The organism is Bradyrhizobium sp. HKCCYLS1011, from assembly GCF_051167795.1.
In the GTDB taxonomy this organism is placed as follows: Bacteria; Pseudomonadota; Alphaproteobacteria; order Rhizobiales; family Xanthobacteraceae; genus Bradyrhizobium.
This window is the reverse complement of sequence record NZ_JBNPTT010000003.1, coordinates 286,360-397,944: the sequence shown is the minus strand read 5'-3', so window position 1 is coordinate 397,944 and position 111,585 is coordinate 286,360. Positions and strand designations below refer to the sequence as shown.

Below are 111,585 nucleotides of genomic sequence, written 5' to 3'. Positions count from 1 at the left end.
CATCAGGTTCGCCGACATTCCGACCGCGCGCATGACGATCAGGGCGATCACGATCGCAAGCGGCAGGCTGAAGGCGATCACCAGCGATGCGCGCCAATTGCCGAGAAACAGAAGCAGGAGAACGATCACCAGGGCTGTGGCTTCGCCGAGCGCGCGAATGACGGTGCCAACCGCGCGGTCGACCAACCGGCTCCGATCGTAGAACACATTGATGCTGACGCCCTGCGGCAGCGAAGGCTTCAGCTCGTCGAGGCGCGCCCGTACATCGCTGACCAGCTGGCGGGCATTGGCCCCGCGCAGGCCGACAACAAGTCCTTCGACCGTTTCACCACGACCATCACTCGTGACGGCGCCATAGCGGGTCAAGGATCCGACCTGGACCCGCGCAACATCCCTGACCCGGATCGGAATGCCATCCTTGGTATCGACCACGATCTGCCGGATATCCTCGATTCCGCGGATGCTACCCTCGATCCGGACCAGGGCACTGTCTTCGCCCTGGTTGACCCGGCCGGCACCATCGTTGCGGCTGTTGGCGTCGATGGCACGCCGAAACAGATCATAGGAGATACCGCGGGCGGCAAGCGCGTCGGTGAGCGGCACGATCTCGAAGGCGCGCACATGGCCGCCGAGCGCGTTGACGTCAGCAACACCGGGCACCGTCCGCAGCGCCGGACGGATCACCCAATCGAGCAGGCTTCGTCGCTCGGCCAGCGACAGGTCCGCGCTGTCGATGGTGAACATGAACATTTCGCCAAGCGGACTGGTGATCGGGGCGAGCCCGCCGGTCACGCCCTCCGGCAGGTCACGGCTGACATTGGCCAGTCGCTCGGACACCTGGTTCCGAGCCCAGTAGATGTCAGTGCCGTCCTCGAAGTCGACGGTGACGTCGGCAAGCGCGTATTTCGTCGTCGAGCGGAGGATCTTCTTGTTCGGCAGTCCCAACAATTCAAGCTCGATCGGGACCGTGACGCGCTGCTCGACTTCCTCCGGCGTCAGCCCCGGTGCCTTCATGATCACCTTGACCTGGACCGGCGAGACATCCGGGAAGGCGTCGATCGGCAGGCTGGGCAACATGACCATGCCGGCACCGATCACGACAAGGACGCCGAGCGCGACGAACAGCCGTTGTGATAGCGCAAACGCGACAAGGCGCTCGAGCATGACTAGCTGGCCCCGAGCTTGAGGAGGACGCCGCGAAGCGCGGAGATGCCGCTCACCGCGATGTCGTCCTTGTCACTGATCGCTCCGGAGACCACGACATGCTCCTGGTCCTCTTCGAGCAGCGTCACCGGAACGAGCCGAAAGCCGGCCTCCGTCGAAACGAACACCGAGGCCTGTTCGCCGCGGCGAAACACCGCGCCATAGGGCAGCTGCCAGGCCCTTTCAGTGGACGACGTAAATCCAATCCGCGCCTGGGCCATCTGCCCGGGCCGCAGCTCGCCGTTGTTCGACACCTCCGCCCGAACCAGCACGGTTTGAGTCGCCGGATCGGCGGTTTCTGAAACCAGCACGACTTGCCCCGGCGTCGGATAACCCTCGACGTCAACCCTCGCACCCACGCGAATGGCACGGATATTCGCTGCCGGAATCGCGATCTCCACCCAGAGCGGGGATAGTTGCGCGAGCTTGATGAGGGACGCAGTTTGCTCGACCCGCTGGCCGGGAGAGACTGCGATATCGACCACGGTCGCGGCGCGCGGCGCGACGACGGACAGCGTCGCACTGATGCCGCTCTCGCTGGTGAGCTTCGAGATCGCCTCATCCGAAAGCCCGCTGAGCCGCAGCATCTGCCGTCGCTCCGCAACGACGATGCTGGCCTGACGGGCTTCGCTCTGGCTTGCCTCGAGAACGCGCTGCGGCGTCGCGTTGCCCTGAAACAGCTGGGTGTTCCGCGCGAGCTGCTGAGCGGCGAGAGACTCCTGCGCAACGGCCTGCAGGTAGTCGCGTTGCTGAGAGACGAAGCTCGGACTCTCCACCATCACCAGCGGTTGGCCGGGCTTGACCCGCTCACCCCGCGCCACCGAAAGGCCGGTGACCATGCCGGCGACGGGGCTGCTCACGACCCAGGATTGCGGCGTCGGGATCACGATCTGGGCGGGGTAGGGCAGCGTCTTGTCGGTCGGGCTCGCGATGGGATGAACGACGCGAACCCCGAGGCTCGTGGCCTGCTCGGGGCTGAGCTTCACCGCATCTTCCGCCGCGGCTCCAAATGGCAGAGCCAGAAGCGCCAACGCGAGCAGGACGCAAGCGCTGTTATGCCGAACGGGAGCTGTCGATCTCAGGTGCATGGAAAGATCCCAGGGCGATGGTCGCAACGAGACATCGGGCTCTTTGCGACAAATTATTCTCGATCTGCAGGTCGGGATTTGACATTCATCAATGTCGGTATCGCTCGGTTGACCTAAGGGACAACAGCAACGGGCTTGCATCATTGCGAGCCCATGAGCATCCGAACAATGATCGATTGATGCTGACCGGATGCTGTCGATCCCTGTCAGCCGATTGTAAGCTCGGAGCTGCTAAGTTGAATGACGATTGCCGGCGCGCGATCGCGGCGAGACGGCCGTGCCGCGCATCTGCAGGTTCGTTGTGACAAGCTTGCCGTGAAACGAAGCGAGCTTCGGACCTGTAAACTAGCAACGATAAGATCAACGCGTGGTCTTGTGGCTGCCAACACTCTGCAAACGTGCCACCCGGATCGGATGCAAGTGTCGGCGCAGGACCGCGAGGGAGGCCCGCCATGCTATCGAGGACGTGGGTTTTTCCAGCAATTGCATTTGCGCTCTCTTTGGCGGGCTTACCGCAGGCTGTACGCGCCCACGGAGGCGTCGGTCAGGATCCGTGGAATCCTGCGCACCTCAGCAATCTGCCTTCGGACATCCGCGGGCACGTGAAGAAGTGGGAGGCTGCGTGCGGCGCGCCGATCGCGGCTGCGCAGCAATTTGCGCTCTATCTCACCATTCCCGGCACTCAGTTCGTCGCGCTTCACTTTGACGATTTTCAGTGCCGCAACAAAATAGCCGTATGCAACGCCTCGGGGTGTTTGCACGAGGTGTATGTGGCAAATCACGGCCGGTATCGAAAGGTCCTGACGGTGCGCGCTCGGGACGTCCGATTGATCAGCGAGCGGAACGCCGCGTTCGTCGAAATCCAAGACGGCTCGCGGGAGGGGCGAACACTGCTGCGCTGGAGCGGCTCACGATTCCTGAACTGGGCCGGTACCAGGAACTGACAGCCGGCCGGCTAACGCCGCGGCTCCGACATTCGGATCAGTTCGCCGCAACCTCACTGATGAGCGTCAGATCCGCAGCACTAGCGACTATGAGCTCAGCTTGGCGCCGACCGTCAGGACGTCGTTGGCGATCTGGCTCGCCCGGTTGACGAGCGCATCGCGCAGCCGGAGCGCCGCGGCCGGATCGCTCTCCAGCACGCGTTGGAACAGGCTGCGCGACAGCCGCACCACGGTCGAATATTCCAGCGCCTCGGCGGTCGACGGCCGCGGCATCTCGACCAGAAGCGCGAGCTCGCCGATCAGCGTGCCGGCGCTGGCGACGATCTCCGCTCCGCTGGTGTCATGGATGCGCAGCGAGCCGCGCTCGACCACATAGCCGCAATCGGCGGTATCGCCGGCGCGGAACAACGTTTCCCCGCCCTGAACGTTGCGGTGCTCGGCGCCGATCGCGAGCATGCGCAATGACTCGGCACCAAGCAAACGCAAGGTCGGGATGCGCTGCAGCAGCGCAATATCATCTTCGATCGACATTCAGGGCCCGGGGAGGACGACGCTCGTTTGCTGTATAGAGCGAATCGTCCCGTCCGGCACGTATTACGGCACCAGCTTGTAGCCGCCGGCCTCCGTCACCAGGATTTCCGGATTGGCCGCGTCCTTTTCGATCTTCTGCCGCAGCCGGTAGATATGGGTTTCGAGGGTGTGCGTGGTGACCCCCGAATTGTAGCCCCAAACTTCCTGGAGCAGGGTCTCGCGCGATACCGGCATCTGTCCGGCCCGATAGAGGAAGCGCAGGATCGCGGTCTCCTTCTCGGTCAACCGAACCTTCCGCGCGTTGGCGCCCGTCAGCATCTTGGAGCCCGGCCGGAAGCTGTAAGGCCCGACCGAAAACACTGCGTCTTCGCTTGCCTCATGCTGGCGGAGCTGGGCGCGAATCCGGGCCAGCAGCACCGCGAAACGGAAGGGCTTTGCGACGTAATCATTGGCGCCGGATTCCAGGCCAAGGATCGTATCGGAGTCAGTGTCATGCCCGGTCAGCATGATGATCGGTGCCTTGAAGCCACCCTTGCGCAAGGAGCGCACCACTTCACGCCCGTCGGTGTCTGGCAGGCCGACATCCATCAACACCAGATCGGGCGAATTGGCCTTGGCAGCGCTGGCACCCTTGGCGCCCGTATCGACCGCGGAAGCTTCGAACTCATCATGCAGCGACAGCTGCTCCATCAAGGTGTCGCGCAGATCGGTATCGTCATCCACGATCAGGATCTTGCGGGCATTGGCCATTGGTACAATCCTCATATGGGCGCCGGAAGACCACGCGGCGGGCGCCTGGAGCGGTGGGCAAATACAGCCTCATCAGCCGTATTTCGTCTTGAAGTAGGCGTCCGTTACCGATTCACAAGCTGTTGACAGTCTACTCCAGATTTCCCCGGCGGCGAGACCAATGTCCCACTGCGCGAGGTGCTGGACCATTTTCCCAGATTAAGGCAAATGACGGGCAGAGCTAGTCGGTGAAAAGGCAAGATTTATCAATTTGTTACAACCGCAACCAAATCATGCGGCAGGTTGCGGCCGTAACAATCCACACCGCTGCCGGGACCCCGAATCGCGGCTGGATGCGATTCCTGGGCAATGTCGTGCCGGTGGCGCTCGGCCGGGGCGGCATCCTGGCCAACAAGCGGGAGGGCGACGGAGGCACCCCACGGGGCACCTTTCGGCCGCGCCGCCTATGGTGGCGGGCGGACCGCCATGTCCGGCCGCGCACCCTGCTGCCAGTTCGGCCCATCAGCCCGGAAGACGCATGGTGCGAGGAGCCGGCCGACCGGCATTACAACCAGGCGATCCGGCTAAGCGGATCGCAAGGCGGCGACCGGCTGCGGCGTGACGATCACCTTTATGACTTCATCATCGAGATCGACCACAACACACGGCCCCGCATTGCCGGTCGGGGCAGCGCCGTTTTCCTTCACCTTGCGCGGGAGAATTTTGGCCCCACCGCGGGCTGTGTGGCGATGACGCGCCCGGCAATGCTGCGGCTGTTGCAGCGGATCGGCCCGCGCACGCGGATCATCATCGAGTAGTCAGCGATGGCCGAAGATGGCTGATCCCACGCGAACATGGGTGGCGCCGAACTGGATCGCGATCGCAAAATCCGCGCTCATCCCCATCGACAGGTTCGCAATCCCGTTGCGGGCGGCGATCTTGGCCGTCAGCGCGAAATGCGGCGCGGGTGCCTCGTTCACCGGCGGGATGCACATCAGGCCTGAAATCGACAGCCCATAAGTGTCGCGACAGCTCGCGATGAAGGCGTCGGCCTCGGCCGGAGCAATGCCGGCCTTTTGCGGCTCCTCGCCGGTGTTGAGCTGGACGAACAGCTGCGGCCGTCGGTTCTGCGTTTCGATCTCCTTGGCCAACGCCTGGCACAGGCTCGGCCGATCCACCGAATGGATCGCATCGAACAACGCCACCGCCTCCTTGGCCTTGTTGGACTGCAGCGGCCCGATCAGATGCAGCGCGAGACCCGGATGAGCCGACATCAAAGGCGGCCACTTGGCCTTGGCTTCCTGGACCCGGTTTTCACCGAAGACGCGCTGGCCGGCCGCGATCACTGGCTCGATGGCATCAGCGGCAAATGTCTTCGACACCGCGATGAGGGTGACCTGCTCGCGCGGGCGGCGTGCGTCGTTGCACGCACGCAAAATGTCCTGCTCCACCGCAGCCAGCGCGGATGGTGAAGACGAGGTTAAGGTTGCGGGGGTTTCTGCTGCCATCCGTTCGGCACTCGTAGATTTGCGGGTGTTAGGTCCAATTTTACCGAGTTCAGGAAAGGCTTTTTGAACCCTTACCCCTATCCTGCGCAGTGGGGTAGGGGACCGAAGATGCCAAGCATCCGCTTCAACCGCAATAGAGTGAGGCTCAAACGGATACTGGGAATCCGCGCGCGCCTGGCTCTGCTGGCGGTGATCCTGGTTGCACCGCTGATGTTCGAACGCGCTCGCTCGCTGGAAAGCGCGCGATCGCGGCAGATCGCGCTCGCGTCCGAGGAATTCTCCACCCTCGTCAAGCACAGCGCCGATACGCAGCGCGAAGTCATCATGTCGGTGGAGACGCTTCTCAAATCCTCCGCCTATATCCGCGCCTCCGCCGCCGGCATCGGGCGAAGCTGCGACATGCTGCGGGCCAGCCTGCCGCTGAATTTGCCCTGGATTCGCAACATCATGATCGCGGGCCAGGACGGCCGTGTCCAATGCTCGACCGACAATAATGATGTCGGTCTCGATGTGAGCAGCCGGTCGTATTTCCGCAAGGCACAGGAGACGCGCAATTTCGTCTTCAGCGATTTCATGCTGGCAAGACCGGAGCAGAAGCCGATCATCATGGCGGCCTATCCGGTATCTGCCATCACCGGCGAACCCAGCGCCGTCATGCTGGCCGCGGTCAATCTGGCGTGGATGTCCAAGATCATGAGCAATCTGGACGGCCGCCCCGGCATCTCTGCCGTGCTGGTCGACCGTGCCGGAACCGTGCTGGCCGCTCCCAGCGATCAGGCAAACCTGGTCGGCCGGTCGCTCGACAGCGTCCCGCTGTTGTCCGCCATCGCGGAGACCGCGATGAGCTCGGACCACAACGAGGGATCGATGTCCTTTGCAGCCGCAGACGGCTCGCGCCGTGGCATCACCTTCACGCGCATCGCCGACACCGGATCGCGGCTGATCGTCAGCATCGATGAGACGCGGGTCACGGCGGCCATCGACCAGGACATTCGCACCGCTTACCTGCAGGCCGGCTTCGTCTGCCTGTTCGTGCTGCTGGGCGCGCTGATCGCCGCGGAGCAGCTGATCGTCAAGCCGATCAACCTGCTGGCGGCGACCGCCAAGCGGTTCGGCCTTGGCGACTGGTCGGCACGTGCAACGACGGCGCGCCTGCCGGCCGAATTCATGCCGCTCGCCAAGGCATTCAACGCCATGGCGGCCAAACTGGCGCAGCGCGAGCGCGAGCTGGTCGAAGCCAATGACCAGCTGACGGTGATCGCCTCGATCGACATGCTGTCCGGGCTGGCCAATCGCCGTGGCTTCCAGAGCCGCCTGGATTTCGAGTGGATCAGGGCACAGCAACATGGCGGTGAACTGTCACTGCTGATGATCGACGTCGATCATTTCAAGCTGTTCAACGACACGTATGGGCACCCCGAAGGCGACGTGTGCCTGAGGCAGATTGGTGAGACACTCTCCGAGATCGCAGCGTCGAGCATGGGCTTTGCCGGACGTTACGGCGGCGAAGAGTTCTGTCTGCTAGTCCCCAATGCCGGTGGCGAGCGGGCACTGGAGATCGGAGAGATCGTCCGCATGGCCGTGCTGGACCTAGCGCTTCCTCACATGACGTCGGGCCATCAATGCGTGACCGTCAGCGTTGGCGTGGCCTGCGCGCGGCCGAATCCGTCACTGGCTCCGGTCGACCTGATCGAAGCGGCGGATGCCGCGCTCTATGCCGCGAAACATCGCGGCCGCAATGCGGTGGTCGCACACGGCTTCATCCAGATCGTCGAGGACGGGACCGACGCGCTCCGGGCTCTCTAACAGTCCGTCCGGCGGATCAGCCCACTGCCAGCTTGCGATCGAGCTCGAGCTCGGTGACGACCCGATTGCGGCCGAGCTTCTTGGCAAGATAGAGCGCGCGGTCGCAGCGGTCGATCAGGTCCGTCATCGACTCGCCGAACTGGAATTGGCCGACGCCGATCGAGACCGTGATGCGCGGCAGGATCTCGCCTGTCGACCGGCGAGTGAACTGGCACTCCGAAATCGAGCGACGGATACGTTCCGCAATCCCGGTGCAGGTCTCCAGGTCGGCCCGAGGAAGCACCGCGATCAGCTCTTCGCCACCATAGCGCGCCGGCAGGTCGTTCTCCCGCACGCGCTCGCGGACCGCTTTCGCCACCAGGCGCAGCACCTGGTCGCCGACGCCGTGGCCGTAATTGTCGTTGAACTTCTTGAAGTGGTCGACGTCGATCAGGAGCACGCTGAGCGGCTCGTCCCGCTCCATCGCCGCGATCTGCACTTGACGGAAGAATTCCTCGAGCGCGCGGCGATTGGGCAGACCGGTGAGCGTGTCGGTCCGCGCCCGCTGCTCGGACTTGTTGAGGGAGTCGCGGATCGTATCGAGCTCGCGCGACTTCTCCGCGAAGCTTGCCTCGAGCTTCGCCGCCCGCTCGGTGGCCCTCGCCAACTCGCTCACCAGGTTTTCAATCAGAACCTTGGGATCAAAGCCGTTGACGCTGCGATCGGCCACCTCGTCGATCGCCTCGATCTGGGTCCGGTTCTCGGCGATGGCAGCGGTCAGATACTGCTTCGCGGAATCCATCACGCCGTGAAGCTGCTGCGAGACCTTGTGAACGACCGCCGCATCGGCGCCTTGCGATCCGATATAGGTATCGTACAGCGCCTGGTTGGTGGTCTTGTCGAACTTGCGCTTGTTGCTGATCAGGATGTCGATGGCGCGCTTGAGGTCCGACGACGTGCCGAGCGAGTATTGGAACCAGAGATGAAAGTTGTTGGGTGTGGGTGGCACATTCTGCTGCGCCATCGCACGCATGGCCTTGTCGGCGACAGACGTCGCGTATTCGAAGTCGAGCTCGTGGAACGTGGCGCTGGACACGATTTGGATGGATCCCAATGCGGGCAGCATGGCGCGCGCTGCGGTAATGACTGTCCCACCCAAGTCTTAACCGCGCCTCAATCCGATCTCCGACACTCGACCGCAATGTCGTAAAAATCCTACGAATTACCGTCGCTTAGCGCCCACTCAGGATGGTACCATTATGTGGCCGAGGCATTGACCGAACTGCAGATTTTGTGGCCTAGTCCGCCACTTCAATCGACGCGAATCCCAAGAAATCATAAGCGATTCCATGACACCCGAACGCTACAACGCCCGTGAAGCCGAGCCGCGCTGGCAGCGCGAATGGGACGAAAAGGCGATTTTCGCCGCCAAGAACGACGATCCGCGTCCAAAGTACTACGTCCTGGAGATGTTTCCCTATCCATCGGGACGCATCCATATCGGCCATGTCAGGAATTACACGCTCGGCGACGTGCTGGCGCGCTTCATGCGCGCCAAAGGCTTCAACGTGCTGCACCCAATGGGCTGGGACGCGTTCGGCCTGCCGGCCGAGAACGCCGCGATCGAGCGCAAGGTGGCGCCGAAGGCCTGGACCTACGACAATATCGCGGCGATGAAAAAGCAGCTGCGTTCGATCGGCCTGTCGCTGGACTGGTCACGGGAATTCGCCACCTGCGATCCATCCTACTACAAACACCAGCAGAAATTGTTTCTCGACTTCATGACGGCGGGGCTGGTCGAGCGCGAGAAGCGCAAGGTGAACTGGGACCCGGTCGACATGACCGTGCTCGCCAATGAGCAGGTGATCGACGGGCGCGGCTGGCGTTCCGGCGCTGTGGTCGAGCAGCGCGAAATGAACCAGTGGGTGTTCAAGATCACCAGATACTCGCAGGAGCTGCTGGACGCGCTGGATGGGCTGGACCGCTGGCCGGACAAGGTGCGGCTGATGCAGCGCAACTGGATCGGTCGCTCGGAAGGCCTCCTGATCCGCTTCGCGCTGGATCCCGCCACGACTCCGGCGGGCGAGACCGAGCTAAAGATTTTCACGACGCGTCCAGACACCCTGTTCGGCGCCAAGTTCATGGCGATCTCGGCCGACCATCCGCTGGCGCAGGCCGCCGCCGCGAAGAACCCCGAGCTCGCCGCGTTCATCGCCGAGATCAAGCGCATCGGTACCGCGCAGGAGATCATCGACACCGCCGAGAAGCAGGGCTTCGATACCGGCATCAGGGCCGTGCATCCGTTCGATCCCAGCTGGAAGCTGCCGGTCTATGTCGCGAACTTCGTGCTGATGGAGTACGGCACGGGCGCCATCTTCGGCTGCCCGGCGCACGACCAGCGCGACCTCGACTTCGTCAACAAATACGGCCTCGGCAACACGCCGGTGGTTTGTCCCGAAAATCAGGACCCAAAGTCTTTCGTCATCACCGACACCGCCTATGACGGTGACGGCCGGATGATCAATTCGCGCTTCCTCGACGGCATGACCATTGCCGCGGCAAAGGAGGAGGTCGCCAAGCGCCTGGAAAGCGAGCTGCGCGGCAACGCACCGGTCGGCGAGCGGCAGGTGAATTTCCGCCTGCGCGACTGGGGCATTTCGCGACAGCGCTATTGGGGCTGCCCGATCCCGGTGATCCACTGCCCGACATGCGACGTGGTGCCCGTGCCGGCGACCGATCTGCCGGTGACCTTACCGGACGACGCGACGTTCGACAGACCGGGCAATGCGCTGGACCACCATCCAACCTGGAAGCATGTCACCTGCCCCAAATGCGGTGGCAAGGCTCAACGCGAAACCGACACGATGGACACCTTCGTGGACTCGTCCTGGTACTTCGCGCGCTTCACCGATCCCTGGAATGCAGAGGCGCCGACAACGCCCGCGGTCGCCAACCGGATGATGCCGGTCGACCAGTATATCGGCGGTGTCGAGCATGCGATCCTGCATCTGCTCTACAGCCGCTTCTTCACCCGCGCTATGAAAGCGACGGGCCACGTCGCGATGGATGAGCCGTTCGCCGGCATGTTCACGCAAGGCATGGTCGTGCACGAGACCTACCAGAAGGCCGACGGTACCTTTGTCAGCCCGGCTGAGGTCAAGATCGAGACCGGCGACAATGGCCGCCGCGTCGTGCTGGCTGCTACCGGCGAGGACATCACGGTCGGCCCGATCGAGAAGATGTCGAAGTCGAAGAAGAACACGGTCGATCCGGACGACATCATCGAGAGCTACGGCGCCGACGTCGCCCGCTGGTTCATGCTGTCGGACTCGCCGCCCGACCGCGACGTGATCTGGAGCGATGAGCGGGTGCAGGGTGCTGCCCGCTTCGTGCAACGGCTGTGGCGGCTGATCAACGAATCAGTCGAATTCAGTAAGGCTGCGCCCTCCTCCCGCCCCGCCCAATTCGGCGCCGACGCGTTGGCTCTGCGCAAGGCTGCCCATGGCGCGCTGGACAAGGTGTCGGGCGGCATCGAGCGGCTGCACTTCAACGTCTGCCTGGCTCACATCCGCGAGTTCGCCAATGCGCTGGCCGACGTGCTGGCCAAAGGCAGCCAACCTGCCCCGGACCTCGCCTGGGCGGCGCGCGAGGCGTCCACCATCATGGTGCATCTGTTCTCGCCGATGATGCCGCATCTGGCCGAAGAGTGCTGGCAGGTGCTGGGGCGGCCCGGCTTGGTGTCCGAAGCCGGCTGGCCACAAATCGAACCCGATTTGCTGGTTGAGGACAGCGTGACTCTGGTGGTCCAGGTCAATGGCAAGAAGCGCGGCGAAGTCACAGTCGCCAGCAATGCACCGGATCCGGAAATTGAGGCTGCCGTTTTGGCCCTCGATGCGGTAAAGCTGGCGTTGGACGGGCGGCCCGTCCGCAAGGTGATCATTGTTCCCAAGAGGATCGTGAATGTCGTCGGCTAGGATTCGCATTGCTGCTCGGCTCGTTGCCGTGGCCGCCTTGGGCGCGCTGACCGCCGGCTGCTTCCAGCCCATGTATGCCGAACATGCCGACGGCACGCCGGCGCTGCGCGACAAGCTGATGGGCATCGAGCTGCCGCCGGTCGACAAGCCGAACGCCTCGCCGGAGGCGCGGATCGGCGTCGACATCCGCAACGCGCTCGCCTTCAAGCTCTATGGCAACGCCACCGGTACGGCGCCGACGCACAAGCTGGTGCTGAAATTCCAGACCACCCGTTCGTCCTTGATCGTCGACCCCAACACCGGCCTGCCCACCACCGAGAATGTCGGCATCGACGCGCAGTTCAACCTCGTTGAGCTGGCGACCAACAAATCGGTCCTGACCGGGACGACCTTCTCCCGAACGTCCTACGACATCCCAGGCTCGTATCAGCGGTTCGCGCGTCTGCGCGCATTCCGCGATGCCGAGGATCGCGCCGCCGACCAGATCGCCGAGAACATCAAGACCCGGCTCGCGTCGTATTTCAGCGCCGGCATCTAGCCGGGCTCGCGGCTAGCCGTGGTCGCGCTGCGCGGACGAGACATCGACGCATTCCTGGCAAAGCCGGACGCTGCGCGGCCGATCATCCTGCTCTACGGTCCGGACGCTGGCTTGGTGCGCGAACGCGCCGATGCGCTGATCACCTCCGCGGTCGACAATCCCGACGATCCCTTCTCCGTGGTGAAGCTCGACGGTGACGAGCTCGCCGCGGAGCCGTCGCGCCTGATCGACGAAGCCATGACGGTGCCATTGTTCGGCGGCCGGCGCGCCATTCGGGTCCGGGCAGGTGGGCGCAATTTTGCTAGCGGGGTCGACACACTGGCCGAGATGCCGGTGAAGGACTGCCGGATCGTGATCGAGGCCGGCGACCTCCGGCCGGAATCACCGCTGCGCAAGGCCTGCGAGCGGGCCAAGAGCGCGGTCGCGATCGGCTGCTATCCCGACACCGAGCGCGACCTCGCCAAGCTGATCGACGACGAAATGCGCGCCGCGAATTTGCGGATCGCTCCCGACGCACGTGCGTCGCTGATGGCGCTGCTCGGCGGCGACCGTCAGGCCTCGCGCAACGAGCTGCGCAAGCTGACCTTGTTCGCGCACGGCCAAGGCGAGGTGACGCTCGATCATGTGATGGCCGTGGTCGCCGACGCCTCCGAGATGAAGCTCGACCCGATCGTCGACGGCGCCTTCGGCGGCAAGCCCGATCTGGTCGAGACGGAGTTCGCCAAGGCGATGGTCGCCGGCACCTATCCGGGCGTCATCATCTCGGCGGCGCAACGCCATGCGGCATGGCTGCACAAGTCGGCGCTGGCGGTGGCCTCAGGCACACCGGTTTCCGCGATTCTCGAAGGTGGATTTCCGCGGCTGCATTTCTCGCGCAAGCCGGCTGCGGAAGTCGCGTTGCGCAATTTCTCGCCGGCGCGGCTCATGCCGATCATCGACCAGCTCGCGACAGCCGCGCTGGAGGCACGCAGGCAACCGGCGCTGGCCGCGGCCATCGCCCAGCGCACGCTACTGTCGATCGCGGTCGCTGCGCGGCGGCGAGGATAGAACCACCCTCGCCTTGTGAGCGGCCGGGATAACTAAACATATGGCTGGGACAAGCGGGCCTCATGGTTCTCCCGGCGATGCATAGCATCGTCCGGAGACGCGCGGCCTCGCCGCGCCCTCACCATGAGGATCTGTCATTTTACAGCGAAACAGCTCCTCGTCCTGAGGAGCTCGCCGGGGGCGAGCATCTCGAAGGACGGCGGCACGACCGACTAGGCTCCGAAGACCTACGAACTAATAACTAGCCGTGCTCGAGCCGACGCATCACCTCGTCGAGCTGCTCGAGGTTGCGATAGCTGATCTGGACGGTGCCGCCGGGATCGCGATGGGCGATGGACACGTTGAGGCCGAGCGCGTCACCGACCCGCTTTTCCAGCGCGAGCGTATCGGCGTCCTTCTTTTCCTTGGCCGATGCTGTGCCCGCGCGCGGCTTCTGCGGCTTGCGCTCCGGAACGCCCTCGTCATGCGCCAGCGCTTCGGTCTGCCGGACGTTCAATCCTTCCGCGACGATCCGCTTCGCGGCGGACAGCGGGTCGGGCAGATTGATCAGCGCGCGGGCATGACCAGCCGAGATCTGGCCGGTGGCGATGAAGCCCTGCACCTCCGCTGGCAGCTTGGTGAGGCGCATCATGTTGGCAACATGACTGCGGCTCTTGCCGACGATCTTGGCGATATCCTCCTGGCTGCGCTTAAACTCGTTGGCGAGCGCGTGGTAGCCCTGCGCTTCTTCCATCGCGTTGAGGTCCTCGCGCTGGACGTTCTCGATGATCGCAAGCTCCAGCGCGTCGCTGTCGCTGACATCGACCGGCACGATCGGCACCTCGTGCAGACCCGCCGCTTGCGATGCCCGCCAGCGCCGCTCGCCCGCGATGATTTCGTAGCGGTCCTGCGCGCCCTTCACAGGACGCACGACGATCGGCTGGATCACGCCGTGCTGCTTGATCGAATCGGTCAGCTCGCCGAGCTCGGCCTCGGAGAAGGTGCGGCGCGGATTGCGCGGATTGGGTTTCAGGAATTCGATCGGCACCTTGCGCTGCGCACGCGGACGCTCCGGCGGGGCGCCGGCTTCACGACCGACGTCGCCAATCAGACTTGCAAGACCGCGGCCCAAACGCGAACGCGCTTCATCGGCCATCGCCAGCTCCCTTGGATTCACTTCACTCTACTCCTGATCCCGCCGTGCTTCCGGGACGCAAGGTGCAGGAGCGAACCCGAGATGTATTGATGCGAGAGACAATGCCACGTCGTTGTTCGGATAACCCGAAGCGTCCAAACCCGACGGAGATCAATGTGTCTTGAGTTCGCGCTCGCGCTGAATCACTTCGGTTGCCAGCTTGAGATAGGCTTCGCTGCCGACGCACTTCAGGTCATAGACCAGCACGGGCTTGCCGTAGGACGGCGCCTCCGAGATGCGCACGTTGCGCGGGATCATCGTGTTGTAGACCTTCGATCCCATGAACTGGCGCACGTCGGCGACAACCTGGTTCGACAGGTTGTTGCGGGAGTCGAACATGGTGAGCACGATGCCGTGGATCGACAAGTTCGGGTTCAGATTGGCGCGCACCTGCTCGACGGTCTGCAAGAGTTGCGACAGACCTTCGAGCGCGAAGAACTCACACTGCAGCGGCACCAGGATCGCATCCGAGGCGGCCATCGCGTTCACGGTAAGCAGGTTCAGCGACGGCGGACAATCGACCAGCACATAAGTGTAGTCGGCATCCGGCGAGACATTGTTGTTGAGACCGGCGATGGCGTCGCGCAGCCGGAACGCGCGATTGGCGCTGGAGCCGAGCTCAAGCTCGAGGCCCGAAAGGTCCATCGTCGACGAGGCGATGTGAAGCCGCGGCACCGCGGTCGGGACGATCGCGTCACGCAGCGGAGCTTCCCCGATCAGGACGTCATAGGTCGAGCAGTTGCGGTTGCGGCGATCGATGCCGAGCCCAGTCGAGGCGTTGCCCTGCGGATCGAGGTCGACGATCAGCACGCGTTCGCCGATCGCGGCCAGCGCCGTGCCCAGGTTGATTGCCGTCGTGGTCTTCCCCACCCCGCCCTTCTGATTGGCGAGCGCCAGGATACGCGGCTGGCCCTCCGGATGGGGAGCCCTATCCTCTTGATAGATCTGATCAATTACGGTCATGCGCGGTCGCCATCATCTATCGCGGAGTTCAGTTGCGTCGTTCGATCCGATCGATCTCGACGATCCAGCCCTGTCCGCCCGTCCGGCTGGGATGAAGTTTTGCCGCAATCTTCCAATATTTGGTAGATTCCGTCAATTCAGCTTCTACATCTTGGCCCTTGAGAAACAGCGCCGTTGAGCCTTTGTTAACCAAGGGTTCCGCAAAGCCGATCAGCTGATGTAGCGGAGCCAGCGCGCGCGCGGTGACGCAATCGATTCGCCCGCTCCACTTCTCCACAATATCCCCGATCTCCGACAAATGCACGACACCAGGTGTGCCGGTGACGCGAATCGCTTCGCGCAGAAACGCCGCCTTCTTGGCGATTCGCTCGACCAAATGGACTTGCGCTCCCGGCCTCTCTGCCAAAGCGCAGGCCAATACGACGCCAGGAAAGCCGCCGCCGCTGCCGAGATCCATCCAGATTTTTGCATCCGGCGCGAGCTCGAGGAGCTGGAGCGAATCGGCGATGTGCCGGGTCCAAAGGTGCGGCAAGGTCGACGGCGCGACCAGGTTGGTCTTGGCCTGCCATTCCCTCAGCAGAGCGACGTATCGATCAAGTCGCGCTTCCGTTTCACGTGAAACGGCGATGAGCCGGAGCGCGGCGCCCTTGTCCGAAGCGGCGTCCGCGACTTCGGTTGGCGATGTCATTCGTTTCACGTGAAACGCCCTTACGCCGAGGTCTTCGCACGCCGCGCCTCTCGGCGCAGGTAGGCCGCCAGGATCCCGAGCGCAGCCGGCGTCATGCCATCGATCCTGCTCGCCTGCCCGACCGTCCAAGGCCGCGCCGAGATGAGCTTGGCACGCGCCTCGTTGGAGAGGCCCGGCACCTCATTGTAGTCGACGTCACCAAGCACCATGCCTTCGTCCCGGCGGAAGGCGTCCACATCCGTGCTCTGGCGCTTCAGATAGACATCATATTTGGCATCGATCTCCAGGTGCACGGCAATGGTAGGATCGACCGACCCCAGCTCCGGCCAGATCGCCCGCACTTCGCTCCAGCCCACCGCGGGATAGGCCAGGAGTTCGAAGGCTGATCGGCGCTGGCCGTCTCTGTTCAAGTTCAGCCCATGCTTGGATGCTTCGTTCGGCGTCAGGGCAAGCGATTTCGCCAGCCGCTTCGCCGCCTCAAGCGCCGTCATCTTGGTCCGATGGCGCTCAGCGCGGAAAGCGCCGACGCAGCCTAGCGCGATGCCCTTTTCGGTCAGGCGCTGATCGGCATTGTCAGCACGCAGGGTCAGGCGATACTCGGCGCGCGAGGTGAACATCCGATAGGGCTCGGTGATGCCGCGCGTGACGAGGTCATCGATCATCACTCCGAGATAGCCATCGGCGCGATCAAACACGATCGGATCAGAGCCGCCCGCTGCCAGTGCCGCATTGAGACCCGCGACCAGCCCCTGCGCCGCGGCCTCCTCATAACCCGTGGTGCCATTGATCTGTCCGGCCAGGAACAGCCGCTTCATACGCTTGGTCTGAAGAGTCGGATCGAGCTCGCGCGGGTCGACATGATCATATTCGATGGCGTAGCCCGGCCGGATCATTCGGACCCGCTCAAGTCCCGGGATGGTCGGCAGCAACGCGAGCTGAACCTCCTCCGGCAGCGAGGTCGAGATCCCGTTCGGATAGACCGTGGTGTCATCCAGACCTTCGGGCTCGAGGAAGATCTGATGCCCATCGCGATCTCCGAAGCGGACGATCTTGTCCTCCACCGACGGACAATAACGCGGACCGGTGCTCTTGATCTGTCCGGAGTACATCGGCGAGCGATGGACATTGGCCCGGATGACATCGTGGGTCGCGGCCGTCGTACGGGTGATCCCGCACTGGATCTGGGGCGTCGTGATCCGGTCGGTCAGGACTGAGAAGGGCTCCGGCGGATCATCCCCCGGCTGCATCTCGATCGCATTCCAGTCGATCGTGGTCCCGTCGAGCCGTGGCGGTGTCCCGGTTTTCAGCCGACCGAGCCTGAAGCCGGCGGCTTCCAACGATTTCGACAAGCCTAGCGCCGGCGCCTCACCGACCCGACCGGCCGGCCAGCTCTTCTCGCCGAGATGGATCAGGCCGCGGAGAAAGGTCCCGGTGGTGATGACCACGGCGCCGGCCGAAAGAGACCTTCCATCGGCGAGCTTGAGACCAGTCACCTGGCCGTCCACGACGATCAACTCGTCGGCCTCGCCTTCGATGACCTCAAGATTGGCCGTCTGATGGATGGCGACCTGCATCGCCGCCGCATAGAGCTTGCGGTCGGCCTGGGCACGAGGCCCGCGCACCGCCGGTCCCTTACGGCGATTAAGAACCCGGAATTGAATGCCGCCGGCATCCGCGACATGCCCCATCAAGCCATCGAGGGCATCGACTTCGCGGACCAGATGGCCCTTGCCGAGTCCACCGATCGCGGGATTGCAGGACATCGCGCCAATGGTCGCGAACTGGTGCGTAACCAGCGCGGTCTGCGCGCCCATTCGAGCGGCGGCCGCCGCCGCTTCACAGCCGGCATGGCCGCCACCGATAACGATGACGTCGAACGACTTCAGATCTGTGCTCATGGACCGTTATCTAGCGCTGAAAGGCGACTGTCGGAAGACGTTTCACGTGAAACATGGGATGTCACCCTCGTTGGGCCGTTTCACGTGAAACAGCCGGAACCGCTTTAAGCTCTGGTTAAGTATACGCGCAGATTTCTCAGCACTCATTTCCCGATGCAGAACTCACGGAAGATCACGTCGAGCACATCTTCCACATCCACCCGGCCGAGCAGCTTTCCGAGCGCAAAGGCGGCGACTCGAAGTTCCTCAGCCGCGAGCTCCTCACCCTGCCCGACCGCGTCCAGGCTCCGACGAAGCGCCTCAGCGGTCTCCTCAAGAAGCTTTCTTTGCCGTTCGCGACTGATCAGCCCACTCTCAGAGCTGCCGAAATAGTCTCGGGCGAATATGACCAGCGCATCGAGCAGCTCCGGAAGTCCTTGCCCATACTTAGCCGCGAGCGCAAAGGACGGCACACCGAGTGAACGATCGAACGTGCGGCTGCCTGCTTCGTCGATCTTGTTTCTGATCAGCCAGATCGGTGCCTCGCCCGCATAATCGATCTTAGGCTCGTCGGTTTCGGCGAGCCATAGCACCAGATCAGCTTCCGCGGCGCGCATCCGCGCTCGGCGGACGCCCTCCTGCTCGACCGGATCCTCGGTGTCGCGGATCCCGGCCGTATCAATGACCGTCACCGGATAGCCGTCGAGATCAAGCTGAACTTCGATGACGTCACGCGTCGTTCCGGCATAAGGCGAGACAATCGCGACCTCGCGGCGGGCGAGCTGATTCATCAGAGTCGATTTGCCGGCGTTGGGTGGACCGGCGATAACCACGGTCAGGCCGTCACGCAATCGCTCAGCCCGGCCGCGCTGGGCGAGCACGTTTTCGATCTCGCCGAGCAACGCCTTGATCCGGATGATCGCGGGTCCGATCAGTTCGTCCGGCACATCACTCTCGTCGGCGAAATCGATTCCCGCTTCGATCAAGGCCGCGGCTTCGATGATCTGGCTGCGCCAGTCGCGCGCCCGATCACCGAGCAGACCCCTGAGTTGACGCAGCGCCTGCCGCCGCTGCCGATCAGTGTCGGCATGGATCAGATCGTCCAGGCCCTCGGCCTCCGTGAGATCGATCTTGCCATTTTCGAACGCGCGTCGGGTGAACTCGCCGGGCTCTGCGGCGCGGAAATCCGGAAGCGCCGACAACGCCGCGAAGAGCGTCGACAAAACGGCTCGGCTACCATGGACATGGAGCTCGGCGACATTCTCGCCGGTGGCGCTGGCCGGCCCCGGAAACCACAGCACTACGGCATCATCGATCGGCTCGCCGGCGGCATCCCGCAACAAGACGCGCACCGCAGTCCTGGCTGCCGGCAGTTTCCCCGCCAGAGTCTGCAGCGCCAGCCCGGCCTGCGAACCCGATAATCTGACGATCGCAATCGCGCTCGGCAGCCGTCCGGAGGACAAGGCATAGATGGTTTGGTCGTGGGGATACATGCGTCCTCAGGTGGACCCACACAGCACCAAACACAATCGATTTGCCGCAAGATGCTTTACGTCCGGTGCCACGCCCCGCCGGCGAACACTCGCAAACAAAAAGGGCGCCTGTGACGGCGCCCTTCGCAAAAGCCAGATCGAAGCCAGCTATCAGGTATTCATCGACTCGAAGAACTCGGCATTGCTCTTGGTATTCCGGAGCTTGTCGAGCAGGAAGTCGATCGCATCCATCGTGCCCATCGGATTGAGGATGCGGCGGAGCACGTACATCTTCTTGAGGTTCTGCGAGTCGGTGATGAGCTCTTCCTTGCGGGTGCCAGAGCGGGCGATGTCGATCGCCGGGAAGGTCCGCTTGTCCGCGACCTTGCGATCGAGGATCAGCTCGGAATTGCCGGTGCCCTTGAACTCTTCGAAGATGACTTCGTCCATGCGGCTGCCGGTATCAACCAGCGCGGTCGCGATGATGGTCAGCGAGCCGCCTTCCTCGATGTTACGCGCCGCACCGAAGAAGCGCTTCGGCCGTTGCAGGGCATTGGCGTCGACGCCGCCGGTCAGCACCTTGCCGGATGACGGCACGACCGTGTTGTAGGCGCGGCCAAGCCGGGTGATCGAGTCCAGCAGAATGACCACGTCGCGGCCATGTTCGACCAGGCGCTTGGCCTTCTCAATCACCATCTCCGCGACCTGGACGTGACGCACCGCTGGCTCGTCGAAGGTCGACGACACGACCTCGCCCTTCACCGAGCGCTGCATGTCCGTGACTTCCTCCGGACGTTCGTCGATCAGGAGCACGATCAAATAGCATTCCGGATGATTGGCCGTGATGGAGTGCGCGATGTTCTGCATCAGCACGGTCTTGCCGGTACGCGGCGGGGCCACGATCAGCGCGCGCTGGCCTTTGCCGATGGGAGCGACGATGTCGATCACGCGGGCGGACAGGTCCTTGCGGGTCGGATCCTCGAGCTCGAGCCGGAAGCGCTGATCCGGAAACAGCGGCGTGAGGTTGTCGAAATTGACCTTGTGCTTGGACTTCTCGGGATCCTCGAAGTTCAGCGTGTTGACCTTGAGAAGCGCGAAATAACGCTCGCCCTCTTTGGGGCTGCGAATGTGGCCTTCGATCGTGTCGCCGGTGCGCAAGCCGAAACGGCGAATCTGCGAGGGCGAGACATAGATATCGTCGGGCCCCGGCAGGTAGTTGGCATCCGGTGAGCGCAGGAAGCCGAAGCCGTCGGAGAGAACCTCGACGACGCCTTCGCCGATGATGTCGGTCTCGGCGATCGCGAGCTGTTTGAGAATGGCGAACATCAGCTCCTGCTTGCGCATCGTGCTGGCGTTCTCGACCCCATTTTCCTCGGCGAAGGAGACAAGCTCGGCCGGAGTTTTTGATTTGAGGTCCTGAAGTTTGATTTCCCGCATTTGGGGGAGTCCTGTGGAGCGGCGAGGGAAGGATGCGAGGTGGTTGTGGGAAGCGCGGACGGAAATGAAGGTCCGCAGGTCTAAGCAAGGTTGGCGCCATCAAGGCACCAAACCTGATGCGGCGGCCGGTTAAACCGGGACGCAACCACATCCGCCTGCGTGGGGTGGGATAAACTCAATATAGAAAATTGCGCCCCATTTCGCAAGGCGCCCCGCAGCAAAGCGTCATGCAGACTTTACCTGCCTAAAACGGCTTTACAATCACGAGGATAACGATTCCGATCATCAGAACGGTCGGGACCTCGTTGATGATGCGGTAAGACCGCTGGGGCCGCTTGTTGCGGTCGGCCGCAAAATCCTTGACGCAGCGCGACAGGAAGCCGTGCACGCCGGACATGATCAGGACCAGCAGAAACTTGGCGTGAAACCAACCGGCTGTATACCAGTGGCCGGCCCACACCAGATAAAGCCCCGCCAGCCAGGTCACGATCATCGCCGGATTGATGATCGCCTTGAGCAGCCGACGCTCCATGACCTTGAAGGTCTCGGACTGCTTCGATCCAATTTCGGCTTCGCAATGATAAACGAACAGCCGCGGCAGATAGAGCATGCCGGCCATCCAGGAGATGACGGCAATGACGTGCAGAGCCTTGATCCACTCGTACATGGAGACGCGCAACCCCGTTGAGCGGACTCAAGCCGCCTTGCAAGCGAGACATATCCGCTCGCTCGGTCTCCTCCAAACCAAATAAATTTTGAATCTAAGGTTTGAGTCTGGTTGGACGTGGATTTGACTCACACAATTCGGCTCGCAGCTTACCCTTGGCTTGTCCACATCCCCCAGCGTGTCGGGACTGAATCTCCGTCAGCGGAACAAGTCGATGCCCATCAGATGTTTGCGCCGATCGATCGACAGCTTATCCAGAGACAAATGGACCCGCTCCCGATATCATCGGACAATCGGGCTGACTTATCCTGACCTGCAGGCGTGTGTAGAAAAAAAGCGGTTATCCCAAGCGCGGCGGCCGACCTCGGATTTTCGCCCGATCCATCACCAGGATTCACAGATTGTTAAGGACTTGATGCCCACCACCGGCAACTACTTTCACCTGCATTTGGTTTCCGACTCGACCGGCGAAACCCTGATCACGGTCGCCCGCGCGGTCGCTGCGCAATACACCAATGTCACACCCGTTGAGCATGTGTATCCGCTGGTCCGCAGCCAGAAGCAGCTGGATCGCGTCCTCGACGAGATCGAGGAATCCCCGGGCATCGTGCTGTTCACGCTGCTCGAAAAGGATCTCGTCAGCCGGCTGGAAGCCAAGTGCCAGGAGCTCAACATCCCCAGCCTGTCGATCATCGGGCCGGTGATGCAGCTGTTCGAAGCCTATCTCGGCGCCGCGACGGCCGGCCGTGTCGGCGCGCAGCACGTGCTCAATGCGGAATATTTCGCGCGCATCGACGCGCTGAATTACACCATGCTTCATGATGACGGGCAGCTGGTCGAGGATCTCGAACAGGCCGAGGTGGTGCTGGTGGGGGTGTCCCGCACCTCGAAGACTCCGACGTCGATCTATCTTGCCAATCGCGGTGTTCGCACCGCCAACGTGCCGCTGGTGCCCGGCATTCCGATTCCGCATCAGCTCGAGACGCTGTCGAAGCCGCTGGTGGTCAGCCTGCATGCGACGCCCGAGCGGCTGATCCAGGTTCGGCAGAACCGGCTGCTCAGCATGGGCGCCGACGCCACCAATGAGACCTATATCGACAAGCAGTCGGTGGCCGAAGAAGTTGCCTATGCGCGCAAGCTCAGCGCCAAGTTCAACTGGGTGATGCTCGACGTCACGCGCCGCTCGATCGAGGAAACGGCGGCTGCCATCCTGAAGCTCTATACCGACCGGCAGCGGCAGCGACAGCCGGAGTCATGAGGGCAGCATGACACTCTGGCGCGGTGACTTGCCGCTCGTGCTTGCCTCGCAAAGCTCGGCACGACGGGCGTTGCTCGACAATGCCGGGCTGGCCTGCCTGGCAGAGCCGGCCGATATCGACGAGCGCGCAATCCAGAACGAGTCCGGCCTGTTCGCGCCGTATGAGATCGCGCTTCATCTCGCGCAGGCCAAGGCGCTTGCAGTCTCGGCCAAACGGCGAGGTCATCACGTGGTCGGTGCCGACCAGACGCTGGCGCTCGGCGACCGCATGTTCAACAAGCCGGCCGGCCGCGACCAGGCTGCACAGCAGCTGCTTGCGCTCGCTGGCCGCACCCATGCGCTGCATTCGGCCGTCGTGGTCGCTCGTGATGGTGAGGTGGTATTCTCGCATGTCGCGGTCGCCTGGATGTCGATGCGGCCGCTAAGTGAAGCAGACGTCTCGGCCTATCTCGAGGAGGCCGGCGCCGCGGTCATCACCAGCGTCGGCGCCTATCAGCTCGAAGGCCTGGGCGTACATCTGTTCGACCGCATCGATGGCGATCACTTCACCATCCTCGGTCTGCCGCTGCTGCCGTTGCTCGCCTTCTTCAGGGACGCACGACTGCTCGCACTATGAAGCCTACGTTTCAGACTGAGCGCGGAGAGGCGTGAATGAGAGTGCTGGGTCTGACCGGCTCGATCGGGATGGGCAAATCGACCACGGCAAAGCTGTTCGCCGAGGCCGGGGTCCCCGTCTACGATGCCGACGCCACCGTCCATAAAGTATATGAAGGTGAGGCGGTGCCGGCGATCGAGGCGGCCTTCCCGGGGACGACGTTCGACGGCAAGGTCGATCGTGCCAAACTGTCGGCGAAGGTCGTCGGCGATGCCGAGGCGATCCGGCGCCTCGAGGCCATCGTTCATCCGATGCTACGGTCATATCACCAGAAGTTTTTGGATGACGCTGAACGCTCCGGCGCGCCGGTTGCGGTGATCGACGTGCCCCTGCTGTTCGAGACCGGCGGCGACAAACGCGTCGATGCCGTGGTCGTCGTCACAACCTCACCCGACATTCAGCGTGAGCGCATCCTGGCGCGCGGCACGATGTCGAGTGAGGCACTCGATGCCATTCTGGCCCGCCAGATGCCGGATGAGGAAAAGCGCAAGCGGGCGGATTTCGTCGTGGATACGTCACACGGACTTGACCCGGTGAGGGCGCGCATTCACGACATCCTGGATCAGGTTGTTAAGATGCCGCCGCGGCGGATCTGATTCGCAGCGCGTCAAGCGACCTGAACGGACCTGACAAGACCATGCGTGAGATCGTTCTCGATACCGAAACCACCGGCCTTGATCCCTTGCGCGGCGACCGGCTGGTCGAGATCGGCTGCATCGAGATCTTCAATCGCATGCCGACGGGCCAGACCTTCCATCGCTATATCAATCCCGAGCGCGACATGCCGGCCGAGGCTTTCGCGGTTCACGGGCTGTCGAGCGAGTTTCTCGCGACCAAGCCGCTGTTCCACGAGGTGGTCGAGGAGTTTCTCACCTTCATCGGCGATGCGCCGCTGGTGATCCATAACGCATCGTTCGACATTGGCTTTATCAACGCCGAGCTCGATCGGGTGAGCCGGGTGCCGATCCCGCGGGAGCGGCTGGTTGACACGCTGCTGCTCGCGCGCCGCAAACATCCCGGCGTCTCGAACCGGCTGGACGATCTGTGCTCGCGATATGCAATCGACAATTCCCGCCGTACCAAGCACGGCGCATTGCTCGACGCCGAGCTGCTGGCGGAGGTCTATGTCGATCTGGTGGGAGCGCGGCAGTCGCAGCTCATCCTGACCCAGGAGAGCGTGGAGATCCGCGTGGGAGCGTCGACTGACATGCCGCGCCGGCAGCGCGAGGTGCCGCTGGTCCCGCGGGTCACGGACGCCGAACGTGAGGCGCATCGCGCCTTCGTCGCGACCCTGGGCGAGAAACCGATCTGGAACGATTTCCTGGCGGCCACGTGATCCCTCGGGCCATCGGCCAAAGGGATCACGCGCCTTTCAATTCATTTAATTAAGAAGAACGTCGGCAGCGCTCAGCTCGGCTGGCCAGCGCCCTGCCGTTCCATATTCTGCCGGTACAGGCCGACGAAATCCACCGGATCCAGCATCAACGGCGGGAACCCGCCGTCGCGCACGGCCGTGGCGACGATCTCGCGGGCGAACGGGAACAACAGCCGCGGGCACTCGATCAGCAACATCGGCGACAGGTTCTCGCGAGGGATGTTGACCAAGCGGAAGACGCCGCCATAGATCAGCTCGAAGCTGAACATCAGCTTGCTCGCGCTTTCGGCCTTGCCCTCGATCGAAAGCGTCACTTCGTACTCGCTCTCGGCGATGTTATTGGCGCCGACATTGATCTGAATGTTGATCTGCGGCGGCTGGGCCTGCGGCGTCAGCGACTGCGGGGCATTCGGATTCTCGAATGAGAGGTCCTTGGTGTATTGCGCCAGGACGTTCAACTGAGGGGGAGGGCCCGCCTCGGGGGTGGCACCGTTACCGTTGGTCATGAGGGTGTTCTCCTGGCAGAAAGGGCGGATCGTCGCGGCGCGTGGCTAACATAGGGCTGGTCTGTTCCACAAGGATGCGGGCGGATCTTGCGGTGCCGACCCTTGGCGGGCCGGTAGCCGGGGCCGGGCCGGGGGCGCGCCGAAATGGCCGTTAAGCGATTGAACATGCATTAACTCCCCCGCGCGGGATTTCCCCTTTCTAGAGAAAGAGGTTACAATCCCCGCGCCAGAATGCGCCATTGGCCGGGCCCAATTTCATGACTACATCCAGGCGACAACCGACCCTGTAGTCCGTGCCGGCTTTTGAGGACGGAGAGCCCGACAGTCGGTTCCGTGGCCGGCGCGACAAGTCAGAAAGCGAAAACGACGTGGATATTTATACCATCATCTTCCTGGCGTTGGCGGTTTTCATCTTCGTGCGCCTGCGCGCCGTGCTCGGTCAACGCACCGGCAACGAGCGCCCGCCGTTTGACCGCACCGCCCGCAATGCTGTCCAGGGCGTGCCGGACAGCAATGTCATCCCGGTTCCGGGCAAGCTGATCGATCCGGGGGTTCCCTCGCAGACGGTGGACGTGGCTCCCTCAGCCGACCGGTGGAAGGGTCTGACCGAACCAGGTACGGCGCTCGCCCGCGGGTTGGATGCGATCGTCGCCCAGGACTCGTCGTTCGATCCGCGCCATTTCATCTCCGGTGCCCGCAGCGCCTATGAGATGATCGTACTGGCCTTCGCCAACGGCGATCGCCGCGCGCTGCGCGATCTGTTGTCGTCGGACGTCTATGACAGTTTTGAAACGGTCATCAAGGATCGGGAAAGGCACGAGCAGAAGACCGAGACGCGGTTTGTCTCGATCGACAAGGCCGAGCTGGTCGGAGCCGATCTGCGCGACCGTACTGCGCAGCTGACCGTCCGCTTTGTCTCCCAGATGGTCTCGGTCACACGCGACAAGGCCGGTGCGATCGTCGACGGCAATCCGGACAAGGTCGCCGACATCACCGACATCTGGACATTTGCCCGTGACATCACCTCACGCGATCCGAACTGGAAGCTGGTCGGAACCGGCAGCCATTGACGTAAGACGGTGATGAGTGTCGCGATGACGATGGCTCATGGGAATATTGCAAGAGCCTGAGACTGGCGCGAGGGGGAGGACATCGCGCGCAACACGGATTTGCTTAATCCTTATTTTCCAAACTTCGCGTTGAGTGGTGCTTGGACGGTGCAGCGATGGTGCGCGAATTTTGGAAGCCGCCTTTTCCCGGCAATCGCCTCAGCTATGTTGTCGCCGGCCTCGGCCTGATCGCGGTTGCGGGCGTGCTCACGCCCTATGCCGCCGAAGCTGTTCGAAGCTCGCGTCGGCACGAAGCTGCAGCGCCAGTCCGCCAGCTCCCCTACCCGCCTCTCGACTTGCCGTTACAGATCGCCGGCAGCCAGTATGTTCCATTGGCCTGGGCCGATGTTCCCGGCTGGGCCGAGGACGACCATCTGGCGGCGTATCGGACCTTCCGGGCGAGCTGCAAGCCGATCGCGGCGCAGCAGAATGCACCTGATGACACGAAAGCGCTGGGTGGTTCGCTGCGCGATCCCTGTCGTGCGGCGGAGACGCTCGACCCCAGCGACGCGGCCAAAGCAAGAGCCTTCTTCGAACGTCATTTCCAGCCGTTGAAGATCTCCCGGCTGGGCGATAGTGACGGCTTCGTCACCGGCTATTACGAGCCGATCCTGGACGGATCGCGCACTCAGAACGAAGTCTACAACGTTCCGGTCTATCGCCGGCCTTCGAACGTGTTTGTCCGCGGCTTCAAGCAGGATGCGCCGAACCTGCCTAACAAGGGACCGGTCTACCGCAAGATCGGGCGCCGCAAGCTCGTGCCTTATTATGATCGCGCGGCGATCGAGGACGGCGCGATCGAAGGACGCGGCCTGGAAATCTGCTGGCTCAGAAGCCAAGTTGATCTGCTCTTCGCCCAGATCCAGGGCTCTGCGCGGATCGCGCTCGATGACGGCACGACCCTGCGCATCAACTACGATGCCTATAACGGCCAGCCCTATACCCCGGTCGGCCGCATCCTGATCGAGCGCGGCATCATCCCGCGCGAAGAGATGTCGATGCAGCGGATCAGGGATTGGATGGAGCAGAACCCGAACGCCGCCGACGAGGTGCGCCGGCAGAACCGCTCCTACATCTTTTTCCGCGAGGTCAATCTATCGGACAAGGACGAGGCGGTGGGCGCGCAGGGCATTCCGCTGACGCCGGGGCGGTCGATCGCCGTCGACAAGTCGCTGCATGTCTACGGCACGCCGTTCTTCATCACGGGCGACCTGCCGATCGAGTCCGAGCGGTCGAAGACGCCGTTTCATCGGCTGATGATCGCGCAGGATACCGGCTCGGCGATTGTCGGCCCGGCACGCGCCGATCTGTATTTCGGCGCCGGCGCAGAAGCCGGCAGGATTTCCGGCCGGCTCAAGCAGAATATCCAGTTCGTGATGCTGGTGCCGAAGGCGCTCGATCCGGTCGGACGCAGCCACAAGATGCCCCTGCCCGATCCGCGGCCCTCGGAAAAGATTGCCAAGCTGTTTCCGCAGCTGCCGCCGAAGGAGCCGGCCAAAGATCAGGCGAAGGGACAGACAAAGGACCAAGCCAAGGACCAGAAATCGGCAGCGATCGCTCCCGACGTTTCGACCGGATCGGCTCCCGCCGCGGCAACGACTTCGTCGGCTCAATCCGATACGAGCTTGGCCCAAAGAGTGCCGCTGCCGGAGGCCAGGCCGAAGGTCGCGAGCGACGACAAGACCGACCACTTTCGTTATGGCAGGCGCCGCCATCATCGCCGATGAAACCGCCACTCGCATCGCAGGATCCGAAGCCGCCGCGCGGCCGCAGACGCGGTCTCAGCGAAGAAGATCGCGCGCTATGGGAGACCGTGGCCAAGCAGGTCAAGCCGCTGCGCAAGAAGCCACGCCCGGCAAAGCTGCATCCGCCGATGTCGGCATCTGAGCCGGCCATGGCCAAGCCCTCTGCCCCGCCCCGGCCTGCTGCTCCGATGCAAGTGCCGAAACCTGCAAAGCCGGCGATGCCGCCGCTGGCCCCGCTCGGCCGCCGCGAACGCGCGCGCTTGTCGCGGGGCCGCAACGACATCGATGCGCGGCTCGATCTGCACGGCATGACCCAGCATCGCGCGCATCAGGCGCTGCACCTGTTTCTGCAGCGGGCTCACAGCGAAGGCTTCACTTTCGTGCTCGTCATCACCGGCAAGGGTACGGTCGGCAACGACTCCGAGCGCGGGGTGCTGCGCCGCCAGGTGCCGCATTGGCTGAGCCTGCCGGAATTCCGGCCCTTCATCGTCGGCTTCGAGGAAGCCCATATCGGACATGGCGGGGCGGGCGCGCTCTATGTGCGGATCAGGCGGGCACGATCCTGACCAGAGCATGATCCGGAAAAGTGCGAAGCGGTTTTCCGGCGCGACAAACGTGGAAAACGTTTGCGCGGAGATCATGCTCAAGACAAGAGCTAGAAGATCAGAATGGACGGATGATTCCGACCCGCGGCATCAGCGTGATGACCCAGCCGAGAATCGTCGTCTTTCGATCATCCGACGAGATCGGCGCAACGGCCTTGGCCGCCGGCAACGTCTTCGCCGCGTGCAGCAACAGCATCATGCAGACCGCCCAGCTCGAGATCCAGCGGGCGTAGTCGAACACGGTCAGGAAGATGATCAGATAGCCAAGGCTGACGCCGATCAGGGCGGCAATGACGATGCGCCGGTGCCGCTGGTCCGCGAGCGCGCCGATGACCGCAGCAAAGTAGCGCCACAGCGGCGTGTGCAGCCAGATCAAGAGCGCATAGACGGGCACGCCGAGCAGGTTCGAGGGCATGCGGGCCCAGGTGTCCTGGAATTCCTTGGCCAGCGGCTGGTACCAGACATAGGCGAATTCCAACAGATCGGTGCGCGAGGGATCGGCCATCCGGCTCTTTAGGTAGAGCACGAAGTCGGCCTGCGGAATCGGCATGGTCCCGAAGAATTGCGCCGCGAGGAACAACGCGCCGAGGCCGACCACTGCCAAAGCGCCAACGCCGACATTCAGCGGCGTCAGATCGCGCGCGAGGTAATGGCGCAGCACGGTGATCGCGATGATGGTCGGCACATACATCAGGAGATGGATATGGTGGATCAGGATCAGCAGCGCCGAGAGCAGCGTGGCAAGCAGAACGTAGGCGAGCGAGCGCGCCGGCACCAGCAGCAGGATGATCGCGGCCAGGCAGCCATAGATGTCGAAATGGCCGAGCGCGAACATGAAGTTCTTGAGGAAGAACGGGGAGCCGATGATGAAGACGAACAGCGGCAGCTGCTTCTCGTCGAAGCCGAACGTTCGGCGGAACAACTGCACGAACAAGCCGAGGGTCAGCAGCCATACCGAGCCGCCGAGGACGAAGACCAACCAGACCGGAATCTTCGTCGTAAACAGCGCGACGACCGCGCCGATCAGTGCCCGCTTGATGAAGCCGAAATGATAGTCGACCAGGAGATGGATGTAGGGAATGAAGGGCCGCTGCGTGAGCTTCCACAGGAAGAGGCCCGTCATGACGGTGGCGTTCACCGCCAACATCACGCGCCAGGGATTCTGTCGCGCGGTTCGCTTCATCTTGCGCTGAACGCAGCTGCACGAGTCCAACTGTCGTCCCGGCCAAGCGAGCTCCCGGCATCGCGCAGCGATGTCCGGAGGCGAGCGCGAGCCGGGATCCATAGCCACCGATGCCGATGTTGTGCGAAGGCAAGGGCCACGTCGACGCCTGCTACTAAGTTCGGTGGTTATGGGTCCCCGCTTTCGCGGGGACGACGGAAGGACCAGGTTACAAAATAAACCGGCTCAGATCGGCATTCTTGGCGAGGTCGCCGATGTGCTGCTGCACATAGGCGGCATCGACCCGGATGGTCTCGCCATTGCGATCGGACGCGGTGAAGGAGATCTCATCCAGCACCCGCTCCATCACGGTCTGCAGCCGCCGCGCGCCGATATTCTCGACCGTGGAGTTGACGGCCACCGCGACGTCGGCCAGCGCGTCGATCGCATCGTCGGTGATGTCGAGGGTGACGCCCTCGGTGTGCATCAGCGCCACGTATTGCTTGATCAGCGAGGCCTCCGGCTCGGTCAGGATCCGGCGCATGTCGTCGCGGCTCAGCGCCTGCAGCTCGACCCGGATCGGGAGGCGGCCCTGCAGCTCCGGCAGCAGGTCGGAGGGTTTTGCAATGTGGAAGGCGCCCGAGGCAATGAACAGGATGTGATCGGTCTTGACCGCGCCGTGCTTGGTCGAGACCGTGGTGCCCTCGATCAAGGGCAGCAGATCGCGCTGCACGCCCTCGCGCGAGACGTCGCCGCCGAGGCGATTTTCGCGCACGCAGATCTTGTCGATCTCGTCCAGGAAGACGATGCCGTTGTTCTCGACCGCAGCGATCGCCTCCAGCACCAGCTGGTCATCGTCGAGCAGCTTGTCGGATTCCTCATTGACCAGAATGTCGTGGGAGCCGGCAACCGTGAGACGGCGCGTCTTGGTGCGGCCGCCCATCTTGCCGAACAGGTCGCCGATCGAGATCGCGCCCATCTGGGCGCCCGGCATGCCCGGGATCTCGAACATCGGAAAGCCGCTGCCGGACGACTGCGTCTCGATCTCGATTTCCTTGTCGTTGAGCTCGCCCGCGCGCAGCTTGCGGCGGAACGAATCCCGCGTGGTCGCGCTGGCGTTGGCACCGACCAGGGCATCAAGCACGCGCTCCTCGGCGGCAAGCTGGGCCCGTGCAGCGACGTCCTTGCGCTTGCGCTCGCGCACCTGGATGATCGCGACCTCGACCAGGTCACGGACGATCTGCTCGACGTCGCGGCCGACATAGCCGACCTCGGTGAACTTGGTGGCTTCCACCTTCAAGAAGGGCGCGCCGGCGAGCTTGGCCAGTCGTCGCGCGATCTCGGTCTTGCCGACGCCGGTCGGCCCGATCATCAGGATGTTCTTCGGCAGCACCTCTTCGCGCAGGCCGGAGTCGAGCTGCAGGCGCCGCCAGCGGTTGCGGAGCGCGATGGAGACCGCGCGCTTGGCGTCGGCCTGGCCGACGATGTAGCGGTCGAGTTCTGAGACGATTTCGCGGGGGGAAAAGTCGGTCATGGGTCCTAGCTAAGGCCGGATTGGGATCGGAACAAGTCAGCCCCGAGACACCTTGCGTCGCGGCTAGCGGGCCAAGGCCTGCCGCCGGCGAAAGGTTCGTCAGCCGGCCGAGAGCGCCTCGATGGTAATGTTACGGTTCGTGTAGACGCAGATGTCGGCGGCAATGTCGAGCGCGCGGCGGACGATGGTCTCGGCGTCCTTGTCGGTGTCGATCAGCGCACGGGCCGCGGCGAGCGCGTAATTGCCGCCCGAGCCGATCGCCATCACCCCGGCCTCCGGTTCCAGCACGTCGCCGGTCCCGGTCAGAACCAGCGAGACGTCCTTGTCGGCGACGATCATCATCGCCTCCAGCCGCCGGAGGTAACGGTCGGTGCGCCAATCCTTGGCGAGCTCCACGGCGGCCCGCGTCAGCTGTCCCGGATACTGCTCGAGCTTGCTTTCCAGCCGCTCGAACAGGGTAAAGGCGTCGGCGGTCGCGCCGGCGAAGCCGCCGATCACATCGCCCTTGCCGAGCTTGCGAACCTTCTTGGCGTTGGACTTGATCACGGTCTGGCCGATCGAGACCTGGCCGTCGCCGCCGACGACGACCCGCCCGCCCTTGCGGACCGTCAGGATCGTGGTGCCGTGCCAGACCGGCAGCTCATTGGGGGATGCTTGCATCAGGGAATCCTCAGTCGAGGCCCTGCATCTAGGGGCTGCCGGCCAGGGATGCAATTACCGGCTTGCGCCGGCCAAGGCTTGAAATCCGGTCACCATGGGCCGAGATACGCTCTCGTCGCGTCATCCTGCAGTAGCGAAGCTGACATCCGCCTGTTAAAAGGGCCGCGTTTTCAAGGGAAAGCTGACCCCATGCGCAGCGCGACCATCAAGCGCAAGACCAAAGAGACCGACATCGAGGTGACCGTTAACCTCGACGGCACCGGCGTGTCCGAGATCGCGACCGGTATCGGTTTCTTCGATCATATGCTGGATCTGCTGGCACGCCATTCCCGCATCGATATGACGGTCAAGGCGGTCGGCGACCTCCATATCGACTACCACCACACCACGGAAGATGTCGGCATCGCGCTGGGTCAGGCGGTGAAGCAGGCGCTCGGCGACATGGCCGGCATCACCCGCTACGCCTCGATTCACATGCCGATGGACGAGACGCTGACCCGGGTCGTGATCGACGTGTCCGGCCGTCCGATGCTGGTGTTTCGTGCCGCCTTCCCGCGCGACAAGATCGGCGAGTTCGACACCGAGCTGGTGCGCGAATGGTTCAACGCGTTCGCGATGAATGCGGGCATCACGCTGCACGTCGAAACCTTGTACGGCGAGAACAGTCATCATATCGCCGAATCCTGCTTCAAGGGTCTGGCGCGAGCGCTGCGCACGGCGATCGGCATCGATCCGCGTGCAGCGGGCGAAGTGCCATCCACCAAGGGTCGGCTCGGCGGCTGACCTCCGTCACGGAGGACTATCAAGATGCCGGTCTATACGGTTCACGCGCCGCTCGCCTCAGGCGCGGATCTGCGCTCGACCGACCGTTTCGTATTCGTCCGCGACGGCTTCCATCTGTGGGCGGCCGTGCTCGGCGTGCTCTGGCTGGCCTGGCACAGGCTGTGGCTGGCGCTGATCGGCTGGATCATTCTGGTGGCTGCGGTCGATGCGATCCTGCTCAGCTTCGGCATCGGACGCGGCACCGTGGTGCTGGCCGATGTCCTGCTTGCGATATTGCTGGGGCTTGAGGCGTCCAGCCTGAAGCGCTGGAGCTTTTCGCGCGGCAATTGGCGGCAGCTCGACATCGTGGTCGGCGACGATCTCGACGCGGCGGAACGGCGCTTCTTCGAGCGTTGGGCCGCGCGTCGCGGCGCCACGGGTTACGACAATCACACCGTCGATCGCGGCGCGCCGCCGCCGACGCGTGACAATGGCAATGGGCTGCGGCCACCGCCGCTGCCGCATGCCAGCATCATTGGCTTGTTTCCAGAACCAGGAGGTGGACGATGAGTGTTGCCATCATCGATTACGGTTCTGGTAATTTGCATTCCGCCGCCAAGGCCTTCGAGCGTGCCGCGCGCGGCACGGAGGAAAAGATCGTCGTCACGCGCGATCCGGACGTGGTCTACCGCGCCGACCGCATCGTGCTGCCCGGCGTCGGCGCCTTCGCCGACTGCCGGCATGGTGTCGACGCCGTCGACGGCATGCTGGAGGCCTTGACCGAGGCGGTGCGTCACAAGGCGCGGCCGTTCTTCGGCATCTGCGTCGGCATGCAGCTGATGGCGACCCGCGGCAAGGAGCACGTCATCACCGAGGGCTTCGACTGGGTCGCGGGCGATGTCGAGAAGATCACGCCGCGCGACGAAAGCCTGAAGATCCCGCATATGGGCTGGAATACGCTCGACCTCGCGCAGGAGCACCCGGTGCTGGAGCGGTTGCCGCTGGGACCGAAAGGGTTGCACGCCTATTTCGTGCACTCCTATCACCTCAACGCGGCGAACGAGAATGACGTGCTGGCGCGCGCCGACTATGGCGGGCCGATCACCGCGATCGTCGCCAAGGACACCGCGATCGGCACGCAATTCCACCCGGAGAAGAGCCAGCGTTTCGGACTCGCCTTGATCTCCAACTTCCTGAAGTGGAAGCCGTAGCTCTTGCGTTCCTCTCCGCCGCTGCTGCGCGGGGAGGAGCCGCATGTTGAAAGATTCGTTCTAATGATCCTGTTTCCCGCTATCGACCTCAAGAACGGGCAATGCGTGCGCCTCGAGCAGGGCGACATGGCGCGTGCCACCGTGTTCAACCTCGATCCCGCTGCGCAAGCCAAGAGCTTTGCCGATCAGGGTTTCGAGTACCTGCATGTGGTCGATCTCGACGGTGCCTTCGCCGGCAAGCCTGTCAACGCGCAGGCCGTCGAGGCGATGCTGGCCGCGGTCAAGATGCCGGTGCAGCTCGGCGGCGGCATCCGAGATCTGAAGACGATCGAGGCGTGGCTCGCCAAGGGCATCACCCGCGTCATCATCGGCACCGCGGCTGTGCGCGATCCCGAACTGGTGAAGACCGCGGCAAAGAGCTTTCCCGGGCGCGTCGCCGTCGGCCTCGACGCGCGCGATGGCAAGGTTGCGGTGGAAGGCTGGGCGGAGACCTCCGAGGTCACCGCGCTCGACATCGCCCGCCGCTTCGAGGATGCCGGTGTCGCCGCCATCATCTTTACCGATATCGCCCGCGACGGCCTTCTGAAGGGGCTCAATCTCGATGCCACCATCGCGCTCGCCGAGCAGATTTCGATCCCGGTGATCGCTTCCGGCGGGCTGGCTTCGATCGATGACGTCACGGCGATGCTCTCGCCGCGCGCCAGGAAGCTGGAAGGAGCCATCGCCGGCCGTGCGCTCTATGATGGGCGGCTTGATCCGGCCAAAGCGCTCGATCTGATCCGCCGCGCGCGCGCCGCGTAGGAGAAATTCCGATGTTCAAGGTTCGCGTCATTCCCTGCCTCGACGTCAAGGACGGCCGCGTGGTCAAGGGCGTCAATTTCGTCGACCTGCGCGATGCCGGCGACCCGGTCGAGGCTGCGATCGCCTATGACGCCGCGGGTGCCGACGAGCTCTGCTTCCTCGACATCACCGCGACCCACGAGAACCGCGGCATCATGCTGGACGTGGTCCGGCGGACGGCGGAAGCCTGCTTCATGCCGGTCACCGTCGGCGGCGGCGTCCGCACCATCGACGATATCAGGACCCTGCTGCGCTCCGGTGCCGACAAGGTCTCGATCAACTCCGCCGCGGTCGCCCGCCGCGAGTTCGTGAAGGAAGCGGCGGAGAAATTCGGCGAGCAATGCGTCGTGGTTGCGATCGACGCCAAGCGAGTGTCGCGCGCCGGCGGCTCGGAACGCTGGGAGATCTTCACCCACGGCGGCCGCAAATCGACCGGCATCGATGCGCTGGAATATGCGGAGGAGGTGGTCTCGCTCGGAGCGGGCGAGATCCTGCTGACCTCGATGGACCGGGACGGTACCAGGCAGGGGTTCGACATCCCGTTGACCCGGGCGATCGCCGACAGCGTAGCCGTTCCGGTGATCGCCTCGGGTGGCGTCGGCAACCTCGATCACCTGGTCGAGGGAATCCGTGAGGGCCATGCCACCGCGGTGCTGGCGGCATCGATCTTCCATTTCGGGGAATTTACTATCCGTGAGGCCAAGGACCATATGGTCCGTGCCGGCCTGCCGATGCGGCTCGATCCCTGACGACTTCGCGTCGCAAAACTGCTAAATAGGAACTTCTGTGCCGGTCCTTCACCGGCGCCTGTACCGAGTACCGCCCGATGTCCCGTTTCACGGTCCATGACCTGGCCGCCATCATCGATGCCCGCGCCGAGGCGGGCGGCGAGGCATCCTATACCCGCAAGCTGCTGGACAAGGGTCCGCAGCACTGCGCCAAGAAAATGGGCGAAGAGGCTGTCGAAACCGTGATCGCGGCGATCGGGAATGATCGCGATCATTTCATCGCCGAAAGCGCCGATCTGCTGTTTCATCTGCTGGTGTTGTTGAAGTCGCGCGGCGTCCGTCTCGATGAGGTCGAGGCGGCCCTGGCCAAGCGAACCGGCATGTCCGGACTGGAAGAAAAAGCGTCACGCAAGGTGGAATAGCGCAGCGGACTTTAGGAGACCGCTGGGGGAAACGAGGTCAGCGTCATGGATATGCGCGCCACAGAACAACAATATAATCCCTATCGCATCTTCACCCGCGAGCAATGGGCGGAGCTACGCAACGATACGCCGATGACGCTGGAGCCTGGCGAGTTCTCCAAGTTGCGTTCGATGCACGACCGCCTCGACCTGCAGGAGGTCGAAGACATCTATTTGCCGCTGTCCCGGCTGTTGTCGATCTATGTCGATTCCACGCAGCGGCTTTACTACGCGGAACGCCAGTTCCTGGGGATCCGCGATCGCAAGGTGCCCTACATCATCGGCGTCGCCGGATCGGTCGCAGTCGGCAAGTCGACCACCGCGCGTGTGCTGCAGGCGCTGCTGGCGCGCTGGTCGCCCCGGCCGAAGGTCGACCTGATCACCACCGACGGCTTCCTGTATCCGACGGCCGTGCTGGAGCGCCAGGGCCTGATGCAGAAGAAGGGCTTCCCTGAAAGCTACGATCTGCCGCTGCTGCTCGGCTTCCTCTCAGACATCAAGTCCGGCCGTCATCCGGTGCGGGCACCGGTCTACTCGCATCTCACCTACGACATCGTGCCGAACCAATGGACCGAGATCGACCAGCCGGACATCCTGATCGTCGAGGGGGTGAACGTGCTGCAGACCGGTCCGCTGCCGCGCGACGGCAAGGCCGTGCCGGTGGTGTCGGACTTCTTCGATTTCTCCGTCTACATCGACGCCGAGGAGCCGGTGCTGCGCAACTGGTATGTGAAGCGCTTCCTGGCCCTGCGCGATACCGCGTTCCACGATCCGCGCTCCTACTTCCATCGCTATGCGCTGTTGTCGGACGACGAAGCGACCGCGACCGCAATCGCGATCTGGGAACGCACCAACCTCGCCAATCTCGAAGACAACATCCTGCCGACCCGGCCGCGGGCGACCTTGATCCTCAAAAAGGGTCCCGATCACGGCGTCGAGACGGTGGCGCTGCGGCGCCTATGATCGTTCCGCGGGATCAGGCCGGCACGTGGCGAGCAGCTGCCAATGCGGCGAGCGCCTCGTCAAGTTTGTCGCGATCGAGCGGCTTGATCAGGAAGCCGTCCATGCCGGCTTCGAAGCAGGCGTAACGATCTTCCACCAGCGTGTTGGCCGTGAGCGCCAGGATCGGCGTCCGCCGACCGGTTTCCGACGCCTCTTGGGCGCGAATGCGTTTGGCGGCCTCCATGCCGTCGAGGCGCGGCATCTGGATATCCATCAGGATCAGATCATACGGCGTGCCGGCGGATTTGGCTGCCTCCCAAGATTCCAACGCCGCTTCGCCATTGGTGGCGATCACGACGCGATGGCCGAGCCGCGTCAGGAGCGAGCGCATCAAGAGGGCGTTGATCTCGTTGTCCTCCGCAACCAGGATCGATAGGCCCTCGCTGGAGCTCGCCGATGTCGGCACGTCCGGCTCGACGACGGATTCTTCGGCCAAAGGAGGCGCGGTCACATCGGGCGAGCCGGCGAGCCGGGCTGCCAGCGATGCCGCGCGCAATGGTTTGACCAGATAGCCGGTGAACGGCGCGCTTGGTTGAAGCTCATGTCGCGTCGACGGGGTCACCAGCACGATGCGCCGGGTTGCATGATGGCGCGCGGCCTCTCCGATCGCTAGCGCCATCTCGCGCCCGATCGCCTCGTCGATCAGCACGGCGTGCCATGACCGTTCCGGCAGCAGCGCCTGCGCAATCCCGGCATCAGGTGCGAAGCAGGTCTGGGCGCCCCAATTGTGCAGCCGTCGTTCGATCAGCTCCGTGGCGAGACCCGCTGTCGCCACCAGCAGCACGGAACGTGCGCTCAGATCGGGACCGGCAAAACTGTTCTGTTCGCCGCGCTCGAGCGCGGCCGGCAGGGGAACGGCGACCTCGAAAGTCGAGCCGGCGCCCGGCGCGCTGTCCAGGGTGATGCGGCCGCCCATGCGCTTGACGATCCGGTCGGTGATCGCAAGGCCGAGCCCCGTGCCGCCGAAGCTGCGTGCGACGCGCTCATCGGCCTGTTCGAATTCACGGAAGATGCGCGCCTGCGCCTCGGGCGCGACGCCGATGCCGGTGTCGCGCACCCGGAAACTGATCTCGCCGGGCCAGATTCCCGGCTCGACGATCAGCGCGACGCCGCCGGTCATCGTGAACTTGATCGCATTGCCGGCGACATTGAGCAGCACCTGCCGCAGCCGCGCGGCGTCGCCGACCACGAAGGAGGGCAGGCGCTCGTCGATATAGGCCGCGATCTCCAGATTCTTCGCCTGCGCGCGCGGTGCGAGCAGCTCGGTGATGCCCTCGATCAGCGGCGTGAGCGCGAACGGTCGCGCCTCGAGGTCGAGCTTGCCGGCCTCGATCTTGGAATAATCGAGCAGCTCCTCGATCAGCGACATCAGCGCTTCGCCCGACGTCTTCACGGCCTTGGCATAGGTCGTCTGTTCCGGCGTCAGGTTGGTGTCCAGCAGCAGGCCGCTCATGCCGATGATGCCGTTGAGCGGCGTGCGAATCTCGTGGCTCGCCATCGCCAGGAAGCGTGACTTGGCGCGGCTGGCCGCATTGGCCTGGTCGCGCGCGTCGGCCAAGGCGCGTTCGGTTTCGGTGCGGTCGGTGACATCGCGGCCGACACATTGCAGCACGGCCGGCTGTCCCGCATCCGCGCGCACCAGCGCTTCCCGCCAGGCGATCCAGCGCGGACCGAGCGGCGTGTTGATGCGCTGGTCGTGCACCCTGGTGCCGTTCGGCTCCAGGGCACTGTCACCCTGCTCGAGCAGCTCGAATGAGAAGCTGGTGCCGAGCAGCGCGTCGCTCTCTCGGTCGGCCATCTGGCAATAGGCGTCGTTGGCGAAAGTGATCCGGCCGTCGCCATCGCGCATCACAATCAGATCGCCCTGCGATTCGAACAGGCTACGCGCGCGTTCAGCGGCTTCCTGCAGCTCCCAATTGCGGTCGGTGAGCACCTCGTTGTGAAGCGCGAGCTTGTGCAGCTTCTTGGCGACGAGGCGCAGCCGCATGCTCAAGGTGGCGAGCCCGACGCAAGCCAGCGCAAACAGGAAGCTGGCGCCGATCGCAAATGCATGCGGATTGTAGCCGGAATTCTCGGACTGGCTCCCTTTGATGAAGCCATAGGCGCCGCCAAAGCCGGCGGAGAAGATCATCATTGAGCGCAGAACACCGATCGCCAATTGATGGCGGCGCGCAAAGCGACGCAAGCGCAGCTTGATGCGGAAGAATGGTCCCATCGCCGATCACCCTTGACGCATTTGAGTGCTGGAGCATGATCCGGAAAAGTGCGAAGCGGTTTTCCGAACAAGATCATGCTCAATCAAAAATCTAAGCATCGCTTCCAAGCAGGATGCGGTGTCGATCTTGCAGAGAGCTTGAGTGTGGCTCAACAATGCGCTGCCCCGTGCGAACGAGGTGAACGAGATGCTAACGTCAGTCAGAGCAGCGCATTGGTGAGGTACGCACTGGTGCCGTGCGCGCCGATGATCAGCACTGCGGCCTGTTGCACGGTGAACCGGCTGGATCGGACGAAGATGCGATCGCCCGTAGGCCCTTCCGGCGCGAGATAAACGCGCGGCGCGTCTTGCGCGGGATCTCGAGCCATCGCGAAGAATTGGGTCGCCGCCGTCACGCCGCAGCCCTTGTCGTCCGCAACCTGCCCTTCGTTGGCGATGACGAGATCCGCGGTCTCGGCGCTCTCCGCCAAAGCAACGCGAACCGGGGCGAGCACGGGATCGTCGGTGACGTCGACGTGAAGGTCGGGATGAAAAGGCGCCGAGCCGATTTCGACGGCATCAGTGCCGACAGCGATGCAGGGACGCGCGGCAGACGACAGTTCGATCTTGCCGGCAACGGCCGCCGTCGCGGCCAACGCGATCGCGACCAGCACTTTGAAACGCAACATCACGCGCACAATTTGACCCCTGGAGTATGAACGCGGGCCTTATGGTTGTTGGAGCGTAAAGAGAACTCGTTATCGATTCGTTGACGGCGGGACCGGGGCACCGCTCACGCCGCGTGTCGGGCTTCGTCGGCAAGCGCGCGATAGGACAAGGCTTCCGCGAGATGCAGCCGGCCGATCTTGTCGGCGTGATCGAGATCGGCGAGCGTGCGGGCGACACGCAGCACCCGATGATAGCCGCGCGCCGACAGCCGCATCGTTTCCGCCGCTTCGCGCAGCAGCTTTTGGCCCTGCGCATCCGGCCTGGCGATCTCATCGAGCACCGCCGCCGGCGCTTCGGCATTGGTGCGGATCTGCGGCAGCCCCGCGGCCGCATAGCGCGCGCGCTGCACCTCGCGCGCGGCCGCGACGCGGGCGGCCACCTCCTTCGAGCCCTCCGCCGCCGGCGGCAGGATCAGGTCGGCGGCGGTCACCGCCGGCACCTCGATGCGCAGGTTGATCCGATCCATCAGCGGACCGGAGATGCGCATCTGATAGTCGGCGGTGCAGCGATCGATGCGGCCGCGCTTGCAGGCATAGCCGGGCTCGAAGGCGTTGCCGCAGCGGCAGGGATTCATGGCGGCGACCAGCATGAACCGCGCCGGATAGGTGACGCGATGATTGGCCCGCGAGATCGAGACCTCGCCGTTCTCCAGCGGCTGCCGCAGCGAATCCAGCACGCGCGGATCGAACTCCGGCAATTCGTCCAGGAACAGCACGCCCTGATGTGCCAGCGAAATCTCGCCGGGCTTGGCCCGCAGGCCGCCGCCGGTCAGCGCGGCCATGCTGGCCGAGTGGTGCGGGCTGCGGAACGGCCGCCGCGAGGTCAAGGCGCCGCCTTCGATCTCGCCGGCAACCGAGGCGATCATCGACACTTCGAGCAGCTCGGATGGCGAGAGCGGCGGCAAGATCGACGGCAGCCGCGCCGCGAGCATCGACTTGCCGGCGCCGGGCGAACCGATCATCAGCAAATGATGGCCGCCGGCAGCAGCGATCTCGAGCGCACGCTTGGCGCTCTCCTGCCCCTTGATGTCGCGCAGATCGAGCGCGCTGGCCTGGGCTTCATGAATTTTCGGCTGCGGGCGCGACAGCACCTGCGTGCCCTTGAAATGGTTGGCGATCTGGATCAGCGAGCTCGCCGCGATGATCTGGATGTCCGGACTGGCCCACGCCGCTTCGGCGCCGCAGCCAGCGGGGCAGATCAGGCCTTCCTCGCGCGCATTGGCGCCAATGGCGGCCGGCAGCACGCCGGCCACAGGCGCGATCGACCCGTCGAGGCCGAGCTCGCCAAGCACCGTGAAGCCACCAAGCGCATCCGGCGGGATCGCACCGATCGCCGCCATCAGCCCGAGCGCGATGGGCAGGTCATAGTGGCTGCCCTCCTTGGGCAGGTCGGCCGGCGCGAGATTGACTGTGATCCGGCGGGCCGGCAGCGCCAGACCCGAGGCGATCAAGGCCGATCGCACCCGCTCGCGCGCCTCCGACACCGCTTTGTCAGGCAGCCCGACAATGGCAAACGCCGGCAGCCCCGGCGCAACCTGGACCTGCACGTCGACCGCGCGGGCCTCGATGCCCTCAAAGGCAACCGTCGTGACGCGCTGGACCATGCCACCCCCTCCGTGAAACCGAAGGTAGCCAAAGACGCCCGACCGCGCAAGAACAATACATGAACATGGTGACCGCGGGAGTCGCCGTTGGAGAAACCCGGCCGCCCTGTCGAATTAACCCGGCCTTAGGCCCAGCTTTGGATGCTCGTGCCGCGCGAGCCGCGGCTTTCGGGCCACCGCTCCGTCGTTGTGTCACTCCGCAGTTGAAATGCCGCCCGAGCCAACATGCAGATCAAGGATACCGACCTGAAGGCGACGGCTGTGGCGAAGGCCCAGGCGACGAACTCGCTGCAAAATATCGCGCTGACATTGCTGTCGAACGTTGCGATCGCCGTCTCGCTGGCGCTGCTGCTCTATCTCGAGGACGGAGGAACCCTCATCTTCTCGTGGCTCGCCGCGGCGGTTGCTTTCGCGCTGTTTCGAGCCTGGCGGGTGTTGGCGATGAAGTCCTCGGGCCTGCGGGAGTCCGATCCGCAGCGGCTGCTGCGATTTCTCACCACCATGGCGTTTGCGAGCGGGTTGTTGTGGTCCGTCGTGCCTCTCTGCTTCGGTGCCTTTCTCACCCAGCAGGCCCTCTACTGCGTCGTCTTCATCATGGCCGGCACGACGACCGGCGCCATCATCCAAAGTCTCGCTTATTCGCCGACGGCAATCGCATTTGGTACGCCGTTGATGGGGGCGACACTGCTGCGGATGCTGATGTCCGGGAGCGGTGTCAGCTACATCATCGCGGCGGATGTGGTGTTCCTGACCTTGATGCTGTTCCGCGCCGCCGTCCTCGGCGAGCGCAATTTCATCGCCAGCCAGATCACGGCGTTTGAAGCGACTGATCTCGCCGGCTCCCTGGCCGAGGCAAACAGCGAGGTGCTGAGCTCCAACCGGGCGCTGGAGCAGCTGGTGCGGACCGACCCGCTCACTGGCCTGGCCAACCGGAGTCACTTCCGCGACGTTGCCGACCCGGCGTGCCGTAGCGGCCAAGGCGTGGCGTTCGTCCTGTTCGACATCGATAACTTCAAGACCATCAACGATACCCTTGGTCATGACGCCGGTGACCGCGTCCTCGCCGAGGTGGCCGACGTGCTCCGCTCCGCCTGCCGGGTCGATGACTTACCGGTACGCCTCGGCGGCGATGAGTTTATTGTGGTGCTCCAGGGACCCGCCGTCGCGGCGCGGTCGGCGGCGTTCGCCGAACAGCTGACGAAAGCCCTGTCGCTGCCGTTGACGATCGCGGGTCAACCACAGTCGATCAGCTGCTCGATCGGCATTGCTGTGCACCTTGAAGGCGACATCGCTGTCGATGATCTCTGCGCCCGAGCCGATGCCGCGCTTTACCGGGCCAAGGAGGACGGGCGAGCCCGCACGCGCGTCTTCGACGCGCAGATGCAGACCGAGTTCGCGCTCCAGCGTCGACTCGACCTCGACCTGCCGCAGGCGCTGGCGCGGGGTGAGCTCCACCTCGAGTTCCAACCGCAGGTCACGATGGCAAGTCGCGAGGTGATCGGGTTTGAGGCCCTGCTCCGCTGGAGACACCCGAGCGCGGGCATGATACCGCCGCCGGACATCGTGCGTGCGGCATTTCGGCTGCGCGTGTCGAACAAGCTGACCGCCTTCGTCGCCGAGCGGGCCTGTGCGTTCGTGCGGGCGCTCGATGCAAGCCAGGCACCGCAGGTCAAGGTCGCCGTCAATGTCTCGCCCCGCGAGTTTTCTACTCATTCGCCGGCGCGCATCCTCAAGGACGCGGCGGATCGATATGGGGTCGACCCGCGGCGGATCGAGATCGAGATCACCGAGGAGACGATGTTCGACCCCAAACGCTGCGCCGACGAGCTGCGGCTGATCCACGACTACGGCTTCGGCCTTGCGGTCGACGATTTCGGCGTTGGTCACTCCTCGATTGCCAACCTGGTGGCGGTCGAGCTCGATACCATCAAGATCGACCGTTCGTTCATCCATGACCTCCCGGCGAGTTGCCGCAATCAGCAGCTGGTCATGGCGATCGCCGCGGTCGCGCTGCCGCTTGGGCACAGGATTATCGCCGAGGGGGTTGAGACTGAGGAGGAGGCGCGGGCGCTGCGGACGCTCGGTTGCATCTACGGGCAGGGCTGGCTTTACGGTCGGCCGATGACCGAGAGCGACGCGATCGCCTGGCTGGCACGCGGCAGCGATGGCGAGGAGGTCGCGGTCGCAGTCTCGGCCGCCTGACACTGGATGGCGGCTCGCCGGTCTTGCAGGGCGCCACCATGGCGGGAGGCCGGCTTAACGCGGTTTTAGGCGGATCTTTGCATGCTCTGACAAGATCGCGCCTGCGGCGTCGGTTCGGCAGGCATCCTCGCGACCGCTAGAGGTAAAAAGACCATGAATCAACGGCATCCGGCGCTCCAACCGGCAAAGCAGCCCGCCGGGGAGACCCGGACGGTCTCCGAATTGTCGACCGAGATCCTGCGCAAGACCACGGCGCTGCTGTTATCCGGGCCGCGCCCGCACGCCACCGAGCAGCTTGATCTCTACGACCAGATTTTTGCGCGACTGATGCCGCAGGTCGCCGTCGAGGCGTTGGCCGAGCTGAGCGCTGCGCTCGGCACCATCGAGCGCGCGCCTTACGCCACGGCGCGCCTGCTGGCGAGCCATGCTGACGTGCGGGTTGCTGCCCCCATGCTCGCCAAGGCGGCCGTGCTATCAGATCGCGACCTCGCGGACTTCATCAAGACCAGCAGCCAGCCGCAATTGGTCGCGGTCGCCAGCCGCAAGGCAATCGGCGAGCCCTTGACTGAACTGCTGATTGCGCGCGGCTATCCTGCCGTGCGCATGGCGCTGGTGCAGAATCTGACGGCGCGCTTCTCCGAGGATGGCTACCGCAGCCTGTTCAAGGCCGCCGAACGCGACGAGGATCTCGCCGAGAAACTCGGCCAACGCGCTGATCTCCCGGCCAAGCTGTCGCGCGCCTTCGTGGCGGCGGCGAGCGATGTCGCACGAGCGAGATTCATCAAGGCTGCCCCGCCAGCCACCAAGGCCACGCTGCAGGCGACGCCCACGCGCGCGGCCAACGTCGCGATCCGCGCCACCTGGGACTACACCCAGATCAAGGGCGAGATCGCAGTCCTCAACCGGACCGGCAAGCTCGGCGACGCCGCCGTCAACCGGTTCGCCGCCACCAACGACTATCCGGCCGTGATTGCCGCGCTGGCGCTGTTGTCGGATGTCAGCATCGAGACCATCGAGTGCCTGATGGACGACGATCGGATCGGCGATCTCCTGATCGCCTGCAAAGCCTCGCGCCTGAGCTGGGCCACGACCTCGATGATCCTCCGGGGACGGCCGGGCTGTGCGCGGATCTCCAATGAGGACTTCGACGAGAGCCGCAAGCGTTTCGACAAGCTCGTGCTCTCCGAGGCGCAGTTGAAGGTCCGCGGCCTGAAGCCGACCTGATCAGCTGCGCTTCTTCTCGATCACGTCCCAGACACGGCCTGCGATGTCGGGGCCTCCGAGCCGGGCAATCGCGCGAATGCCCGTGGGCGAGGTCACATTGATCTCGGTCAGGTTGCCATCGATCACATCGATGCCGACCAGCAGTAGTCCGCGTTCGCGCAAGGCCGGCCCCAAGGTCTCGCAGATCTCGCGCTCGCGAGCACTGAGATCGGTAGCCTGCGCCGCGCCGCCGCGGACCATGTTGGAGCGTAGATCATCGGCGGCCGGCACGCGGTTCACCGCACCGGCGAATTCGCCGTCCACCAGGATGATGCGCTTGTCGCCATGCTTGACCTCGGGAAGGAAGCGCTGGATCACCCAGGGCTCCTTGAAGGTCACCGAGAACATGTCGAACAGCGACCCGAAATTCATGTCCTGCGGCATGACGCGGAACACAGCCGCACCACCATGGCCATGCAGCGGCTTCATCACGACCGCGCCATGCTGATCGCGGAAGGCGTTGATCTCGTCGAGGTCGCGCGAGATCAGGGTTGGCGGCATCAGTTGTGGGAAGTTCATCACGAACAGCTTTTCCGGCGCGTTGCGCACGCTGCCCGGGTCGTTCACCACCAGCGTCTTGGGGTGGATGCGCTCCAGGAAATGCGTTGAGGTGATGTAGGCCAGATCGAACGGCGGATCCTGGCGCAGCAGCACGACGTCGAACGAGGTCAGCAGCGTCGGCTTCGGCTCACCCAGCGTAAAGTGGTCGCCGACCTCGTCGCGCACCGTCAGCGACTGCACCGGCGCGACCAGCTCATCGCCGCGCAAGGACAGCTTGTCCGGAGTGTAATAGGACAGCGCGTGCCCGCGGCGCTCGGCTTCCAACAGCAGCGCGAAGGTCGAATCGCCACGGATGTTGATGCGCGCAATGGGGTCCATCTGGACGGCGACATTCAATTTCATGAGGCTGGTTCCGGTGTCTGCGGTAAGCTTGTTCAAGGGCTGGCGTCGAACGCTGCCACCAGATGGCGCGGCAGGCTCTTCGGCGCAATCAGAATAGCATCGAAGCGCAATTCGAATTCGGCATGTTCGGGATGCGCCATCAGCCAGGCTTGGGCCGCGTCGATGATGCGCTGCTGCTGGCGCGGCGTCACCGCATAGGCGGCATCGTCGAGCGAGGCGCGCGCCTTGACCTCGACAAAGGCAAGCAGGTTGCGCCTGCGCGCGATGATGTCGATCTCGCCATGCGGGGTGCGGAAACGTCTGGCGAGGATGCGGTAACCCTTCGCGATCAGCAGAGCGGCGGCCCGGCTTTCAGCCGAAAGCCCGGTGCGAAAGGCAGCGACCCGTTCAGGCGCGGCGACCTTCGCGGGTTTCGGAGGCGTGCCGTCGGGGCTTGCCGCGTCAGCCATGGCCATCGCCCTCTCCCGCCTGCTTGTCCTTGGCGAGCGCCAGCGCACGGGCATAGACCTCGCGCCGCGGTCGTCCCGAGAGCTCGACCGCGTGCATGACCGCGTCCTTGACGCTCTCGGTCCGCAATTGCTCCTTCAGCAGCGCATCGAGCGCGTCGGACGACATGACCTCGGCGTCGCGCGCGGGCGGACCGATCACCAGGACGAACTCGCCGCGGGTCTCCAACGCTGCCGCATTTGCGGCAAGCTCGGCAAGCGATGCGCGCGTGACGTCCTCATGGAGCTTGGTCAGCTCGCGGCAGATCGCGGCCTCGCGTGCGCCGAGGATCTCGGCGAGTTCGGCCAACGTCTCCTGCACGCGGCTGCCGGATTCGAACAGCACCAGCGTGGCATCGATGCGCGCGAGCTCTGCGAGCCGGCTGCGGCGCGCCTGTTGTTTCGCCGGCAGGAACCCGTCGAAGAAGAAGCGGTCCGTCGGCAGCGCCGCGAGGTTCAACGCTGCGAGCACCGAGGATGCGCCGGGCAATGCCGTCACCGCATGTCCGCCAGCGCAGGCTGTGCGCACCAGCTTGTAACCGGGATCGGAAATCAGCGGCGTGCCTGCGTCGGACACCAGCGCGATGGCCGCGCCGTCCGCCAGGCGCTGCAACAGCTTTGGACGCGCGCTCTCTGCATTGTGTTCGTGATAGGGGGTGAGCTCGGCCGAGATGCCGTAGCGCTCGGTCAACCGTCGCGTGATCCTGGTGTCTTCGCAGGCGATCAGGTCGACGCCCGCCAGAGTCTCGAGCGCGCGCAGCGTGATGTCACCGAGATTGCCGATCGGCGTTGCCACGAGGTAAAGACCAGGCCGGGCCTTTGACGCTGCAACGGCGTGCCCTGCGACCATATAACTGGTTGCGGCCGTGTTGCCGTTGTCGGCCGGTGTATTCGGGATTGCCTTTGCGCCCATCACGTCAATCTAGAGGGTGGATCCGGCGAATGCCACCCGCGTTCACGACGTGCCGCGGTCGCCGAAACGGACCGCAAAACGGTGAATTCGACCAGTTGTGGGGTCCTCTAATCCTTTTGTTTTGGTTAACCATTCGCCGACAATATGCCTGAATCCACCCCCCATGTCAGTGCGGGGGGCAGATCAATCCTGGCCGGTCTCCGGCCAAGCTGAAGAGATGCCATGGCAGGCCCGCTTGATCCCAACTCAGCTGCTTCGAGGCCGGAACCTTCCCGGATTGGTCGGCGAACGGCGTTGGGTCTCCTTCTCGGCGCGCCGTTGTTGTCGGCGTGTTCCAGCGTGTCCAATCCGTTCGAGCAGGCGGGCCCCGCCGGCCCGCCGCAGCAGCCGACCGTCGCAGGCAATGGCCAGGTCAAGGTCGGCATGATCCTGCCGCTTTCCGCCGCCGGCAATGCCGGGGTTGCCGCGCAGTCGATGCGGCATGCGGCCGAGATGGCGCTGGCCGAGTTCCAGAACCCCAACATCCAGCTCCTGATCAAGGACGATGCCGGCAGCCCGCAAGGTGCACAACAAGGTGCACAGCAGGCCTGCGACGAGGGCGCCGAGATCATCCTCGGACCGCTGTTTGCCGGGTCCGTGCCACCGACCGCGCAGGTGGCTCGAGCACGCAACGTCTCGGTGATCGCATTTTCAACCGATTCCAGCGTCGCCGGGCGCGGCGTCTATCTCCTGAGCTTTCTTCCCGAGTCCGACGTCAACCGGATCGTCGAATACTCCGCCGGGATCGGCAAACGATCGTTCGCGGCGCTGTTGCCGGACAATGCCTATGGCACCGTCGTCGAAGGTGCCTTCAAGACCGCGATCAGCCGCAAGGGGAGCTGCCGCATCGTCGCGTTCGAGAAATATTCCGGCGACCGCACCGCATCAGCACGGGCCGTCGCACAGTCGCTCGCTGGCGCTGATACGCTGTTCCTGGCCGACGACGGCGACGCAGTCGTTGCCACTGCCGATGCGCTGACGGCCGCGGGCGCAAACCTGCGCAATATTCAGCTGGTCGGCACCGGGCTATGGGACAATCCGCGGGTTTATGCCAGCGCCAGCCTGCAGGGCGGTCTGTACGCCGCGCCGGATCCGTCCGGATTCCGCGCTTTTGCCGGCCGTTATCGCACGCGCTTCGGTTCGGAGCCGGTGCGCACCGCGACCCTTGCTTATGACGCGGTGGCGCTGGTGGCCGCACTGGCGCGGACGCAAGGCCCGCAGCGCTTCGCGCCCGACGTGCTCACCAACGCGTCGGGATTTGCCGGCATCGACGGCCTGTTCCGCTTCCGTACCGATGGCACCAATGAGCGCGGCCTGGCTGTGATGCGCGTTGCCTCCGCCGGCGGCCAGGCGGTTGCGGGGTCACCGAAGAGCTTTGGCGCGACCTGAGCTCAGGCGGCGAGATCGGCCACGACCGCGTCGAGCACGGGGAAACCCTCCTGCGTCACGCGCAGCCGGCCGTCGGCATCGACCATGATGGCGCCCTCCTCGCGCAGCAGCGCAATCCGGCGCGGATCGAGCGCGCGGCCTGAGATCGCAGCATAGCGCTTGGGGTCGATGCCCTCGGCGAGCCGCAGCCCCATCAGCAGAAATTCGTCGGCGCGTTCCTCGCGGTTGAGCGTGTCATCGGTCATGACGCCGTGGCCGTTGGCTTCGACCCGCATCAGCCAGGCTTCCGGCCGCTTGTCGGTCGCTGTCGCGTATCTGACGCCGTTGATGTCCAGGCGCCCGTGCGCGCCGGGTCCGATGCCGGCATATTCCTGGCCGCGCCAATAGACCAGATTGTGCCGGCATTCCGCGCCTGGCCGGGCGTGGTTGGAGATCTCATAGGCCGGCAGGCCATGCCGGCTGCAGATCTCCTGCGTCACGTCATAAAGTGCGCGCGCCAATCCCTCGTCGGGGGTTCTCAGCTTGCCGGCGGCATGCAGGCCGAAGAACGGCGTGCCCTCTTCGATCGTGAGCTGATAGAGCGACAGGTGTTCGGCTGCTTCACCGATCGCACGCTCCAGCTCCTCCGACCACATTTGCGGCGTCTGATCGGGACGCGCATAGATCAGGTCGAAAGAATAACGATCAAAGGCCGAGCGGGCGATCGCGACCGCCTTCATCGCCTCGTCAGCTGTGTGTAAACGGCCCAGCATTTTCAGCGATGGATCGTCGAGCGCCTGCACGCCGAGCGAGACGCGGTTCACTCCGGCCGCGCGATAGCCGGCAAAGCGCGTGGCTTCGACGCTGGTCGGGTTTGCCTCCAGCGTCACCTCGACATCGTCGGCAACGCGCCAATGCTTGCCGATGGCTTCGAGAATCGCGCCGACCGTCTGCGGCTGCATCAGCGATGGTGTGCCGCCGCCGAGGAAGATCGAGGTGACATCGCGCGGTCCGATGCGCGCGGCCGTGGTCTCGATCTCGCGCGCAAAGGCGCGCGCGAACCGCTCCTGGTCGATGGCGACGTGCCGGACATGGCTGTTGAAGTCGCAATAGGGACATTTCGACAGGCAGAATGGCCAATGCACATAGACGCCGAATGCGGATGCGTCAGCGCCGATCAAGGCAAATCTCCGAAAGTTTCACGAAGGCGCGGGCCCGGTGCGACAGGCCGAGCCCGAGCGGCGGCAAGCCGTGCTTCTCGACCGCCGTCATCTCGCCAAACGTCCTGTCATGGCCATCGGGCTGAAACATCGGATCGTAGCCGAAGCCGGCGGTGCCGCGCGGCGGCCAGACCAGGATGCCGTCGACGCGCGCCTCGACCTCTTCGATATGGCCGTCGGGCCAGGCTACGCAGAGCGCGGAGACGAAATGCGCGCGGCGCTGTTCCGGCGAGGTCGCGCCCCGTTCCTGCAGCAGCCGTTCGATCCGGGTCATCGCGGCGGTGAAGTCCTTGCCCGGTCCTGCCCATCGCGCGGAGTAGATGCCGGGTGCGCCGTCCAGCGCCTCGACCACGATGCCGGAATCATCGGCGAAGGCCGGCAGCTGCGCGGCGTTTGCGGCCGCGACCGCCTTGATCCGCGCATTGGTCTCGAAGGTCTCGCCGGTCTCGTCCGGTTCGCCGAGCCCGAGCTCGCCGGCCGAGACGGCCTCCACCCCATGCGGCGCCAACAGCTCGCGCATCTCGACGAGCTTGCCGGGATTGTGGGTGGCGATGACCAGACGGCCTTCGATTTGGCGGTGCATCTTGCTTATGCCACCGCGAGCTTCTGCAGGTCGACCAGCCGCGCCACGCCCTTGCGCGCCAGCGCCATCAGCGACAGGAATTCCGCTTCGGTGAATGGGGTCTTCTCGGCCGTGCCCTGCACCTCGATGATCCGACCGTCGCCGGTCATGACGAAATTCGCGTCGGTCTCGGCCTCGGAATCCTCGGCATAATCGAGGTCGAGCACCGGTGTGCCGTTATAGATGCCGCAGGAGATCGCAGCGACATTGGCGCGCAGCACCTCGGCTTTAAGCATATTGCGGGTTTTCATCCATTTCACGCAGTCGGCGAGCGCGACCCAGGCGCCGGTGATGGAGGCGGTTCGGGTCCCGCCATCGGCCTGCAACACGTCGCAATCGACCGTGATCTGGCGCTCGCCGAGCGCCTCGAGATCGATGGCGGTTCGCAAGGAGCGGCCGATCAGGCGCTGAATCTCGACCGTACGGCCGTTCTGCTTGCCGGCCGAGGCCTCGCGCCGGGTCCGCTCCAGGGTCGCCCGCGGCAGCATGCCATATTCAGCCGTGACCCAGCCGCGACCCTGCCCCTTCAGCCAAGGCGGCAGCCGATCCTCCAGCGTCGCGGTGACCAGCACGTGGGTGTCGCCGAACTTCACCAGGCAGGACCCTTCGGCATATTTGACCACGCCGCGTTCCAGGCTGACGGTGCGCAGTTCGTCCGGTGCACGGCGGCTCGGCCGCATGGAAATCCTCCGAAGCAGGGGAATGTCGGAATGCCCGGGCCTTGTAGGAGGGGCAAACGGGACCGGCAAGGCTTTAATCGCGCCGCCCAACCGCTTGCCACCGGGCTGCCGCATGGACAAATTATGGGCAGTTGAGAGGGAGTATTTGGTGGCCCAGCACGATCCGATCAACCTGATGACGCCGCCGGCCGGGCTTGCGCAGCTCAACGAGCGCTCGCGGGAGATTTTCCGGCAGATCGTCGAGAGTTACCTGGCGACCGGCGAGCCGGTCGGCTCGCGCAACATCTCCCGCCTGATAGCGGTTCCATTGTCGCCGGCCTCGGTCCGGAACGTCATGGCCGATCTCGAGCAGCTCGGCCTGATCTTTGCCCCCCATACCTCCGCCGGCCGGCTGCCGACCGAGCTCGGACTGCGCTTTTTCGTCGATGCGCTGATGCAGGTCGGCGACATGACCGAAGCCGAGCGGCAATCGATCCAGAGCCAGCTGGCATCCGTGGGCCGGGCTCAATCGGTGGAGGCGGCGCTGGACGAGGCGCTGACCCGGCTCTCCGGTCTGACGCGGGCCGCCGCCGTGGTGCTCACGGCCAAGTCCAATTCGCGGCTGAAACACATTGAATTCGTCCGCCTGGAGCCGGAACGGGCGCTGGTGGTGCTGGTCGGCGAAGACGGCCAGGTCGAGAACCGCGTGCTGGCCTTACCGCCTGGGGTTCCGTCCTCCGCGTTGACCGAAGCCTCGAATTTCCTCAATGCGCGGATCAGGGGGCGGACGCTGGCCGAGGCGCGGTTGGAGCTCGAGACCGCACTGGCGCAGGACCGTGCCGACCTTGATGAACTGACCCAAAAGGTGATCGCCGCCGGATTTGCGAGCTGGTCGGGCGGCGACCATGACGACAGGCAGCTGATCGTTCGGGGCCACGCCAATCTCCTGGAGGACCTGCACGCGCTCGACGATCTCGAGCGGGTGCGCCGGTTGTTCGATGATCTCGAAACCAAGCGCGGTGTGATCGACCTGCTCGGACGCGCCGAACATGCAGATGGGGTCCGTATCTTCATCGGCTCGGAAAACAAGCTGTTTTCGCTGTCGGGATCTTCGACCATCGCCGCGCCATATACTGATGCGACAGGTCGCATCGTCGGAGTGCTCGGCGTGATCGGTCCGACGCGTCTGAATTACGCGCGGGTGATCCCGACGGTCGACTACGCCGCGCGTCTGGTCAGCCGGCTGCTCGGTGGCTGATCGCGGGCAACAATGTACCAAACCTGCCGGCCTTTCGCCGGTGGGGATCATGCTGTGCTTGATTTTCGGTGCCCAAAGCACGATATCCCGGCCAGCACACCTCCCTTCCTGTTGATTTTGCGAGAAGTCTGTCCATGACCGATCCCGACCTGCAGAACAATGATCCGGCGAACCCGGGGCAGGCCAGCGAACCCGTCGTCTCCAAGCCCTATGTGATGCCCGACGATCCCGAGCCGGGATCGGCCGAGGCATTGGCCAAGGAGGCCGCCGAGGCGCGGGACAAGATGCTGCGCACGCTGGCGGAGATGGAAAATCTGCGCAAGCGCACCGCGCGCGAAGTGGCTGATGCTCGTATGTACGGCATCACCGGCTTTGCCCGCGACGTGCTCGATATCGCCGACAACCTGCAGCGCGCGCTCGATGCGGTGCCGGCGGAAGCCCGCGCCGCAGCCGATCCCGGCCTGAAGGCGCTGATCGAAGGTGTCGAGCTCACCGAGCGTTCGCTGCACAACACGCTGGAGAAGAACGGCGTGAAGCGGCTTGATCCGTCGGGCCAGAAGTTCGATCCGAACTTTCATCAGGCGATGTACGAGGTCCCCGATCCGTCGGTGCCGTCAGGCACGGTCGTTCAGGTGGTTCAGTCCGGCTATACGATCGGCGAGCGCGTGCTGCGGCCGGCGCTGGTCGGCGTGTCCAAAGGCGGACCGAAAGCTGCTCCCAGCGCGGCAAGCACGGACGAATCGAACAGCGCGTTCTAGTCTCGGCGCACACGGCGAAGATTTGAAAGGGTCACGGATATCGTCCGTGGCCCTTTTCTTATCGAGATCAGCTCGGCGGCGTTTCAGGCCGCGATATCGGCGGATTGGATGCGTTTGACGCCCGCCTCCGCCATATCGGCCCAGGCCTTGGCGAGCGAACCCTGGGTGTCGATCCCGCGGCACGCGTCTTCCACGACGTAGGTCGTAAAGCCCGCCTTCCGCGCATCGAGCGCGGTCCAGGCCACGCAGAAATCTGTCGCAAGGCCCGCCACGAAGACAGTGGTGATGCCGCGCGCCTTCAAATAGGCGGCCAAGCCAGTGGTGGTCTTTCCATCCGCCTCCGTGAATGCCGAATAGCTGTCGACGTCGTTGTGGTAGCCCTTGCGGATGACGAGCTCGGCCTGCGGGATCGCGAGGTCCTTCGATAGCGCGGCGCCGTCGGTGCCTTGCACGCAATGGTCCGGCCACAGCACCTGCTTGCCATAGGCGAGATCGATCACCTCGAACGGCTTCTTGCCGGAATGCGTCGATGCAAATGAAATGTGGGCCGGCGTATGCCAGTCCTGCGTCATCACCACGTTCGTGAACGCCTTGGCGATCCGGTTGATCACCGGGACCACCTGTTCGCCGTCCTTGACCGCGAGGCTGCCGCCGGGCAGGAAACAGTTCTGCACGTCGATCACCAGCAGCACTGACGCATCATCCGGCTTGATCGCGTCCGCCGCCCATACCTTGTCAGCGGCGAGCGTCGCAAGCGCGGAAATCCCAAGACCCCGAACAATCTGCCGTCGGTCCAACATGGCGCTCCCCTCTCGTTGGAAAGCGACAGCAAACCAGCTTCACACGGGAGCGTAAAGTTTGATTTGGCGTCAGCGCCGGCTGCAGCGCGCTCGATCCGGCTGGTTGGCCAGCGGCTTCGTTCCGTGAATTTTTACCGTGCCGACGTCGCCGGCCGCCGCATCCAAAATCACGCTTTAACCAACCCCCGCTAGGGTTGCGGATCTGACATTCGCTTCGGTACGCAGCGCCTGATCCAGGCGAATGTCAGATCCAAAGCCGCGTTAGCGACTTGATTCTGCTCGTATCCTTCGGCTCTGGGTTCATAAGCGGACCAGCGGCGAACCGATACGAAGGTCAGAGTCGGGACACCAGCGCGGGACGATCCCCTTGAAGGACCGATCCATGAGCTCGGAAATTGAAGCCGCATCCCGCCACGCGCTGGCTCAGGCTGGTCGCGAACGGCTGGTATGGACGCCGTGGTTCTTGATCGGCGCTGTGTTCGTCCTCGCGATCCTGATGCGACAGGTCGTTCCCTTGAATACCGACGTGAGCTGGCTCCTGGTGGTCGGCGAACGCATGCTGGACGGCCAGCAACTCTACCGCGATATCGTTGAGATCAATCCGCCGATGGCGGCCTTCGCCTATCTGCCCGGCGTCGCGCTGGGCCGCGCGCTCCATGTCGATCCGCGACATATCATTGATGCGCAGCTTCTGTTGCTCGCGGCGGCTTCGCTGTTCGCGACGTCACGCATCATTCTGCTGTCGCCGCTGTCGCGGGCCCAGGTCAACTGGGCGCTGTTTTCGATCTGGGCTGCGGCCGTCGTGACAATCCTGCCGATGCACGTCTTCGGCCAGCGCGAGCACATCGCGACGCTCACCTTCCTGCCGGCGCTCGCCGTGTATGCGTTGCGCAGCAATCGTGATCCGGTACCAGCCTGGGCCGTCATCATTGCCGGCGTCGGCGTCGGAATCACCCTCGCGTTCAAGCCGTTTTTCACGTTTCCGGCGGTCCTCTGCATCTTGGCGGGCGTCATTCGGTCGCACGATTGGCGTCTCGTATTTGCGCCCGAAAACTTCATTGCCGGCGCGATCGTGCTTGTCGTGAGTACCGGGACGTATCTGCTCTATCCCGAATATTTCACCCTCACCTATCCGCTGGTTCGCGACACCTACCTGTCGTGGTCGATGTCGCCGTCCGTCATCTTTCTGAATACGGCGACACTTCTCCTCGTCGTTGCGCTCGCATTTGTCGCTGTGACAATGCACCGAGGCCGGTTGGACGGACTGTTACTCGCCGCAATTGTTGCGTCCGTCGGATTTGCGATCTCCTTTTACCTGCAGCGGCGCGGTTGGTCCTATCATTCGTATCCCATGGTCGCGCTTGCGATGCTCGCCATGGGCTACGCCGTGATGAGCAAGGCCGCTGCGGGCGCGCCGCTTCGTCTGTCACGCCCGGCGACGACGATCATTCTAACGGCATCCTTCGTCCTCGGCCTGCAATGGTTCAACACGCAGGTCCATATCGGTCCGGTGCTGGAGGCGGTCGCGCGGCTCAAGCCACATCCGCGGTTGTTGGTCCTGAGCGGCGAGGCGGCGATCGGACATCCGCTGGTGCGCGACATCGGTGGTGTGTGGGTTTCACGGCAGGAAAATTTGTGGCTTCGCGAGTTCGTGCGGCTGACGCGCGAAAGAACCTCGGTCGATGCGCCGACCGATGCCAGACTGAACGAGTATCTGGCGCTGGAGCGCAGCTGGCTGATCGAGGATTTCAAGAAGTTGCCGCCCGATCTCGTGCTGGTCGACAATCTACGGGACGGGTGGGGCGATTGGGTCCGCGCCGACGCCGAACTGCTGCTGCTGCTCAGACCCTATCGGCTGGTAGGGTCGGTCGAAGGGATCGACATCCTGGAACGGACGGAATGATTATTTCTGCGAGACGCCGATCGCGAACGTATAGGGCACGCGAGAGTAATTGTCGCGAATGACCAGGTTCACTTGTGGGAAGGCGCTGCGAAGCAGGTGGTAGTAGCCATTGCGGTCGCGGATGAAGTTGCCGCGATCGTTGTCAAGGAGCCATTTCGCAATGCGCGACTGTCCTTCGCAATAGCAACCGTCGAGGGTGAAGAGAACGCCATCATCTGCGAGCACCTCGCGGATAGCGGCGAGCGTGGTTTTCAGTTCGTCATCGGAAATGTGGTGCAGGACCCCATTCATCATGACGACATCAGCGCCAGCGAACTCCTGTGCCGCGGCTGCGTCGAAGTGGCGGCAATGGAACGCGCCGAGATGTCCGAACGATCGTCGAGCATACGCAACGTAGGTCTCGTCGACATCGAACCCCGTGTAGTCGATGCCTTCGGGCAGATGGCGGAGAATATAGCCGGGTCCGCATCCGATATCGATGATCCGCATATCTGGGCGCAGGGTCAAATAGTCCCTGATCGCCTTGATCCGCGCACCGAAGAACCCGCCGGCGTTCTGGTAGGCCTGATACAGGACCGGATGCTTCAGCATCGCCTTCACGAGGATGCCTCCTCGTAACGGCGCAGCTCGGGTCCCGATTGCGCCAGCAATGTCTTGAGCTGCGTCTTCTCCGTGTCGTCTCGCGAATCGGCCGACAGTTGCGGCAGGCGGCCGCGCCGGTGAATCTGCGAGATCAGAAACAACGGTCTATTCTTTGATTGGATGTAGATCCGGCCGACATATTCACCGATCAGGCCAAGCACCAGAAGCTGAACAGAGGAGATCATCACCACCAGCAGCGTCAAGCTGGTCCATCCGGGAACGGTGCCGGAGAAAATCCAGCTGATCACCGCAGCAATGCCGACGAAGGTGAGCCCGGTCGTCAGCAGCGCACCAATGTAGGTCGCGATCCGCAACGGCACCATCGAGAAGCTGATCAGAGCGTCGGCGGCAAAGCTGATCATTTTCAACAGCGGGTATTTGGTGCTGCCGGCGAACCGCGGTTTGCGGTCGTATTCGTAGGCGACCTGCTTATAGCCGAGCCAGGCTACCATCCCGCGGATGAAGCGATCGTGCTCCGGCATCTGGACCAGCTGGTCCGAGATGCGACGGCTCATCAACCGGAAATCTCCGGTGTCGACGGGAATATGGACCCGCGTGATCCTGGCGAGCAGACGGTAGAAGGTCTCGGCCGACCATTTCTTGAAGCGGGTCTCACCGGCGCGGCTTCGTCGCAGACCGTAGACGACGTCGGCGCCTTCCTGCACCATCATCTCGTACATCGGCGTCAGCAGTTCCGGAGGATCCTGCAGATCGGCGTCGATCACCAGCACCAGATCGCCGCGCACGGTGGAAAGTCCAGCCGTGAGCGCCAGTTGATGGCCATGGTTTCGCGCCAACCGGACGGCAACGACGTTGCGGTCCTCTGCGAGCAACTCGTTGATGAGCTTCCAGGTGCCGTCGGTCGAGCCGTCATCGACCAGAATCAGTTCGAACTTCTGGCCGCACAGCGCGCGTGCGGCAGCCGTCGTCTGACGGTGAAATTCGCGCAAGCTCTCTTCTTCGTTGTAGCAGGGCACAACGATCGAGACGAACATCTTTCCCGGGCGCGGCATCTCGTCCAGCTGTTCTGTCAAATCGGAGGCCTCATGCGACCGCGATGGGGTTATGGCGCGATATCGGGATAGTCGACGACGGCTGGTTAATTGTTCGCCAATTTCCAGGCCGGCCGGGCATGATTCGGGCGGCTCCTCGGGAGGTGCCGGCGGGGGCGCCCGCGCCAATGCAGACCTCCGGTTAAATATTGCGGGCTATCTAGAGGGGAAGATTTGAGCGCTGGCTTGCCCTCCCCGGGCGCCGTTTCAGAGACTGGACCGCGGACGATGGATAAGGCTGAATTTGACCGCTTCGCCGATGCCTACGACGAACAGCACCGTGCGAACATCGCGGTGTCCGGAGAAGGCCCGGAGTATTTCGCGGAATACAAGATCAAGTGTCTCAGGCAGATCGTCGATCGCAATCAGCTCAAGGTGTCGCAGATCTGCGATTTCGGATCGGGAATTGGCAATTCAATTCCCTTCTTCCTGCGGTTCTTTCCGGAAGCGGCATTGACCTCGTCCGATGTATCGGAACGGAGTCTCGCGCTCGGAAAGCAGCGTTATCCCGACGCCGGCGAGAGCATGCTGATCGAGAAGGACCGCATTCCGTGCGAATCCGGCAGATTCGACGTGGTGTTTTCCGCATGCGTGTTCCACCATATCCCCCACGACGAGCACGTCGCGTGGCTGCGGGAGCTGCATCGGATCACGCGGCAGGGCGGCTTGATCGCTGTCTTCGAGCACAATCCGCTGAATCCGCTCACGGTTCATGCCGTGAACACCTGCCCGTTCGATGAGAACGCAAGGCTGGTGTTCCCGCGCGATCTGGCGAGGCGCCTGCAGGCCTCGGGCTGGAGTTCGCCGCAAGTTCAGTACAGCCTGTTTTTCCCGCGCGCGCTTGCCTGGCTGCGGCCCATTGAAGGGATGCTCGGCTGGCTTCCGTTCGGGGCACAGTACGTCGCGCTGGCGCGCAAGTCCTAGGGGTCTCGATGCCAGTCAGGGCTTGCCCAGCCCTGCCAACGGAAGCCTCCCGGCTCCGCTGGGGATACTTACCCTTTGGGCTGGATACCGTCGCGCACGGCCCGGAAGCGCGGGAAGGCGACGGGCCATTGGTCGCGCGGGGCGCTGCCGATGACGCGCAACGTGTTTGGGCCGCCAAAGCGCAGCCACTGCACCACCGTGACAGCAGTATTGTCCTTGCCGCTGGTCGCGTCGATCCGTGTCTCATAGGCCGGCAGGCCATCGATGCGGATCGGCTCAGACATGGTGATGCGCGCATCACGCACCCCGGGAATCGTCGTTGCGGCCTGCTGCGCAAAGCGGGCGCGATCGCCGGGTTCTGCGGGGGCTGCGGCAATCAGGCTGACGACCATGAAGGGCGCGGCCTCGAAGCCCTTGGCCTCGTCGCCGTCGGCAAGGATCAGCGCTGCGCCAGGTGCCAGGGTGCGGATCGTCTTGAAGCTGGCCAGATCGGTGACCTTGAAGGGCATCAGCGAGAGCTGCTCGTCGACCGGAACTTCCTTGCGGACCGCGGCGGAGGCAAACATCTGGCGAACCGCATCATCGGTGTAGATCTTGCTTGCGGTCTCAGGAATCTGCACGGCGACGTAGCCTGAAAAGGTGCCACCGGCGAGAATCATGGAATAGCGGCGCACCGGCGTTGCGCCGTCCTTGCCGTTCTCGACGGTGTAGTACCCGGTGCCGGCTGTCGTCTCGACGCTCTCCGGCTTGATGCCGCCGGTGCCGCCGGGATTGGCGGTGAAGGCGTTCTTCACCTCGCCATAGGCATCGGCGGGCAGCTCCGTCAGCAGCACCTTGACGCTGTGATCTTCAGTCTCGAAGCCGGGAAAGGATTTGGCCAAGGTGAGCCCGACCAATGGCGCCAGCCCGACCCGAACGCCGGGTGGAAAAACCGCATCCGCCGCAAGGACCGGTCGCAGCAGGGTCGCAAACAGCACGGCCGCAGTGAGGAATCGGAAGAACGCCATGAATCATCTGCCTCGTTACCGTATACCGTCGGACATCCGGCTGTCGTCGGCCCCTGCCGGACCGCGACGCTTTTAACGGGTTTGCGGGAGGGGCGACAGGCTTTTGCCTGGGATTTGAAGTTCCTCGACCGACGGTGTTCGGCGTTTGGAATTTCCTAACCACGGCGGTCGATGCCCCTCCGGCCTGACGGGGCCAGGTTCGGATCGGTGCGCGCTCGCTTCATTGTCCGCAAAAGCTTCGGTTTTTCGATCGCGGAGACGGTGGTTCAGTCCTTGCGGGCCGGTCCCCCCCTCCTATATGAGGCTCATCGTCGCAATATCGCGAGCATTTGATCTGAGGGGGTTTTGGATGGGGGCGCCGTCAGGGCCCCTCCCAACCTGCCGCAAAAAGAAGGACATGAGACCATGGGAAAGGTCATCGGGATCGATCTCGGCACCACCAATTCGTGCGTGGCCGTCATGGACGGCAAGACGTCGAAAGTCATCGAGAACGCAGAGGGCATGCGCACGACGCCTTCGATCGTCGCATTCAGCGATGATGGCGAGCGCCTGGTCGGCCAGCCTGCCAAGCGTCAGGCCGTGACCAACCCCGAGCGCACCTTCTTCGCCGTGAAGCGCCTGATCGGCCGCCGCTACGACGACCCGATGGTCGAGAAGGACAAGAAGCTCGTTCCCTATAAGATCGTCAAAGCCGGCAACGGCGACGCCTGGGTCGAGGCCGACGGCAAGACCTATTCGCCCTCGCAGATTTCGGCCTTCATCCTGCAGAAGATGAAGGAGACCGCGGAGGCCCATCTCGGCCAGAAGGTCGATCAGGCCGTCATCACAGTTCCCGCATACTTCAACGACGCCCAGCGCCAGGCGACCAAGGATGCCGGCAAGATCGCGGGCCTCGAAGTGCTGCGCATCATCAACGAGCCGACCGCAGCGGCGCTCGCTTATGGCCTCGACAAGACCAAGACCGGCACCATCGCCGTGTACGATCTCGGCGGCGGCACCTTCGACGTCTCGATCCTGGAGATCGGCGACGGCGTGTTCGAGGTGAAATCGACCAATGGCGACACCTTCCTCGGTGGCGAAGATTTCGACATGCGGCTGGTCAACTATCTGGCCGACGAATTCCAGAAGGAGCAGGGCATCAACCTGCGCAACGACAAGCTCGCGCTGCAGCGCCTGAAGGAGGCTGCTGAGAAGGCCAAGATCGAGCTGTCGTCGACCACGCAGACCGAGATCAACCTGCCCTTCATCACGGCCGATCAGTCCGGCCCGAAGCACCTGACGATGAAGCTGACCCGCGCCAAGTTCGAGGCGTTGGTCGCCGACCTCATCGAGAAGACGGTCGAGCCGTGCCGCAAGGCGCTGAAGGATGCCGGCCTCACCGCCGGCGAGATCGGCGAAGTGGTTCTGGTCGGCGGCATGACCCGCATGCCGAAGATCCAGGAAATGGTGAAGCAGTTCTTCGGCAAGGAGCCGCACAAGGGCGTCAACCCCGACGAGGTGGTGGCGATCGGCGCGGCGATCCAGGCCGGCGTGCTGCAGGGCGACGTCAAGGACGTGCTGCTGCTCGACGTGACCCCGCTGTCGCTGGGCATCGAAACCCTGGGCGGTGTGTTCACCCGCATCATCGACCGCAACACCACGATTCCGACCAAGAAGAGTCAGGTGTTCTCGACCGCCGAGGATAACCAGAACGCGGTCACCATCCGGGTCTTCCAGGGTGAGCGCGAGATGGCGGCGGACAACAAGCTGCTTGGCCAGTTCGACCTGATGGGCATTCCGCCGGCCCCGCGCGGCATGCCGCAGATCGAGGTCACGTTCGACATCGACGCCAACGGCATCGTCAACGTGTCGGCCAAGGACAAGGCGACGGCCAAGGAGCAGCAGATCCGGATCCAGGCCTCCGGCGGTCTGTCGGAAGCCGACATCGACAAGATGGTCAAGGACGCCGAAGCCAATGCCGCCGCGGACAAGAAGCGCCGCGAGGCCGTCGACGCCAAGAACCATGCGGATGCGCTGGTGCATTCTACCGAGAAGGCGCTGGCTGAGCACGGTTCGAAGGTTGCCGAGAGCGAGCGTCGCGCCATCGAGGATGCCGTCAGCGATCTCAAGGAAGCGCTGAAGGGCGACGATGCCGAGGCGATCAAGGCCAAGACCAACACGCTGGCCCAGGCTTCCATGAAGCTTGGTGAGGCAATGTACAAGCAGCAGGCCGAGAGCGACGCGGCCCGCGACGCAGCCAAGGACGATGTCGTCGACGCGGAATTCACCGAGGTCGACGACGACAAGAAGAAATCTGCGTAAAGCCAGGCAGAGGCGATGCCATGACCCCCATGCCAAAGAGCGCGCAGTCCGCGTCTCGTTGGATGGGGGTCATTTTCATTGAACCGGGGGCTGCGCTTTGCGACAGCGCTTCGGCCTGAGGAAGTTTCGGGCGGGTTTGATTGATGTCCACCAAGCGCTGCTACTACGAAACGCTGGAAGTTGATCGCGATGCCGATGAGGGTAAGCTCAAGGCTGCCTTCCGCAAGCTCGCCATGAAATGGCATCCGGACAAAAACCCGGGCGATGCCACCAGCGAGGTGAAATTCAAGGAGATCAACGAGGCCTACGAGGTTTTGCGCGATGCCGAGAAGCGCGCGGCCTATGATCGCTACGGCCACGCCGCTTTCGAGCAGGGCGGAATGGGCGGACCCCACGGCTTCGGCGCCGGCTTCGCCTCGTCCTTCTCCGACATTTTCGAAGACCTGTTCGGCATGGCCGGACAGCGCCGCGGCACGGGCCGTGAGCGTGGTGCCGATCTCCGCTACAACATGGAGATCACGCTGGAAGAGGCGTTCCAGGGCAAGACCGCGCAGATCGAAATTCCAGTGTCGGTCACCTGCGAATCCTGCTCTGGAACCGGTGCCAAGGCCGGCACCAAGCCGAAGACCTGCGGCATGTGCGGCGGCGCGGGCCGGGTCCGCCAAGCCCAAGGCTTCTTTACGCTGGAGCGGACCTGTCCGGGCTGCCAGGGCCGCGGTCAGATGATCGAGGACCCCTGCCCGTCATGCTCGGGCTCCGGGCGCGTCACGCGCGACCGCACGCTGTCGGTCAATATTCCGCAAGGCGTTGAGGACGGTACGCGCATCAGACTCGCGGGCGAGGGCGAAGCCGGCGTCCGGGGCGGACCGCCGGGCGATCTCTACATCTTCCTGTCGCTCACGCCGCATGAGTTTTTCCAGCGCGACGGCGCCGATCTGCATTGCCGCGTGCCGATCTCGATGATCACCGCGGCGCTCGGCGGCGAGTTCGAGGTGCCGACCATCGAAAAGGGCAAGACCAAGGTCAAGATCCCGGCCGGGACCCAATCGGGCCGTCGATTTCGCATCGCAGCGAAGGGCATGCCAGTGCTGCGCTCGCGCCAGACCGGCGACATGTATGTCCAGGTCGTGGTCGAGACGCCACAGAACCTCACCAAGAAGCAGCAGGAACTCTTGCTCGAGTTCGAGAAACTGTCGTCCGGCGAAACCCACCCCGAGGCGGCCGGCTTCTTCGCCAAGGTGAAGGATTTCTTCGGCACGCGTGCCACTTAAGCGATGATGGCCTCAAACCGCAGCTGTTCGCGTGTGTTGCGAGTGCATTGCAACGACGCTCGCCATCGACAATTTTGCGCTGTGGTCGTGGAGCCACGACGCCTAGCCGAGCGTTACGGTTCGGCTTGACCACCTCGCCTTCGATCTATACGTCTTTGTGACTCTTTTCTGACATCGCCGTGAAGAAGCGGTCCCGTCTGGTACTGAGATGCCTCTCCCATCGTCCGTGCGTGCGTCGAAAAAGCCTCTTCGTTTGGACGACGAGGTCCGGTTTCTCCGCTCCTGGATCGAAAAGCCGCTTCATATGGGCGCAGTGATGCCGTCGGGCCGCTTTCTGGCGCGCACGATGGCTCAGTACGTCGATCCGCATGCGTCAGGACCTGTGGTCGAGCTCGGGCCCGGCACCGGGGCGATCACCAATGCGCTGGTGGAGCACGGCGTCGACCAGAAGCGCCTGGTGCTGGTGGAATACAATCCCGGATTCTGCGCCCTGCTGCGTGACCGCTATCCGCAGGCACGGGTGGTTCAGGGCGACGCCTATACGCTGCGTGATACGCTCTGGAACGTCCTCGCGGCGCCGGCGTCGGCGATCGTCTCCGGCCTGCCGCTGGTGACCAAGCCGATGCTCACCCGGCTCAGGCTGATTCGCGACGCCTTTGCGGCCTTGGGACCGGGATCGCCGTTCGTTCAGTTCACTTATTCGGTGGTGCCCCCGATCCCGAAATCCTTGCCGGGCGTGACCACCGAAGCCTCGGAGCGGATCTGGATGAACCTTCCGCCGGCCCGCGTCTGGGTGTATCGCAAGGCCTGATGGCCGCGCTGAAAATCCTCATCATCCCCGGTTCGGCGCGAGCAGGCTCGCGCAACGTCAAGCTCGCCGCTGCGGCCGCCCACCGGTTCGCGCAGGCGGACGTCGATGTGACCCGGATTTCGCTCGGGGATTTTCCGCTGCCGATCTACGACGCGGACCTGCAGCAGGCATCGGGGATTCCTAAGGACGCCGTGAACCTCAAGCGCATGATCAGCGCGCATCAGGGCGTCCTGCTCGTCACTCCCGAATACAACGCGTCGATCCCACCGCTGTTGAAGAACGCCATCGACTGGGTCAGTCGGATCCAGGAGCCGCAGGAGCGCCGCGGCGAGGTGTTTCGGACCCGGCCGTTTGCCATTGCCGCGGCATCCGAAGGCCGTCTCGGCGGCAGCCGGGCGCTGGCCACGCTGCGGCTGGTGCTGACGGCCTGTCATGCCACCGTAATCCCCAACCAGCTTGCACTGTCCTTCGCCGATCAGGCCTATGACGAGACGGACCGCCTGAAGCAGCCGCAAGATATCGACGCGCTCGATGCCCTGGTCCGGCAATTGATCGCGTTTGCACAGCAGATGAAGTGAGATGACATGGCAAGCCAGATTGCGCCGCGCGACCGGCTGATCGTCGCGCTCGACCTGCCAGGGGTAGGCGAGGCGGAAGCGATGATCGACCGCCTTGGTGACAGCGTGAGCTTCTACAAGATCGGCTACCAGCTCGCCTTTGCCGGCGGACTGGCGCTGGTGCCGAAGCTCGCTGCCGGCGGCAAGAAAGTGTTTGTGGACCTGAAGCTGCACGACATCGGCAACACGGTTGCGCGCGGGGTCGAAAGCATCGCCAAGTCGGGCGCAACCTTTCTCACCGTGCATGCTTATCCGCAGACCATGAAAGCGGCCGTCGAAGGTCGTACGGGATCGGCTTTGCGGATTCTCGCCGTGACGGTCCTGACCTCCTACGATGAGGCCGATCTCAGCGCGGCCGGCTACCGGCTCGGCGTCTCCGAGCTGGTGGAGATGCGCGCCCGCCAGGCGCAGTCGCTCGGTGTCGATGGTCTGGTCTGCTCCGCGGAGGAAGCGGCTGCTCTGCGCAGGGTCGTGGGCCACCAACTCGCGCTGGTCACGCCGGGCATCCGACCCGCCGGTGCGGCGACGGGCGACCAGAAGCGGGTCATGACGCCTGCGCGCGCAATCGCCGCCGGCAGCGATTATCTCGTGGTCGGCCGGCCGGTCGTTGGCGCGCCCGATCCAAAAGCGGCCGCCGAGGCCATTCACGCCGAGATCGCCGAGGCGCTCGGTCAATAAACAAAAGGAGAAGCGAGATGGCCAAAGCCTATTGGATCGCCCGCATCGACGTGCACAACATGGACGGCTACAAGGAGTACGTCGCCCAGAACGGCGCGATATTCCACAAATACGGTGCCAGGTTTCTGGTTAGGGGCGGACAGTACGAAACCCGGGAAGGCTCCTCGCGTTCACGCAATGTCGTGCTGGAGTTCAAGGACTACGAGACCGCGCTGGCCTGCTACAATTCGCCCGAATACCAGCGTCTGGTCGCGATTCGCGCCCCGCATTCCGAGGGCGATCTCGTCATCATCGAGGGTTATGACGGGCCGCAGCCCTGACCTTATCCCTGATCGGGTTGCCGCCGCTGCCTGGCACGGGTTATAGCCTCTAGCAGCGAGGAAAATAGCATGTCCAAGATGCGGTTGATTGTTGCTGGCGCCGGCGGCCGGATGGGCCGCGCGCTGGTACGCGCGATTGCCGAGGCTGAGGGCGCGGTGCTGGCGGGCGCTTTGGAGGCACCGGGTTCCGACCTGATCGGCAAGGACGCCGGCGTTCTTGCCGGCCTGCCCGCCAACGGAATCAAGCTCTCCGCCGATCTCTGGGCAATGTCGGAACAGGCCGACGGCATTCTCGATTTCACGGTGCCCGCCGCCACCATCGCCAACGTCGCGATCGCGGCCGAGCGCGGCATCGTTCATGTCGTCGGCACCACCGGGCTCTCGGCGTCGGATGATGCCGTGATCAAGAGCGTCACCAAGCGCGCCGTGGTCGTGCAGTCCGGCAATATGAGCCTCGGCGTCAATCTGCTGGCCGCGCTGGTCAAGCGCGTGGCGCAGTCGCTGGACGACAGCTTCGATATCGAGATCCTGGAGATGCATCACAAGGCCAAGGTCGACGCACCGTCGGGCACCGCCTTGATGCTCGGCCGGGCCGCGGCTGCGGGCCGTGGCATCAACCTGGATCAGCATTCCGCACGGGGCCGCGACGGCTTCACCGGTGCCCGGCAGACCGGTGACATCGGCTTTGCCTCCCTGCGCGGCGGCAGTGCGGCAGGTGACCACAGCGTGATCTTCGCAGGTCCTTCCGAGCGGCTGGTGCTCTCGCATCACGCCGAGGATCGGATGATCTTTGCCCATGGCGCGCTGAAGGCGGCGCTGTGGGCGCATGGCAAGCCGCCCGGCCATTATTCGATGGACGATGTGCTCGGCCTGAAAGATTTCTTCTAGTTTTAACGTCGACGGAAGTGAGCCAATGAGCGAACGTCTCCTGGTGCTGGTGCGCCACGGCCAGAGCGAGTGGAATCTGAAAAATCTATTCACCGGCTGGAAGGATCCTGATCTCACCGAGCTCGGCGTCGCCGAGGCCAAGGAAGCCGGGCGGAAGCTGAAGGCGCAGGGTTTGACGTTCGACGTCGCCTTCACCTCGGTCCTGCAGCGCGCCCAGCACACGCTGGATATGATCCTCACCGAGCTCGGTCAGGACGGTCTCAAGACATACAAAGATCAAGCGCTCAACGAGCGCGACTATGGCGATCTCTCCGGCCTCAACAAGGACGACGCCCGCAAGAAATGGGGCGAGGAGCAGGTGCACGTCTGGCGCCGCTCCTATGACGTGCCGCCGCCCGGCGGCGAGAGCCTGAAGGATACGCTGGCGCGCGCCCTGCCCTATTACGTCCAGGAGATCCTGCCCGGCGTGCTGCGCGGCGAGCGCACGCTGGTCGCTGCGCACGGCAACTCGCTGCGCGCGCTGATCATGGTGCTGGAGAAGCTGTCGCCTGAAGGCATCCTGAAGCGCGAACTCGCCACCGGCGTGCCCATCATCTACCGCCTGAATGCGGATTCCACCGTCGCCTCCAAGCTCGATCTGGCGTCGTAGGCGGTTGTTCGCGGGCAATCGTTAGTCGGGACTTAACCTCTCCCCGCTTGCGGGGAGATGTCGGATTGCATCGGTAGATGCAATCCGGGTGAGGGGGTACAGGTCTAACATCTTGCACTGTTCGGGCGTCTGCCCCTCACCCCGACCCTCTCCCCGTAAAGGACGGGGAGAGGGAGCGCAGCGTTCACCGCGGCAAAGCTCCCGCGCGACTACATATCTCCCACCTGCCCGGCTTCCCAGCCGAGCATGGCCTTCTTGCGGGTCAGGCCCCAGTGATAGCCGGTCAGCGCGCCGCTCTTGCCGAGGGCGCGATGGCAGGGGACCACGAACGAAATCGGGTTCTTGCCGACCGCGGCGCCGACTGCTCGCGATGCCTTCGGCGCCTGCAGCCTGTTGGCGATGTCGGAATAGCTGACCGCGCGCCCCATCGGGATTTTCAACAGCGTCTCCCAGACCCGGACCTCGAAGTCGGTGCCGATCAGCACGACGCGCAGCGGCTGGTCCGAACACCAGAGCTTGGTGTCGAAGATGCGCTGTGCCAGCGCCGCGGTGCCTGCGGCGTCCTCGACATAGGTCGCGCGCGGCCAGCGGCTCTGCATGTCCGCGAGCGCCGAGGCCTCCTCGCCGGGATCGGCAAAGGCGAGCCCAGCGAGACCGCGATTGGTGGCCATCACCAGAGCAGTGCCGAACGGCGATGGATGAAAGCCGTAGGCCAGGGTCATGCCGGCGCCGCCGGTCTTCCATTCACCCGGCGACATCGCCTCATGGGTGACGAACAGGTCGTGCAGCCGGCCCGGGCCGGACAGGCCGGAATCGAGGGCGGCATCGAGCACGCTGGCCGAGCCCTTCAGCAGGCCCTTTGCATGATCAAGCGTGAGGGCCTGCATGAACGCTTTCGGCGTGAGCCCGGCCCAGCGGCGGAACAAATGGTGCAATTCGTCTGGCGTGACGCCGGCGGCATCGGCCATGTCCTCGATGGTCGGCTGTCGGCGCCAATGTTCGGAAATGAAGGCGATCGCCCGGCGCACCGAGTCATAGTCGCGCAGCGCGGCGGACTGTTGGGGGCCTGGCCTGACCAGGCTCTGATCATGAACGGCAAGGGTCATCATGGCCTGGATGTATGGCGGCGAGGGCTGTCACTCCACCCGATTTCTGACTTGTCCGCTAGATCGGATTGAGCACCGGGCCGCGCCGCGCGGCCTGGAGGGCTGCTGTCAAGGCTTTGGCAAAGCTCGCTTTTTCGTCTGGACCCAGAAAGCTTCCGATCGCCACCCGCTCGCCGCGTGAGACCAGATACAGGTACTCGACGCCGAATTCCTCATGGGTAATCTGGTCGAGCCTCACCCAGAGCGGATTGAAGATCCATTCCATCACATGGCCGCGGTGGCTGACCCGCCGCAGCCGCAATTCGGACGGGGTCATGGACACCTGCTCATAGGCACGGGCGCGCCGGAAGTTGACCTTGAAGGCCCAATAGATCGCGAGTGCGTCGAGGCCAAAGAAACCCAGGATCGGCCAGGCGCCCATCAGCCAGGAGGCGATGCCGCCGACGAAGCTGACGCCGCTGACCACCACCATCAGGACGATGAAGCCGGTCTGGTTCAGCGAGCGGTGCGGGGTGAGCAGCGCCGAGAACAGTTCGGCGTCGGTGGGCTCCGGCACCTGCTGTTCGGGCGCAAAAGCATTGCCTGTTGTCATGGCGGATCAGTATACCCGGATCATGGCTAAAATCACCCGCCCCCAACGCGCCACCAAGGCCGCGGTTCGATCCGCGCCCGAGAAGACCGTCAAGAAGGCGGCGAAGAACGCTGCCAGGACGGCTCCCAAGTCGGCTGCCAAGACGGCTCCGAAGTCGGCCCACAAGGCCGTCGTTCGCAAGCCGGTCGCCAAGAAGGTCGTCAAGACGCCGAAGACGGCGGCTCGGCCGGCCAGGGCGGCCCTGAACACGGCGCTCAAGCCGGCCCTGAAGGCAGCCAAACCCTGGACTCCGGCGGAAATCCGCGACGCCTTCAGCCGCTTCGCCAAGGCCAATCCGGAACCGAAGGGCGAGCTGGAGCATCTCAATCCCTTCACCCTGCTGGTCGCGGTGGTGCTCTCGGCGCAGGCCACCGATGCCGGCGTCAACAAGGCGACCCGGCCGCTGTTTGCCGTTGCCGACACGCCGCAGAAGATGATCGCGCTCGGCGAGGACCGCTTGCGCGACTATATCAAAACCGTCGGGCTTTATCGCACCAAGGCCAAGAACGTCATCGCGCTGTCGGAGAAACTGATCAGAGATTTCGGCGGCGAGGTGCCGCGCACGCGCGCCGAGATCGAGTCGCTGCCCGGAGCCGGGCGCAAGACCGCGAATGTCGTGCTCAACATGGCCTTCGGCGAACGCACGATGGCCGTCGATACCCACGTGTTTCGCGTCGCCAACCGCACCGGGCTCGCGCCGGGCAAAACACCGCTAGAGGTTGAGCTCGGTCTGGAAAACGTGATCCCGGCCGAGTTCATGCTCCACGCCCATCACTGGCTGATCCTGCACGGCCGCTACACCTGTCTGGCGCGCAAGCCCCGCTGCGAGCTCTGCCTGATCAACGATCTCTGCCGCTGGCCGGAGAAGACCGTCTGAGCTGATCACGGAGCATGTTAGCTAGGGACTTCAAATCAACGGCATTGGACGCGGTCTGACCACGTGCGGGCCACATCGCCGCCCCCATTCGAAACTGAAATGCAATAGCCGGTTGACCGGTTGGAGTGAGTGGCATGTGACATACCCGGTGCCGCCGCTGCTTGATGCTTCGTCGGAGTGGGGAAGGACCCGTCGCATGAACAACGCCGCTGCACTCGTATCGCTTGCGACTGCGGTCCCACCGCATCAATTCCATCAGCACGAGGTGATGGAGGCTGCGCGCGAGATCCTGGCCCCGCGCTTTCCGCAATTCGAGACGCTGTCGACCCTTTTCTCCAATACCGGGATTCGCCATCGCTACGGCGTCATGCCGTTCGAATGGTACATGGAACGGCGCGGCTGGCCGGAGCGCACGCAAGCCTATCTCGACGGCGCGGAAGCACTGTTTGTCGACGCCGCGCGCAAGGCGCTGGCGGAAGCGGACCTTGCGGCATCCGACATCGACACCATCGTGACCGTGAGCTCGACGGGGATCGCGACGCCGACGCTCGAAGCGCGCGTGGCGACGCAGATGGGATTCCGCGCGGACGTGTCCCGCGTGCCGGTGTTCGGGCTCGGCTGTGCCGGCGGCGTGTCGGGCCTGTCGATCGCCTCGCGGCTGGCCCAGGCGCGGCCGGGCACCAATGTTCTGTTCGTGACGTTCGAGCTCTGCACGCTCGCGGTCCGCCACGATGAGTTGACCAAGGCCAACATCGTCGCGCTCAGCCTGTTTGGCGACGGTGCCGCCGCGGCTATCTTGCGCGCCGGCGATGGCGGTGCGACGCAGGTGGAGGCGACCGGCGAGAAGCTGTGGCCGGACACGCTCGACATCATGGGCTGGCGTGTCGATCCCGAGGGTTTCGGCGTGATCTTCCAGCGCACGATTCCCGATTTCGTCACCGAGAACATGGGGCCGGCCGTCACCGAGATCCTCGAACGTATGCGGCTTGCGCCGGCCAATGTCGATCGTTTCGTCTGCCATCCCGGCGGATCGAAGGTGATCACCGCGCTGGAACGGGCGCTGTCGCTCGACCAGGGCACACTCGATCATGAGCGCGACATCATCGCCGACTATGGCAACATGTCAGCGCCCACGGTCCTGTTTGTGCTGGAGCGCGCCCGCGCGCGCGGCCTGCCGCAACGCTCGGTGTTGACCGCACTCGGACCCGGCTTCACCGCCAGTTGCATCTCGTTACGGCACGCAGCATGACGATCGCTTCCTTCATCCTTGCGCTTGTCACGATGCAGCGGCTGGGCGAGCTGGTGCTCGCCCAGCACAATACGCGCCGACTGCGCGCACTTGGCGCGGTCGAAGTCGGTGCCAACCATTATCCGATGCTGGTTTCGATGCATGCAGCCTGGCTGATCGCGTTGTGGATCTGGGGCCATGCCCAGCCGGTCGACCCGTTTCTCCTGGCGGGCTTCGTGCTGCTCCAGGGACTGCGGTGGTGGGTGCTCTCGACATTGGGTCCGCGCTGGACCACGCGGATCATCGTCCTGCCGGGCAGGCCGCTGGTGGCGGAGGGGCCGTACCGCTACATGTCGCATCCCAACTATGCCGTCGTCGCGACGGAGATCGCACTCCTGCCGCTTGCCCTACATCTGCCGTGGGTCGCACTCATATTCTCGATTCTGAATGCAGGCATGCTGGCGGTCCGTATCCGGGCCGAGCAGCACGCGCTTGCCGAGATCGGGGGGCAGGTCGCATGAACAGCCAATCCGCGTCGCAGTCGATGCCAAGCCTCGCCACTTGGCTCGGCTTCCTGCTGATGTGCCTTGGCATGTTCATGGCGATCCTGGACATCCAGGTCGTCGCGACCTCGCTGCCGACCATCCAGGACGCGCTCGGCATCTCGCCGGAGGCGATGAGCTGGATCCAGACCGCCTATCTGATCGCGGAGATCATCGCGATTCCGCTCACGGGCCTTTTGACGCGCGTGTTCAGCCTGCGCTGGCTGTTCGTCGCCGCGGTCAGCCTGTTCACGCTGGCGTCGTTCGGCTGCGCGCTGAGCGTCAGTTTCGAGATGCTGCTGGCCTTTCGCGTGCTGCAGGGCTTCTCTGGCGGCGTGTTGATTCCGGCGGTGTTCTCAGCCGTCTTTCTATTGTTTCCCTCACGCCTGCATGCCGTAGCCACCACGATCGCCGGCGTCGTGGCGGTGCTGGCGCCGACTATCGGCCCCGTGGTTGGCGGCTACATCACCGACACCTGGTCTTGGCCGTGGCTGTTCCTGATCAATGTCGCGCCGGGCATCGTGGCCGCATCGGCGACGCCCCGGCTTCTGCCGCGTCAATCGACCGATTTCGCCGAACTGTCCAAGCTCGACATTCCCGCCTTGGCATTGTTGGCGGTGGCGCTGACAAGCCTCGAGATCGGGTTGAAGGAGGCGCCGGAACGCGGCTGGCTGTCGCCGAATTGCCTCGCGCTGCTGGTGCTCAGCGGCTCGAGCCTGGTCCTGCTGGTTCAGCGCACCCTGTTGGCCGCGCATCCGATCGTGCGGCTTGCGAGCCTCAAGCGGCGCAGCTTTGCGATCGGCTGCGGTCTGAGCTTCTGTCTTGGCGTCGGACTGTTCGGTTCGGTCTACCTGATGCCGGTGTTCCTTGCCTTCGTTCGTCACCACGGCGCCTTCGAGATCGGCATGATCATGCTGGTGACCGGCGTGGCGCAACTGCTCGCCGCGCCCTGCGTGACCCTGCTCGAGAGCCGCGTCGACGCGAGGGTGTTGGCCGCCTTCGGCTTCGCGCTGTTCGCGGCCGGTCTCGGAATGAGCGCGTTTCAGCCGCGCACCGCCGACTACGCTGAAATGTTCGGTCCGCAGGTGATCCGCGGCATCGGCATCATGTTCTGCCTGCTGCCGCCGACGCGGATCGCACTTGGCGATCTGCCGCAGTCGGAGGTCGCCGATGCCAGTGCGCTGTTCAACTTGATGCGGAATCTGGGTGGCGCCATCGGCATCGCGCTGATCGATACGATCATCTACGGCCGCCTCAGCATCCATGCCGCCGATCTGCGCGACCGGCTGCTGGCTGGTGATGTCTCGGCCGCCAATGCGATCGGGCTGCAGCCCGAGCTTCTGTTGCACCGGCCGCCGGGGATGCCTGATGAGGCGACCATCGCCTATGTGCGGCCCCTGGTCGAAAAGGCCTCGCTCGCGCTGTGCGTCAACGAGGCCTGGGCGTTGCTGGCGGGCGTGTCGTTGTTCGCGTTGCTGATCCTGCTGTTTGCGCGTGAGCGCGAGACGGTTGCGGAGGCGCCAGTATCAATCGCGCTGGAAGCTCCCCGCCACACTGCGCCGAGACGGCTCGATCAGCTCGGGCCGCGGCCCCGATAGCCGCTTGTGCATGTGGACCATGAACGCCATGCCGAACAGCGGCGTGGCGAGATTGACGATCGGGATCGAGACGAAGGCGGCAATGATCAGTCCGGCGGTGAACACCGTCGCCGCGTTGTCGCGCCGCATCGCCTTGGCTTCGGCCGGCGGCCGGAACCGCATCGCCGCCAGCTCGAAATATTCCCGGCCGAGCAGCCAGGCTGCTGCAAGGAAGAAGATGGCAAAGCCCGCGCCCGCCAGGAACACGAAGGGCAGCGCGATCAGATAGACCAGAATGGTGAGGCCGGCCGTCTTCAGCCCTTCCTGCATCGCGAGCCCGAAGGGGAGCGCGACGCCGGGCCGTTCCGCGGGATAGTATTCGCGCTCGACATGTTCGGCGACTTCGTCGACGAACAGGCTCGCCACGACCGATGTAATCGCCGGCATCAGCATGATGCCGCCGAACACGACGCCGAACCCGGCGGCAATCGAGATGATCCAGGCCAGCACGTCGAGCGTGGTGTGGAAATTCGGGCCCAGCATGGCCTCCGCCCAGCCTTCGCCGGCCGTTGCGAGCCAGCTCAGGAACCGTTGCAGGCCGATCGCCAGCACCGTGACCAGGATCAGCGCAAGTCCGACCGATCGCCACAGGATGGAGCGCATCGGCGGCGATAGCATTTGCGAAAGCGCCTTCACGGCGGCGTCGATCATGGGATCCGGACCTCTCTTATAAGCCAACCAGAGAGGTAGACATGTCAGCAGCAGCCGGCAAGGGCGCCGAAGGTCACGCCGCGAGCGGCTTGCCGCGCACGTTGGGGCCGAACAGCGCCATCGCCAGAATGACGATGATCATTGCCGCCGTGATGAGGCCGAACACGCCTCCGACGCCCGTCTCACGCAGCATGTAGGCGACGATGAAACCCGAAAATGTCGCGCTGACGCGGCTCATCGAATAGACCACGCCCGAGGCGCGGGCACGGATCGCGGTCGGAAAGACCTCGGTCTGATAGGCGTGATAGGCGTAGGACATGGTCATGTTGGACGTCGTGACCAGCACGCCGCTCGCGATCAGGAGCACCGGTTCGCTGAACTGCGAGAAGGCGATACCGAATACCGCGATTGCGGCGGCCGCGCCGCAGATGATCCATCTGCGCTCGCACCGGTCTGCGAAGGTCGCAGCCAGCAGTGGCGCGATCGGGTAGGCGAAGGCGATGATGAACGAATATTGCAGGCTCTTGGTGACCGTGATGCCCTTTTCGAGCAGCAAGGTGGGGACCCAATTGGCGAAGCCATAGACACCGAAGGCCTGGCAGAGATTGAAGATCATGAACAGGATGACGAGCGGCGCATAGGCCGGCTTGAATATGTCAAAGAATCCGGCTGTGCGGACAACCGCCGAAGGACGCCCCTCCGCGACGATGCGCGGCGAAATCGCTGCTCCAGTCGCAGCTTCCAGCTTGCGCAGAACGGCGACGGCTTCGGCCTCGCGGCCATGTCGCGCCAGCCAGAGCGGACTTTCCGGCAGATAGAGCCGGACTATCCAGACTGCCAGGCTCCCGACGGCACCGATCAGCACCACCCAGCGCCAGCCATCCCATCCAAGCGGCCCAATGGGCACCAGCCACCAAGCCAGCGCGGCCACCACCGGCACGGCCGTGAACATGACCGCCTGGTTGATCGCGAAGGCGCGTCCGCGCATCCGGCTCGGCATCAACTCCGTGAGATAGGCGTCGATGGTGATGACCTCGACCCCGATGCCGATGCCGGCGACGAAGCGCCAGAACAGCAAGCCGGCGGATGTGGTCTGGCAGGCCATCACCACCGATGCTGCCGTATAGGCCAAGAGTGCCCAGGTGAAGATCGATCGCCGGCCAAACCGATCGGCAAGAAAGCCGAGAAAGAAAGTGCCGACGAAAAGGCCCGCAAATGTCGCGGCGACAAACGCGCCGATGCCGGAGAAGCCGAAGAAGGCCTGCGTGGTTGTGGTCAGCAGACCGCTGCGATTGAGACCGGGCGCGATATAGCCGGTGAAGAACAGGTCATAGACCTCGAACCAGCCGCCAAGCGACAACAGCACGACGAGTCGCCAGAGATAGCCTGACGCAGGCAGGCTCTCCAGCCGCCGTGAAATCTCGCTTGGTCCCGCGGGCGCTGTTGAAAGGTCGAGCCCGGTGTCGATACCGACGGCACTCATCGTGATCCTCCCCTGGACATAGCCGCGGCTCTTGCCGCCGGCTGCTTCCCGTCGTCCTTCTTGGCGAGGACGGACTGGCACGCCCATGTTTGGGTGGGAGCAAGGTAGAAATCCAGACGAACATATCGAAGGAAGCGTTCGAGAAAAGCGAACGCTGAGCAGGTGCTCCAAACACCGCCGGTGTGTCCGTTCTTTCAAAGCCCCGCTAATACAACAGCTTGGCCTGCCAGCCGCCGCGGCCCACCTGATCGGCGATCAAGGTGAGGATCAGCCGTCGCATCTCTTCCATGGCGTAGGTCATGGGGCGATTGCGCAGCCGGCACAGATAGAGCGTGCGTGTAAGCGTGGGCTCCACGACCTCGCGCGCAACGAGGGTGCCCGCCGCAAGCTGCTCCTTCACGAACAGCCGGGTCGCGATCGCACAACCGAGACCTGCGAGCAGCGCGCCGATGGTGCCGCTGATCGAGTTGAGATGCAGGATCGCTTTGGCCTCCAGCCGTTTGAGCAGGACCGGATCATCCAGCAGGGCCCGCGATGACAAGCCGTGCAGCAGCATGATCTGCGGCAGCTGCGCGAGTTCGTCGAAACGCATCGGCGCCTTGCTCCTGCCGATCAGCTTGGCCGTGCCGACGCAGACCATCTGCTCCTCCAGCACGGGCTCGGCCACCAGCTCCTTCTCGGCCGGGGGATTGTAGACCAGCGCCAGATCGACCTCGGATGCCATCAGGTGCAGCAAGGTCGCGCCGGACAGACTCTCGGTCAGCGACAGCTTCAGATTGGGGTATTTGGCGAGCACGGCCTGCATCAAGGCGACGCCGATCGCTTTCATGCCGGAGTTGGCCATGCCGATCGAGATCTCGCCCGCAATGCTGGTGCGTCCTTCCTTGATCTCGCGCTCGGCGGCGGCCATTGCGCGCAGGATGATGCGGGCGTGCTCGTACAGCCGCTCGCCCGCCGCGGTCGGCTCCATGCCGCGGGACTTGCGTTCGAACAAGGGCGTGGCGAACTCGGCCTCGAGATTGGAGATGTGATGGCTAAGTGCGGATTGTGCGACGCTGGTCTGATCCGCCGCCCGTGACAGGTTGCGCTGCTCGTAGACCGCGATGAAATAGCGGAGCTGCCGGGAGTCCATGATCCGTCCGCGAGAATCCGTTCGCGAGCTGTGTTCTAAAATGGCGAACGTGCTGTTCAACACTTTATAATTTTCAGATGCCTGTGGAAAGCCTAACCTCCGGGAGCAGACAACGGAGGAACACGCCATGACGGGATCGGGCCTGCCGCTTCAGGGTGTCCGCGTCGTCGAAATGACGCACATGGTCATGGGCCCGACCTGCGGCATGATCCTGGCCCAGCTCGGCGCCGAGGTGATCAAGGTGGAGCCGCCGTCCGGGGACAAGACGCGTACCCTGGGTGGAATGGGCACTGCGTTCTTTCCCCTGTTCAACCGCGGCAAGCGCAGCGTGGTGTTGGATCTCGCGCGAGCCGAAGACCGCGAGACGATGCATCGGCTGTTGGCGACGGCCGACGTGTTCCTGGAGAACTTCCGGGATGGCCAGTTGGAGAAGCAGGGACTGGCGGCCGACGAGGTGCGGCGCCGGCATCCGCATCTCATCATTGCGGGCCACAAGGGCTTTCTGTCCGGGCCCTACGAGCATCGCCCGGCGCTGGACGAAGTCGTGCAGATGATGTCGGGGCTTGCGGCGATGACCGGCACCAAGGACAGGCCGCAGCGCGTCGGCTCCTCGGCGAACGACATCATGGGCGGCATGTTCGGCGCGATCTCGATCCTCGCCGCGCTCTATCAAAGGCGCGATGGCCGCACAGAAAGGGCCGACATCCGGATCGGCCTGTTCGAGAACTGCCTGTTCCTGGTGGCGCAACACATGGTCCAGTACGAGATGACCGGCGTGAAGCCGCTGTCGATGCCGGAGCGCGAGCACGCTTGGCCGATCTACGACATCTTCGAAACCGCGGGCGGACAGCGCATCTTCATCGGCGTCGTCACCGAGGGCCATTGGCAGAGCTTCTGCCGGGAATTCGGCCTGGTCGAGTTGCTTGACGATCCGGCGCTCGGCTCGACGACGGATCGCATCCTGGCGCGGGGCCGCATCATTCCGAAGGTCGCCGAAGTCGTCAGGCGGTGGGATGCGACAGAATTGTCGGCGAAGCTCGATGCGCTCAATATCTGCTTCTCGCCGATCAACCGGCCGGAAGATCTGTTTGACGACCCGCATGTGCTGCGACCGGGTGGGCTCGTCCACAATTTCAATGCGGATGGCGCGTCATTCCGCGCGCCGGCGCTGCCAATCGAGTGGAACGGCGCCAATTTCGGTGACGGATTGAAAGTCCCCGCGCTTGGGGCCGATACGGCGGCGATCCGCGCCGAACTCGATGCGCGGCCGACATCCGTCGGCAAGCATGCAGGAGGCCGCGCATGAGCGAGGCTGTACGGATCTATCCGGAAGGGCGCGTCACCTTGCGTGAGGTCGGCCTGCGTGACGGCCTGCAGCTCGTCAAGTGCTTTCCATCCACTACCGCCAAGCAGCGCTGGCTGCGCGAGGAACACGCCGCGGGCGTGCGCTGCTTCGAGGTCGGCTCGTTCCTGCCGGCCAAGACCTTTCCGCAATTCGCCGATGTCGGCGAGATGGTCGCGAGCGTCGCTGAGCTACCCGGCGCGCATGGCATTGCGTTGGTGCTGAATGAGCGCGGTGCGAACGATGCGCTCGCCTCGCGGGTGCCCGAAATCGCCTCGGTGGTTTCGGCGACCGAGGAGCACAGTCAGGCCAATGCCCGCCGCTCGCGTGCTTCCGCGCTCGACAACATCAGGCGCCTGTGCGAGCTGCGCGACGCCAGCGCGCATCGGCCGATCGTGCATGCCGCGATCTCGATGGCGCTGGGGTGCTCGATCACTGGTGCCGTGGATCCCGCAGAGGTGTTGCGCCTGGTCGACCAATGCTTCGAGGCCGGAGCCGACGCGGTTGGAATTGCTGACACCGTTGGCTTCGCAGGTCCCAAGCAAGTCGGCGCATTGACGGCGGCCGCCGTGAAGCTCTCCGGCGACAGGCCAATTTGCGTGCATCTGCATGATACCCGCGGCATGGGGATCGCCAATGCCTCGGCCGCGATCGACGCCGGCGCGCGTATTCTCGATGGCTCGCTCGGTGGGCTCGGCGGCTGTCCGTTCGCCCCTGGCGCCACCGGCAATGTCGTCTTCGAAGATCTCGTCTTCCTGTGCGAGAGCAAGGGCTTCGCGACAGGCGTCGACATCGAGCAGCTGATTGCCGTGCGGGCCATCCTGCGCGAAGCGATGCCGGATGAGCCGCTCTATGGCGGCGTCGCACGCGCCGGACTGCCCCGTCCGGTCGGGACGAGGGCAGCCTGATCCGCACTACAGCCTGGTCGTGCGCAATCGCAACGCATTGCCGACCACGCTGACCGACGACAGCGACATGGCTGCCGCTGCAATGATCGGCGACAGCAGGATGCCGAAGGCGGGATAGAGGATTCCGGCCGCAATCGGGATGCCGGCCGCATTGTAGATGAAGGCGAAGAACAGGTTCTGGCGGATGTTGCGCATCGTTGCGGCCGACAGCCTGCGCGCCCGTGCAATGCCGCCGAGATCGCCTTTCAGCAGCGTCACACCGGCGCTTTCCATGGCGACATCGGTCCCCGTGCCCATGGCGATGCCGACATCGGCCGCGGCCAGCGCTGGCGCGTCGTTGACGCCGTCGCCGGCCATGGCCACGACCTTGCCCGCCGCGCGCAGCCGCGCCACCACGGCACTCTTCTGATCCGGCAGCACCTCCGCTTCGACCTCCGCGATGCCTATCCTGCGGGCGACCGCCGTTGCCGTCGTGCGGTTGTCGCCGGTCAGCATGATCACTTTGATGCCATCCTCCGTCAGCGCCTTCAGTGCATCCGGCGTCGATGCCTTGATCGGATCGGAGATCGCGAACAGCGCGGCCGGCTTGCCGTCGACGGCCATCGTGATGACGGTGGCGCCGTCGCTGCGCAGCCGCTTGCTCTCGACGCCGAGCGTGTCGGCGATGATGCCGAGCGATGCGAGATAGGTCGCGGTGCCGAGCACGATCGATCGGCCGTCGACCGAGCCTTGCGCACCCTTGCCGGTCGGCGCGTCGAAGCCACTGATCTCGCTGAGTGCGACGTTGCGTTCTTTCGCGTGCCGCACGATCGCATCCGCCAGCGGATGCTCGCTGGCCCGCTCCACGCTGGCCGCGAGCCGCAACACCTCGTTCTCGTCGAAGCCGGGCGCGGTCACGATTCCCGTCACCTTGGGCTTGCCTTCGGTCAAGGTGCCGGTCTTGTCGACCACCAGCGTGTCGACCTTCTCCATCCGCTCCAGCGCCTCGGCATTCTTGATCAGGATCCCGGCCTGGGCGCCGCGGCCGACGCCGACCATGATCGACATCGGGGTCGCCAACCCGAGCGCGCAGGGGCAGGCGATGATCAGCACGCTGACGGCGGCAACGAGTCCGTAAGTGAACCGCGGCTCCGGCCCAAAGCTGTACCAGGCAACGAATGCGACGACCGCAGCCGCGATCACCATCGGCACGAACCAGCCCGCGACCTGGTCGGCGAGCCGCTGGATCGGCGCGCGCGAGCGCTGTGCCTGGGCGACCATCTGGACGATCTGCGACAACAGCGTGTCGCGCCCGACCTTGTCGGCGCGCATCACGAAGCCGCCGGACTGGTTCAAGGTGCCGGCGATGACGTGCGCGCCCTCTTCCTTCGTCACCGGCATGGACTCGCCGGTCACCAGCGATTCATCGAGCGACGAGCGGCCCTCGAGGATGGTGCCATCGACCGGAACCTTCTCGCCCGGACGCACGCGCAAGCGGTCGCCGACCTGCAGTCGGTCGATCTCGACCTCGTGGTCCTGACCGTCCTCACTGATCCGCCGCGCCGTCTTCGGCGCCAGCTGCAGCAGCGCCTTGATCGCGCCTGAGGTGGCCTCGCGCGCGCGCAGCTCCAGCACCTGTCCGACCAGCACCAGTACGATGATGACCGCCGCGGCCTCGAAATAACTCGCGACCGCGCCGCCATGATCACGGAACGTCGCCGGAAACACCTGCGGCGCCACCGTCGCAATCACGCTGTAGACATAGGCGACGCCCGTGCCCATCGCGATCAGCGTGAACATGTTGAGATTGCACGTTTGCAACGATTGCCAGCCGCGCACGAAGAACGGCCAGCCAGCCCACAGCACCACCGGGGTGGAGAAGGCGAGCTGGATCCAGTTCGATAGGACCGGATCGACCAGGCCATGACCGCCGCCGAGCAGGTGCCCGCCCATCTCCAGCACAACCACGGGCACCGCAAGCAATGCGCCAATCCAGAGACGGCGCGTCATGTCGACGAGCTCGGGGTTCGGCGCGCTGTCGAGGCTGACGATTTCGGGCTCCAGCGCCATGCCGCAGATCGGGCAGCTTCCGGGGCCGACCTGGCGGATCTCCGGATGCATCGGGCAGGTGTAGATCGTGCCCGCCGGCATCTCCGGAGGCGGCTCTTTCTTTTCGAGATATTTTGCGGGATCGGCGGCGAACTTGGTGCGGCAGCCGGCCGAGCAGAAGTGGAAGGTCTGACCGCGATAGTCGAAGCGATGTTTCGACGTGGTCGGGTCGACGCTCATCCCGCAAACGGGGTCCAGCACCTTCGTCTCGGTTGCCGGATGATGATGGTGATGACCGCCGCAGCAACTTGCGCCGGCGGCAGGCGTTTCAACCGCGGCATGATTGGTGCAGCAGGACTCTTTGGAAGACTCCTTGGCAGCTGCGGCGGGCGCTGTTTCGACCGCCGCGGCCTTGGATCCGCAGCCGCAGCCCGCGGACTCGCCGGTTGCCACTGAATGCGTGTGTTGGTTTTCCGACATTGCTGTCCGACTCCGGACTTGTAACCCATACCCTGTAGGGGTATATAAGCGGAATGCGGAAAGACATCAAGACATCTTGTCAGAAACGGTTGAGCCGGATCGAAGGCCAGGTTCGGGGCTTGTCGAAGATGGTCGAGGACGACCGTTATTGCATCGATATCGTCACGCAGATCTCTGCAGTGCGGGCCGCATTGCGCCGGGTCGAGGAAGAGATCCTGCGCGATCACGTTGCCCATTGCGTCGAGCACGCCATCGCCTCGGGCGACAAGGCCGATCAGCGGCAGAAGATCGCGGAATTGATGGACGTCATCGGCCGTTCCGACCGGTAGCGGGAAGGGACGATGTTGCGGCCTAGACGATTGTTTCGCGCACGTGAGCGCGGGGTTCCGGCGCCGCTGCGCGGATGTGATGCGCCAGCAGATAATGCTCGGTCACCGTCACGCGCTCGATCACCCCAGCGTCTGCGTTCATTTGCTCAGCCGCAACCGGCGCTTCTTCGTCAGACGCCTCAGGAATGAGCGGCGGCGCCTTGAGCGCCTCTGGAAACACACCGAACTCGCCCGCTACCTCCGCGAGCGGCTTTTGTTTGTCGGCCCAATGCAGGGTCGTGTAATCAAATCCGTTGACGATGGTCGGCTTCACGATCTCGAAATAGGGTGAGATGTCGAAGTCGCGCGGCATATAGAGCGAGGAATCGCGGATGTGCAGGATTTCGCGCTTGGCCCGTTTCGAGCCCGCGCGCGTGATCTTCGGCAGGATCGGATAGCGCACCGCATCGAAGGCCTGTGCGATCAGCGCCGAGCAGATCATCTTGGTGGGATCGCCGGATCCCAGCGCAATCATGCGTCGCCGCCAGCGTTGCGGGACCGGCAGCGGGAACAGGTAACGCATCAGGTCGACGATGTTCTTGGTGTCGTAGCCGAAGCCGATGCGATTGATGGCATAGCGGCACACGGTATGGCGATCCTCGAAGGTCAGCCCGACCGGCCGGCAGATACGGGTGTGGTAACTAAAGTATTTCGACAGCGGAGCCGAGATCACGCCCTCATCGACATAGGCTTCGACCAGCACATGCGGTTCGCCGTCGGGTTCGACCGCGCCATCGATCGGTCCGACATAGAGCGCCGCGTGCGACCAGGTCGATTGCGTCAGATATTTGATGATGCCCGAGATGCGGCTGTTGCCCTCGACGAGCAGCACGTCGCCGGGCTGGACATCGTTGCGCAGATTGTCCGGATCGCTCGGCGTGAACGGCTCATAGCCCGGAACCTCCTTCTGGAGGTAAGCGGCAAGCAGCTTGCCGATCTGATCGAGCATGACGCCCATGGCGGTCAGTCCCCCCAAGCGGCCTTGTTCGGCTGCTTTTCCCTGTCTCTATCATGGTCGACTGCGGTTGCAATTTGGTTCATGATGGGTGTCGGTTCAACCATGGTTGATTTACCATGACGGTTGCCGCACTGCGTTGGAGGCGGCTAAGGTCTCGCCGCGTTCCCTGTCTTTCCAAGCTTTCGGAAACCATGACATGACTTTCACGCGCCGCGGCTTTCTCGCCGCGTCGGCGGCGCTGGCGACGACGCCCATGCTCGGCAGCGGCGCTCGCGCTGCGACGGCACCGCGCGACGCCGATATCGTGGTGATCGGAGCAGGTGCGGCCGGCATCGCCGCAGCCCGGCGCGTTGTCGCGTCCAATCGCAAGGTGCTGGTGCTCGAGGCCTCCGGTCAGCTCGGCGGTCGTTGCCGCACTGATCCGGCGACCTTCGGCGAGCCATTCGATCGCGGCGCGCGCTGGCTTTACAATCCCGACGGCAATCCGCTTGCGAAGCTGGCCCGCGCGGCTGGGCTCGATATCATGGCGGCACCCGTCGGGCACAAGATCCGCGTCGGCCGCCGCAATGCGCGGCCGGGCGAAACCGAGCAGTTCCTGGCAGCGCTGGTGCGCGCCAAGCGCTCGATCGATGATGCCGGTCGCGGCAAGCTGGATACATCCTGCGCGGCGGCTCTGCCGAAGGATCTCGGCGACTGGACCGGAACGGCGGACTTCGTGCTCGGACCCGCGACGACGGGCAAGGACCTCAACGAGCTCTCGGCCATGGACAAGACGCGCGCGCAGAATCGCAACGCGGCGCTCGCCTGTCGGCAAGGTCTCGGCACGCTGGTTGCCAAGCTTGGCGAGCAGTTGCCGCTGGCGCTGTCCACGCCCGCGACGCGCATCGTCTGGACCAATCGCGAGGTGGTGGTGGAGACGGCGTCAGGCCGCATCGCCGCGCGCGCGATCATCCTGACCGTCTCGACCAACGTGCTGACGTCAGGGATGATCAAGTTCACGCCGGAACTGCCGAAGCGGCAATTGGACGCTGCCGCCAAGCTCAGCCTCGGCAGCTATGACCGTATCGCGCTGCAGATCGCGGGCAATCCGCTCGGTCTGTCGCGCGACGATCTGATCATCGAGCAGAGCAGCTCGACCCAAACCGGCCTGTTGTTCGCCAATATCGGTGGATCATCGCTGTGCACGATCGATGTCGGCGGATCCTTTGGGCGCGACTTGTCGGCACAAGGCGAGGCGGCGATGGTCGCCTTCGGCAAGGATTGGCTGACAAAGCTGTTCGGCAGCGACGCGGCCGCTGCGGTCAAGGCGTCGGCTGCAACGCGCTGGAATGCCGCGCCAACCATTCTCGGTGCGATGTCGGCGGCCGTGCCTGGCGGCCAGGGCTCGCGCAAGATCCTAACCGAGCCGCTCGGCCCGTTGTTCCTCGCCGGCGAAGCCACCCATGAAACCATGTGGGGCACAGTTGACGGCGCGTGGGAGTCCGGTGAGCGCGCCGCCGAAGCCGCCTTGCGCAGGATCGGCGCGTTGAAGGAACCCGAGCCGGTCGAAGCGGCGGAACCAAGACGGCCACGGCGGCGCGGCTCAATCCGGTCCGCATCGCCGATCGACTAAAGCGCGATGAGATTAGGATCAATCGTCATCGCGCTTTAGGTTATTGTTTGAGCATGATCGCCGCGCAAACGCGTTCCGCGTTTGTCGCGCGGGAAAACCATTTCGCACTTTTCCGGATCATGCTCTAGCTCCAGCCGGCTCACACTGGCAGCTTGAGCTCCATCAGGTCCTTGGCCACGACGATGCGGCCGGAGTAGCTGGTCTTCACGTCGCGCGTCCAATCGTCATCGGTGACCTCAGGGTCATCGCCCGGGACGAAGTGACTGAGCACGAGGGTTTTCACGCCGGCGGCTGCAGCGATGCGCCCGACATCCGCCGTCGATGTGTGGCTGTCCATCAGATGCTTCTTCAGCGTCGCGCCGTTCTTGGTCTTCAGCACCAGGCGATCGACTGCGGGAACGTAGAGACATTCATGCACCAGCACGTCGGCGCCCTTGGCGAACTCCGCAAGCTTGGGATTATAGGCGGTGTCCGATGAGAACACGATCACGCCATCTGGCGTCTCAAACTTGTAGGCGAAATTGTCCGTAATCGGTGGATGCGGGGTGCGGAAGGCCGTCACTGTCACGTCCTCCGTCTTCAACACCACGCCGTCATCGTTGATGTCCTTGGCGATCAGGAGCGGACGTGGATCAGGGCGGCCTTCGTCCTCGATGCGGGTTTCGACGTCGAACCTGTTCAGCTCCCAGAAGCTGCGCGTCATCGCTTCCAATCCCTTTGGCCCAAAGGACCGGATCGGGGTCGACAAACCTGCCGCCCAGGCATTGTAGAACAGGTTGCCATATTCCAGATTGTGATCGGAATGGTGGTGACTGATGAGGATGTATTTCACAGAGGGGAGAGGCACGCCGGCGCTGACCAGCTGACGGCTGACGCCCATGCCGCAATCGATCACGAACGGTGTGTTGTTGACCACGACGAGATTGGCCGGATTTGCGGCGCCGACACCGACGCGCGGGCCGCCCTTGGTGCCAAGGAAGACGATGCGCGTGCGCGGCTTGGGCGATTGCGCAAGCACCCCTGGCGCGGCGAATGCGCCCCCTGCGCCGACCGCGAGCTTCAGCAGGCCGCGACGATCGATCATGGTTTCCTCCTCAACTTCGTCTGGTTGAGGGGAACACTAGAGCATGATCCGGAAAAGTGCGAAGCGGTTTTCCCTTGCGACAAACGCGGAACGCGTTTGCGCGGAGATCATGCTCAATCGATAACCTAAAGCGCGATGACGATTCAGCCTAATCTCATCGCGCTTTAGCCGCGACCCAGCACCCCGTCGAGAGCAGGAAGTCCAAAGACGACGGCAAGCGCGATCAGCACGTAGCAGATGGCGCGAAACACACGCTCGCTGGCGCGCCCGAACAGGGACGCACCAAAGAACACCCCGATCGCGTAGATCGGTCCGACCAGCAGCGACAATCTGAGTGAATCCCAGGTGATCAGCCCGCTCAAGGCGTAGCTCACCATCGAGAAGAAATCGGACGCGCCGAAGAACAGCAGGATATTGGCGCGCGCGATCTTCGATGGGATCGGTCGCCCCAGCCAATAACCGACGATCGGCGGCCCGCCGGTCTGGGCAAGCCCGCTGCAGAAGCCTGAGATGCCGCCGACCGCAACCGACAGGGCCGTGTACTCCTTGCCGCGGTAGCGCCAGCCCGATAGCAGCAGGGCAAGCAATGCGATCACGAAGCCGGAGATGATCCAGCGCGTCGTGACGGGATCGAGCCGGCTCAGGAAATACGTGCCGATGGGCACTCCGATCAGCGCGCCGGCGACGATCACGGCCGTCGCCTTGCGATCCGCCTCTTGCCACGCCTTCGGCACCAGCGGTGCGGCCGACACGAAGTCGATGACGAGCAGCAGCGCCGCGACCAGACGAGGTCCGGCCACGCTGCTCGCGAGCGGCATGAAGATCAGCGCCGCGCCGAAGCCGGAGAAACCGCGGGCGGTCGCGGCAATGAACGCGATCACGCAGAGCGCGATCGCGGCGGAGAACCCGACATCGTCTGGGATGAGCCCGGACAGGCTCATCCGCGCAACACGCCGCCGGTCTTCTTGGCAACCTCGGCGGTGATCTTGGCGCCGACCGCGTCGATCTCCTCGTCCGTCATGGTCTTGTCGCGCGGCTGCATTGTCACGGCGATCGCGATCGATTTCTTGCCGTCCTCGATGCCCTTGCCTTCATAGACGTCAAAGACCGAGACCTCGGTTATCAGCTTCTTGTCGGCACCCTGTGCGGCCCGCACGATGTCGCCGGCCTTCATGGCGCGATCCACGATGAAGGCGAAGTCGCGCGACACCGGCTGGAACGGCGAGAGCTCAAGCACAGGCTTGGCGCGGGTCGGCTTCTGTTTCGCCGCAGGAATACGATCCAGAATGACTTCGAAGCCGACCAGCGGACCATCCGCTTTGAGGGCCTCGAGCGTACGCGGATGAATCTCGCCGAACGTGCCGAGCACGTTCTGCGGCCCCATCTGGATGGTGCCGGAACGTCCGGGATGCAGCCAAGCCGGACCACCGGGCACGATCTGCAATGCGGCCATCGGCGCGCCGGCGGCGGCCAGCACGGCGAGCGCGTCGGCCTTGGCGTCGAAAGCGTTTGCAGCTTGTGATCCGGTCCAGTGCCGGCCAAGCCCCTTCGCGCTGGCGAAGCCGCGGCGGACGCCGCTTGCCGCCATGAACTGATCGTCCGGCCGGTCGCCTTTGAAGATCTGGCCGACCTCGAAGATCGCGGCATCGCCAAAACCGCGATCGGCATTGGCCTGCGCTGTCGCGATCAGCCCGGGCAGAAGGCTCGGGCGCATGTCGGAGAGATCGGAGGCGATCGGGTTCGCGAGCGCAAGCTCAGGCTTGCCGCCGCCGAACAGTTCGGCGGCCGGCTTGGAAATGAACGACCAGGTCACCGCTTCGACCATCCCGCGCGTGGCCAGCGCGCGCTTGGCGCGACGGGTGCGCAGCTGGATCGGCGTCAGCACCGGCTTGCGCGGCGCCTCGCCGCGCTCGAACGGCGTCTCCGGCACCTTGTCGACGCCGACCATGCGCACGATTTCTTCGACGATGTCGGCCTTGCCGTGCACGTCGGTGCGCCAGGAGGGAACCGCGATCTTCACCACCGGGCCAGAGCCCGCCAGCATGAAGCCGAGATGGCCGAGGATGCGCCGGATTTCAGGCAGTGGCACGTCGATGCCGGCGAGCCGCTTGACCTCGGTCAGCGGCAAGTCGATCACCCTCTCATCGCCGTACGGATTGCCGACCACGACATTGTCCGACGCCGTGCCGCCGCACAGCTCCAGCACCAGCTTGGTCGCCATCTCCAGTCCCGGCACCATGAAGGCCGGATCGACACCGCGCTCGAAGCGATAGCGCGCATCCGAATTGATGCCGAGCTTGCGGCCGGTCTGGGCGATGTTGATCTCGTTCCATAGCGCCGATTCGATCAGCACGTCGGTGGTGGTCTCGTCGCAGCCGGAAGCCTCGCCGCCCATGATGCCGGTGAGCGATTCGACTGCGTGATCGTCTGCGATCACGCAGATGCTGCTGTCGAGGGTGTAGGTGCGGCCGTCGAGCGCAAGCAGGGTCTCGCCATCATGGGCACGGCGCACGACCAGATTGCCCTTCACCTTCTTGGCGTCGAACACGTGCAGCGGCCGCGCGCGGTCGAAGGTCATGAAGTTGGTGATGTCGACCAGCGCGTTGATCGGTCGCAGCCCGATCGAGGTCAGCCGCTGCTGCAGCCATTTCGGCGAGGGGCCGTTCTTGACCCCGCGCACCAGCCGCAGCGCGAAGCCGGGGCACAGCTTTTCGTCCTCGACGGTGACCTTCACCGGACAGGGGAATTCGCCCTTGATCGGCTTGATCGCGGGATCCTTCAGTCTGCCCATGTCAGCGGCCGCGAGATCGCGCGCGATGCCGTGCACGCCGGTGCAGTCCTGCCGGTTCGGCGTCAGGTTGATTTCGAAGACGGGATCGCCCAGTCCCGCCCATTCGGCGTACGGCTTGCCGATCGGCGCATCCGCCGGCAGCTCCATGATGCCGTCATGGTTCTCGGAGATTTCGAGCTCGGCCTCGGAGCACAGCATGCCGCGGCTCTCGACGCCTCTGATCGTGCCGACCGACAGCGTGATGTTCTTGCCGGGAATGAACGTGCCCGGCGGTGAGAACACGCTGATGAGGCCGGTGCGCGCATTCGGCGCGCCGCACACCACCTGCACCGGCGCGGCGCCGTTGCCGGTGTCGACCATGCAGACACGTAGGCGATCGGCGTTGGGGTGCTGCTCGGCCGAGATGACACGCGCGATCGTGAACGGCGCCAGCAGCTTCGCCTTGTCCTCGAGATCCTCGACCTCGAGCCCGATCATGGTGAGCTTGTCTGCGAGCTTCTCGACCGGCTCATCGGTGTCGAGATGGTCCTTCAGCCAGGACAGCGTGAATTTCATGGCTGTATGCCTCGAGTCTTACTGACGGTGTTGTTTGTTGAACTCTCTTCGGATCTTGCGCCGTTCTCTCCGCTCCCTCCACCCTTGTGGGGGAAGGTTGGGGAGGGGGGTAAGCCGCGGGCACGAACGAGGAGACTCTGGCGAATTGTCTCAACGACGGCCTCGAGATTCGAGATCACCTGCTCATTGGTGAAGCGGAGAACCTTGAAGCCTTCGCAGACAAAAAAAGCGTCGCGTTCGGCGTCTCTCGCTTGCCGGTCGGCAAAATCGTGAGACTCGCCGTCCAGTTCGATGACGAGCTTCGCGGAGAAGCAAACAAAGTCCGCGATGTAGTTGCGAAACGGCACCTGGCGGCGGAAGCCTGCACCTTCGATCCGGTCCGCCTTGATGTAACGCCACAGCAGCGTCTCGGCGCGCGTCATCGCCTGACGAAGCTGCTTCGCTCGACCGCGTTGGCGCTCGCTGACAACTGCGTGCGGCATGCGTGGTTACCCCCCTCCCTGACCCTCCCCCACAAGGGGGGAGGGAACGGAGAGAGCATTGTGCTGGAGACAATTGGCCGTGACACCCCCACCCCGGCCCTCCCCCGCAAGCGGGAGAGGGAGCCTCAGACTTTGCTGAGAGAGATCGAGGCCGCCAACGGTCACGAACTCAGTCCTCCCGCGAGCGTCGGCACCTCGAGCGGCTTGAAGCCGTAATGCGACAGCCAGCGGACGTCGCCGTCGAACAGCTGGCGCAGATCGCTCATGCCGTATTTGAGCATTGCGATGCGGTCGATGCCCATGCCCCAGGCAAAACCCTGATACTCGTCGGGATCGAGCCCGCAAGCGCGCAGCACGTTCGGATGCACCATGCCGCAGCCGAGAATCTCCAGCCAGTCCTCGCCCTCGCCGAAGCGGATCTCGCCCTTGTCGCGGCGGCACTGGATGTCGACCTCGAGCGACGGCTCGGTGAACGGAAAGAACGACGGCCGGAACCGCATGTTGATGTGGTCGACCTCGAAGAAGGCCTTGCAGAACTCGTGCAGGATCCATTTGAGGTGACCGAGATGCGAACCCTTGTCGATGACGAGCCCTTCGACCTGGTGGAATTGCGGCGTATGCGTCGCATCGGAATCGATGCGGTAGGTGCGGCCCGGGCAGATCACGCGGATCGGCGGCTTCTGGGTGAGCATCGTGCGCACCTGCACCGGCGAGGTGTGCGTGCGCAGGAGCATGCGCGACCCGTCCTCCTTCGGATTGAAGAAGAAGGTGTCGTGCATCTCGCGCGCCGGATGGCCTTCCGGGAAGTTCAGCTTGGTGAAGTTGTAATCGTCGGTCTCGATGTCAGGACCTTCGGCAATCGCAAAGCCCATATCGGCGAAGATCGTGGTGAGCTCGTCCATCACCTGGCTCAGCGGATGCACCCTGCCCGCCTCCGCCGGAGTGTCCTGCAGCGGCAGCGTCACGTCGATGGTCTCTGCGGCCAGCCGTGCGTCGAGCGCGGCCGCTTTCAGCACCTCACGCCGAGCTGCAAGCGCCTCGCTCACCTTGTCCTTGGCGAGGTTGATCGCCGCGCCTTGCGTCTTGCGCTCGTCCGGCGACATCTTGCCGAGCGTCGACAGCAACGCGGAGATCGAGCCCTTCTTGCCGAGCGCCGCCACGCGCACGGCTTCGAGCGCGGCTTCGTCGCCGGCGGCGGCAATCTGGTCGAGGATCGAGGCTTCGAGGCTCAATAGGTCGGACACGGTCAATCTCCGCGAAAAGGCGGCTGGTTGTGGCTGCACGCCGGGCGAGGGTCAAGGCCAAAGCCGGATAGCAAAAAGCGGCCGAGGTGATCGGCCGCTTCAGCAATCCTCGCGATGGAGAGGCGGTTAGGCGGCGAGCGCTGCCTTGGCCTTCTCAACGATCGCCTGGAACGCGGCGGGCTCGTTGATCGCGAGATCCGAGAGCACCTTGCGGTCGACGGTGATGCCGGACTTGGACAGGCCGTCGATAAATCGGCTGTAGGTCAGCTCGAACGGACGCACGGCCGCGTTCAGCCGCTGGATCCAGAGCGCGCGGAAGGTGCGCTTCTTGCGCTTGCGGTCGCGGAATGCGTACTGGCCGGCCTTTTCGACGGCCTGCTTGGCGACGCGGATCGTGTTCTTGCGGCGGCCGTAATAGCCTTTGGCGGCCTTGAAGACCTTCTTGTGCTTGGCGTGGGCGGTCACACCGCGTTTGACGCGAGACATGACGGAAATCCTTGATCAATGGTGATGATGGGCCGCGCGGCGCGCGGTCAGTGGATCGGAAGCAGTCAGCCGTCAGGCGTTCGGCAAGAAGTACTTCTTGACGTTGTCGCCGTCGGTCTTGAACAGCACGCGGGTGCCGCGCAGCTGCCGGATCTGCTTCTTGGTCCGCTTGATCATGCCGTGGCGCTTCCCGCGCTGGGCGTGCATCACTTTGCCGGTGGCCGTCACCTTGAAGCGCTTTTTGGCGCCGGATTTGGTCTTCAACTTGGGCATTTGGCTCTCCTTAGATGCCAACAGCAAGCCGCCCGCAAAAGCGGCGCTATCAGGCGAAAATGCTCGTTAGAGCGTTGACTGTGCTCAGGTTTTCGGAAAAAGCCGAAATACCCGCACAAAGGCACCGCCACGGCAGCCCTTGATCAGCCGGGCGATGAAGGCTGCGCTTATGGCAGAGACAGCGCCAATTGGCAACGCTGGAAGCGCAGAATCGGCTAGGATTGCCGGGCCATCAGCTTCTTAATCGGGCAGGAGGGCCATGATGATGTCGCCCCGACTCCCAACATTCCGTTCACATGCACCCCGCGCGCTGTGCTGGGGGCTCGTGGCCGGAATGGCCGCGGCATTCCCTGCGGCCACTCAGGCCCGCGCCACCGGCTATGACGGCGCCTGGACCGTTCTGATCATCACCCAGGCCGGCAATTGCGATCAGGGCTACAGTTTCTCGGTCTTCATCGCAGGCGGTCGGGTTACCTCGAGCAGCGCGGCCCATATCACCGGCGCCGTTGGTCGCGGCGGCACTGTCACGGTACGGGTCGCCCAAGGCGGCTCCTATGCGATCGGCTCGGGCCGGCTTGGCGCGACAATGGGTGCAGGCCGCTGGCGTGGGCGCGGATCATCCGGCGTCTGCAGCGGCCGCTGGCAGGCGACGCGGTCTTAACCGTCCGTTAACGATCTGATCCATTCGCGACAAAGCCCGCCAAACGGCTTGGCGGGCTCCCATCGCAGGTCATCGTGCGGCACTGGGCTCTTAGCGCGGCGCCAGCACCATCACGACTTGGCGACCTTCGAACTTGGCGTCCTGCTCGACCTTGGCAAAGGCGGCAACGTCGGCCTTGACCTTGTCCAGAAGCTTGGTGCCGATCTCCTGGTGCGCCATTTCACGGCCGCGATAGCGCAGCGTGATCTTGACCTTGTCACCTTCCTCGAAGAAGCGCTGCATGGCCCGCATCTTCACGTCGTAGTCATGATCGTCGATCATCGGACGGAGCTTGATCTCCTTGATCTCGACGACCTTCTGCTTCTTGCGGGCTTCCGCGGCTTTCTTCTGCGCCGAATATTTGTACTTCCCGTAATCCATGATCTTGCAGACGGGAGGGCTGCTGTTCGGCTGAATTTCCACCAGGTCCATGCCGACCTCGGCAGCCATCTTGATGGCAACCATGGTTTCCACGGTGCCGTGGTTCTGGCCGGTCTGATCGATCAGCTGGATCTGCGCATTGCGAATCTCATCATTGGTGCGCGGCCCGTCTTTGGTGGCAGCGGGCGGGGCTCTATTGGGACGGCGAATGGGTAGTTCTCCAAAGTTGTGGAAGAGGGGCACTAGTTTGAAGGAAGATGCCGCAGCGAGCAAGACAGCTCTCGCCTGACGCGCGAAATTTCGCGTCGGGCGGTGCAGCTTTGCCGGCAAGCGGGACTGATCTCAGGATCCGCGCAGGCGCGACAGCGAGACCGGATATCTCCCCCAAGGGCCCGGCCGCCCGAGATTCCCGGAATCCAGGGCGGCAACGGTTCCTCCGGCCACATAGAGTGCAAAGTCGCGTTGCGCAAGCCGGATGCCGCGTTGACGGACGGTCGGGGCTCGCCCAAACAAACGCCTGATAACGAGGTGCGATCCATGGCCACGACCGCTGATATCGACGAATTGCCTGCCTTTATCGAGGTCGGGACGGGCGAATCCTCCCGGCGGATCGCGGTCCGTGCACGTGAGGGTCATGGTCCCGGGCTGGTCTGGCTCGGCGGCTTCCATTCCGACATGAAAGGGACCAAGGCCCTGGCCCTCGACGCCTGGGCAGCCGAACACGGCCGCGCCTGCGTCCGTTTCGACTATTCGGGGCACGGCGAATCCGGCGGCGAATTCGTCGACGGGACGATCGGACGCTGGCTCGAGGAAAGCCTCGCCGTATTCACCCGCTTCTGCAGGGGTCCCCAGGTTGTGATCGGCTCGTCCATGGGTGGCTGGCTGGCGCTCCTGCTCGCGCGCGAAATTGCCAAGCAATCGCAAGGTCCCACGGTGGCCGGGCTGGTTTTGATCGCGCCGGCGCCCGATTTCACCGAGGAACTGATGTGGAAGGGCTTTTCGCCTGCGGTCCGGCAGGAGATCGAGACCACCGGCGTCTGGCTGCGCCCGTCCGAGTATGGCGACCCCTACCCCATCACGAAAACGCTGATCGAGGAGGGCCGCAACCACCTCCTGCTCGGCAGCGCCATCAATGTCGGCTGCCCGGTGCGGATCCTGCAAGGCGCCCAGGATCCGGATGTTCCATGGCGGCACGCCTTTGCGCTGGCTCACCGGCTGCCGGCCGACGACGTCGTCTTGACCATGATTCAGGACGGCGACCACCGGCTCTCGCGCCCCCAGGATATCGCGCGCATCTTGGCGGCCGTCGCCGAGGTGGGCTGAAGAGGGCCCCTCACGCCCCCAGGTCCCATTCCTCGCGCACACCAGCGTCGGTTTCGCCCGGGAGCGCCTTTGCCGCGAGCCGAGAGAAGGCCTCACGGTCGATCAGCTGCGCCAGCGCCCACACTGCAGCCCCTCTGATCAGCGGGCCGACGTCGTCCAGCAGCCGTTCGGCCGCCGCCGCAAGTCCGCTGTCGCCGGAATTGCCGATGGCGATCAGCACATTGCGGATGAACCGGTCGCGGCCGATCCGCTTGACCGGCGATTTTGTGAACAGCGCCCGGAATGACGCGTCATCGAGCGTGGCCAATCCTGCCAGCGATGGCGCGCGGAGCGCGTCACGCGCTGCTAGCTTGGTCTCACGCCCTGCCAGCGCGAATTTGTTCCAGGGGCAGGCGGCAAGACAATCATCGCAGCCATAGATGCGGTTTCCGATCGCCTTGCGGAATTCGCGCGGGATCGGGCCCTTGTTCTCGATCGTCAGATACGAAATGCAGCGCCGCGCATCGAGCTGGTATGGCGCGGGGAACGCCGCCGTCGGGCAGATGTCGAGGCAGGCCCGGCAGGAGCCGCAATGGTCGGACTCGGCCGCATCATAGGGCAGCTCCAGAGTGGTGTAGATGGCCCCGAGGAACAGCCAGGAGCCGAAGCTGCGTGACACCAGATTGGTATGCTTGCCCTGCCAGCCGAGGCCCGCCGCCTGTGCGAGCGGCTTCTCCATCACGGCCGCGGTGTCGACGAACACCTTTACGTCACATGGCACGGCAGCGACCAGCCAGCGCGCCAGCATCTTGAGCCGCTTCTTGATGATGTCGTGATAGTCATCGCCGCGGGCATAGACCGAGATGGCGCCACGGGTCCGCGCCTCAAGGATCGCCAGCGGATCCTCGTCGGGACCGTAATTGACCCCGAGCATGATCACCGAGCGGACCTCGGGCCAGAGCGTCTGCGGGTCGGTGCGCCGCTCCGGGTCGCGCGCCAGCCAGTCCATGTCGCCATGGGCCCCTGCGGCGAGAAAGTCTTGAAATCGCTGGGCTCGCTCCGGCGTGACCTCCGGTCGCGCGATACCGATGCAGTCGAAGCCGAGGCTCCGCGCTTCAGCGGCAAGTTCCGCCTTCAGCTCCGCCGGGATGCGGGCCGGCACGGGCTTCAGAAGTCGAGGTCCACATAGGTCCGCGACGCCGGCACGCCCGCCAGCCAGTCGCTGAGCAGCGGACGGAACGACGGCCGGGACTTCACCCGCGCGTACCACGCCTTTGCTGCGTCGTCCTCGATCCATGGCACGTCGCCCAGATAGTCGATCGCCGACAGATGCGCCGCGGCGGCAAGATCTGCATAAGTCGGCCGGTCCCCGGCGAGAAAATTGCGCCGCTGCGCCAGCCAGCCGATATAGGCCAGATGATAGCGCACATTGGTCTTGGCCGCGCGAATCACGTCGGTCGAAGGCGGACCGCCGCCGTCCTCCTCGCTCATGAAGCGCTTGTAGATGCGCTCGGTGACCAGCAGATTCGACGCCTCCTCGAAGAATTTTTCGTTGAACCAGCTCATCAGCCGACGCACCTCGATGCGCTCGGCCGTGGAGGTCGGCAACAGCCTGCGGTCGCCCATCTCTGGCCCGCAGGCCTCATCGATGAACTCCGCGATGACGTTGACCCCGGGCACGGGTGGCAGGCCGTCAACCGACAAGACCGGCGTCGTCCCCGCCGGGTTCAGCGTCAAAAATCCTTCCCGCCGCTCCCAGGCGCGCTCCTCGACCAGCTGCAGGTCAAGCCCGTATTCGCCGAGCACGAGGCGGACGAATCGCGAGTGCGGGCAGAAGGGATGGTGAAACAGCGTGTACATGGAGCCTTTGACTAGATGGCCGCGCTTAACGAAGCCTCAACCATTCGGCGCCGCAGTCGCTGCGTGTCCGCCAGAGGTCTGAGCTTCGAAACGGTGTCCTGCAGATCCGGATCGGAGCATTAGCGCATGGTCGGCAAAAGTGTAAGCAATTGGGCGGTGGGACAAGCCGCCGACCATAGAGAACTGCGCGTTCCCAGGCAAAGCCAAGCTGTACCGTTTGCGCCCGGTGCATGCGTGTCTGATTCGTGCCCGGCTGGCGGCTTTTTGAGATTGCGGGCGCTGGCCGAATAAGCGAGAAGGACGCCGCTTTTCGCGGATCTCGCCCCATCGCGGGCGCATGTCGGCGGTGGGCGCGAGCCGGCAATGACGGATCAAATTCATGATGTCAGACACGCTGCGGGCGGTGATTCTCGGAATCGTCGAGGGCGTCACCGAGTTCCTCCCGGTCTCGTCGACCGGCCATCTGCTGCTGGCCGAACGGTTTTTCGGGCTCGGCGAGGACGGCTTCTGGAAGAGCTTTGCGATCCTGATCCAGCTCGGCGCCATCCTGGCGATCGTCGCGCTCTACTTCTTCAAGCTGTCGCGCGTGGCGATCGGCGCGCTGTCGAATGCCGATGATCGCCGCTTCATCATCGGTGTGCTGGTGGCGTTCCTGCCGGCCGTGATCATCGGCCTGATCGCCGGCAAATACATCAAGGCGCTCTTGTTCGATCCATGGGTGGTCTGCTTCTCGCTGATCGTCGGCGGTGCGATCCTGCTCTGGGTCGATCAGATCGATCTCAAGCCGCGCGAGCATGACGCCACGCGCTACCCGCTGATGATGTATCTGTGGATCGGCGTGGCGCAGTGTCTGGCGATGATCCCCGGCGTGTCGCGCTCGGGCGCCACCATCGTGGCGGCGATGCTGCTCGGCGCCGACAAGCGCTCGGCCGCCGAATTCTCGTTCTTCCTGGCAATCCCGACCATGATCGGCGCCTTCGTCTACGACTTCTACAAGAGCCGCGCCGAGATGACGGCCGATCATCTCGGCATCGTCGCCATCGGCTTCGTGGTGTCGTTCATCACCGCGATGATCGTGGTGAAGGCCTTCCTCGGTTACGTCACCCGCCATGGCTTCGTGCTGTTCGCATGGTGGCGCGTGATCGTCGGCACGCTCGGCCTGATCGCGCTGGCGCTCGGCATGTAAGACCCGCCGAGCGCAGCTCGAGTCGCCTCAGGCGTTCTTGCGCTGGAACTGGCCGGCCGGGCGGAAGCGCCAGAGATATTGCGGGCCGACGGCCTCCAGCGAATCGGGCGTGATGCCGAGGCCCTGCAAGGTCCGGCCATCCGCCTGCGCAGCGTCCGAGACGACGTTGTCGCGGCGCAGGAGTTCGACCTGGTCGCCCGTCAGCTTCAGCGGGCCCGGCGCGAACTGCAGGAACGCGGCCTGGAATTTGGCGAGCCCGAACGGCAGCGACAGCAGCATGCGCTTGCGGTCGGTGATGTCGAGGATGATCTCGATGATCTCGCGGAAGCTCAACACCTCCGGGCCGCCCAGCTCGTAGGTGGCCCCTGCCCTCGCCTTGCCGTCGACGGCATCCGCGATCGCGGTTGCGACATCGCCGACATAGACCGGCTGCATCCTGGTGGCGCCGCCGCCGATCAACGGCAGGAACGGCGAGATCCGCGCCAGGCCGGCGAAGCGGTTGGTGAAATCGTCCTCGGGCCCGAACACCACCGATGGCCGCATGATCGTCGCGGTGGGCAGCGCGGTCAGCACCGCCTTCTCGCCCGCCGCCTTGGCCCGCGCATAAGCGGAGGGGGACTCCTCGTCAGCGCCGATCGCGGAAACATGCACCAGCTGCGCCCCTGCTCCGGCTGCCGCCTTGGCGACCGTCGCAGCCCCCTCCCCCTGCACGGCATTGAAGGTCTGCGCGCCGCTCTCGGTCAGGATGCCGACCAGGTTGATGATGGCGTGAGAATCGCGCATCGCGGCCTCGACCGACGCCGGATAGCGGAGATTGGCCTGCACCGCGTGGATCTGCCCGACCCGGCCCAAGGGCTGCAGGTGGCCTGCCAGCTCCGGGCGGCGCACCGCGACCCGGATGCGGTAATCCCGCTTGGCGAGTGCCCGGACCACGTGGCGGCCCAGGAAGCCCGAACCGCCGAAAACCGTAACGAGGGTGTCGAGATTCGATGCCATGGCCAATCCTCAAGCGTTCAGTGGGCCGTCCGGCCCGCGCGCGGGGTCGATCGCGCTTTTTTGCGGACGGTCGTCCGGACGATGCGCTGCTGTATAGCGCATCGTCCGGGAGGCGGAAAAGCGAAGACTGGTTTCGCCCACTTGCGGAAAAATCGTCACAAAAGTCGCATCCGCGGTTTGACAAGCGCGTCGTCGATCCGTACTAAGCGCCCCCATGCCCAGGTGGCGGAATTGGTAGACGCGCTGGCTTCAGGTGCCAGTGGCTTAACGGCCGTGAAGGTTCGAGTCCTTTCCTGGGCACCACGCTTCGCTCTTCGAGCTACGCATGGCACAGCCCCGCTTCGCCCCTTCCGGGCTTCGCGTTGCGCGGCAAAGGCCTGAGGCTCGCCGCTTACGGCTCCTGCCCACCTTCTGGCGCCTTATTTTCTGCTTCAATTGTCAAACAGCCCGCGCCCCTCTCTGCGCTGTCATCGCCCGCGAAGGCGGGCGATCCAGTACGCCGCGGCCTCTCCATCGTTCTCCGGCGGCTCTGGAATACTGGATGACCCGCCTGCGCGGGGCATGACGATCGAAAACCATACGTTCGCGATCTCGCGGCGCATGTCGCGTCCGAGTTTTGCTTCAGATCGCCCTCTTAAAGAACGAGGGCGCAGGGAAGGCCGGGTGTTTGGCCAACACCCATGGCCCGCCTGCAACAAAAAAGCAGGCGGCAGTCACCACAGGTGGGCCGCAACAACCGGCCTTCCCTGCGCGATGGTTTTAAGCTTATACGCGCTCTCCCCGGGGACCGGCTCTCTTGCCCCCGTCGCTCGCAATGCTCGTCGAATTGCATTGCAAGCTTGGCCACAGCACCGGGCGGCCAGGACCACACGATTTCACGTCCGCACCGGGATTGTTCGTCCGCTCGCAAATGCGCGCTGCAATCCGATGCGTCCACCGCATCCCGCGCTCAACGTTCGTGACGATCGCGAAGCGCCCCTCTCATGAACGCAGGACGCGGAGAAGATCGTCCTGATTTGCCCGACACGACAAGCCGCGCCCCCTGCGACAGAGTGGCACGACGGGCAGCTTGCGGATGGCGGCTATGCAGGACGAGCGGATCTCGCCTGATCGAAGCGTCTATCGGAGCGTCAACCCGGCCTTGCAAGAAGCTGGCAGTGTTCAGGCAGAGCATACATTCGTCGGCAGCTCGAATGGACGGGACCTTACTGGCGCGAAGCCGGCCCACGCGGCTTCGATTGTGATGGCGAATGACCACGATGGAGCTTGGGGCTACATTGAATGCCGCCCGCCTGGTGCTGGGCAAATTTTGTTGGTAGACGATGCAGATGCTTGTCCCAGCTATCGAGGCAGGGCGCTCCTAGCTTGAACGACGGTATACTGATGAACCGAGCACGGGGGAAGTTGTTCAGCCGCGTGCTGCCGCGGCTTCTCAGATTTTTGCGAGAAAATCTGCGATCGGCCGGGATGGACTCCCTCTGACGACTCAGGCCATCTCCAGAGCGCACCTCAGGTAGCCTACCATGCCCTTCTCTTTCGACAAGTTACCGTCATCGAGCCAGATCGTTCCCGAGCTTGAGAAAGCCGGAGATCGAGCGTTGTGCACCGATCGGACGGAGAAGCAGAAGTATGCACAACGCCTCTCGAATGCTTTGGCACTGCGGTTCGCGAACGAGCTGCGGAGTCGGTTCAAGGGCATCAAGCCCGATCAGGACGGGAGAGGGCAGGAGTCGCCGGCCAGGACGGCCAAGCGCGTCAAGAAGTTGGATGTAAACTACTCAACGGCCGAGCTTGGTCTTGGCCTCGGCGTTTCTCTGAAAACGATCAACTTCTCAGACCAAGGCTCAAGCCGCTACACGAAGAACTACACCCGCGTGGATGGCGAGCTACGAGCAGAGGCGTCAGACTTTCACGAGCGCCAGCCTTATGCGGTGATGATCGCGGTCGTCTTTATCCCGCTGGACACATGCAACGACGGCATTAATGGGCCATCCAGCTTCGGCAGTTGCGTTCGCGTGTTTCGTTATCGTGCCGGTCGCGAAGACCCGAAGGACGACTCGATGCTTTTCGAGCGGGTGTTCATAGGCCTGTACGATACGGATGAGGCGACCAACGGTCGCGTCGGGTTTTTTGACGTGATGAACGCGCCTCCCAAGCGCGGGCGTCCGGCCTCGCTTATTTCTTTCGCCGAGCTTGTCGCGGAGATCGTCTCGACTTACGACGCGCGGAATAGTCCGCCCTTCCATTGGGCCGAAGGCGAGGTCGAGGAGACGCCTGAGCCGCCGGCTGTGGAGATCGACACTGATGAATGAGAGCATCTAGGCGGGGCAAGCGAGGACAACTCGTTAGCGCCTTGGCTTCACAACCCCATACCGTAACCACAAGATAGCCTTGAGCGCGAAGCTGTGCTGCTTTCGTAGCGTCCCGCCGCTTGTTATCGCGGACTTTGGTTGACCAGAACTTCGTGTTGCTCTTGGGCAGGCGAGCCAACTTGCAACCACGATGACCATGCCAGAAACAGCCATGCACGAACACAGCCCATCGCCTGCGACGGTTAGCCAGGTCGGGGGAGCCGGGCAGATCGCGATTGTGCACCGTGAAGCGAAGCCCTCGCCTCCACAGATAAGCCCGGACCAGAAGTTCGAGATCAGTCCCTTGTTGCCGAACGCGTTTCATCCTCGCGGAGATCGCGGGTGTCGTGATGAGTTCGGCGCGGCTGCGCTTCACTCGGCTCCAACCGCCACCTGTCGGATGTCAGCGATTGACCGCCGTCCGGGGAGTGGCCCGCTGTTACCAATCGCGCTAACTACATCCAGATGGGCCTCCACGGCCTCTTTGAAGCCGGGCACAAATCGTAATCTCGATGCCGTGATGCGTTTCAGGAAGCCAGCAGTAGCACGTTCTGACAACAGCGGAGAGGAGAACTGGAGGAAGTCGGCGAGCGGTTCGGCGCGACGGGCGACAGGCCAGGCGCCGATATCTGCTGCCCAGCGCCGGCCTCCGAAACCCCATGCTGCCTCAGGCCAAGCTTCTCCAGGCGTTAGCATCCGCTCGGAAACAGGGGTTGCCGCCTGTGGACGCCTAAGCTGCTGGCCTATCCACGTCGAAACCTCCACGTTGACCGCGTTGCCGACTTGGCTCCAGCGTCGTCGATGCCGGAATGGCAGAACATTCTGCTGACCACGAAGATCCGTCACGTCAGTCCAACCCGGATCGAAGCCCTGAAAACGCTCCGCGTCGCGTATGTCGGGTGTAACGATGCGGCCATCTGGCAAGAGAATTGCGGGTGGAGATGGGATTGAAACGGCGGAGCCACCTTTGAAGGTTGGGATGCAGTCCTCGCCCCACCCTAGCCCTCTGGTGCCCTCAGTCCAATAGAATCCGTGAGCGCTTTCCGTGATCGGCCGCTTATGTTCAAGTTCCGACTCGTTTCCTTGAAACAGCACTTCGCGCGGATCGCCAACCAAAGTGGCGTAAAGGAAGACGCGACGCCGCCGCTGGGGTATGCCAAAGGCTCTTGCGTCGATAGTTCTGAACGCCCAGCAATAGCCGAGCTGCTCCAGTTTGCTCACGACCTCTTCGAGGTAACGGCCCTTGTGGAGAGTGCGCCAGTTAGGAACGTTCTCCAGCAGGACATGATCGAACGGGCGTCGTCTCAAAAGCTCCAGAGTCTCGCGAACGAGCACTGACTGCTCGCCCTCAAACCCCTGTGTCCGTCCCGCCTGACTGAGATCCGTGCACGGGAAGCCAGCAGTCAACAGGTTGGATCGCGGTGAGATCGCTTTGAGCAGACCGCGAACGTCTCGCACATCGGGCATGATCTTGATGCGCTTGAAACGCGCCGCGAGTACGGCGGCGGCCTCCGTATCGCTCTCGCAGAATAATGTGGTCTGGTGGCCGGCGCGGTGCAGTCCAAGTTCCAGCCCACCGATACCGGCGAACAGCGCCGTGACGTTCAATGAGCGAGCCACACCGTTCTCCTTGCGTTCCGACTCATTGAATAGCACGACGTAGGAGGAAACTCGAGAACAAAAAACGAGATTGTTCACCGAGATAAAAGGGGCAATCGACCAGTGCCGGTCGGGCACCATGCATTGAGAATGCAGCGTTTTCGCTCGCCGGCACGAAGATGCTGAGCCTATGGCGCTCACGTGATCCCATGCGGGGGGGGCGATCGTCCTTCATTGGTGTGTCGGTGGACCCTTGTCCGGCCCGTTGTGATTGGTCGGCGGGGTTGTGGGTGGAGAAGCCGGTGCGGGCAGCGGTGTTGCCGCGGGGGAGGAAGCAGGTGCGGGCGCCGCTGTCATTGCGGACGAGGAGGTGGGCGACGGTACTGGCGTTGCCACTGTTTGTGCGGTGGGTGCAGGCGCTACTGCTTCGAGTTTGAGCAATTTCTCCTGCAAACTCGTCACTTTATCTCTGAGCGACTCCACTTCGGAGGCTGTTGGCCTTCCGGCGGCGCTTGGGAGCCAAGTTGCGACCCACTGGACGGCGATCTGGGCGAGAGTGAGCAGCAACGCTATTCCGACAACCCACGCAAGCGCATCCGAGCGAATTCGATCAAGGACCTTCTTACCGGCGGCTTCGGTTATAGTATTGGTGTCCAGAAAAGTGATCGGAAACTTGGAAGCTGCAATCTTCTGTATTTCCTTCATGTAATTCTCAAGCGAAGGGGCCGTTCGCAACTTCGCGGCTGGCTCATGCTCAAAGAAACTTACGCGAAGGAAGGCATCGCCTTCGGCAACGGCTTGGGGGATCTTGCTGAAATTGAGGAGGGTTGTCGCTATCGGACCTTCCCAACCTGGATCGACGATGCCAACCGTAAGTGCCCAGATGCCATGCCTCGTCATCGTTGTCTTGTAAGTGACATGCCCCGTCAATTGGTCTGAAAGCTGGAGTTCCTCCGCAGAGACCACCTGAACCATATGCCCCGGATCTAACGTAAATGGCCCATTCACTCTCTTACCTTGATCGTCAAAGATGCAGCCAATTGTTAGGTCGAAGCTGGATCCTTGGGCTTGAGGATTCCCACCTTTGAAAAACCTCTTCGGGTCCAAACTGCTTCCCGCTACAAGCGTCATCTTCTTCCCCCTGTGGCAACTTGTTGTCGCGCAAACAGGTAACGCACGGAAATCGCAATGGCAACCTCGAGGCGGGATCTTCGTCTTCTGCAACTATGCGATGAAGTACGTCAAAGCAGCCATGATCCTGACCGCAAGGTGGGAGCGGTCGTTGCTAACGCTGCTGGGGAAGTCCTTGCCGTCGGAACTAATGCCCCGCCAGCCGCCCTCGGTCTTACGGTAGCTCAGAGCCACGCGGCCATCCGGCAGGATCCCAATTGGAAGTATTTCCTCCTCGAACATGCGGAGCGAAATGCGATCTTCGAGGCGCTCAATCGGGGAAGGGCGCTGAGCGGTGCGACGATGTACGGCACACTGTTTCCTTGTGCCGACTGCGCGAGAGCTATCGTAGCTTCGGGGCTAACCCGCCTCGTTGTCCTTGGTCCGGGTCTGGACACCATCAGGGACCAGAAGTGGCTCGATCACTACCGCCACGCGCAGCGCATTTTCGAGTTGGCTGGTCTCACAGTGGAGGTGGTCAATCCAGACGAGTTGAAGTCCCAAGATCGAAACTGACCCTTGCCGACCGGAACGTTGCCCCGCGAGCTTCCGCATTCTCGCGACGGAATCCGCGCCCGAGTTGTGCTGATCTCGTTGCCCTCGATAGCGAGGGCGCAGGGAAGGCCGGGTGTTTGGCCAACACGCATGGCCCGCCTCGCTGGCGAGTTCAGTCTTGTGTTCCCGCCTCCGTCGCAGTAATCGGAGCTGCGACGCGTGGTTGAGCTGTTTCGGCTCGACGATCTTTGCCGGTTAGTTACCCAAATCTGCTCCAAGGCAGTGCCGCGCTCGTCACGACCCGCGTTGATCGCTAATGAAGGTCGGACCTCGTTCGACAGGATGTTTGCACCATGACCGTACGCCTGCACCGCGGCGACCTGCCCGATCTGTCCCGCTACACCACCTCGGTCGCCATCGACACCGAGACCATGGGCCTCAATCCGCATCGTGACCGGCTGTGCGTGGTGCAGCTCTCGCCGGGCGACGGCTCGGCTGACGTGGTGCAGATCCCGAAGGGGCACACCGATGCGCCGAACCTGAAGGCGCTGTTGGCCAATCCCGCGATCACCAAGATCTTCCACTTCGCGCGCTTCGACATCGCCGTGCTCTATCACGCCTTCGGTGTGATGCCGCAGCCGCTCTATTGCACCAAGATCGCCTCGCGGCTGGCGCGCACTTATACCGACCGTCACGGGCTGAAGGATCTCGTGCGCGAGCTGCTCAACGTCGATCTGTCGAAACAGCAGCAGTCGAGCGACTGGGGCGCGGAGGGGTTGAGCGAACCGCAGCTCGCTTACGCCGCGGCCGACGTGCTGCACCTGCATGGTTTGCGCGAGCGGCTTGATGCGATGCTGGCGCGGGAAGGGCGCAGCGCCATCGCGCAGGCCTGCTTCGAATTTCTGCCGACCCGGGCCAAGCTCGATCTCGGCGGCTTCGAAGCCGAGGACATTTTTGCCCATTCTTGATGGGCTGCGAGCTGCAGCACTGAATCTTAAATTCTTGTAACAATTTTGGCGCCGCAAGGGGGCACGAGGGTCACAGATCGGCCGTCGGTTCCGGCTGCAATGGCGACGACCTCCGTGGTACACTGCGGTTTGGAACTCGCGCCTCGGAGCAGCCTGGAGCCACGGTGAACTCGGTCCGCAATCCTGCCTATGATTCTTCCGGCCTGGAGGCGCGCTTCGCTGTCGCTGCGCGGCACAGCCGCATGGTCCGGGTGCTGCGGATCGCGGTTCCGGCGGCGGTCGGGCTCGCGATGGCCGTGGTGATCGGCATCTCGCTCTTCAATCCGTTCCACATGGAGATCAAGACCGACAACTTGACCGGCAACCTGGTCGTCTCCGGCAGCAAGGTCACCATGGAAACGCCGCACCTCACCGGGTTCACGCCGGACCAACGGCCGTACGATCTGGTCGCTCACAGCGCCATCCAGGACCTCACGGATCCCGACCACGTGCAGCTCAACATCCTGCGCGCCAAGGTGCTGATGGAAGACCAGTCGACCGTGACCTTGAAGGCGCGCACCGGCAATTTCGACACCAAGCAACAGCTCCTGGATTTGTACAAGGATGTCGTCCTGACGACGTCGACCGGCTACGAGGCGCATTTGAGCGAGGCCCATGCCGACATGGGCAAGGGCACCGTGGTCTCCGACAAGCCGGTCGACGTCAAACTGACCAACGGCACGCTGACTGCGGACCGCTTGCGAATCACCGACAATGGTGAGGTCGTGCGGTTCGAGGGCAATGTCGTCATGCATCTGGAAAACCTGGACGGCGGCGGTCCCGGCTCAGGCGCGCAGGCCGCCGAACCTGCGTCCGATTCTGCGCCCACGCAGCGGCCTCGGCCCATCAAGTCAACGAACGCAAAGTGAATTCATGATTGATCGTATCAGGCCCGATCGCGCGGGCGCTGCCGTTGCGCAACTTTTCCTTGTCGGCCTCCTGCTGGCGACGGCGCCCGGCGGCGCCTCGGCGCAAAGCGCCACGACAGGCGTGCCCAACGCGCTGCAGGGCTTTTCGCAGAACCGCGACCAGCCGATCCAGATCGAGGCGGCTTCGCTGGAGATGCGCGACAAGAAGAAGGAAGCGACCTTCTCCGGCAATGTGAAGGTGGTGCAGGGTGACACCACGATGACCTCGAAGTCGCTCGTGGTGTTCTACGAATCCGGCGGCTCCGGTACTTCTGGCGCCGCGGGGGCCAATGCCAAGCCTGCCAAGGGCGCCCCGATGCAGTCGGCGACCCCGGGGCCGGGCGGCAGCTCGGCGATCAAGCGGCTGGAAGCCCGCGGCGGCGTCACGGTGACCCAGAAGGACCAGGTCGTAACCGGCGAGACCGCGATTTTCGACACCAAGACCAACCAGATCACGATGCAGGGCGGGGTGGTGCTGACCCAGTGCAAGAACGTGCTGCGCGGCGACCGGCTGATGGTGGACATGACGACCGGCGTCTCCCGGGTCGAATCCGACAGCGGCAAGGTGCAGGCGCTGCTTCCACAAAGCACCGGCGGGGCAGGGCAGGGCTGCGGTTCGTCCGGTCCGGCCTCGCCACTATCGCTTGGTCCGGCCAAGCCGAAATGATCGCTCCGCGACGGCAGTTGAATGCCGCCGCGGCCGCCTCTATCTACCCGTACGGCAGAAGGCCGCTGCAACGAACTCGCCGCAATGCCTTGGCAGGTAAGGCCCTGGCAGTTCTTGGCAAGTTCGGAGGCTGCGGGCCGCGAAAGGTTTGGCCAGCCCCGAGGTCGAAGGCGTCCGCTGGGCAGAGCACGTCGTTTCGTTCATGGTGAACGGGCGAATCAGGCGCGAGCGGGTGGCGAGGCACCTTCGAGCGAGTTAAGCGAAGCGGGGATGGTGGATCTACGCGACATGTTCCGTCGGCAGCCCGCAAAGCGTGGCCAGCAGGGCTATGCGCGTTCGCGTGAGGACATCACCGCGATCGACGATCCGTTGGCGACGCTTGCCGACAGCGTGGGCGAGCGGCCCGGGCCGCGCATCAATCCGCGCTCCCCGCAGAACACCGAAACGCTGACGCGCAACAATCGGCCCTCAGCCGGCAGGTCCGCCGCCAAGCCGGCGAAGTCCGGTGCCGCTCCGCAGCTGCTGCGCCGGCCGGGCTTTCTCGCCGTCCACTCGATCGAGAAGAGCTTTGGCAGCCGCCAAGTCGTCCGCGGCGTCAGCATCTATGTCCGGCGCGGCGAGGCGGTGGGCCTGCTGGGACCGAACGGCGCCGGCAAGACCACGGTGTTCTACATGATCACCGGGCTGATCAAGGCCGATCGCGGCGCCATCGAGCTCGATGGCCACGACGTCACCAGGCTGCCGATGTATCAGCGCGCGCGGCTCGGCATCGGCTATCTGCCGCAGGAAGCCTCGATCTTTCGCGGCCTCACGGTGGAACAGAACATCCGCGCGGTGCTGGAAGTGGTCGAGCCGTCGCGCAAGAAGCGCGAACGCGAGCTCGACGCGCTGTTGGAAGAGTTCACCATCACGCGCCTGCGCAAGTCGCCGTCCATCGCGCTGTCCGGCGGCGAACGCCGCCGCGTCGAGATCGCCCGCGCACTGGCGACACGGCCGAACTACATGCTGCTCGACGAGCCGTTCGCCGGCATCGATCCGATCGCTGTCGGCGACATCCAGCAGCTGGTCCGCCATCTCACCAATCGCGGCATCGGCGTTCTGATCACCGACCACAATGTGCGCGAGACGCTCGGCCTGACCGACCGCGCCTATATCGTCTATGCCGGCCAGATCCTGACCGAGGGCAGCCCCGAGGAGATCGTCGCCGACCCCGACGTGCGACGGCTCTACCTGGGAGAGGAATTCCGACTGTAGCGTTCGGGCGATTTTTGTCGGGTTTGTCGCGATCGCGACAGCGGCCAAGCGTTGTCGAAGGACGTAGGCGGCGCTGCAGCCGGTAACCACTTATTGCAGCCGCGCTATAGTCCGATTTTCTTATTCGTCAAGCCGTGTACATCGGACGCAGAGTAGGATAAGCAAGAATTGGACCACTGTTAGGGAACGTTCTTGCTTCCATGGCGCTGACGCAGAGATTGGAATTCCGCCAGTCGCAATCGCTGGTGATGACGCCGCAGCTGATGCAGGCCATCAAGCTGCTGCAGCTGTCCAATCTCGACCTCGCAACCTTTGTCGAAGACGAGCTCGAGCGCAATCCGTTGCTCGAGCGCGCAGCCGACGGACCCGAGGCGCCGGTGGCTGGCGAGCAGACCGCGGAGCGCGCCGAGTTCTCGGAGTCCGAAGGCGGCGGCGAGGATTTCGCTGACGCGAGCGGCGGTGGCGAAAGCTTCGAGGCTCCCCAGGAAGACTGGATGAGTCGCGATCTCGGCAGCCGGACCGAGATCGAGCAGACCCTCGACACCGGGCTCGACAACGTCTTCTCCGAGGAGCCGGCGGAAGCTGCCGCGCGCAACGCCCAGGACGCGCCACCGACCACCTACACCGAATGGGGTGGCGGCGCCTCGAGCGATGAGGACTACAATCTCGAGGCGTTCGTTGCCGCCGAGACCACGCTGGCCGACCATCTGGCCGAGCAGGCGGCGGTCGCCTTCACGGCGCCGGCCGACCGCATGATCGGCCAGTATCTGATCGACCTCGTCGACGAGGCCGGCTATCTGCCGGCCGATCTCGGCCAGGCTGCCGACCGGCTCGGGGCCGAACAGGCCGACGTCGAGGCGGTGCTCAACGAATTGCAGAAGTTCGATCCGCCCGGCATCTGCGCGCGGAATTTGAGCGAGTGCCTGGCAATCCAGCTGCGCGAGCTCGATCGCTACGATCCGGCGATGCAGGCGCTCATCGAGCATCTCGATCTCCTGGCCAAGCGCGATTTCATTGCCTTGCGCAAGCTCTGCGGCGTCGACGACGAGGATCTCGTCGACATGATCGGCGAGATCCGCAGGCTCGATCCGAAGCCGGGTCTGAAGTTCGGCACGACGCGGACGCAGACCATGGTGCCGGATGTCTATGTGCGGCCGGGACCCGACGGCGGCTGGCTGGTCGAACTCAACAGCGACACGCTGCCGCGCGTGCTCGTGAACCAGGTCTATTATGCCGAACTGTCGAAGACGATCCGCAAGGACGGCGACAAGTCCTATTTCACTGACTGCCTGCAGAACGCGACCTGGCTGGTGCGTGCGCTCGACCAGCGCGCGCGCACGATCCTGAAAGTTGCGACCGAGATCGTGCGCCAGCAGGACGGGTTCTTCACCCACGGCGTCGCGCATCTGCGGCCCTTGAATCTGAAGGCTGTTGCAGATGCCATTCAGATGCACGAATCGACCGTGTCGCGTGTCACCGCCAACAAATACATGGCGACCAATCGCGGCACCTTCGAGCTGAAGTATTTCTTCACCGCGTCGATCGCGTCCGCCGATGGTGGCGAGGCGCATTCCGCGGAAGCCGTCCGTCACCACATCAAGCAGCTGATCGATGCGGAGGATCCGCAGGCGATCCTGTCCGACGATACAATTGTCGAAAAACTGCGCGCAGCCGGCATCGACATCGCGCGCCGCACGGTCGCGAAATACCGTGAAGCGATGCGGATTCCATCCTCGGTGCAGCGGCGGCGCGACAAGCAGAACATGCTCGCACATGCACTCTCGACGCCGTCCGGCTCAGACCGTTCCCGAGACGCGGCTCCGGCCTGACAGCACGGCGATATGGGACTTTCGCGGATTTGCGCCTTGCGCAAATCGGATTAGTCTCGGCTTCGGTTGACATTGATCGAGGCGGCAAATGACCCTGCGAATCTCCGGCAAGAGCATTAGCGTCGGCGAGGCGCTGCGCGGGCGCGTCAGCGAACGCACGGCGGAGGTGCTCCGAAAATATTTCGACGGCAACTACTCCGGCCACATCACGCTCTCCAAGGACGGCTTCGGCTTCAGGACCGATTGCGCGCTGCATCTCGATTCCGGAATCACGTTGGAAGCGGAGGCCAATGCGCCGGACGCCTATGCCAGCGCCGACCAGGCATTGCTGATGATCGAGAAGCGGCTGCGCCGCTACAAGAGCCGGTTGAAGGATCGTTCCGCGCGCAAGACGCACGCCGCCAATGCGGCGCTCGCCGACCTCTTGGACGTGCCGAGCTATGTCATTGAGGCGCCCGCCGAGGGCGATGAGGAGGTCTCCGCCTACAACCCTGTGATCATCGCTGAGGCGACCACGGCGCTGAAGCGGCTGTCGGTGTCCGAGGCGGTGCTGGAGCTCGATTTGTCGGGTGCCCCCTGCCTGGTGTTCCAACACGGCTCCAGCGGTCGGATCAACGTGATTTACCGCCGCGCGGACGGTAATATCGGCTGGGTGGATCCCCCCGCCGGGAAGGCCTAGGAACTGCCGCCTTCCTTGGCGAATTTTCGCTCCCGGACAGCGAAAGAGGCAGGTTTTCGGACGTCGTCCAACGATCTTAAGGATAGGCCCTGGGAACATGCTTGCGGGAGTTGGCACGGCCGTTGCGTTGGGGTAGAAGCCCCTCGCACCGGACCCGGGCGGGTCGAACCGCCCCGCGCCTCAGCTCCTTGACGCTGGTCGGTCCCGACCTATTTTCGCCCCTTGACGGTTCATTCACCTCGGAACGCCCTATGCCGATTACCGATCTGGTCGCACCCGAGGCGATTCTTCCCGCATTGAAGGTCAACAGCAAGAAGCAGGCGCTGCAGGAACTGGCTGCGCGCGCCGCGGCGCTGACCGGGCAGAACGAGCGGACCGTTTTCGAGGTGCTTTTGCAGCGCGAGAAGCTCGGCACCACGGCGGTCGGCTACGGCGTTGCGATCCCCCACGGCAAGCTACCGAAGCTGGAGAAGCTGTTCGGCCTGTTCGCCCGGCTGGAACGGCCGATCGATTTCGAGGCCATGGACGGCCAGCCGGTCGACCTGATCTTCCTGCTGCTGGCCCCCGAAGGGGCCGGCGCCGACCACCTGAAGGCGCTGGCGCGCATCGCGCGGCTGCTGCGCGACCAGGACGTCGCCAAGAAGCTGCGCGCGTCCCGTGATGCCCAGGCGATCTATTCCGTCCTGGCGCTGCCCCCGGCCTCCGCGGCCTGATGCCGCATCACGTTCACGGCAGATCGCGCGCCAGATAGCGCACCGTCTTGGCTCCGCCGTGAATGCCGGCCCTGCCGACCTCGGTGAAGCCCAGGGCGGCGTGAAAAGCGTCGGACCGCGGATTAGGTGGGTCGAGGTTCACTTCGCAGACAATGCGCTCGCGGCCGCCGGCTGTGGCTTTTCCGATCAACGCGTCATAAAGCTGTCGCGCCAGACCGCGTCCGCGCGCCGAGGGCGCGACCACGATGCGGTCGACATAGACGAAGCGCGGATAGCGCGCGCGAAACCAATGGAAGTTCGGGTTGTCGTAGACAGCGTTCTGATCGAGCGCGATCAGCAGCGCGTCAGCCTCCCCGATGCGCCAGGCGACATAGGCCTGCGCGACCAACTGCACGAACCGGTCCGTGTCCAGCCATGACAGCTCGGTGGCATGCGCATTGTTGAGCGCCAGCAGCGCGGCGCCAAGCGGCGCGCCGGCGACATCCGCAGACGTGATGGACGTGAGCAGCGCTTGTGTCATCGTGAGGGCAAAAAAATACGCGGAGCTGTCTCAAGGACAGATCCGCGCATCTCCATCAAGGTCATTCACGCTTGCATCGACCGCCGCTCGATGGGCGAGACCGTTGGTCAGTGCACGCTCACGGCCTGCAGCTCGTGGCTCCATGCATTCGCAATCGCGGCTTCGCGGCTATCGGTGAGCATGATCGGCGTGCCGTCGGCGGCATGCAGCGCGAACAGCTTCAGTCCCGGCGCGATTTGCGGTGCCTGCGGAAACAGTCCGGGCACATCCTCGGACCTGATCTGCTTCACATAGGCGATGTGACCTTCGCCCAGACTGGCCAGCGACTCCGCGGAGACGCCGAATTGAGACGCAACGTTACTCTCGTTCATGGTCTCGACTCCTCATCTTTGAGTCTTAAGCGGTCGAGTCCGCTACTCGTTCCATACCAACTATTATTCGTGTTCATTGATAGCGATTGTCTTAACAATCCGCTCCGGCTCCGGCCGGACCAGGTCGATCGACAACAGCCCGTTCTTCAGATCCGCACCCAGCACCTGCATCCCCTCCGCCAGCACGAATGTGCGCTGGAAGTGGCGCGCGGCAATGCCGCGATGGATGTATTGCCGGGTCTTGTCGTCCTGCTGCCGGCCGCGGATCACGAGCTGGTTTTCCTCAATGGTGACATCGAGTTGGTCGCGGGTAAAACCGGCGACCGCCAGCGTGATCCTCAGGCGTTCGGGCTGGCCATTGGTGCGTTCGAACCGCTCGATA

108 protein-coding genes, 1 tRNA gene and 1 pseudogene (2 of these 110 cut by a window edge) are annotated in these 111,585 nt (G+C 64.0%); 56 read left to right on the top strand and 54 right to left on the bottom strand.

The features are described 5' to 3' along the window. On the bottom strand, positions 1–1,164 hold the 5' portion of the coding sequence (locus ACQR1W_RS10775; RefSeq protein ID WP_434850750.1) for an efflux RND transporter permease subunit. Its footprint begins 1,914 nt before the window's first position; 1,164 of the gene's 3,078 nt are visible here — the first part of the coding sequence; the start codon lies at positions 1,162–1,164; its stop codon lies beyond the left edge, outside the window. Positions 1,165–1,166: 2 nt separating this feature from the next. Beyond that, positions 1,167–2,291: an efflux RND transporter periplasmic adaptor subunit gene (locus ACQR1W_RS10770; RefSeq protein ID WP_434850749.1), complete on the bottom strand. Its 1,125-nt coding sequence runs from the start codon at positions 2,289–2,291 to the stop codon at positions 1,167–1,169. Positions 2,292–2,743: 452 nt separating this feature from the next. Here ACQR1W_RS10770 and ACQR1W_RS10765 point away from each other — a divergent pair, with 452 nt between their 5' ends. Further along, positions 2,744–3,235, top strand: coding sequence for a hypothetical protein (locus ACQR1W_RS10765; RefSeq protein WP_434850748.1), 492 nt, complete (start codon positions 2,744–2,746; stop codon positions 3,233–3,235). An 87-nt stretch (positions 3,236–3,322) separates the two neighbouring features. Here ACQR1W_RS10765 and ACQR1W_RS10760 read toward each other — a convergent pair whose 3' ends face one another. After that, positions 3,323–3,766: a cyclic nucleotide-binding domain-containing protein gene (locus ACQR1W_RS10760; RefSeq protein ID WP_434850747.1), complete on the bottom strand. Its 444-nt coding sequence runs from the start codon at positions 3,764–3,766 to the stop codon at positions 3,323–3,325. A gap of 63 nt (positions 3,767–3,829) precedes the next feature. Further along, positions 3,830–4,516: a response regulator transcription factor gene (locus ACQR1W_RS10755; protein ID WP_008969282.1), complete on the bottom strand. Its 687-nt coding sequence runs from the start codon at positions 4,514–4,516 to the stop codon at positions 3,830–3,832. Between the two features lie 272 nt (positions 4,517–4,788). Here ACQR1W_RS10755 and ACQR1W_RS10750 point away from each other — a divergent pair, with 272 nt between their 5' ends. Then, positions 4,789–5,313 carry a L,D-transpeptidase family protein gene (locus ACQR1W_RS10750; RefSeq protein WP_434850746.1) on the top strand — a complete coding sequence of 175 codons (525 nt, stop codon included), beginning with the start codon at positions 4,789–4,791 and terminating at the stop codon, positions 5,311–5,313. Here ACQR1W_RS10750 and ACQR1W_RS10745 read toward each other — a convergent pair whose 3' ends face one another. Beyond that, entirely contained in the window at positions 5,314–6,003 is a 690-nt protein-coding gene (locus ACQR1W_RS10745) for a YggS family pyridoxal phosphate-dependent enzyme (protein ID WP_434850745.1), read from the bottom strand. 108 nt (positions 6,004–6,111) lie between these two features. Here ACQR1W_RS10745 and ACQR1W_RS10740 point away from each other — a divergent pair, with 108 nt between their 5' ends. Further along, entirely contained in the window at positions 6,112–7,809 is a 1,698-nt protein-coding gene (locus ACQR1W_RS10740) for a diguanylate cyclase domain-containing protein (protein ID WP_434850744.1), read from the top strand. Positions 7,810–7,825: 16 nt separating this feature from the next. Here ACQR1W_RS10740 and ACQR1W_RS10735 read toward each other — a convergent pair whose 3' ends face one another. Continuing rightward, on the bottom strand, positions 7,826–8,812 hold the full coding sequence (locus ACQR1W_RS10735) for a GGDEF domain-containing protein (protein WP_008969278.1): 987 nt from the start codon (positions 8,810–8,812) through the stop codon (positions 7,826–7,828). Positions 8,813–9,137: 325 nt separating this feature from the next. On the opposite strand from ACQR1W_RS10735, the gene leuS reads away from it, so the two are divergent. From leuS to holA, 3 genes are read left to right on the top strand one after another with little or no spacing between them, the layout of a single operon-like run. Beyond that, positions 9,138–11,762: a leucine--tRNA ligase gene (gene leuS / locus ACQR1W_RS10730; RefSeq protein WP_434850743.1), complete on the top strand. Its 2,625-nt coding sequence runs from the start codon at positions 9,138–9,140 to the stop codon at positions 11,760–11,762. Beyond that, entirely contained in the window at positions 11,749–12,300 is a 552-nt protein-coding gene (lptE, locus tag ACQR1W_RS10725; protein WP_035981564.1) for an LPS assembly lipoprotein LptE, read from the top strand. Before leuS ends, lptE begins: the two co-directional genes overlap by 14 nt. 18 nt (positions 12,301–12,318) lie before the next feature. Further along, complete coding sequence (gene holA / locus ACQR1W_RS10720; RefSeq protein WP_434850742.1) at positions 12,319–13,347, top strand: DNA polymerase III subunit delta; 1,029 nt, start codon at positions 12,319–12,321, stop codon at positions 13,345–13,347. 241 nt (positions 13,348–13,588) lie between these two features. On the opposite strand, the gene ACQR1W_RS10715 is transcribed toward holA, so the two are convergent. From ACQR1W_RS10715 to hemJ, 7 genes are all read right to left on the bottom strand, one after another. Continuing rightward, a complete protein-coding gene (locus ACQR1W_RS10715) occupies positions 13,589–14,482 on the bottom strand; it encodes a ParB/RepB/Spo0J family partition protein (protein WP_434850741.1) in 894 nt (297 codons plus the stop codon). A gap of 150 nt (positions 14,483–14,632) precedes the next feature. Beyond that, positions 14,633–15,484 carry a ParA family protein gene (locus tag ACQR1W_RS10710; protein ID WP_008969273.1) on the bottom strand — a complete coding sequence of 284 codons (852 nt, stop codon included), beginning with the start codon at positions 15,482–15,484 and terminating at the stop codon, positions 14,633–14,635. Positions 15,485–15,512: 28 nt separating this feature from the next. Continuing rightward, positions 15,513–16,172 (bottom strand): 16S rRNA (guanine(527)-N(7))-methyltransferase RsmG, encoded by a 660-nt coding sequence (gene rsmG / locus ACQR1W_RS10705; protein WP_434851139.1) that lies wholly within the window; start codon positions 16,170–16,172, stop codon positions 15,513–15,515. Between the two features lie 20 nt (positions 16,173–16,192). Further along, positions 16,193–18,070, bottom strand: a complete 1,878-nt coding sequence (mnmG, locus tag ACQR1W_RS10700) for a tRNA uridine-5-carboxymethylaminomethyl(34) synthesis enzyme MnmG (protein ID WP_434850740.1) — start codon at positions 18,068–18,070, stop codon at positions 16,193–16,195. A gap of 143 nt (positions 18,071–18,213) precedes the next feature. After that, positions 18,214–19,542 (bottom strand): tRNA uridine-5-carboxymethylaminomethyl(34) synthesis GTPase MnmE, encoded by a 1,329-nt coding sequence (gene mnmE / locus ACQR1W_RS10695; RefSeq protein ID WP_434850739.1) that lies wholly within the window; start codon positions 19,540–19,542, stop codon positions 18,214–18,216. Between the two features lie 150 nt (positions 19,543–19,692). Then, positions 19,693–20,958 (bottom strand): transcription termination factor Rho, encoded by a 1,266-nt coding sequence (gene rho, locus ACQR1W_RS10690; RefSeq protein ID WP_008969269.1) that lies wholly within the window; start codon positions 20,956–20,958, stop codon positions 19,693–19,695. 244 nt (positions 20,959–21,202) lie between these two features. Then, positions 21,203–21,625, bottom strand: coding sequence for a protoporphyrinogen oxidase HemJ (gene hemJ, locus ACQR1W_RS10685; RefSeq protein WP_434850738.1), 423 nt, complete (start codon positions 21,623–21,625; stop codon positions 21,203–21,205). Positions 21,626–22,040: 415 nt separating this feature from the next. On the opposite strand from hemJ, the gene ACQR1W_RS10680 reads away from it, so the two are divergent. Genes ACQR1W_RS10680 through dnaQ form a run of 4 tightly spaced genes read left to right on the top strand, consistent with a single transcriptional unit; the run spans position 22,041 to position 24,874 of the window. Beyond that, positions 22,041–22,883, top strand: a complete 843-nt coding sequence (locus ACQR1W_RS10680; protein ID WP_008969267.1) for a pyruvate, water dikinase regulatory protein — start codon at positions 22,041–22,043, stop codon at positions 22,881–22,883. Between the two features lie 7 nt (positions 22,884–22,890). Continuing rightward, complete coding sequence (locus tag ACQR1W_RS10675) at positions 22,891–23,499, top strand: Maf family protein (protein WP_434850737.1); 609 nt, start codon at positions 22,891–22,893, stop codon at positions 23,497–23,499. A 35-nt stretch (positions 23,500–23,534) separates the two neighbouring features. After that, the gene (gene coaE, locus ACQR1W_RS10670; protein WP_434850736.1) at positions 23,535–24,134 is read left to right on the top strand and encodes a dephospho-CoA kinase; all 600 of its coding nucleotides are present in this window, start codon (positions 23,535–23,537) and stop codon (positions 24,132–24,134) included. Between the two features lie 41 nt (positions 24,135–24,175). Further along, on the top strand, positions 24,176–24,874 hold the full coding sequence (gene dnaQ / locus ACQR1W_RS10665; protein ID WP_434850735.1) for a DNA polymerase III subunit epsilon: 699 nt from the start codon (positions 24,176–24,178) through the stop codon (positions 24,872–24,874). A gap of 71 nt (positions 24,875–24,945) precedes the next feature. Here dnaQ and secB read toward each other — a convergent pair whose 3' ends face one another. After that, positions 24,946–25,419, bottom strand: coding sequence for a protein-export chaperone SecB (gene secB, locus ACQR1W_RS10660; RefSeq protein ID WP_434850734.1), 474 nt, complete (start codon positions 25,417–25,419; stop codon positions 24,946–24,948). A gap of 368 nt (positions 25,420–25,787) precedes the next feature. Here secB and ACQR1W_RS10655 point away from each other — a divergent pair, with 368 nt between their 5' ends. From ACQR1W_RS10655 to ACQR1W_RS10645, 3 genes are all read left to right on the top strand, one after another. Next, positions 25,788–26,489 carry a Tim44/TimA family putative adaptor protein gene (locus tag ACQR1W_RS10655; RefSeq protein ID WP_434850733.1) on the top strand — a complete coding sequence of 234 codons (702 nt, stop codon included), beginning with the start codon at positions 25,788–25,790 and terminating at the stop codon, positions 26,487–26,489. A gap of 155 nt (positions 26,490–26,644) precedes the next feature. After that, the gene (gene mltA / locus ACQR1W_RS10650; protein WP_434850732.1) at positions 26,645–28,255 is read left to right on the top strand and encodes a murein transglycosylase A; all 1,611 of its coding nucleotides are present in this window, start codon (positions 26,645–26,647) and stop codon (positions 28,253–28,255) included. After that, the gene (locus tag ACQR1W_RS10645) at positions 28,252–28,839 is read left to right on the top strand and encodes a Smr/MutS family protein (RefSeq protein ID WP_434850731.1); all 588 of its coding nucleotides are present in this window, start codon (positions 28,252–28,254) and stop codon (positions 28,837–28,839) included. The genes mltA and ACQR1W_RS10645 overlap by 4 nt, the downstream gene beginning before the upstream one ends. Positions 28,840–28,936: 97 nt before the next feature. Here the strand turns inward: ACQR1W_RS10645 and ACQR1W_RS10640 are convergent, their stop codons facing one another. From ACQR1W_RS10640 to hslV, 3 genes are all read right to left on the bottom strand, one after another. Beyond that, positions 28,937–30,061, bottom strand: coding sequence for a hypothetical protein (locus ACQR1W_RS10640; protein ID WP_434850730.1), 1,125 nt, complete (start codon positions 30,059–30,061; stop codon positions 28,937–28,939). Between the two features lie 208 nt (positions 30,062–30,269). Then, positions 30,270–31,574 (bottom strand): ATP-dependent protease ATPase subunit HslU, encoded by a 1,305-nt coding sequence (hslU, locus tag ACQR1W_RS10635; protein ID WP_434850729.1) that lies wholly within the window; start codon positions 31,572–31,574, stop codon positions 30,270–30,272. Between the two features lie 99 nt (positions 31,575–31,673). Next, positions 31,674–32,234 carry an ATP-dependent protease subunit HslV gene (gene hslV / locus ACQR1W_RS10630; RefSeq protein WP_008969257.1) on the bottom strand — a complete coding sequence of 187 codons (561 nt, stop codon included), beginning with the start codon at positions 32,232–32,234 and terminating at the stop codon, positions 31,674–31,676. Positions 32,235–32,423: 189 nt separating this feature from the next. On the opposite strand from hslV, the gene hisB reads away from it, so the two are divergent. The 7 genes from hisB to coaA all read left to right on the top strand — a co-directional run bounded on the left by hisB (position 32,424) and on the right by coaA (position 37,199). Continuing rightward, positions 32,424–33,017 (top strand): imidazoleglycerol-phosphate dehydratase HisB, encoded by a 594-nt coding sequence (gene hisB / locus ACQR1W_RS10625; RefSeq protein ID WP_434850728.1) that lies wholly within the window; start codon positions 32,424–32,426, stop codon positions 33,015–33,017. 24 nt (positions 33,018–33,041) lie between these two features. Then, a complete protein-coding gene (locus tag ACQR1W_RS10620; protein ID WP_434850727.1) occupies positions 33,042–33,566 on the top strand; it encodes a DUF2628 domain-containing protein in 525 nt (174 codons plus the stop codon). Continuing rightward, a complete protein-coding gene (gene hisH / locus ACQR1W_RS10615; protein ID WP_434850726.1) occupies positions 33,563–34,207 on the top strand; it encodes an imidazole glycerol phosphate synthase subunit HisH in 645 nt (214 codons plus the stop codon). The genes ACQR1W_RS10620 and hisH overlap by 4 nt, the downstream gene beginning before the upstream one ends. A gap of 63 nt (positions 34,208–34,270) precedes the next feature. Further along, positions 34,271–35,008: a 1-(5-phosphoribosyl)-5-[(5-phosphoribosylamino)methylideneamino]imidazole-4-carboxamide isomerase gene (gene hisA / locus ACQR1W_RS10610; RefSeq protein WP_434850725.1), complete on the top strand. Its 738-nt coding sequence runs from the start codon at positions 34,271–34,273 to the stop codon at positions 35,006–35,008. Positions 35,009–35,019: 11 nt separating this feature from the next. Continuing rightward, positions 35,020–35,796 carry an imidazole glycerol phosphate synthase subunit HisF gene (hisF, locus tag ACQR1W_RS10605; protein ID WP_008969252.1) on the top strand — a complete coding sequence of 259 codons (777 nt, stop codon included), beginning with the start codon at positions 35,020–35,022 and terminating at the stop codon, positions 35,794–35,796. Between the two features lie 77 nt (positions 35,797–35,873). Beyond that, on the top strand, positions 35,874–36,197 hold the full coding sequence (locus tag ACQR1W_RS10600) for a phosphoribosyl-ATP diphosphatase (protein ID WP_434850724.1): 324 nt from the start codon (positions 35,874–35,876) through the stop codon (positions 36,195–36,197). Between the two features lie 45 nt (positions 36,198–36,242). Then, the gene (gene coaA / locus ACQR1W_RS10595) at positions 36,243–37,199 is read left to right on the top strand and encodes a type I pantothenate kinase (protein WP_008969250.1); all 957 of its coding nucleotides are present in this window, start codon (positions 36,243–36,245) and stop codon (positions 37,197–37,199) included. 13 nt (positions 37,200–37,212) lie between these two features. Here the strand turns inward: coaA and ACQR1W_RS10590 are convergent, their stop codons facing one another. The 3 genes from ACQR1W_RS10590 to ACQR1W_RS10580 all read right to left on the bottom strand — a co-directional run bounded on the left by ACQR1W_RS10590 (position 37,213) and on the right by ACQR1W_RS10580 (position 41,764). Next, positions 37,213–39,453 carry a response regulator gene (locus tag ACQR1W_RS10590; RefSeq protein WP_434850723.1) on the bottom strand — a complete coding sequence of 747 codons (2,241 nt, stop codon included), beginning with the start codon at positions 39,451–39,453 and terminating at the stop codon, positions 37,213–37,215. 200 nt (positions 39,454–39,653) lie between these two features. Next, complete coding sequence (locus ACQR1W_RS10585) at positions 39,654–40,121, bottom strand: hypothetical protein (protein ID WP_434850722.1); 468 nt, start codon at positions 40,119–40,121, stop codon at positions 39,654–39,656. A 104-nt stretch (positions 40,122–40,225) separates the two neighbouring features. Then, on the bottom strand, positions 40,226–41,764 hold the full coding sequence (locus ACQR1W_RS10580; protein WP_434850721.1) for a YifB family Mg chelatase-like AAA ATPase: 1,539 nt from the start codon (positions 41,762–41,764) through the stop codon (positions 40,226–40,228). Between the two features lie 225 nt (positions 41,765–41,989). Here ACQR1W_RS10580 and ACQR1W_RS10575 point away from each other — a divergent pair, with 225 nt between their 5' ends. Beyond that, the gene (locus ACQR1W_RS10575; RefSeq protein WP_434850720.1) at positions 41,990–43,966 is read left to right on the top strand and encodes a putative bifunctional diguanylate cyclase/phosphodiesterase; all 1,977 of its coding nucleotides are present in this window, start codon (positions 41,990–41,992) and stop codon (positions 43,964–43,966) included. 153 nt (positions 43,967–44,119) lie between these two features. Next, positions 44,120–45,190: a DUF2336 domain-containing protein gene (locus tag ACQR1W_RS10570; RefSeq protein WP_434850719.1), complete on the top strand. Its 1,071-nt coding sequence runs from the start codon at positions 44,120–44,122 to the stop codon at positions 45,188–45,190. Here ACQR1W_RS10570 and gshB read toward each other — a convergent pair whose 3' ends face one another. From gshB to rsmI, 3 genes are read right to left on the bottom strand one after another with little or no spacing between them, the layout of a single operon-like run. Further along, positions 45,191–46,132, bottom strand: a complete 942-nt coding sequence (gene gshB, locus ACQR1W_RS10565; protein ID WP_434850718.1) for a glutathione synthase — start codon at positions 46,130–46,132, stop codon at positions 45,191–45,193. A 32-nt stretch (positions 46,133–46,164) separates the two neighbouring features. Beyond that, entirely contained in the window at positions 46,165–46,587 is a 423-nt protein-coding gene (locus ACQR1W_RS10560) for a YraN family protein (RefSeq protein ID WP_434850717.1), read from the bottom strand. Further along, positions 46,574–47,530 (bottom strand): 16S rRNA (cytidine(1402)-2'-O)-methyltransferase, encoded by a 957-nt coding sequence (rsmI, locus tag ACQR1W_RS10555; RefSeq protein WP_434850716.1) that lies wholly within the window; start codon positions 47,528–47,530, stop codon positions 46,574–46,576. The genes ACQR1W_RS10560 and rsmI overlap by 14 nt, the downstream gene beginning before the upstream one ends. Positions 47,531–47,752: 222 nt before the next feature. Here rsmI and ACQR1W_RS10550 point away from each other — a divergent pair, with 222 nt between their 5' ends. Continuing rightward, on the top strand, positions 47,753–48,958 hold the full coding sequence (locus ACQR1W_RS10550) for a penicillin-binding protein activator (protein ID WP_434850715.1): 1,206 nt from the start codon (positions 47,753–47,755) through the stop codon (positions 48,956–48,958). 2 nt (positions 48,959–48,960) lie between these two features. Here the strand turns inward: ACQR1W_RS10550 and hemW are convergent, their stop codons facing one another. From hemW to rph, 3 genes are read right to left on the bottom strand one after another with little or no spacing between them, the layout of a single operon-like run. Continuing rightward, positions 48,961–50,118 carry a radical SAM family heme chaperone HemW gene (gene hemW / locus ACQR1W_RS10545; RefSeq protein ID WP_434850714.1) on the bottom strand — a complete coding sequence of 386 codons (1,158 nt, stop codon included), beginning with the start codon at positions 50,116–50,118 and terminating at the stop codon, positions 48,961–48,963. Beyond that, complete coding sequence (rdgB, locus tag ACQR1W_RS10540; RefSeq protein ID WP_434850713.1) at positions 50,105–50,740, bottom strand: RdgB/HAM1 family non-canonical purine NTP pyrophosphatase; 636 nt, start codon at positions 50,738–50,740, stop codon at positions 50,105–50,107. The genes hemW and rdgB overlap by 14 nt, the downstream gene beginning before the upstream one ends. 5 nt (positions 50,741–50,745) lie before the next feature. Further along, entirely contained in the window at positions 50,746–51,459 is a 714-nt protein-coding gene (gene rph, locus ACQR1W_RS10535) for a ribonuclease PH (RefSeq protein ID WP_008970660.1), read from the bottom strand. Positions 51,460–51,607: 148 nt separating this feature from the next. On the opposite strand from rph, the gene hrcA reads away from it, so the two are divergent. After that, positions 51,608–52,696 (top strand): heat-inducible transcriptional repressor HrcA, encoded by a 1,089-nt coding sequence (hrcA, locus tag ACQR1W_RS10530; protein ID WP_434850712.1) that lies wholly within the window; start codon positions 51,608–51,610, stop codon positions 52,694–52,696. Between the two features lie 134 nt (positions 52,697–52,830). Further along, complete coding sequence (gene grpE / locus ACQR1W_RS10525) at positions 52,831–53,454, top strand: nucleotide exchange factor GrpE (RefSeq protein ID WP_434850711.1); 624 nt, start codon at positions 52,831–52,833, stop codon at positions 53,452–53,454. An 83-nt stretch (positions 53,455–53,537) separates the two neighbouring features. Here the strand turns inward: grpE and pncA are convergent, their stop codons facing one another. Beyond that, positions 53,538–54,254 carry a bifunctional nicotinamidase/pyrazinamidase gene (gene pncA, locus ACQR1W_RS10520; RefSeq protein WP_434850710.1) on the bottom strand — a complete coding sequence of 239 codons (717 nt, stop codon included), beginning with the start codon at positions 54,252–54,254 and terminating at the stop codon, positions 53,538–53,540. Between the two features lie 382 nt (positions 54,255–54,636). Here pncA and ACQR1W_RS10515 point away from each other — a divergent pair, with 382 nt between their 5' ends. Continuing rightward, a complete protein-coding gene (locus ACQR1W_RS10515) occupies positions 54,637–56,157 on the top strand; it encodes a hypothetical protein (RefSeq protein ID WP_434850709.1) in 1,521 nt (506 codons plus the stop codon). Here ACQR1W_RS10515 and ACQR1W_RS10510 read toward each other — a convergent pair whose 3' ends face one another. Then, positions 56,158–56,748, bottom strand: a complete 591-nt coding sequence (locus ACQR1W_RS10510; protein WP_434851138.1) for a class I SAM-dependent methyltransferase — start codon at positions 56,746–56,748, stop codon at positions 56,158–56,160. A 5-nt stretch (positions 56,749–56,753) separates the two neighbouring features. Beyond that, positions 56,754–57,794 (bottom strand): glycosyltransferase family 2 protein, encoded by a 1,041-nt coding sequence (locus ACQR1W_RS10505; protein WP_434851137.1) that lies wholly within the window; start codon positions 57,792–57,794, stop codon positions 56,754–56,756. Positions 57,795–58,079: 285 nt separating this feature from the next. On the opposite strand from ACQR1W_RS10505, the gene ACQR1W_RS10500 reads away from it, so the two are divergent. Next, complete coding sequence (locus tag ACQR1W_RS10500; RefSeq protein ID WP_434850708.1) at positions 58,080–58,775, top strand: class I SAM-dependent methyltransferase; 696 nt, start codon at positions 58,080–58,082, stop codon at positions 58,773–58,775. 68 nt (positions 58,776–58,843) lie between these two features. Here the strand turns inward: ACQR1W_RS10500 and ACQR1W_RS10495 are convergent, their stop codons facing one another. Continuing rightward, the gene (locus ACQR1W_RS10495) at positions 58,844–59,782 is read right to left on the bottom strand and encodes a hypothetical protein (RefSeq protein ID WP_434850707.1); all 939 of its coding nucleotides are present in this window, start codon (positions 59,780–59,782) and stop codon (positions 58,844–58,846) included. Positions 59,783–60,187: 405 nt separating this feature from the next. Between ACQR1W_RS10495 and dnaK the strand changes: the two genes are divergently transcribed. The 8 genes from dnaK (at position 60,188) to ACQR1W_RS10455 (ending at position 67,317) form a co-directional block, all read left to right on the top strand. Continuing rightward, entirely contained in the window at positions 60,188–62,083 is a 1,896-nt protein-coding gene (gene dnaK / locus ACQR1W_RS10490) for a molecular chaperone DnaK (RefSeq protein WP_008968887.1), read from the top strand. Between the two features lie 143 nt (positions 62,084–62,226). Continuing rightward, entirely contained in the window at positions 62,227–63,354 is a 1,128-nt protein-coding gene (gene dnaJ, locus ACQR1W_RS10485) for a molecular chaperone DnaJ (RefSeq protein WP_008968886.1), read from the top strand. Positions 63,355–63,562: 208 nt separating this feature from the next. Further along, positions 63,563–64,165, top strand: coding sequence for a class I SAM-dependent methyltransferase (locus ACQR1W_RS10480; RefSeq protein ID WP_035981378.1), 603 nt, complete (start codon positions 63,563–63,565; stop codon positions 64,163–64,165). Next, the gene (locus ACQR1W_RS10475) at positions 64,165–64,743 is read left to right on the top strand and encodes an NADPH-dependent FMN reductase (protein WP_434850706.1); all 579 of its coding nucleotides are present in this window, start codon (positions 64,165–64,167) and stop codon (positions 64,741–64,743) included. The genes ACQR1W_RS10480 and ACQR1W_RS10475 overlap by 1 nt, the downstream gene beginning before the upstream one ends. A gap of 6 nt (positions 64,744–64,749) precedes the next feature. After that, entirely contained in the window at positions 64,750–65,460 is a 711-nt protein-coding gene (pyrF, locus tag ACQR1W_RS10470; protein WP_434850705.1) for an orotidine-5'-phosphate decarboxylase, read from the top strand. A gap of 17 nt (positions 65,461–65,477) precedes the next feature. Continuing rightward, a complete protein-coding gene (locus ACQR1W_RS10465) occupies positions 65,478–65,780 on the top strand; it encodes a DUF1330 domain-containing protein (RefSeq protein ID WP_434850704.1) in 303 nt (100 codons plus the stop codon). A gap of 69 nt (positions 65,781–65,849) precedes the next feature. Further along, positions 65,850–66,668 carry a 4-hydroxy-tetrahydrodipicolinate reductase gene (gene dapB / locus ACQR1W_RS10460; RefSeq protein WP_434850703.1) on the top strand — a complete coding sequence of 273 codons (819 nt, stop codon included), beginning with the start codon at positions 65,850–65,852 and terminating at the stop codon, positions 66,666–66,668. A 25-nt stretch (positions 66,669–66,693) separates the two neighbouring features. Continuing rightward, a complete protein-coding gene (locus ACQR1W_RS10455; RefSeq protein ID WP_434850702.1) occupies positions 66,694–67,317 on the top strand; it encodes a 2,3-bisphosphoglycerate-dependent phosphoglycerate mutase in 624 nt (207 codons plus the stop codon). 209 nt (positions 67,318–67,526) lie between these two features. Here ACQR1W_RS10455 and ACQR1W_RS10450 read toward each other — a convergent pair whose 3' ends face one another. Further along, positions 67,527–68,426, bottom strand: coding sequence for a methylated-DNA--[protein]-cysteine S-methyltransferase (locus ACQR1W_RS10450; RefSeq protein WP_434850701.1), 900 nt, complete (start codon positions 68,424–68,426; stop codon positions 67,527–67,529). A 55-nt stretch (positions 68,427–68,481) separates the two neighbouring features. Further along, positions 68,482–69,015 carry a DUF2244 domain-containing protein gene (locus ACQR1W_RS10445; protein ID WP_434850700.1) on the bottom strand — a complete coding sequence of 178 codons (534 nt, stop codon included), beginning with the start codon at positions 69,013–69,015 and terminating at the stop codon, positions 68,482–68,484. Positions 69,016–69,037: 22 nt separating this feature from the next. On the opposite strand from ACQR1W_RS10445, the gene nth reads away from it, so the two are divergent. The 4 genes from nth to ACQR1W_RS10425 all read left to right on the top strand — a co-directional run bounded on the left by nth (position 69,038) and on the right by ACQR1W_RS10425 (position 73,299). Continuing rightward, positions 69,038–69,931: an endonuclease III gene (gene nth, locus ACQR1W_RS10440; RefSeq protein ID WP_434850699.1), complete on the top strand. Its 894-nt coding sequence runs from the start codon at positions 69,038–69,040 to the stop codon at positions 69,929–69,931. A gap of 196 nt (positions 69,932–70,127) precedes the next feature. Continuing rightward, positions 70,128–71,180 (top strand): type III polyketide synthase, encoded by a 1,053-nt coding sequence (locus tag ACQR1W_RS10435; RefSeq protein ID WP_434850698.1) that lies wholly within the window; start codon positions 70,128–70,130, stop codon positions 71,178–71,180. Beyond that, entirely contained in the window at positions 71,177–71,680 is a 504-nt protein-coding gene (locus ACQR1W_RS10430) for an isoprenylcysteine carboxyl methyltransferase family protein (RefSeq protein ID WP_434850697.1), read from the top strand. The genes ACQR1W_RS10435 and ACQR1W_RS10430 overlap by 4 nt, the downstream gene beginning before the upstream one ends. Then, the gene (locus ACQR1W_RS10425; protein WP_434850696.1) at positions 71,677–73,299 is read left to right on the top strand and encodes a DHA2 family efflux MFS transporter permease subunit; all 1,623 of its coding nucleotides are present in this window, start codon (positions 71,677–71,679) and stop codon (positions 73,297–73,299) included. The genes ACQR1W_RS10430 and ACQR1W_RS10425 overlap by 4 nt, the downstream gene beginning before the upstream one ends. Here the strand turns inward: ACQR1W_RS10425 and ACQR1W_RS10420 are convergent. From ACQR1W_RS10420 to ACQR1W_RS10410, 3 genes are all read right to left on the bottom strand, one after another. Beyond that, on the bottom strand, positions 73,228–73,989 hold the full coding sequence (locus tag ACQR1W_RS10420; RefSeq protein WP_434850695.1) for a sulfate transporter family protein: 762 nt from the start codon (positions 73,987–73,989) through the stop codon (positions 73,228–73,230). The genes ACQR1W_RS10425 and ACQR1W_RS10420 overlap by 72 nt on opposite strands. Positions 73,990–74,062: 73 nt before the next feature. Next, complete coding sequence (locus ACQR1W_RS10415) at positions 74,063–75,472, bottom strand: MFS transporter (RefSeq protein ID WP_434850694.1); 1,410 nt, start codon at positions 75,470–75,472, stop codon at positions 74,063–74,065. A 205-nt stretch (positions 75,473–75,677) separates the two neighbouring features. After that, a complete protein-coding gene (locus tag ACQR1W_RS10410; RefSeq protein WP_434850693.1) occupies positions 75,678–76,604 on the bottom strand; it encodes a LysR family transcriptional regulator in 927 nt (308 codons plus the stop codon). A 127-nt stretch (positions 76,605–76,731) separates the two neighbouring features. On the opposite strand from ACQR1W_RS10410, the gene ACQR1W_RS10405 reads away from it, so the two are divergent. After that, positions 76,732–77,910 (top strand): CaiB/BaiF CoA transferase family protein, encoded by a 1,179-nt coding sequence (locus ACQR1W_RS10405; protein ID WP_434850692.1) that lies wholly within the window; start codon positions 76,732–76,734, stop codon positions 77,908–77,910. Beyond that, positions 77,907–78,854 carry a hydroxymethylglutaryl-CoA lyase gene (locus ACQR1W_RS10400; RefSeq protein WP_434850691.1) on the top strand — a complete coding sequence of 316 codons (948 nt, stop codon included), beginning with the start codon at positions 77,907–77,909 and terminating at the stop codon, positions 78,852–78,854. Before ACQR1W_RS10405 ends, ACQR1W_RS10400 begins: the two co-directional genes overlap by 4 nt. Positions 78,855–78,860: 6 nt before the next feature. On the opposite strand, the gene ACQR1W_RS10395 is transcribed toward ACQR1W_RS10400, so the two are convergent. Next, positions 78,861–81,362, bottom strand: coding sequence for a heavy metal translocating P-type ATPase (locus tag ACQR1W_RS10395; RefSeq protein WP_434850690.1), 2,502 nt, complete (start codon positions 81,360–81,362; stop codon positions 78,861–78,863). A gap of 53 nt (positions 81,363–81,415) precedes the next feature. Here ACQR1W_RS10395 and ACQR1W_RS10390 point away from each other — a divergent pair, with 53 nt between their 5' ends. After that, positions 81,416–81,691 (top strand): metal-sensitive transcriptional regulator, encoded by a 276-nt coding sequence (locus tag ACQR1W_RS10390; RefSeq protein ID WP_008972691.1) that lies wholly within the window; start codon positions 81,416–81,418, stop codon positions 81,689–81,691. Positions 81,692–81,713: 22 nt separating this feature from the next. Here ACQR1W_RS10390 and ACQR1W_RS10385 read toward each other — a convergent pair whose 3' ends face one another. Next, positions 81,714–82,688, bottom strand: a complete 975-nt coding sequence (locus ACQR1W_RS10385; RefSeq protein ID WP_434850689.1) for a YiiX/YebB-like N1pC/P60 family cysteine hydrolase — start codon at positions 82,686–82,688, stop codon at positions 81,714–81,716. Between the two features lie 196 nt (positions 82,689–82,884). On the opposite strand from ACQR1W_RS10385, the gene ACQR1W_RS10380 reads away from it, so the two are divergent. Next, complete coding sequence (locus ACQR1W_RS10380) at positions 82,885–84,300, top strand: flavin monoamine oxidase family protein (protein WP_434850688.1); 1,416 nt, start codon at positions 82,885–82,887, stop codon at positions 84,298–84,300. A 139-nt stretch (positions 84,301–84,439) separates the two neighbouring features. Here ACQR1W_RS10380 and ACQR1W_RS10375 read toward each other — a convergent pair whose 3' ends face one another. The 7 genes from ACQR1W_RS10375 to rpmI form a co-directional block, all read right to left on the bottom strand. Further along, positions 84,440–85,384, bottom strand: coding sequence for an MBL fold metallo-hydrolase (locus ACQR1W_RS10375; RefSeq protein ID WP_434850687.1), 945 nt, complete (start codon positions 85,382–85,384; stop codon positions 84,440–84,442). 164 nt (positions 85,385–85,548) lie between these two features. Continuing rightward, entirely contained in the window at positions 85,549–86,325 is a 777-nt protein-coding gene (locus ACQR1W_RS10370) for a sulfite exporter TauE/SafE family protein (RefSeq protein WP_434850686.1), read from the bottom strand. Beyond that, complete coding sequence (gene pheT / locus ACQR1W_RS10365; protein ID WP_434850685.1) at positions 86,322–88,730, bottom strand: phenylalanine--tRNA ligase subunit beta; 2,409 nt, start codon at positions 88,728–88,730, stop codon at positions 86,322–86,324. The genes ACQR1W_RS10370 and pheT overlap by 4 nt, the downstream gene beginning before the upstream one ends. Then, a complete protein-coding gene (locus tag ACQR1W_RS10360; protein WP_434850684.1) occupies positions 88,727–89,212 on the bottom strand; it encodes an endonuclease domain-containing protein in 486 nt (161 codons plus the stop codon). Before ACQR1W_RS10360 ends, pheT begins: the two co-directional genes overlap by 4 nt. A gap of 161 nt (positions 89,213–89,373) precedes the next feature. Beyond that, a complete protein-coding gene (pheS, locus tag ACQR1W_RS10355; protein WP_434850683.1) occupies positions 89,374–90,456 on the bottom strand; it encodes a phenylalanine--tRNA ligase subunit alpha in 1,083 nt (360 codons plus the stop codon). Positions 90,457–90,582: 126 nt separating this feature from the next. Beyond that, complete coding sequence (gene rplT / locus ACQR1W_RS10350; protein ID WP_008972700.1) at positions 90,583–90,942, bottom strand: 50S ribosomal protein L20; 360 nt, start codon at positions 90,940–90,942, stop codon at positions 90,583–90,585. Positions 90,943–91,014: 72 nt separating this feature from the next. After that, complete coding sequence (gene rpmI / locus ACQR1W_RS10345; protein ID WP_008539890.1) at positions 91,015–91,215, bottom strand: 50S ribosomal protein L35; 201 nt, start codon at positions 91,213–91,215, stop codon at positions 91,015–91,017. Positions 91,216–91,549: 334 nt separating this feature from the next. Here rpmI and ACQR1W_RS10340 point away from each other — a divergent pair, with 334 nt between their 5' ends. Then, positions 91,550–91,876, top strand: a complete 327-nt coding sequence (locus ACQR1W_RS10340) for a hypothetical protein (RefSeq protein WP_434850682.1) — start codon at positions 91,550–91,552, stop codon at positions 91,874–91,876. Between the two features lie 90 nt (positions 91,877–91,966). On the opposite strand, the gene infC is transcribed toward ACQR1W_RS10340, so the two are convergent. Then, positions 91,967–92,506, bottom strand: a complete 540-nt coding sequence (gene infC, locus ACQR1W_RS10335) for a translation initiation factor IF-3 (RefSeq protein ID WP_434851136.1) — start codon at positions 92,504–92,506, stop codon at positions 91,967–91,969. Between the two features lie 327 nt (positions 92,507–92,833). Between infC and ACQR1W_RS10330 the strand changes: the two genes are divergently transcribed. Then, entirely contained in the window at positions 92,834–93,619 is a 786-nt protein-coding gene (locus tag ACQR1W_RS10330; protein WP_434850681.1) for an alpha/beta hydrolase, read from the top strand. A 10-nt stretch (positions 93,620–93,629) separates the two neighbouring features. On the opposite strand, the gene queG is transcribed toward ACQR1W_RS10330, so the two are convergent. Both queG and ACQR1W_RS10320 read right to left on the bottom strand, forming a co-directional pair. Continuing rightward, positions 93,630–94,817: a tRNA epoxyqueuosine(34) reductase QueG gene (gene queG / locus ACQR1W_RS10325; protein WP_434851135.1), complete on the bottom strand. Its 1,188-nt coding sequence runs from the start codon at positions 94,815–94,817 to the stop codon at positions 93,630–93,632. Continuing rightward, positions 94,766–95,458, bottom strand: coding sequence for a glutathione S-transferase family protein (locus tag ACQR1W_RS10320; RefSeq protein ID WP_008972705.1), 693 nt, complete (start codon positions 95,456–95,458; stop codon positions 94,766–94,768). Before ACQR1W_RS10320 ends, queG begins: the two co-directional genes overlap by 52 nt. Before the next feature lie 379 nt (positions 95,459–95,837). Between ACQR1W_RS10320 and ACQR1W_RS10315 the strand changes: the two genes are divergently transcribed. Continuing rightward, a complete protein-coding gene (locus ACQR1W_RS10315) occupies positions 95,838–96,644 on the top strand; it encodes an undecaprenyl-diphosphate phosphatase (RefSeq protein ID WP_008972706.1) in 807 nt (268 codons plus the stop codon). A gap of 27 nt (positions 96,645–96,671) precedes the next feature. Here the strand turns inward: ACQR1W_RS10315 and ACQR1W_RS10310 are convergent, their stop codons facing one another. Further along, a complete protein-coding gene (locus tag ACQR1W_RS10310; RefSeq protein WP_434850680.1) occupies positions 96,672–97,640 on the bottom strand; it encodes a complex I NDUFA9 subunit family protein in 969 nt (322 codons plus the stop codon). Between the two features lie 216 nt (positions 97,641–97,856). Between ACQR1W_RS10310 and ACQR1W_RS10305 the strand changes: the two genes are divergently transcribed. Together ACQR1W_RS10305 and ACQR1W_RS10300 are read left to right on the top strand one after the other, a co-directional pair. After that, positions 97,857–97,943, top strand: a tRNA-Leu gene (locus tag ACQR1W_RS10305). A gap of 1,220 nt (positions 97,944–99,163) precedes the next feature. Further along, complete coding sequence (locus ACQR1W_RS10300; protein ID WP_434850679.1) at positions 99,164–99,952, top strand: hypothetical protein; 789 nt, start codon at positions 99,164–99,166, stop codon at positions 99,950–99,952. 58 nt (positions 99,953–100,010) lie between these two features. Here ACQR1W_RS10300 and ACQR1W_RS10295 read toward each other — a convergent pair. From ACQR1W_RS10295 to ACQR1W_RS10285, 3 genes and pseudogenes are all read right to left on the bottom strand, one after another. After that, positions 100,011–100,316 (bottom strand): annotated as a pseudogene (locus ACQR1W_RS10295) (very short patch repair endonuclease); the annotation flags it as partial. A gap of 47 nt (positions 100,317–100,363) precedes the next feature. Beyond that, positions 100,364–101,731, bottom strand: a complete 1,368-nt coding sequence (locus ACQR1W_RS10290; RefSeq protein ID WP_434850678.1) for a DNA cytosine methyltransferase — start codon at positions 101,729–101,731, stop codon at positions 100,364–100,366. Positions 101,732–101,821: 90 nt separating this feature from the next. Next, on the bottom strand, positions 101,822–102,721 hold the full coding sequence (locus tag ACQR1W_RS10285; RefSeq protein ID WP_434850677.1) for a dCTP deaminase domain-containing protein: 900 nt from the start codon (positions 102,719–102,721) through the stop codon (positions 101,822–101,824). A 57-nt stretch (positions 102,722–102,778) separates the two neighbouring features. Between ACQR1W_RS10285 and ACQR1W_RS10280 the strand changes: the two genes are divergently transcribed. The 8 genes from ACQR1W_RS10280 (at position 102,779) to ptsN (ending at position 110,312) form a co-directional block, all read left to right on the top strand. Next, positions 102,779–103,276 carry a deoxycytidylate deaminase gene (locus tag ACQR1W_RS10280; protein ID WP_434850676.1) on the top strand — a complete coding sequence of 166 codons (498 nt, stop codon included), beginning with the start codon at positions 102,779–102,781 and terminating at the stop codon, positions 103,274–103,276. A gap of 332 nt (positions 103,277–103,608) precedes the next feature. Next, the gene (locus ACQR1W_RS10275) at positions 103,609–104,223 is read left to right on the top strand and encodes a ribonuclease D (protein WP_434850675.1); all 615 of its coding nucleotides are present in this window, start codon (positions 103,609–103,611) and stop codon (positions 104,221–104,223) included. A gap of 164 nt (positions 104,224–104,387) precedes the next feature. Next, positions 104,388–105,131 (top strand): LPS export ABC transporter periplasmic protein LptC, encoded by a 744-nt coding sequence (gene lptC, locus ACQR1W_RS10270; protein ID WP_434850674.1) that lies wholly within the window; start codon positions 104,388–104,390, stop codon positions 105,129–105,131. Between the two features lie 4 nt (positions 105,132–105,135). Continuing rightward, on the top strand, positions 105,136–105,837 hold the full coding sequence (locus ACQR1W_RS10265) for an LptA/OstA family protein (protein WP_434850673.1): 702 nt from the start codon (positions 105,136–105,138) through the stop codon (positions 105,835–105,837). A 270-nt stretch (positions 105,838–106,107) separates the two neighbouring features. Further along, positions 106,108–107,091, top strand: coding sequence for an LPS export ABC transporter ATP-binding protein (lptB, locus tag ACQR1W_RS10260; protein WP_434850672.1), 984 nt, complete (start codon positions 106,108–106,110; stop codon positions 107,089–107,091). Positions 107,092–107,291: 200 nt separating this feature from the next. Further along, positions 107,292–108,920, top strand: coding sequence for an RNA polymerase factor sigma-54 (gene rpoN, locus ACQR1W_RS10255; RefSeq protein ID WP_434850671.1), 1,629 nt, complete (start codon positions 107,292–107,294; stop codon positions 108,918–108,920). 88 nt (positions 108,921–109,008) lie between these two features. Then, positions 109,009–109,599, top strand: a complete 591-nt coding sequence (gene hpf / locus ACQR1W_RS10250; protein WP_434850670.1) for a ribosome hibernation-promoting factor, HPF/YfiA family — start codon at positions 109,009–109,011, stop codon at positions 109,597–109,599. A 251-nt stretch (positions 109,600–109,850) separates the two neighbouring features. Then, entirely contained in the window at positions 109,851–110,312 is a 462-nt protein-coding gene (gene ptsN / locus ACQR1W_RS10245; protein WP_434850669.1) for a PTS IIA-like nitrogen regulatory protein PtsN, read from the top strand. A gap of 13 nt (positions 110,313–110,325) precedes the next feature. On the opposite strand, the gene ACQR1W_RS10240 is transcribed toward ptsN, so the two are convergent. From ACQR1W_RS10240 to ACQR1W_RS10230, 3 genes are all read right to left on the bottom strand, one after another. After that, a complete protein-coding gene (locus ACQR1W_RS10240; RefSeq protein ID WP_434850668.1) occupies positions 110,326–110,832 on the bottom strand; it encodes a GNAT family N-acetyltransferase in 507 nt (168 codons plus the stop codon). 107 nt (positions 110,833–110,939) lie between these two features. Next, the gene (locus ACQR1W_RS10235) at positions 110,940–111,203 is read right to left on the bottom strand and encodes a DUF1150 family protein (protein WP_008971966.1); all 264 of its coding nucleotides are present in this window, start codon (positions 111,201–111,203) and stop codon (positions 110,940–110,942) included. 63 nt (positions 111,204–111,266) lie between these two features. Then, positions 111,267–111,585, bottom strand: partial view of an Hsp20 family protein gene (locus tag ACQR1W_RS10230; protein ID WP_008971965.1) — the 3' portion only. The gene runs 107 nt beyond the window's last position; only the last 319 of its 426 coding nucleotides appear in the window; its start codon lies beyond the right edge, outside the window; the stop codon is at positions 111,267–111,269.

Bases quoted from the DNA above. Each gene is read 5' to 3' on its own strand.
- ACQR1W_RS10770 (WP_434850749.1), bottom strand. From the start codon at position 2,291: ATGCACCTGAGATCGACAGCTCCCGTTCGGCATAACAGCGCTTGCGTC.
- ACQR1W_RS10765 (WP_434850748.1), top strand. From the start codon at position 2,744: ATGCTATCGAGGACGTGGGTTTTTCCAGCAATTGCATTTGCGCTCTCT.
- ACQR1W_RS10760 (WP_434850747.1), bottom strand. From the start codon at position 3,766: ATGTCGATCGAAGATGATATTGCGCTGCTGCAGCGCATCCCGACCTTG.
- ACQR1W_RS10755 (WP_008969282.1), bottom strand. From the start codon at position 4,516: ATGGCCAATGCCCGCAAGATCCTGATCGTGGATGACGATACCGATCTG.
- ACQR1W_RS10750 (WP_434850746.1), top strand. From the start codon at position 4,789: ATGCGGCAGGTTGCGGCCGTAACAATCCACACCGCTGCCGGGACCCCG.
- ACQR1W_RS10745 (WP_434850745.1), bottom strand. From the start codon at position 6,003: ATGGCAGCAGAAACCCCCGCAACCTTAACCTCGTCTTCACCATCCGCG.
- ACQR1W_RS10740 (WP_434850744.1), top strand. From the start codon at position 6,112: ATGCCAAGCATCCGCTTCAACCGCAATAGAGTGAGGCTCAAACGGATA.
- ACQR1W_RS10735 (WP_008969278.1), bottom strand. From the start codon at position 8,812: ATGGCGCAGCAGAATGTGCCACCCACACCCAACAACTTTCATCTCTGG.
- leuS (WP_434850743.1), top strand. From the start codon at position 9,138: ATGACACCCGAACGCTACAACGCCCGTGAAGCCGAGCCGCGCTGGCAG.
- lptE (WP_035981564.1), top strand. From the start codon at position 11,749: ATGTCGTCGGCTAGGATTCGCATTGCTGCTCGGCTCGTTGCCGTGGCC.
- ACQR1W_RS10715 (WP_434850741.1), bottom strand. From the start codon at position 14,482: ATGGCCGATGAAGCGCGTTCGCGTTTGGGCCGCGGTCTTGCAAGTCTG.
- ACQR1W_RS10710 (WP_008969273.1), bottom strand. From the start codon at position 15,484: ATGACCGTAATTGATCAGATCTATCAAGAGGATAGGGCTCCCCATCCG.
- rsmG (WP_434851139.1), bottom strand. From the start codon at position 16,172: ATGACATCGCCAACCGAAGTCGCGGACGCCGCTTCGGACAAGGGCGCC.
- mnmG (WP_434850740.1), bottom strand. From the start codon at position 18,070: ATGAGCACAGATCTGAAGTCGTTCGACGTCATCGTTATCGGTGGCGGC.
- mnmE (WP_434850739.1), bottom strand. From the start codon at position 19,542: ATGTATCCCCACGACCAAACCATCTATGCCTTGTCCTCCGGACGGCTG.
- rho (WP_008969269.1), bottom strand. From the start codon at position 20,958: ATGCGGGAAATCAAACTTCAGGACCTCAAATCAAAAACTCCGGCCGAG.
- hemJ (WP_434850738.1), bottom strand. From the start codon at position 21,625: ATGTACGAGTGGATCAAGGCTCTGCACGTCATTGCCGTCATCTCCTGG.
- ACQR1W_RS10680 (WP_008969267.1), top strand. From the start codon at position 22,041: ATGCCCACCACCGGCAACTACTTTCACCTGCATTTGGTTTCCGACTCG.
- ACQR1W_RS10675 (WP_434850737.1), top strand. From the start codon at position 22,891: ATGACACTCTGGCGCGGTGACTTGCCGCTCGTGCTTGCCTCGCAAAGC.
- coaE (WP_434850736.1), top strand. From the start codon at position 23,535: ATGAGAGTGCTGGGTCTGACCGGCTCGATCGGGATGGGCAAATCGACC.
- dnaQ (WP_434850735.1), top strand. From the start codon at position 24,176: ATGCGTGAGATCGTTCTCGATACCGAAACCACCGGCCTTGATCCCTTG.
- secB (WP_434850734.1), bottom strand. From the start codon at position 25,419: ATGACCAACGGTAACGGTGCCACCCCCGAGGCGGGCCCTCCCCCTCAG.
- mltA (WP_434850732.1), top strand. From the start codon at position 26,645: ATGGTGCGCGAATTTTGGAAGCCGCCTTTTCCCGGCAATCGCCTCAGC.
- ACQR1W_RS10645 (WP_434850731.1), top strand. From the start codon at position 28,252: ATGAAACCGCCACTCGCATCGCAGGATCCGAAGCCGCCGCGCGGCCGC.
- ACQR1W_RS10640 (WP_434850730.1), bottom strand. From the start codon at position 30,061: ATGAAGCGAACCGCGCGACAGAATCCCTGGCGCGTGATGTTGGCGGTG.
- hslU (WP_434850729.1), bottom strand. From the start codon at position 31,574: ATGACCGACTTTTCCCCCCGCGAAATCGTCTCAGAACTCGACCGCTAC.
- hslV (WP_008969257.1), bottom strand. From the start codon at position 32,234: ATGCAAGCATCCCCCAATGAGCTGCCGGTCTGGCACGGCACCACGATC.
- hisB (WP_434850728.1), top strand. From the start codon at position 32,424: ATGCGCAGCGCGACCATCAAGCGCAAGACCAAAGAGACCGACATCGAG.
- ACQR1W_RS10620 (WP_434850727.1), top strand. From the start codon at position 33,042: ATGCCGGTCTATACGGTTCACGCGCCGCTCGCCTCAGGCGCGGATCTG.
- hisH (WP_434850726.1), top strand. From the start codon at position 33,563: ATGAGTGTTGCCATCATCGATTACGGTTCTGGTAATTTGCATTCCGCC.
- hisA (WP_434850725.1), top strand. From the start codon at position 34,271: ATGATCCTGTTTCCCGCTATCGACCTCAAGAACGGGCAATGCGTGCGC.
- hisF (WP_008969252.1), top strand. From the start codon at position 35,020: ATGTTCAAGGTTCGCGTCATTCCCTGCCTCGACGTCAAGGACGGCCGC.
- ACQR1W_RS10600 (WP_434850724.1), top strand. From the start codon at position 35,874: ATGTCCCGTTTCACGGTCCATGACCTGGCCGCCATCATCGATGCCCGC.
- coaA (WP_008969250.1), top strand. From the start codon at position 36,243: ATGGATATGCGCGCCACAGAACAACAATATAATCCCTATCGCATCTTC.
- ACQR1W_RS10590 (WP_434850723.1), bottom strand. From the start codon at position 39,453: ATGGGACCATTCTTCCGCATCAAGCTGCGCTTGCGTCGCTTTGCGCGC.
- ACQR1W_RS10585 (WP_434850722.1), bottom strand. From the start codon at position 40,121: ATGTTGCGTTTCAAAGTGCTGGTCGCGATCGCGTTGGCCGCGACGGCG.
- ACQR1W_RS10580 (WP_434850721.1), bottom strand. From the start codon at position 41,764: ATGGTCCAGCGCGTCACGACGGTTGCCTTTGAGGGCATCGAGGCCCGC.
- ACQR1W_RS10575 (WP_434850720.1), top strand. From the start codon at position 41,990: ATGCAGATCAAGGATACCGACCTGAAGGCGACGGCTGTGGCGAAGGCC.
- ACQR1W_RS10570 (WP_434850719.1), top strand. From the start codon at position 44,120: ATGAATCAACGGCATCCGGCGCTCCAACCGGCAAAGCAGCCCGCCGGG.
- gshB (WP_434850718.1), bottom strand. From the start codon at position 46,132: ATGAAATTGAATGTCGCCGTCCAGATGGACCCCATTGCGCGCATCAAC.
- ACQR1W_RS10560 (WP_434850717.1), bottom strand. From the start codon at position 46,587: ATGGCCATGGCTGACGCGGCAAGCCCCGACGGCACGCCTCCGAAACCC.
- rsmI (WP_434850716.1), bottom strand. From the start codon at position 47,530: ATGGGCGCAAAGGCAATCCCGAATACACCGGCCGACAACGGCAACACG.
- ACQR1W_RS10550 (WP_434850715.1), top strand. From the start codon at position 47,753: ATGGCAGGCCCGCTTGATCCCAACTCAGCTGCTTCGAGGCCGGAACCT.
- rdgB (WP_434850713.1), bottom strand. From the start codon at position 50,740: ATGCACCGCCAAATCGAAGGCCGTCTGGTCATCGCCACCCACAATCCC.
- rph (WP_008970660.1), bottom strand. From the start codon at position 51,459: ATGCGGCCGAGCCGCCGTGCACCGGACGAACTGCGCACCGTCAGCCTG.
- grpE (WP_434850711.1), top strand. From the start codon at position 52,831: ATGACCGATCCCGACCTGCAGAACAATGATCCGGCGAACCCGGGGCAG.
- pncA (WP_434850710.1), bottom strand. From the start codon at position 54,254: ATGTTGGACCGACGGCAGATTGTTCGGGGTCTTGGGATTTCCGCGCTT.
- ACQR1W_RS10515 (WP_434850709.1), top strand. From the start codon at position 54,637: ATGAGCTCGGAAATTGAAGCCGCATCCCGCCACGCGCTGGCTCAGGCT.
- ACQR1W_RS10510 (WP_434851138.1), bottom strand. From the start codon at position 56,748: ATGCTGAAGCATCCGGTCCTGTATCAGGCCTACCAGAACGCCGGCGGG.
- ACQR1W_RS10505 (WP_434851137.1), bottom strand. From the start codon at position 57,794: ATGTTCGTCTCGATCGTTGTGCCCTGCTACAACGAAGAAGAGAGCTTG.
- ACQR1W_RS10500 (WP_434850708.1), top strand. From the start codon at position 58,080: ATGGATAAGGCTGAATTTGACCGCTTCGCCGATGCCTACGACGAACAG.
- ACQR1W_RS10495 (WP_434850707.1), bottom strand. From the start codon at position 59,782: ATGGCGTTCTTCCGATTCCTCACTGCGGCCGTGCTGTTTGCGACCCTG.
- dnaK (WP_008968887.1), top strand. From the start codon at position 60,188: ATGGGAAAGGTCATCGGGATCGATCTCGGCACCACCAATTCGTGCGTG.
- dnaJ (WP_008968886.1), top strand. From the start codon at position 62,227: ATGTCCACCAAGCGCTGCTACTACGAAACGCTGGAAGTTGATCGCGAT.
- ACQR1W_RS10480 (WP_035981378.1), top strand. From the start codon at position 63,563: ATGCCTCTCCCATCGTCCGTGCGTGCGTCGAAAAAGCCTCTTCGTTTG.
- ACQR1W_RS10475 (WP_434850706.1), top strand. From the start codon at position 64,165: ATGGCCGCGCTGAAAATCCTCATCATCCCCGGTTCGGCGCGAGCAGGC.
- pyrF (WP_434850705.1), top strand. From the start codon at position 64,750: ATGGCAAGCCAGATTGCGCCGCGCGACCGGCTGATCGTCGCGCTCGAC.
- ACQR1W_RS10465 (WP_434850704.1), top strand. From the start codon at position 65,478: ATGGCCAAAGCCTATTGGATCGCCCGCATCGACGTGCACAACATGGAC.
- dapB (WP_434850703.1), top strand. From the start codon at position 65,850: ATGTCCAAGATGCGGTTGATTGTTGCTGGCGCCGGCGGCCGGATGGGC.
- ACQR1W_RS10455 (WP_434850702.1), top strand. From the start codon at position 66,694: ATGAGCGAACGTCTCCTGGTGCTGGTGCGCCACGGCCAGAGCGAGTGG.
- ACQR1W_RS10450 (WP_434850701.1), bottom strand. From the start codon at position 68,426: ATGATGACCCTTGCCGTTCATGATCAGAGCCTGGTCAGGCCAGGCCCC.
- ACQR1W_RS10445 (WP_434850700.1), bottom strand. From the start codon at position 69,015: ATGACAACAGGCAATGCTTTTGCGCCCGAACAGCAGGTGCCGGAGCCC.
- nth (WP_434850699.1), top strand. From the start codon at position 69,038: ATGGCTAAAATCACCCGCCCCCAACGCGCCACCAAGGCCGCGGTTCGA.
- ACQR1W_RS10435 (WP_434850698.1), top strand. From the start codon at position 70,128: ATGAACAACGCCGCTGCACTCGTATCGCTTGCGACTGCGGTCCCACCG.
- ACQR1W_RS10430 (WP_434850697.1), top strand. From the start codon at position 71,177: ATGACGATCGCTTCCTTCATCCTTGCGCTTGTCACGATGCAGCGGCTG.
- ACQR1W_RS10425 (WP_434850696.1), top strand. From the start codon at position 71,677: ATGAACAGCCAATCCGCGTCGCAGTCGATGCCAAGCCTCGCCACTTGG.
- ACQR1W_RS10420 (WP_434850695.1), bottom strand. From the start codon at position 73,989: ATGATCGACGCCGCCGTGAAGGCGCTTTCGCAAATGCTATCGCCGCCG.
- ACQR1W_RS10415 (WP_434850694.1), bottom strand. From the start codon at position 75,472: ATGAGTGCCGTCGGTATCGACACCGGGCTCGACCTTTCAACAGCGCCC.
- ACQR1W_RS10410 (WP_434850693.1), bottom strand. From the start codon at position 76,604: ATGGACTCCCGGCAGCTCCGCTATTTCATCGCGGTCTACGAGCAGCGC.
- ACQR1W_RS10405 (WP_434850692.1), top strand. From the start codon at position 76,732: ATGACGGGATCGGGCCTGCCGCTTCAGGGTGTCCGCGTCGTCGAAATG.
- ACQR1W_RS10400 (WP_434850691.1), top strand. From the start codon at position 77,907: ATGAGCGAGGCTGTACGGATCTATCCGGAAGGGCGCGTCACCTTGCGT.
- ACQR1W_RS10395 (WP_434850690.1), bottom strand. From the start codon at position 81,362: ATGTCGGAAAACCAACACACGCATTCAGTGGCAACCGGCGAGTCCGCG.
- ACQR1W_RS10390 (WP_008972691.1), top strand. From the start codon at position 81,416: ATGCGGAAAGACATCAAGACATCTTGTCAGAAACGGTTGAGCCGGATC.
- ACQR1W_RS10385 (WP_434850689.1), bottom strand. From the start codon at position 82,688: ATGGGCGTCATGCTCGATCAGATCGGCAAGCTGCTTGCCGCTTACCTC.
- ACQR1W_RS10380 (WP_434850688.1), top strand. From the start codon at position 82,885: ATGACTTTCACGCGCCGCGGCTTTCTCGCCGCGTCGGCGGCGCTGGCG.
- ACQR1W_RS10375 (WP_434850687.1), bottom strand. From the start codon at position 85,384: ATGATCGATCGTCGCGGCCTGCTGAAGCTCGCGGTCGGCGCAGGGGGC.
- ACQR1W_RS10370 (WP_434850686.1), bottom strand. From the start codon at position 86,325: ATGAGCCTGTCCGGGCTCATCCCAGACGATGTCGGGTTCTCCGCCGCG.
- pheT (WP_434850685.1), bottom strand. From the start codon at position 88,730: ATGAAATTCACGCTGTCCTGGCTGAAGGACCATCTCGACACCGATGAG.
- ACQR1W_RS10360 (WP_434850684.1), bottom strand. From the start codon at position 89,212: ATGCCGCACGCAGTTGTCAGCGAGCGCCAACGCGGTCGAGCGAAGCAG.
- rplT (WP_008972700.1), bottom strand. From the start codon at position 90,942: ATGTCTCGCGTCAAACGCGGTGTGACCGCCCACGCCAAGCACAAGAAG.
- rpmI (WP_008539890.1), bottom strand. From the start codon at position 91,215: ATGCCCAAGTTGAAGACCAAATCCGGCGCCAAAAAGCGCTTCAAGGTG.
- ACQR1W_RS10340 (WP_434850682.1), top strand. From the start codon at position 91,550: ATGGCCGCGGCATTCCCTGCGGCCACTCAGGCCCGCGCCACCGGCTAT.
- ACQR1W_RS10330 (WP_434850681.1), top strand. From the start codon at position 92,834: ATGGCCACGACCGCTGATATCGACGAATTGCCTGCCTTTATCGAGGTC.
- ACQR1W_RS10320 (WP_008972705.1), bottom strand. From the start codon at position 95,458: ATGTACACGCTGTTTCACCATCCCTTCTGCCCGCACTCGCGATTCGTC.
- ACQR1W_RS10315 (WP_008972706.1), top strand. From the start codon at position 95,838: ATGATGTCAGACACGCTGCGGGCGGTGATTCTCGGAATCGTCGAGGGC.
- ACQR1W_RS10310 (WP_434850680.1), bottom strand. From the start codon at position 97,640: ATGGCATCGAATCTCGACACCCTCGTTACGGTTTTCGGCGGTTCGGGC.
- ACQR1W_RS10300 (WP_434850679.1), top strand. From the start codon at position 99,164: ATGCCCTTCTCTTTCGACAAGTTACCGTCATCGAGCCAGATCGTTCCC.
- ACQR1W_RS10290 (WP_434850678.1), bottom strand. From the start codon at position 101,731: ATGGTGCCCGACCGGCACTGGTCGATTGCCCCTTTTATCTCGGTGAAC.
- ACQR1W_RS10285 (WP_434850677.1), bottom strand. From the start codon at position 102,721: ATGACGCTTGTAGCGGGAAGCAGTTTGGACCCGAAGAGGTTTTTCAAA.
- ACQR1W_RS10280 (WP_434850676.1), top strand. From the start codon at position 102,779: ATGGCAACCTCGAGGCGGGATCTTCGTCTTCTGCAACTATGCGATGAA.
- ACQR1W_RS10275 (WP_434850675.1), top strand. From the start codon at position 103,609: ATGACCGTACGCCTGCACCGCGGCGACCTGCCCGATCTGTCCCGCTAC.
- ACQR1W_RS10265 (WP_434850673.1), top strand. From the start codon at position 105,136: ATGATTGATCGTATCAGGCCCGATCGCGCGGGCGCTGCCGTTGCGCAA.
- lptB (WP_434850672.1), top strand. From the start codon at position 106,108: ATGGTGGATCTACGCGACATGTTCCGTCGGCAGCCCGCAAAGCGTGGC.
- rpoN (WP_434850671.1), top strand. From the start codon at position 107,292: ATGGCGCTGACGCAGAGATTGGAATTCCGCCAGTCGCAATCGCTGGTG.
- hpf (WP_434850670.1), top strand. From the start codon at position 109,009: ATGACCCTGCGAATCTCCGGCAAGAGCATTAGCGTCGGCGAGGCGCTG.
- ptsN (WP_434850669.1), top strand. From the start codon at position 109,851: ATGCCGATTACCGATCTGGTCGCACCCGAGGCGATTCTTCCCGCATTG.
- ACQR1W_RS10240 (WP_434850668.1), bottom strand. From the start codon at position 110,832: ATGACACAAGCGCTGCTCACGTCCATCACGTCTGCGGATGTCGCCGGC.
- ACQR1W_RS10235 (WP_008971966.1), bottom strand. From the start codon at position 111,203: ATGAACGAGAGTAACGTTGCGTCTCAATTCGGCGTCTCCGCGGAGTCG.